The 97,570-nt window shown below is 46.3% G+C and carries 85 protein-coding genes, 1 tRNA gene, 2 pseudogenes and 1 riboswitch; of the genes and pseudogenes, 26 read left to right on the top strand and 62 right to left on the bottom strand.

Going from position 1 to position 97,570, the window contains the following annotated elements:
* Nucleotides 1–24: 24 nt before the first annotated feature.
* The 11 genes from DFR44_RS05855 to DFR44_RS05805 all read right to left on the bottom strand — a co-directional run bounded on the left by DFR44_RS05855 (nt 25) and on the right by DFR44_RS05805 (nt 12,105).
* Complete coding sequence (locus DFR44_RS05855; RefSeq protein ID WP_133620012.1) at nt 25–330, bottom strand: transposase; 306 nt, start codon at nt 328–330, stop codon at nt 25–27.
* Nucleotides 331–464: 134 nt separating this feature from the next.
* Nucleotides 465–1,397 (bottom strand): glycosyltransferase, encoded by a 933-nt coding sequence (locus DFR44_RS05850; RefSeq protein WP_133620009.1) that lies wholly within the window; start codon nt 1,395–1,397, stop codon nt 465–467.
* Nucleotides 1,398–1,577: 180 nt separating this feature from the next.
* On the bottom strand, nt 1,578–2,600 hold the full coding sequence (locus DFR44_RS05845) for an acyltransferase family protein (protein ID WP_133620007.1): 1,023 nt from the start codon (nt 2,598–2,600) through the stop codon (nt 1,578–1,580).
* A 5-nt stretch (nt 2,601–2,605) separates the two neighbouring features.
* On the bottom strand, nt 2,606–5,269 hold the full coding sequence (locus tag DFR44_RS05840) for a glycosyltransferase (protein ID WP_133620005.1): 2,664 nt from the start codon (nt 5,267–5,269) through the stop codon (nt 2,606–2,608).
* A gap of 20 nt (nt 5,270–5,289) precedes the next feature.
* Entirely contained in the window at nt 5,290–5,835 is a 546-nt protein-coding gene (gene rfbC, locus DFR44_RS05835) for a dTDP-4-dehydrorhamnose 3,5-epimerase (RefSeq protein WP_133620003.1), read from the bottom strand.
* 60 nt (nt 5,836–5,895) lie between these two features.
* Complete coding sequence (rfbA, locus tag DFR44_RS05830; RefSeq protein WP_133620000.1) at nt 5,896–6,777, bottom strand: glucose-1-phosphate thymidylyltransferase RfbA; 882 nt, start codon at nt 6,775–6,777, stop codon at nt 5,896–5,898.
* A 154-nt stretch (nt 6,778–6,931) separates the two neighbouring features.
* Complete coding sequence (rfbD, locus tag DFR44_RS05825; protein ID WP_133619998.1) at nt 6,932–7,849, bottom strand: dTDP-4-dehydrorhamnose reductase; 918 nt, start codon at nt 7,847–7,849, stop codon at nt 6,932–6,934.
* Complete coding sequence (gene rfbB / locus DFR44_RS05820; RefSeq protein WP_133619996.1) at nt 7,846–8,907, bottom strand: dTDP-glucose 4,6-dehydratase; 1,062 nt, start codon at nt 8,905–8,907, stop codon at nt 7,846–7,848. Before rfbB ends, rfbD begins: the two co-directional genes overlap by 4 nt.
* Nucleotides 8,908–9,031: 124 nt before the next feature.
* On the bottom strand, nt 9,032–10,447 hold the full coding sequence (locus DFR44_RS05815; protein ID WP_133619994.1) for a mannose-1-phosphate guanylyltransferase/mannose-6-phosphate isomerase: 1,416 nt from the start codon (nt 10,445–10,447) through the stop codon (nt 9,032–9,034).
* A gap of 129 nt (nt 10,448–10,576) precedes the next feature.
* Entirely contained in the window at nt 10,577–11,314 is a 738-nt protein-coding gene (locus DFR44_RS05810; protein WP_133619992.1) for an ABC transporter ATP-binding protein, read from the bottom strand.
* A gap of 20 nt (nt 11,315–11,334) precedes the next feature.
* Nucleotides 11,335–12,105, bottom strand: a complete 771-nt coding sequence (locus DFR44_RS05805) for an ABC transporter permease (protein WP_133619990.1) — start codon at nt 12,103–12,105, stop codon at nt 11,335–11,337.
* Nucleotides 12,106–12,405: 300 nt separating this feature from the next.
* Between DFR44_RS05805 and msbA the strand changes: the two genes are divergently transcribed.
* A complete protein-coding gene (msbA, locus tag DFR44_RS05800; protein ID WP_133619988.1) occupies nt 12,406–14,253 on the top strand; it encodes a lipid A export permease/ATP-binding protein MsbA in 1,848 nt (615 codons plus the stop codon).
* An 85-nt stretch (nt 14,254–14,338) separates the two neighbouring features.
* On the opposite strand, the gene murU is transcribed toward msbA, so the two are convergent.
* Nucleotides 14,339–15,076: an N-acetylmuramate alpha-1-phosphate uridylyltransferase MurU gene (gene murU, locus DFR44_RS05795; RefSeq protein ID WP_246012058.1), complete on the bottom strand. Its 738-nt coding sequence runs from the start codon at nt 15,074–15,076 to the stop codon at nt 14,339–14,341.
* A 71-nt stretch (nt 15,077–15,147) separates the two neighbouring features.
* Nucleotides 15,148–16,197, bottom strand: coding sequence for an aminoglycoside phosphotransferase family protein (locus DFR44_RS05790; RefSeq protein ID WP_133619986.1), 1,050 nt, complete (start codon nt 16,195–16,197; stop codon nt 15,148–15,150).
* Between the two features lie 271 nt (nt 16,198–16,468).
* On the opposite strand from DFR44_RS05790, the gene DFR44_RS05785 reads away from it, so the two are divergent.
* From DFR44_RS05785 to holA, 4 genes are all read left to right on the top strand, one after another.
* Nucleotides 16,469–18,928 carry an LPS-assembly protein LptD gene (locus DFR44_RS05785; protein WP_133619983.1) on the top strand — a complete coding sequence of 820 codons (2,460 nt, stop codon included), beginning with the start codon at nt 16,469–16,471 and terminating at the stop codon, nt 18,926–18,928.
* A gap of 269 nt (nt 18,929–19,197) precedes the next feature.
* Nucleotides 19,198–21,945: a leucine--tRNA ligase gene (gene leuS / locus DFR44_RS05780; protein ID WP_133619981.1), complete on the top strand. Its 2,748-nt coding sequence runs from the start codon at nt 19,198–19,200 to the stop codon at nt 21,943–21,945.
* Nucleotides 21,946–21,969: 24 nt separating this feature from the next.
* A complete protein-coding gene (locus DFR44_RS05775; protein ID WP_133619979.1) occupies nt 21,970–22,476 on the top strand; it encodes an LPS-assembly lipoprotein LptE in 507 nt (168 codons plus the stop codon).
* A 3-nt stretch (nt 22,477–22,479) separates the two neighbouring features.
* Nucleotides 22,480–23,487: a DNA polymerase III subunit delta gene (gene holA, locus DFR44_RS05770; RefSeq protein WP_133619977.1), complete on the top strand. Its 1,008-nt coding sequence runs from the start codon at nt 22,480–22,482 to the stop codon at nt 23,485–23,487.
* A 14-nt stretch (nt 23,488–23,501) separates the two neighbouring features.
* On the opposite strand, the gene DFR44_RS05765 is transcribed toward holA, so the two are convergent.
* The 7 genes from DFR44_RS05765 to lptM all read right to left on the bottom strand — a co-directional run bounded on the left by DFR44_RS05765 (nt 23,502) and on the right by lptM (nt 31,978).
* On the bottom strand, nt 23,502–24,551 hold the full coding sequence (locus tag DFR44_RS05765) for an ABC transporter ATP-binding protein (protein ID WP_133619975.1): 1,050 nt from the start codon (nt 24,549–24,551) through the stop codon (nt 23,502–23,504).
* Nucleotides 24,552–26,198 carry an ABC transporter permease gene (locus tag DFR44_RS05760; RefSeq protein ID WP_211336905.1) on the bottom strand — a complete coding sequence of 549 codons (1,647 nt, stop codon included), beginning with the start codon at nt 26,196–26,198 and terminating at the stop codon, nt 24,552–24,554.
* An 85-nt stretch (nt 26,199–26,283) separates the two neighbouring features.
* Nucleotides 26,284–27,345, bottom strand: coding sequence for an extracellular solute-binding protein (locus tag DFR44_RS05755; protein WP_211336904.1), 1,062 nt, complete (start codon nt 27,343–27,345; stop codon nt 26,284–26,286).
* A 267-nt stretch (nt 27,346–27,612) separates the two neighbouring features.
* Complete coding sequence (locus DFR44_RS05750; protein WP_133619973.1) at nt 27,613–27,897, bottom strand: hypothetical protein; 285 nt, start codon at nt 27,895–27,897, stop codon at nt 27,613–27,615.
* Between the two features lie 57 nt (nt 27,898–27,954).
* Nucleotides 27,955–30,273 (bottom strand): DNA translocase FtsK, encoded by a 2,319-nt coding sequence (locus DFR44_RS05745; protein ID WP_133619971.1) that lies wholly within the window; start codon nt 30,271–30,273, stop codon nt 27,955–27,957.
* 253 nt (nt 30,274–30,526) lie between these two features.
* Nucleotides 30,527–31,798, bottom strand: coding sequence for a diaminopimelate decarboxylase (lysA, locus tag DFR44_RS05740; RefSeq protein ID WP_133619969.1), 1,272 nt, complete (start codon nt 31,796–31,798; stop codon nt 30,527–30,529).
* A gap of 36 nt (nt 31,799–31,834) precedes the next feature.
* A complete protein-coding gene (gene lptM, locus DFR44_RS11780) occupies nt 31,835–31,978 on the bottom strand; it encodes an LPS translocon maturation chaperone LptM (RefSeq protein WP_425459561.1) in 144 nt (47 codons plus the stop codon).
* A 61-nt stretch (nt 31,979–32,039) separates the two neighbouring features.
* Here lptM and cyaY point away from each other — a divergent pair, with 61 nt between their 5' ends.
* Nucleotides 32,040–32,336, top strand: a complete 297-nt coding sequence (gene cyaY / locus DFR44_RS05735) for an iron donor protein CyaY (protein ID WP_133619967.1) — start codon at nt 32,040–32,042, stop codon at nt 32,334–32,336.
* A gap of 86 nt (nt 32,337–32,422) precedes the next feature.
* Here cyaY and DFR44_RS05730 read toward each other — a convergent pair whose 3' ends face one another.
* The 7 genes from DFR44_RS05730 to carA all read right to left on the bottom strand — a co-directional run bounded on the left by DFR44_RS05730 (nt 32,423) and on the right by carA (nt 40,647).
* Nucleotides 32,423–32,686 (bottom strand): PsiF family protein, encoded by a 264-nt coding sequence (locus DFR44_RS05730; protein ID WP_133619965.1) that lies wholly within the window; start codon nt 32,684–32,686, stop codon nt 32,423–32,425.
* A gap of 203 nt (nt 32,687–32,889) precedes the next feature.
* Complete coding sequence (locus tag DFR44_RS05725; protein WP_133619963.1) at nt 32,890–34,107, bottom strand: MFS transporter; 1,218 nt, start codon at nt 34,105–34,107, stop codon at nt 32,890–32,892.
* A 105-nt stretch (nt 34,108–34,212) separates the two neighbouring features.
* Nucleotides 34,213–37,452, bottom strand: a complete 3,240-nt coding sequence (gene carB, locus DFR44_RS05720; protein WP_133619961.1) for a carbamoyl-phosphate synthase large subunit — start codon at nt 37,450–37,452, stop codon at nt 34,213–34,215.
* A gap of 220 nt (nt 37,453–37,672) precedes the next feature.
* The gene (locus DFR44_RS05715; protein ID WP_133619959.1) at nt 37,673–38,344 is read right to left on the bottom strand and encodes a hypothetical protein; all 672 of its coding nucleotides are present in this window, start codon (nt 38,342–38,344) and stop codon (nt 37,673–37,675) included.
* 105 nt (nt 38,345–38,449) lie between these two features.
* Nucleotides 38,450–39,154 carry a leucine efflux protein LeuE gene (gene leuE, locus DFR44_RS05710; protein WP_133619957.1) on the bottom strand — a complete coding sequence of 235 codons (705 nt, stop codon included), beginning with the start codon at nt 39,152–39,154 and terminating at the stop codon, nt 38,450–38,452.
* A gap of 10 nt (nt 39,155–39,164) precedes the next feature.
* Complete coding sequence (locus DFR44_RS05705) at nt 39,165–39,503, bottom strand: antibiotic biosynthesis monooxygenase family protein (RefSeq protein ID WP_133619955.1); 339 nt, start codon at nt 39,501–39,503, stop codon at nt 39,165–39,167.
* Nucleotide 39,504: 1 nt separating this feature from the next.
* A complete protein-coding gene (gene carA / locus DFR44_RS05700) occupies nt 39,505–40,647 on the bottom strand; it encodes a glutamine-hydrolyzing carbamoyl-phosphate synthase small subunit (protein ID WP_133619954.1) in 1,143 nt (380 codons plus the stop codon).
* A gap of 333 nt (nt 40,648–40,980) precedes the next feature.
* Here carA and tal point away from each other — a divergent pair, with 333 nt between their 5' ends.
* The 3 genes from tal (at nt 40,981) to DFR44_RS05685 (ending at nt 46,038) form a co-directional block, all read left to right on the top strand.
* Nucleotides 40,981–41,919, top strand: coding sequence for a transaldolase (gene tal / locus DFR44_RS05695; RefSeq protein ID WP_133619951.1), 939 nt, complete (start codon nt 40,981–40,983; stop codon nt 41,917–41,919).
* Nucleotides 41,920–42,236: 317 nt separating this feature from the next.
* Nucleotides 42,237–42,404, top strand: a riboswitch (cobalamin riboswitch).
* 118 nt (nt 42,405–42,522) lie between these two features.
* Nucleotides 42,523–43,539 carry a ribonucleotide-diphosphate reductase subunit beta gene (locus tag DFR44_RS05690; RefSeq protein WP_133619949.1) on the top strand — a complete coding sequence of 339 codons (1,017 nt, stop codon included), beginning with the start codon at nt 42,523–42,525 and terminating at the stop codon, nt 43,537–43,539.
* A 153-nt stretch (nt 43,540–43,692) separates the two neighbouring features.
* On the top strand, nt 43,693–46,038 hold the full coding sequence (locus DFR44_RS05685) for a ribonucleoside-diphosphate reductase subunit alpha (protein ID WP_133619947.1): 2,346 nt from the start codon (nt 43,693–43,695) through the stop codon (nt 46,036–46,038).
* 83 nt (nt 46,039–46,121) lie between these two features.
* On the opposite strand, the gene DFR44_RS05680 is transcribed toward DFR44_RS05685, so the two are convergent.
* The 3 genes from DFR44_RS05680 to moaC are packed head-to-tail and all read right to left on the bottom strand — an operon-like array spanning nt 46,122 to nt 49,208.
* Nucleotides 46,122–46,775 carry a response regulator gene (locus tag DFR44_RS05680; RefSeq protein WP_133619945.1) on the bottom strand — a complete coding sequence of 218 codons (654 nt, stop codon included), beginning with the start codon at nt 46,773–46,775 and terminating at the stop codon, nt 46,122–46,124.
* On the bottom strand, nt 46,772–48,712 hold the full coding sequence (locus DFR44_RS05675; protein ID WP_162845177.1) for a histidine kinase: 1,941 nt from the start codon (nt 48,710–48,712) through the stop codon (nt 46,772–46,774). The genes DFR44_RS05680 and DFR44_RS05675 overlap by 4 nt, the downstream gene beginning before the upstream one ends.
* Entirely contained in the window at nt 48,681–49,208 is a 528-nt protein-coding gene (moaC, locus tag DFR44_RS05670) for a cyclic pyranopterin monophosphate synthase MoaC (protein ID WP_246012057.1), read from the bottom strand. Before moaC ends, DFR44_RS05675 begins: the two co-directional genes overlap by 32 nt.
* A gap of 247 nt (nt 49,209–49,455) precedes the next feature.
* On the opposite strand from moaC, the gene DFR44_RS05665 reads away from it, so the two are divergent.
* Genes DFR44_RS05665 through mog form a run of 4 tightly spaced genes read left to right on the top strand, consistent with a single transcriptional unit; the run spans nt 49,456 to nt 52,025 of the window.
* On the top strand, nt 49,456–49,704 hold the full coding sequence (locus DFR44_RS05665) for a MoaD/ThiS family protein (protein WP_133619941.1): 249 nt from the start codon (nt 49,456–49,458) through the stop codon (nt 49,702–49,704).
* 1 nt (nt 49,705) lies between these two features.
* Nucleotides 49,706–50,212 (top strand): molybdenum cofactor biosynthesis protein MoaE, encoded by a 507-nt coding sequence (locus DFR44_RS05660; protein ID WP_133619939.1) that lies wholly within the window; start codon nt 49,706–49,708, stop codon nt 50,210–50,212.
* Nucleotides 50,213–50,224: 12 nt separating this feature from the next.
* Nucleotides 50,225–51,436, top strand: a complete 1,212-nt coding sequence (locus DFR44_RS05655; RefSeq protein WP_133619937.1) for a molybdopterin molybdotransferase MoeA — start codon at nt 50,225–50,227, stop codon at nt 51,434–51,436.
* Between the two features lie 4 nt (nt 51,437–51,440).
* Nucleotides 51,441–52,025: a molybdopterin adenylyltransferase gene (gene mog / locus DFR44_RS05650; protein ID WP_133619935.1), complete on the top strand. Its 585-nt coding sequence runs from the start codon at nt 51,441–51,443 to the stop codon at nt 52,023–52,025.
* 3 nt (nt 52,026–52,028) lie between these two features.
* Here mog and mgrA read toward each other — a convergent pair whose 3' ends face one another.
* Nucleotides 52,029–53,018, bottom strand: a complete 990-nt coding sequence (gene mgrA, locus DFR44_RS05645) for an L-glyceraldehyde 3-phosphate reductase (protein ID WP_133619933.1) — start codon at nt 53,016–53,018, stop codon at nt 52,029–52,031.
* A gap of 37 nt (nt 53,019–53,055) precedes the next feature.
* Nucleotides 53,056–54,468, bottom strand: coding sequence for a cysteine--tRNA ligase (gene cysS, locus DFR44_RS05640; RefSeq protein WP_133619931.1), 1,413 nt, complete (start codon nt 54,466–54,468; stop codon nt 53,056–53,058).
* 172 nt (nt 54,469–54,640) lie between these two features.
* Here cysS and DFR44_RS05635 point away from each other — a divergent pair, with 172 nt between their 5' ends.
* Nucleotides 54,641–55,210: a peptidylprolyl isomerase gene (locus tag DFR44_RS05635; RefSeq protein WP_133619929.1), complete on the top strand. Its 570-nt coding sequence runs from the start codon at nt 54,641–54,643 to the stop codon at nt 55,208–55,210.
* Entirely contained in the window at nt 55,207–55,602 is a 396-nt protein-coding gene (gene crcB, locus DFR44_RS05630) for a fluoride efflux transporter CrcB (RefSeq protein ID WP_211336903.1), read from the top strand. Before DFR44_RS05635 ends, crcB begins: the two co-directional genes overlap by 4 nt.
* A 25-nt stretch (nt 55,603–55,627) precedes the next feature.
* Here crcB and DFR44_RS05625 read toward each other — a convergent pair whose 3' ends face one another.
* The 8 genes from DFR44_RS05625 to tyrS all read right to left on the bottom strand — a co-directional run bounded on the left by DFR44_RS05625 (nt 55,628) and on the right by tyrS (nt 62,910).
* Nucleotides 55,628–55,828, bottom strand: coding sequence for a DUF2788 domain-containing protein (locus DFR44_RS05625; protein WP_133619927.1), 201 nt, complete (start codon nt 55,826–55,828; stop codon nt 55,628–55,630).
* Nucleotides 55,829–55,837: 9 nt separating this feature from the next.
* The gene (locus DFR44_RS05620; RefSeq protein WP_133620016.1) at nt 55,838–56,374 is read right to left on the bottom strand and encodes a phosphoribosyltransferase; all 537 of its coding nucleotides are present in this window, start codon (nt 56,372–56,374) and stop codon (nt 55,838–55,840) included.
* Between the two features lie 84 nt (nt 56,375–56,458).
* The gene (locus DFR44_RS05615; RefSeq protein ID WP_133619925.1) at nt 56,459–57,784 is read right to left on the bottom strand and encodes an adenylosuccinate synthase; all 1,326 of its coding nucleotides are present in this window, start codon (nt 57,782–57,784) and stop codon (nt 56,459–56,461) included.
* A 62-nt stretch (nt 57,785–57,846) separates the two neighbouring features.
* Nucleotides 57,847–59,010 carry an ATP phosphoribosyltransferase regulatory subunit gene (locus DFR44_RS05610; RefSeq protein ID WP_133619923.1) on the bottom strand — a complete coding sequence of 388 codons (1,164 nt, stop codon included), beginning with the start codon at nt 59,008–59,010 and terminating at the stop codon, nt 57,847–57,849.
* Nucleotides 59,011–59,154: 144 nt separating this feature from the next.
* Nucleotides 59,155–60,003: an alpha/beta hydrolase gene (locus tag DFR44_RS05605; RefSeq protein ID WP_162845176.1), complete on the bottom strand. Its 849-nt coding sequence runs from the start codon at nt 60,001–60,003 to the stop codon at nt 59,155–59,157.
* A gap of 29 nt (nt 60,004–60,032) precedes the next feature.
* Nucleotides 60,033–60,497, bottom strand: a complete 465-nt coding sequence (gene dtd, locus DFR44_RS05600) for a D-aminoacyl-tRNA deacylase (RefSeq protein WP_133619919.1) — start codon at nt 60,495–60,497, stop codon at nt 60,033–60,035.
* Nucleotides 60,497–61,624 carry a DUF4268 domain-containing protein gene (locus DFR44_RS05595; protein ID WP_133619917.1) on the bottom strand — a complete coding sequence of 376 codons (1,128 nt, stop codon included), beginning with the start codon at nt 61,622–61,624 and terminating at the stop codon, nt 60,497–60,499. Before DFR44_RS05595 ends, dtd begins: the two co-directional genes overlap by 1 nt.
* A gap of 20 nt (nt 61,625–61,644) precedes the next feature.
* Nucleotides 61,645–62,910, bottom strand: a complete 1,266-nt coding sequence (gene tyrS / locus DFR44_RS05590) for a tyrosine--tRNA ligase (protein ID WP_133619915.1) — start codon at nt 62,908–62,910, stop codon at nt 61,645–61,647.
* A 544-nt stretch (nt 62,911–63,454) separates the two neighbouring features.
* Between tyrS and DFR44_RS05585 the strand changes: the two genes are divergently transcribed.
* Entirely contained in the window at nt 63,455–64,975 is a 1,521-nt protein-coding gene (locus tag DFR44_RS05585) for a peptide MFS transporter (protein ID WP_133619913.1), read from the top strand.
* Nucleotides 64,976–65,124: 149 nt separating this feature from the next.
* Nucleotides 65,125–67,830 carry an aminopeptidase N gene (pepN, locus tag DFR44_RS05580; RefSeq protein WP_133619912.1) on the top strand — a complete coding sequence of 902 codons (2,706 nt, stop codon included), beginning with the start codon at nt 65,125–65,127 and terminating at the stop codon, nt 67,828–67,830.
* Nucleotides 67,831–67,900: 70 nt separating this feature from the next.
* Here pepN and DFR44_RS05575 read toward each other — a convergent pair whose 3' ends face one another.
* Both DFR44_RS05575 and DFR44_RS05570 read right to left on the bottom strand, forming a co-directional pair.
* Nucleotides 67,901–68,938: a M29 family metallopeptidase gene (locus DFR44_RS05575; protein WP_133619911.1), complete on the bottom strand. Its 1,038-nt coding sequence runs from the start codon at nt 68,936–68,938 to the stop codon at nt 67,901–67,903.
* A gap of 155 nt (nt 68,939–69,093) precedes the next feature.
* Nucleotides 69,094–70,050 carry an NAD(P)H-dependent flavin oxidoreductase gene (locus tag DFR44_RS05570; RefSeq protein ID WP_133619909.1) on the bottom strand — a complete coding sequence of 319 codons (957 nt, stop codon included), beginning with the start codon at nt 70,048–70,050 and terminating at the stop codon, nt 69,094–69,096.
* A 212-nt stretch (nt 70,051–70,262) separates the two neighbouring features.
* Here DFR44_RS05570 and DFR44_RS05565 point away from each other — a divergent pair, with 212 nt between their 5' ends.
* Nucleotides 70,263–70,799: a lipocalin family protein gene (locus DFR44_RS05565; RefSeq protein ID WP_133619907.1), complete on the top strand. Its 537-nt coding sequence runs from the start codon at nt 70,263–70,265 to the stop codon at nt 70,797–70,799.
* 316 nt (nt 70,800–71,115) lie between these two features.
* On the opposite strand, the gene DFR44_RS05560 is transcribed toward DFR44_RS05565, so the two are convergent.
* The 14 genes and pseudogenes from DFR44_RS05560 to DFR44_RS05495 all read right to left on the bottom strand — a co-directional run bounded on the left by DFR44_RS05560 (nt 71,116) and on the right by DFR44_RS05495 (nt 85,530).
* The gene (locus DFR44_RS05560; protein WP_133619905.1) at nt 71,116–71,787 is read right to left on the bottom strand and encodes a YiaD family glycine zipper/OmpA-like lipoprotein; all 672 of its coding nucleotides are present in this window, start codon (nt 71,785–71,787) and stop codon (nt 71,116–71,118) included.
* Nucleotides 71,788–71,909: 122 nt separating this feature from the next.
* Nucleotides 71,910–73,527 (bottom strand): annotated as a pseudogene (locus DFR44_RS05555) (GMC family oxidoreductase).
* A gap of 181 nt (nt 73,528–73,708) precedes the next feature.
* Nucleotides 73,709–74,848 (bottom strand): GTPase HflX, encoded by a 1,140-nt coding sequence (hflX, locus tag DFR44_RS05550; RefSeq protein ID WP_133619903.1) that lies wholly within the window; start codon nt 74,846–74,848, stop codon nt 73,709–73,711.
* A 200-nt stretch (nt 74,849–75,048) separates the two neighbouring features.
* Complete coding sequence (gene hfq / locus DFR44_RS05545) at nt 75,049–75,282, bottom strand: RNA chaperone Hfq (RefSeq protein WP_114562594.1); 234 nt, start codon at nt 75,280–75,282, stop codon at nt 75,049–75,051.
* Between the two features lie 254 nt (nt 75,283–75,536).
* The gene (gene der, locus DFR44_RS05540) at nt 75,537–76,994 is read right to left on the bottom strand and encodes a ribosome biogenesis GTPase Der (protein ID WP_133619900.1); all 1,458 of its coding nucleotides are present in this window, start codon (nt 76,992–76,994) and stop codon (nt 75,537–75,539) included.
* Between the two features lie 142 nt (nt 76,995–77,136).
* Complete coding sequence (locus tag DFR44_RS05535; protein ID WP_133619897.1) at nt 77,137–77,775, bottom strand: YfgM family protein; 639 nt, start codon at nt 77,773–77,775, stop codon at nt 77,137–77,139.
* Nucleotides 77,776–77,807: 32 nt separating this feature from the next.
* Nucleotides 77,808–79,097, bottom strand: a complete 1,290-nt coding sequence (gene hisS, locus DFR44_RS05530; RefSeq protein WP_133619894.1) for a histidine--tRNA ligase — start codon at nt 79,095–79,097, stop codon at nt 77,808–77,810.
* A 126-nt stretch (nt 79,098–79,223) separates the two neighbouring features.
* Nucleotides 79,224–80,462, bottom strand: a complete 1,239-nt coding sequence (gene ispG / locus DFR44_RS05525) for a flavodoxin-dependent (E)-4-hydroxy-3-methylbut-2-enyl-diphosphate synthase (RefSeq protein ID WP_133619891.1) — start codon at nt 80,460–80,462, stop codon at nt 79,224–79,226.
* 24 nt (nt 80,463–80,486) lie between these two features.
* A complete protein-coding gene (locus DFR44_RS05520; RefSeq protein WP_133619888.1) occupies nt 80,487–81,359 on the bottom strand; it encodes a helix-turn-helix domain-containing protein in 873 nt (290 codons plus the stop codon).
* Nucleotides 81,360–81,502: 143 nt separating this feature from the next.
* Nucleotides 81,503–82,246, bottom strand: a complete 744-nt coding sequence (gene pilW / locus DFR44_RS05515; protein ID WP_133619885.1) for a type IV pilus biogenesis/stability protein PilW — start codon at nt 82,244–82,246, stop codon at nt 81,503–81,505.
* 170 nt (nt 82,247–82,416) lie between these two features.
* Nucleotides 82,417–83,478: pseudogene (gene rlmN, locus DFR44_RS05510) on the bottom strand (dual-specificity RNA methyltransferase RlmN); the annotation flags it as partial.
* Between the two features lie 111 nt (nt 83,479–83,589).
* Nucleotides 83,590–83,994, bottom strand: a complete 405-nt coding sequence (ndk, locus tag DFR44_RS05505) for a nucleoside-diphosphate kinase (RefSeq protein WP_133619878.1) — start codon at nt 83,992–83,994, stop codon at nt 83,590–83,592.
* 191 nt (nt 83,995–84,185) lie between these two features.
* Nucleotides 84,186–84,650, bottom strand: a complete 465-nt coding sequence (locus DFR44_RS05500) for a GNAT family N-acetyltransferase (RefSeq protein ID WP_133619874.1) — start codon at nt 84,648–84,650, stop codon at nt 84,186–84,188.
* 64 nt (nt 84,651–84,714) lie between these two features.
* Entirely contained in the window at nt 84,715–85,530 is an 816-nt protein-coding gene (locus tag DFR44_RS05495; RefSeq protein ID WP_246012059.1) for a glycosyltransferase family 2 protein, read from the bottom strand.
* Nucleotides 85,531–85,718: 188 nt separating this feature from the next.
* Here DFR44_RS05495 and DFR44_RS05490 point away from each other — a divergent pair, with 188 nt between their 5' ends.
* Together DFR44_RS05490 and DFR44_RS05485 are read left to right on the top strand one after the other, a co-directional pair.
* Complete coding sequence (locus DFR44_RS05490; RefSeq protein ID WP_162845174.1) at nt 85,719–86,309, top strand: CBS domain-containing protein; 591 nt, start codon at nt 85,719–85,721, stop codon at nt 86,307–86,309.
* Between the two features lie 111 nt (nt 86,310–86,420).
* Nucleotides 86,421–86,855 carry an META domain-containing protein gene (locus DFR44_RS05485; RefSeq protein ID WP_133619868.1) on the top strand — a complete coding sequence of 145 codons (435 nt, stop codon included), beginning with the start codon at nt 86,421–86,423 and terminating at the stop codon, nt 86,853–86,855.
* 82 nt (nt 86,856–86,937) lie between these two features.
* Here the strand turns inward: DFR44_RS05485 and hemH are convergent, their stop codons facing one another.
* Genes hemH through DFR44_RS05460 form a run of 5 tightly spaced genes read right to left on the bottom strand, consistent with a single transcriptional unit; the run spans nt 86,938 to nt 90,156 of the window.
* Nucleotides 86,938–87,915, bottom strand: coding sequence for a ferrochelatase (gene hemH, locus DFR44_RS05480; protein ID WP_133619866.1), 978 nt, complete (start codon nt 87,913–87,915; stop codon nt 86,938–86,940).
* The gene (locus tag DFR44_RS05475; RefSeq protein ID WP_133619864.1) at nt 87,912–88,916 is read right to left on the bottom strand and encodes an NAD(P)H-dependent glycerol-3-phosphate dehydrogenase; all 1,005 of its coding nucleotides are present in this window, start codon (nt 88,914–88,916) and stop codon (nt 87,912–87,914) included. Before DFR44_RS05475 ends, hemH begins: the two co-directional genes overlap by 4 nt.
* Before the next feature lie 50 nt (nt 88,917–88,966).
* Entirely contained in the window at nt 88,967–89,416 is a 450-nt protein-coding gene (gene secB, locus DFR44_RS05470) for a protein-export chaperone SecB (protein ID WP_133619862.1), read from the bottom strand.
* Nucleotides 89,417–89,467: 51 nt separating this feature from the next.
* Nucleotides 89,468–89,728, bottom strand: coding sequence for a glutaredoxin 3 (grxC, locus tag DFR44_RS05465; RefSeq protein WP_133619860.1), 261 nt, complete (start codon nt 89,726–89,728; stop codon nt 89,468–89,470).
* 17 nt (nt 89,729–89,745) lie between these two features.
* The gene (locus DFR44_RS05460) at nt 89,746–90,156 is read right to left on the bottom strand and encodes a rhodanese-like domain-containing protein (RefSeq protein WP_133619858.1); all 411 of its coding nucleotides are present in this window, start codon (nt 90,154–90,156) and stop codon (nt 89,746–89,748) included.
* A gap of 367 nt (nt 90,157–90,523) precedes the next feature.
* Between DFR44_RS05460 and gpmA the strand changes: the two genes are divergently transcribed.
* The 6 genes from gpmA (at nt 90,524) to DFR44_RS05430 (ending at nt 96,764) form a co-directional block, all read left to right on the top strand.
* A complete protein-coding gene (gene gpmA, locus DFR44_RS05455) occupies nt 90,524–91,270 on the top strand; it encodes a 2,3-diphosphoglycerate-dependent phosphoglycerate mutase (protein WP_133619856.1) in 747 nt (248 codons plus the stop codon).
* A gap of 142 nt (nt 91,271–91,412) precedes the next feature.
* Nucleotides 91,413–92,819 carry a S41 family peptidase gene (locus tag DFR44_RS05450; RefSeq protein WP_133620014.1) on the top strand — a complete coding sequence of 469 codons (1,407 nt, stop codon included), beginning with the start codon at nt 91,413–91,415 and terminating at the stop codon, nt 92,817–92,819.
* A gap of 126 nt (nt 92,820–92,945) precedes the next feature.
* Complete coding sequence (locus DFR44_RS05445; RefSeq protein WP_133619854.1) at nt 92,946–93,572, top strand: class I SAM-dependent methyltransferase; 627 nt, start codon at nt 92,946–92,948, stop codon at nt 93,570–93,572.
* Complete coding sequence (locus tag DFR44_RS05440) at nt 93,569–95,161, top strand: tetratricopeptide repeat protein (protein ID WP_133619852.1); 1,593 nt, start codon at nt 93,569–93,571, stop codon at nt 95,159–95,161. The genes DFR44_RS05445 and DFR44_RS05440 overlap by 4 nt, the downstream gene beginning before the upstream one ends.
* Complete coding sequence (locus DFR44_RS05435; RefSeq protein ID WP_162845173.1) at nt 95,158–96,639, top strand: CDC27 family protein; 1,482 nt, start codon at nt 95,158–95,160, stop codon at nt 96,637–96,639. The genes DFR44_RS05440 and DFR44_RS05435 overlap by 4 nt, the downstream gene beginning before the upstream one ends.
* A 49-nt stretch (nt 96,640–96,688) precedes the next feature.
* Nucleotides 96,689–96,764: transfer RNA gene (locus tag DFR44_RS05430), tRNA-Phe, on the top strand.
* A 261-nt stretch (nt 96,765–97,025) separates the two neighbouring features.
* Here DFR44_RS05430 and DFR44_RS05425 read toward each other — a convergent pair.
* On the bottom strand, nt 97,026–97,570 hold a 545-nt coding region (locus DFR44_RS05425), incomplete at its 5' end, for an IS3 family transposase (RefSeq protein ID WP_133619848.1).

The following is a 97,570-nucleotide window of genomic DNA, read 5'->3' as shown; positions in this document are numbered from 1 at the left end:
CGTCCTGACCAATCATTGCGTACTTTACGGTTTCAGGCTCGCAAAGTACGCGCTTGCCTTTTTTAGGAATTCAATCTCCCGCTTGCGCAAATCAAGCTCTTTATGAGCGGCTTTGAGTTGACGCTCTAATGTTTGATAGTCTTGGCGACTTGGGCTTTGGCCTTTGGTTGAGGCAGCTTTAGGATTCTTCATGGTTTCATAAATCCAGTTCGTTAATGTTCCGTAGTTTATACCCAAATCTCGAGCCACTTCCGCGTAACTCAGCTCTCCTGATAATGCTAAACTCACTGCCTCAGCTTTGAATGAGTCATCGTAACGATTGCGTTGCATTTGACACCTCTCTTTTTACGTTAAAAGGTGTCCGTCAATTCGAGGGCAGATCATTATCTAACAAATCAATCTAACAAATCATTGACTTAACAGGGGGGATTACAAAACCGCCCTGCCCACGAAACCAACATTAATTAAATTTTCCCTAAGAAAGCCGCCAACGCAAACCCCCAATGCTCAAAACGACGTTGACGATATAGTCCAAGCTTTTTAAAAAGAAATAATCGAGATAAACAACGATACCAGCCACGCATATCATGCAATTGGACAAACCCCTCATACGTTAAACGGGAATCCGCAGTCATATCATTAACAAGTGGTTTCAGCGCCTCAATATTGTCCTCGACCCAACTCCTAAAATCGTTACTCAATAATTTTTTTAATCGATACCATTTTTGAATAAAACCATTATTCGCCCCAATCACATTAGCATCATGTTGACGATATAACACATACGGCTCATCATCAAATATAACCGTTCCACCGCACGCAGTCACCACCATATAAGACAACCAATCATGATGCACAGGCATACCTGCTTTTTTTAGTAAAGCCAATGTTGTTTGATTAAATACCATCGTATTACCACCAGCTATAGACTCTAACAGTGCATTGCGGAAACTGGCTGGACGCGGTTTACCTTTGGATAAAAATAAAGGATTCAAGTCCATGTCGCAAACCATAGTTCGCCCCATATAAATCGAAGGCTTGGCAATATCATATACAGTAGCCAGCTTTTCTTTGGCCACACACAACTTATCTTGCTGCCAAACATCATCTTGGTCAGAAAAAGCAAAATATACCGAGTTGCTTATATCAACAGAGCTGATAAGGTGAGCGAAATTAGCATTTGCACCTTGCCTAGGACCTTTAATAATTTTTATTTTTTTCGAGTCAACTCCAAGCTCAACCGAAACATTCCGGAGAAAATCGATAGAGTCTTTAGATTCGCTATCATCGCTGAAAACTAAGTTTACAGCGACATTTTTTTGCTTAAAGATTGAATTAACTTGTTGTGATAAGTATTTTTCTCCATCACAACTCGCAAGCATGACCAAGATAACCATGAGAAAATTTTCCTCTTTTTTATTATTTTATCAATCAGCTCGTAACAAAAAATTTTAAACATGATTTCACATTTAAATCTCTCAGCTTTTACGAATAGACAGGCGTAAGGCACTTACTAACATACTGATTCCTAAGTGTTAAAAAAAGCAAACACGTCTAAATTATTTTCAAGACAACATCTACAAAGGATGATTACTTAGCGGCTTATACTTTAAAGCATTCTTCTCAATAAAATGCCAAGAAACAACAGCAAGAAACGTAGTGATTAAAATATCTATTATTACATGGCTAAAAAAAGGTAGGCCTGGAAAAAAATAAACAGTTGTTTGTTGTACTGGGAAAGCATAAATATAAACTCCGTATGAGTAATCCCCCATATCTTTAATTTTCACTGAAAGCCAAGAGGATTGCAAGGCAAAAGCCAAACTAAGATATGGTATGGCTATCCAAGTCAACACTTGAAATAAAACGCCGTGACTCGTAAACATAAGTAGCGCTAAAATAAAAAATGAGCCCGGCAATGTCAAACTCTTTTCAAGCTTGAATGCAGCAATAATTGCTCCTATTATAAAAAAAATTCCATTCGGCGCAATCTGTTTTAAATCCACACCATAAAAAATAAAAACTCCTGAAGTATCAACTGAAAAAAAATATGCAAAAACAAATATACACAAAGCGAAAACAAGTCCCCATTTTAATTTCTGTCGAAAGACAACTCCTATCAGGATTAAAATCAAATACATAAAAAACTCAACAGGTAAGCTCCATAACGACCCATTTACAGCACTTGGATAATGGTTGCTCGCAAAAACACCAGGTAAATGATAAACGGGATACAATAGTACGTTCTTTAAATAAGTCCAAGTTTCCGCATCCTTATAATAATCAACAACTGACAATGTTCCAACTAAAGGACCAAGTACAACTAATGAAAGAACAACAACGATAAAAAGAGCAGGTAAGATTCTTAACAATCTCCTACAGAGATATCTAAAAACATTAGGGTCTGCAATCCAACTTTTAAAAATTAAGAAGCCACTGATAGAAAAAAAAACATACACAGCTAAAGCGCCTAAAGATACATCTCCAAATGTAACGCACTTACCCGCGTTTAGATAAAGAAAAAACGAATGATAGTAAAGTACTGAATAGGCGGCGACTAATCTTAATAAATTGAAATTATTAATGTTACGAGTAACCATTCCATTTACCTTTTTAATGCGTGATAGCTTTTACAAGCTGTTTTGGCATTTTGAAGAGCAATCTCATATGCAGCATGCAACATTTGTGCTCGCTCGATTTTTTGTTTTGCGTCTGAGGGTACTCTATAAAGTGAAGTCACTTTATCAACATATTTGAACTTATTTTTATATGCATAACGAAGCCATAAGTTCCAGTCTTCTAACATATCTAATTTTTCGTCAAAACCACCCCTAGCATCATAACAAGAGCGGTGGAATAAAATAGATTGTATTGTAATGTAGTTATGGTCTAATAATATCTCATAATCAAACTCTTGAGCCAATACTTTGTGAGTATAAACCCCTTCTTCAATGTAACTCTGATTGCCTTCTACAACTCTAGTCGAAACCTCCGTACTTAAAGAATAGGCAGCCAAAACATCCTCTTCTAAGAGTAAGTTCATCAACACCTCTACATGGTCAGAAAATAAAAGATCGTCGTCATCCAAAAACATTAAGTACTCTCCTTTAGACACAGAAAGTCCATAATTACCCGTGGCGGATCTCCCCACTTTTGGTTGAGAATAATAAGATATTTTAGTAGCCCCCATAGGCATTCCCTCAACAAACTCCTTTAATGTCTCGCCACCATCCTCCACAATAATCAATTCAATATTAGAATAAGTCTGATTCATCACAGACTCAATGGACTGTTTTAAAAACATTCCTCGACCAGCGTAAGTTCTAGTTATAACAGAAACAAGAGGTCCTTTCTGAATTGGTGGCTTAACTTGATAAAATGCACCTTCACGAATCATATCGTAATCAAAACCTCTAAAAGGAAAAAAAACATTCGCTTTTTTTTGCAGTTTGAAAAAATGTCCAAAATTTTTGATGGTCTGCCCGACATTTCTCCATACCAGTTTCCTTGCTCCGCTAAATGGCTCCCGCCTAGCTAAAAGACCTACATACATTGGCAACAGAGCTAACTTGTCTTTCCATGTACCGTAACGCAGTCTTAGATAACCGTTTCCTAAAATACTTCCTGCGTACTGCAGCTTTTTTATCTGTGTTAAATCTTCGTAAGTGTGGTGAACAACAACAGCTCTTGGGCAGTATTTAAGTAAATAACCGTGCAAACGAAAACGATAAGACAACTCAACGTCCTCACAATACATAAAAATTTTCGAGTCATAACCTCCAACCTCAAAATAAGCTGAACGTCGAATCAAAATACACGCATGCGATGACCAGTTTGTTTCAAGCGTAACAGGATCATAATATTTAGGATGCTCATATGGAATCTGCCTCATTTCCCAAGAAGCAACATTTTCAGAATCTTTTAATGCAGCATTAACAATGTTTACAAGAGCTTTTTCCTCAAACTCAATATCAACATTACACACCAAAAAGAAATGCGACTTTCCATGACGAATACAAACATCATGCCCAGCACCAAATCCAACATTACCACTCTGAAACACATTAAAGGATGAAAATTTTAATCCATGTAAACATTTCATTTCTTCAATCATGCCAACTGTTTCATCTGACGAACCATTATCATTAAAAAACAAATTAATTTTTGACAATGGATAAGATTGGGCAAGCAAACTCGTCATAAACGAATCTAACCAACGTCCATTGTTGAAAGTAACTACAGTCATATCAATATGCGGCAAATCATCTACAGGGAGATTATTTAAGATTGAATCATTTTTTGGTAATGAAGAAAAGCGATTGGCTGTCAAAGCATTAAAGGCAGGCATATTTTGACTAGAAAGTACAGATGAGCTAAAAACTCTCTGATAAGTATTTTCTAGTGCAATGCGTACCGAGAGCAATCGCGGACTTATTTTATACAAAGGTCGCAAGATCTTACGAATTGGAACCTTACCTGTTATCAATCTTCTAAACAGACGAAATGGACGAGTAACAAGCCATGACTTACTCCGATAGACGGCTTCTAATTCCTTTCGTAACGATGAAAAATCTTCCGCGAGCAACGCATACTGCCCCTTTATTTTCTCTAAGTCATCGTATAGTTTCCCCGACTCTTTTTCTGCTACTACCAACCGTTGAGACTGTTCAGACTGCTTACAAATCAAATACTTCATTGGTTTATGTAAGTTGGATCTAATCCAGTCACCATTTTTAATCCCATAAAAGTATAAGTCATGTGTTTTATGATTAATTTGAAAAACATACTTCTTGAAAAGTTCATCTACATTTAATACTTTTCGTATATCGTCTTCGGTTAAATTAAGATAGTAGTTGCTCCAATCATCAAAATTTTGTAATAAAGGGGCATCATGAGGTGTTGTTCTTGCAGTGCCATGTTCTGGACGGCCTAATGTAGCACAAGTAAAAGTAAATAGCCCACCTGGCTTTAACATCCTATACATATTTTTTAATGTCTCTGAATAATGCATATCATGCTCAAAACACTCGCTTGAAATAACAACATCTAGGCATTTAGACGGCAAGTCCACCTCATGTCCTTTAGAAACAATGTCAACATTTACACCATCCGCAACATCAACGCCGACATAAAGACAACTCTCAAATAAATGAGAATTATTACCATTTATATCCAAAGACCCAACATCTAAAACTAAGGTATCTACAAAATACTCAGGGAACTCATTCTTGACTAAGTTAAAAAAATCTTTTTGTTCTTGGTGAGCCATAATAATTACCGTAATTAAAATTAAAAAAATATAGCTTTATGAAAAGCAGTACCCTGTAAATCTTTTATAGAAACAATTGGAACGCAACTCAGCCCCCAGTCAATATCAATTGACGGATCATCCCATTTTATCGAGTGTTCATGCGCAGGCGAGTAGAAGTTAGTGGTCTTATACAAAAAATCAGCCGTTTCGCTGAGCACATAAAAACCATGGGCAAACCCTTCTGGAATCCAAAATTGGCGTTTATTTTCGCCACTTAAAATGACCCCTGTCCACTTGCCAAAGGTTGGCGAGTTGCGTCTCATATCAACAGCGACATCAAATACCTCTCCCTGCGTCACACGAACAAGCTTGCCTTGGGCTTTTGGTGCGAGTTGATAGTGCAGTCCTCGTAAAACTCCCTTTGAGGAGCGCGAATGATTGTCTTGAACAAAGTTCACTTCTCGCCCAACAATTTCATTAAATCGCTGTTGATTAAAGCTTTCCATAAAAAAGCCTCTATCATCTGCAAATACTTTGGGTTCAATAATAAGCACATCTGGGATTTCAGTCTGGATGACATTCATAATGTAATTTATCTTCTATTTTATTGGTGAAAGCGCGGCGATTTAAAATCACAGCTAATCTTAACGAGCCTTAGCCACCTTGAGCAAATATTGCCCGTAGTCACTTTTCAGCAGCGGCTGAGCCAACTCGATAAGTTTATCTCGGTTAATATAACCCATACGATAAGCAATTTCTTCTACGCACGCCACCTGTAAGCCTTGACGTTTTTGGATTGATGCAACAAAAGAGCCTGCATCGTGTAACGATTCATGGGTGCCTGTGTCTAGCCAAGCAAAGCCGCGATCCATCGCCTGTACTTTAAGTTGAGCTTTTTGGAGGTAGATGTTGTTTAAATCTGTAATCTCTAACTCACCACGCAAGGATGGTTTTATTGTTTTAGCATATTCAACGACATGCTTGTCATAAAAATATAGCCCTGTCACAGCATAATTTGATTTCGGTTGTTTTGGTTTTTCTTCAATAGAAATGGCCTTTTTACTCTCGTCAAACTCAACAACACCATAACGCTCTGGGTCGCTGACATGATAGGAGAATACGGTAGCACCTGCTGTTTGTGCATTTGCTTCCTGTAGCATCTCATGCAAATCATGTCCATAAAAAATATTGTCCCCAAGCACAAGTGCCGCTGGCTCACCCGCGAGAAACTCTTCACCTAAAATGAATGCTTGAGCGAGTCCATCTGGAGATGGTTGCACTTTATACTGTAGTTTAATTCCCCATTGTGCGCCGTCACCGAGTAAGGATTCGTATCGTCCAATGTCTTGCGGTGTACTGATAACCAAAATCTCGTTAATACCTGCAAGCATAAGCACACTGAGCGGGTAATAAATCATGGGTTTATCATAGACAGGTAAAAGCTGTTTGCTCATGGCGTAGGTGAGGGGGTACAAGCGTGTGCCTGAGCCCCCAGCTAGAATCATACCTTTACGTGCCATAGTCAATTTCCTTTTTAATAATACCAATCTGATGCGTCATCTATATTTTCTAAAGCTCGCTGTTTTAACGACAAGCTTTTTTTGAAACAAAGTTGTCAAACTTAGTACAAACTTTATTTCATCAAAAAATAACCACTCCTGATTTCAAAAACAATAAACTTTATTTGTTGTTGCGAATCATATGAATTGCGTGAAAGACGCCCTCTTGCCAACTTGGCAAATGCAAATCAAACACAGCTTTAATTTTATCGGTGTTGAGGCGAGAGTTCATCGGCCGCTTCGCAGGTGTCGGATAAGCCGATGACGGAATACCTTTAATGTCTTTTGCCTTAACTTTCAATTCGACACCAAGATGCTCGGCTAAACCAACGACATATTGCGCATATTCATGCCAGCTGCTTTCGCCACTGGCGGTCAAATGAAATAGGCCCGTACACTCATCAATAAACTCTTCACCAAAAGCAATGTAATCACGAACTATATGAGCCGTCACGTCCGCGATAAGTGATGCGCTGGTGGGTGAACCAATTTGATCATTCACAATCGACAGTGCATCGCGTTCTGCAGCGAGACGGAGCATGGTTTTGAGAAAGTTGTTGCCGTAAGCACCAAACACCCAGCTTGTACGCAAGATGACATGTCGTTTTGTCGCCTTAATGATGGCCACTTCACCCTGTTGTTTTGTCAGTCCATAGACGGACTGAGGATGAACGTCATCTTCTTCTATATAGGCGTGCGCTTGATTTCCATCAAACACATAGTCGGTCGAATAATGCACGAGTAAAGCGCCATTGGCTTCTACCCATTGAGCCATCAAGTCTGGTGCTACAGCATTAACAGCTCGAGCCGTTTCTTGGTCTGCCTCTGCTTTATCGACAGCGGTGTAAGCCGCTGGATTGACAATAATATCGGGCTTTAAATCATCAAGCAAAGCAACAATACTGGCACCATCTGTCAAATCAAGTTGTGAACGTGATATCGGCAAAAGAGAGCCCAGAGGCGCAAGAGCACGTTGTAGCTCAAAACCAACCTGACCGTTAACGCCCGTTATTAAAATTTTAGGAATATGAGTCATCATGCACCATACTGCTTAGCAGTCCACTCACGATAACTACCGCTGGTAATGTTCTGTACCCATTCTTGATTGTCTAAATACCACTGTACAGTTTTACGAATACCTGTTTCAAAGGTTTCTAAAGGCTTCCAACCCAGTTCACGTTCAATTTTTCGTGCATCAATCGCGTATCGGCGATCATGGCCAGGACGGTCGGTGACGTATGTGATTTGTTCTGCGTAACTACGCCCGTCGGCTCGCGGTTTCAACTCATCAAGCAGAGCGCAGATACCATTAACAACGTCCAAATTCGTTTTTTCATTCCAACCACCAACGTTATAGGTTTCTCCCAAACGGCCTGCTTCTAATACTCGGCGAATCGCTGCGCAATGATCCTTGACAAACAACCAATCACGAATTTGTTGTCCATCTCCATAAATCGGCAGTGGTTTACCCGCCAAGGCATTGAGTATCACCAGCGGAATGAGCTTTTCAGGGAAGTGGTATGGACCATAATTATTAGAGCAATTTGTTGTCAACACAGGCAACCCATAGGTATGGTGCCACGCACGAACAAGATGATCGGAAGCGGCTTTACTGGCCGAATATGGACTATTCGGCTCATAAGGCGTTACTTCAGAAAACGGCTCATCGGTCTCACCTAAAGTGCCGTAGACTTCGTCTGTCGAAACATGCAAAAATCGAAACTCTTGTTTATCGCTACCAGACAAGTCATTCCAATACGCTCGAACGGCTTCAAGTAGGTTAAACGTGCCGACAATATTGGTCTCAATAAAATCAGAAGGACCATGAATTGAACGGTCTACGTGAGATTCCGCGGCAAAGTTAATCACGGCCCTTGGCTTGTATTCTTTGAGCAATTTGGCCAAAAGCGTTTTATCTCCAATATCACCTTGGACAAAAACATGATTATCACGCCCCTTTAAGGTCGCTAAAGTGTCCAAATTACCTGCATATGTCAATTTATCCAAATTGATAAGCAACTCGTCAGATAGAGAGCACCAATCCAACACAAAATTACCACCAATAAAGCCCGCACCACCCGTAACTAAAATTGACATAAATATAACCTTTCTATGCTAAACACTTAAATAACGTTATTTTTAACTCTTAAAAACTATTGTAAAAAACATAGTTCATTGACTTAAGCCATTGAAAAAATCTAATTTTCGCTTAAATATTAAACTAAGTACGGCCATAGACATCTTTAAGTCTAACAATATCATCTTCGCCCAAATACGTGCCGTATTGAACCTCTATTAAAACCAACTCGTCATCGCCAATATTAGTTAACCTGTGCGTTTCACCGAGCGGAATGTGGCGATACTCCCCCGCTTTCGTTGTATATTCAACCTCACCAATTTGGACCACCCCTGTACCTTGCACCACCACCCAATGCTCTGCTCTATGATGGTGGTATTGCAAACTCAAGGACTCACCAGGAGAAACCGTGATACGTTTAACTTTGTAGTTTTTTTCTTCTTTGAGGGTTGCATAAGTGCCCCATGGTCGATTGACTGAAGCGGGCAAATGAGTTGCTTCATGTTTACGCGATTTAAGAACATCAACGACATTTTTAACTTTTTGCGCAACATTTTTATGCGCGACAAGTAAAGCATCGGGAGTGTCAACAATCACTAAGTTATTCAAACCGACAGTGGCGACAATTTTGTCATTGTGAGCCTCAACTTGAACATGCGTGTCATACGTGTCAATAGAGACAACGTCCGCAAGAAAAGTGTTGCCACTATTATCAGGAATATACCCATTTGCAACAGCTGGCCACGAACCCACATCACTCCAACCAAATTTGGCAGGAACCAATGTGACATTATCCGCATGCTCCATGACAGCGTAGTCAATCGAAATATCAGGCTGCAAACTAAAATCATGCACATCAAATTTTGTGACATCATTTTCAGTTTTACTGCTACTCATTGCATTTTGCGCCGCCTCGAGCACTTCTGGCGAGTACGCTTGAAATGCTTTTAAAATAGCTCCCGCGGTAAAACAAAACATGCCACTGTTCCAATAGTAGCGACCTGTCGCAAGATACTCTTGAGCTGTGGTTGCATCGGGCTTTTCTACAAAACGCAAAGCCTTTTGAGAGTCGCGTGTTGCTTTCTCGACTTCAATATAACCAAAACCAGTCTCTGGGCTGGTAGGCACAACGCCGAAAGTAACAAGCTGACCAAGCTGAGCATGACGTTTCGCTTCTAACACGTTAGCGACAAACGATTCCGTATCTGGAATCAAGTGATCCGCTGGTAAAATTAACATAACGGCATCATCGCCATATTGCTTGCGCACAAATAACGCGGCGAGTGCAATGGCAGGTGCCGTGTTTCGACCTTTGGGCTCTAGCAAATAAGTGCTTCTTAGACCATCAGAAAAATCTTTAAGGACGCTTTTTGTCAGATAAAGATACTCTTGATTCGTCACCATCAAAAAATCATCGGTACCACACGCTAAACCTCGCTCTACAGCTTGTTGCAATAGCGTAGCACCGCCTAAAGTCATAAATGGTTTTGGAAATGCTTGACGTGAAGCGGGCCATAAGCGAGTACCAGCACCGCCTGATAAAATGACTGGAAGCAACATGCTTACTCTCTATCAAAGGGCCACTCATTTTCATCACAAGATTTTGATAAAAATGATAGCAATTATAAAAACAGACTTTTGCAGATTAACTCATCGTCTTTAACTCAAATTCAAAACAAATCTTGATGTTTATTGGGCTAAATCAACAATATCATTATGGTCTACACCCACTATTCGACCGTGCTCCATATGGATAATTTTATTACATGTCTTTTTTAATAAGTCAATGCTGTGTGAGGCCAGAACTAAAATAGAAGCGCGCTCAACCATATCATTCAAGCGTTTGGCGGCCTTATTTTGAAACTCAGCATCTCCGACGGACAACCACTCATCCATCAATACAATATCCGCATCAATAGCAGTCGACACCGCAAAGCCAACCCGCATATTCATACCCGAAGAATAGGTTCGCATGGGCATATCAAGATACTCACCTAAATCTGTAAACTCAGCAATTTCGTCAATTTTGGCTTCTATCTCATCCAAAGACAAGCCCATGAGCAAACCACGAATACGTATATTTTCATAGCCAGTCGCCTCACCATCCATGCCTAAATTAATATCAAGCAATGTGGCAATGCGACCTTTCACTTCTATCTTGCCTTCGGTGGGCGCATACACACCACTCAATGCGCGCAACAAAGTGGTTTTACCCGAGCCATTATGCCCCAACAACCCAACGCGGTCACCCTGCTTCAAATTTAAATTAATGCCCTCAAGGGCTCGCACCACAACATGGTCTCGGCTGTCTTTAGCGACTAACCCCCCCGTTGATATGCTGATAATGCTTTTTTTCAGTGAGCGATGGCTGCTGTTGAACACTGGAAAGTGGACACCCAAGTTTTCGGTTGAAATATAAGCGGTCATCTGAATTTCTCTCTCGAGTCTTACAACCAATAAGCAATACGCTTACTGTATCTATTATTAAAAAAGACGGCAACCAGCATGCTAAACACCAATATAGCAAGAGAACACAGCCAAGATTCTAAAGCGGGACTTTGACCAAGCAAGGGGGCTCGAACAATTTCCAAAATATGATATAGAGGATTGTAAGCTGCCAAGTAATGATACCGCTCTGGCAACACTTTGATTTGCCACATGATAGGGGTGAAAAAATAGGCAATTTGAATCATACTTTGCACTATCGGTGTAATATCCCTAAAGCGCGCACACACCGTTGCGATAGGAATTGAAGCGAAAAACAAGATGCTGGACAAGATTGTAAAACCTAGAATCAATTGAAGAAAATTAGGCATCCAATAAAAGCCAAAAAAAGCCCACACACCCAAAAAAACCAGCATGTTATGTGCTAAAAAAATCAAATTTCTCGCCCAAAATCTTAAAACATACAAAGGAAAAGGCAAATATATTTGCTTAATATACCCTTCAAATTGGACGTATCCCACGCAAGCCTCATTCAGTTGGGTAGATAAAAACCCCCAAATAATCAAGCCCGCCGCAAAATAGGGCATAAACTCGCGAATCTCAGTTTTGAAAAGTGTAGACCACAGCACACCCAGTGCTAAAACCATAATTCCCGTCGTAATCGTAATCCATAAAGGGCCAAGCACCGAACGACGATAACGCTGTCTAATATCAAACCAAGCCAAATACCACCACTGTTGCGTGGAGCGGATACTTTTTAAAATTTCTAACATCTGAACACCCTCGCTTAACCAAACAACTTAAAACGTCGCATTAACACCCTCATCATGCTCTGACTCAACTTAATATTCAATATTTAAAAATTGAAAACAAGCATCAAAAAAACTCCTGTAACTGCGTATTATAACATTGCCTGCTCACTCAAAGGTCAAACCTAGCTGCTTTTAAAATCCAAATCCAACTTAAACAACAAACCAGACATTTTGCAATACGCTTTATATCGCCTAAGCATGTTAAAATCAAGAGATAATAGCCGCCACAGAAGCTTGAATTTTACGAATTGGAAGTCCCCCATGCTGCGCAATCTCTTTTCTAATTTATTTAACATCAAAGACACACAAAACTTTCAGCGTTTAATGTCGTATGTCGTTATTTACAAGTGGCGTATATTTTTTGCACTGCTTGCTACCGTTGGCGTGGCGTTTACGGAGAGTTATCTGGCCGCTTTTATTGCCCCTTTAATCAATCAAGGTTTTAGTTCAACCAGCAATACACCGCCTATTTTACAAGGCAGCGGTATTTTTGCTTATATCAAGCAGTTGTACGCCACCCTCACCTATTGGATTTGGGGCACACCTGCTAAAGTATGGTTAGTGCCTACTTTCTTGATTGTACTGATTATATTTCGAGGCATCTGTCGCTACATCAGCAATTATGAGTTATCGTGGGTCGGCGCAGTGGTGCTTAAAGAAGTACGGGGTCTGATGTTTCATAAAATGCTCCACTTGCCTGCAAAATATCAATCGTCACACCCGAGTGCATTTGCGAGCAACCGTTTTTTACTGGATGCTGAGGCCGCGATTGGCAATGCCACCAGTGTGTTCATCACTCTTTCACGCGACTCTTTGACCGTATTAGGGCTGGTCTGTGTGTTGCTATACCTCAATTGGCAATTGTGTTTAATTGTTTTATTGATTTTTCCAATTTTGGGGCTTTTGTCGCGCTATTTTCGAAAACGATTACGGGTTTTGAACCAAGATTCTCAACTGAAATTAAAAAGTCTAGCCCACACCATTCATGAAACGTATGACGGTCACAAAGTGGTGAAGCTGTACGGCGGTGAATCGCATGCTGAAGAACGTTTTGCGGCGGAAAACAATGCCATTTTGCGTTTTACTAAAAAATTGGCTCAAGCCACGTCTGCCAAATCGCCTATTAGTGAATTGATTGCCTCTTTGGCTCTGGCGGTGGTTATCTTTATAGCCCTTTGGCAAAGTCAGCACGGCATCACCACCGTAGGTGAGTTCATGGCTTTTATCGTGGCCATGATGCAATTGATTAGTCCCTTGAAAAATTTGTCCAATCTCAGCACGCCGATGCAACGCATGTTTGTCGCGGCCGATATGGTATTTGAATTTATTGACGAGCCGTCTGAAAGCAATACAGGCACAATCAAATTAAAGCACTCTACGGGGCAACTGCGTTTTGAACACATCGACCTTAGTTATGACAACCAAACACGAAAAGCACTGAATGATTTCAATCTTGAAATTAAAGCGGGCGAAAAAGTGGCTTTAATTGGTCGCTCAGGCAGTGGAAAAACCAGTTTAATCAACATGTTACCGCGTTTCATTGAGCCGTCATCAGGCGTGATTTACCTCGACTCACACAAACTGAATGACATTGATTTGGCCAGCTTGCGTCAACAAATAGCATTGGTGTCGCAAGACGTGTTTTTATTCAACGATACGTTATACAACAACATTGCTTACAGTAAGCCAAATGCCACCCCCAAAGATGTTGAACACGCCTTAAAAGCGGCGAATCTTTGGGATTTTGTTCAAGACAACCCCAACGGTTGGGACATGGAAATAGGCAACAATGGCAACCAACTTTCGGGCGGACAACGACAGCGTTTATCCATTGCACGAGCGATTTTAAAAGATGCGCCGTTATTGATTTTAGACGAAGCAACCAGCGCGCTCGATAACGAGTCTGAACGAGCGGTGCAACAAGCCCTTGAGCACTTGATGCAAGGTCGCACCAGCATCATCATTGCTCATCGTTTATCGACGATTCAAAAAGCAGATCGCATCATCGTCATGAATGAAGGGCAGATTGTTGAACAAGGCACGCATGAACAGCTTTTGGCTCAAAATGGCCTGTACGCACACTTAAGCGCACTGCCGTCTATGACTTAACATCAAAAAAAGCCGCTTAAATTGAGCGGCTTTTTTTATCGAACATAGTGGGACAAAGTAGACACCCAATGCGCCCAATGCAAAGTTAAGAGCGAACCAAAAGATTAGAGGTGTTTTGGCTTAAATTTTGATTTAAAGCCTCCAATTGCACAGCCGTTCCCACATTTTCCCAAACACCATCAAAATACTCGCCGCTCGCCACGCCTTGCGCAACCGCGTCACGATAATACGGACTCATGGGGATTTTATCGCCAACGGGCAATGGCTCAAACAAACGCATGTCGTACAAACCAATGTTGCCAAAAGTTAGCTTTTGCCCAACATCCGCTTCAATTGAGTACAGCTTGCCCGCATCGAGTGCAAAATCGCCCGCTTGATGAAAACTTGGATTATTGACCATGACCAAATGCATGTGAGGTTGTTCCATACGAGCCAGCTCGGCGGCTTTAGCATGCAAGCGCGCGTAATTATAATTCGTGTAAACATCGCCACTGACCGCTAAAAAAATCGGGCTGTCGCTACATGATTTAAGCAATGGCAACGCCTTCGCAATGCCGCCTGCAGTTTCAAGCGCCTCACCTTCAGCAGAGTAATGCAAACGCACGCCAAACTGAGAACCATCGCCTAACGCCACTGGAATTTGCTCGCCCAACCACGCGTGATTAATGACAATATCGTGGATACCGGCTTGAGCAATCGCCTCAATTTGCCACACAATCAACGGTTTACCCGCCACCTCAAGCAAGGGCTTGGGTTTAACATCCGTCAGCGGCCGCATGCGCTCGCCGCGCCCTGCTGCAAAAATCATGGCAACCTGTATCATGACATCCCTTCAAAACATAAAAAATAAAACTCAAAACTCGAAAGATTAAACTTCAAGTCGACTCGCCCTATTTAAAACGTATAACCGACTTGAGTTGTATCAGCAGCATCGTCTGCCACAGCATCCAAAATATGCAGTAACGGTGCAAACTCACGATAACGCGCGGCCACTTGGCGAGTGTACTTGAGCACCAACGGTAAATCTTTCAAATAGCCCGACTTGCCATCGCGATGATACAAGCGCGCAAAGATACCCAATACTTTCAAATGCCGTTGTAACCCCATGAACTCAAAATCACGATAAAAATCGTCAAATGCAGTGGGTACAGCCAACCCTTCTGCTCGGGCTTGTTCCCAATAACGCACCAACCAATCAATTTGCTGCGCCTCATCCCATTCAATATACGCGTCGCGCAATAAAGACACCAAATCATAGGTTATCGGGCCATACACCGCATCTTGAAAATCCAAAATGCCTGGATTATGTCCATTCACGACCATTAAATTACGACTATGATAATCCCGATGCACCCAAACTTGGCTCTGCGCAAGGTTATTGTCGAGCAACACATTGTAGATGCGAGTCAATTGAGCCGTTTGGGCATCTGTTAGGGGGTAATTTTTATGCACACCAAGATACCATTGCGGAAATAGTAACATTTCGTTGAGCAAACGCTCACGGTCGTACATGGGCAACTCATCTGGGGTGCTCGCCTTTTGTAAGCGAACCAAGGCCGACAGGGCATCGCGATACAAACCATCGGCTTGCTTCAAATCATTGTCCAACACCGACAAATAGGTGGCCGCCCCCAAATCACTCAACAACAAAAAACCTTGCGTCAAATCTTGAGCCAAAATGTGCGTCACATTCACGCCGCTGCGCCCGAACAGCTCCGCCACATGAATAAAAGGCTTGCAATCCTCATGCGCAGGTGGCGCGTCCATAATAATCAGCGACGGATGCGTTGAACGACTGCTTTGCACGCGAAAATAACGGCGAAAACTTGCATCCGCCGAGGCCACACTCAACGTGTCGTGTTGAATCTGAAAATCTGCTGGCAACGTTTTCAACCATTGCGCCAAGGCATTGACGCGCTCATCCTGCGGTAATATTGTATTCATGATGCTTGTCTATATAAAAAATGAAAAGATGAAACCCACCTCAAACATACCCAACGACCGAATTTGAGCGCACATACAGCTTACTTCTCCACAATGAACATAATCGGGTACAATTGCAGCTGTTTTCGTAGCGCAAATAGTCGGTCTTGCGTCTGCTCCGTGTTTTTAGAACGCTGCATTTTACCTGAATCTGTGCGCCAAATGCACCGTTCTCATCTTTTGAGTCGTCACCGAATAAACGTTAGATGACACATTTTTGTTGGCTATTGTTATGTTGAAAACCCCCTCCTTGTTATTAATGAAGCCATTGGTACAGCATGTGCGCTTTGTGGTCATGTTGCTCTCGACAGTTTCGATTTACAGCCACGCACAAGTGAGCATCGACACCGCCAAGCAAGACCCAACACCCGCCCCCCTCGAAAATGTGAAGCCCACCGCAGCCCCTACTGCACACAGCACAGCCACTACAACTGAAAGCCGCAAAGAGAAGTTCTTATTACCACACGGCCCTAAAAATGCCCTGCCATACTGCGACGACCTCACGGGTGCAACCATCCAAGCCCAACCTACAGACAGCACCATCGCCGATGCCGACCATCTGCGCGGACAAGTCAATGACAACCTGATTCTCAACGGTAAAGCCTGTGTTGCCCGCAACGACATGCGCGTACAAGGCGATCAAATCAATTACGACTACCCCAGCGAACAAGTCGCCGCAACAGGTCACGCCGTCATGCGCAATGGGGCAGGTGATGAAGTGTCGGGACAAGTGATTCAATACAATCTCGCCACCCAAAAAGCAGAAGTGGACAACAGCACATTTAAAATCAACGCCACAGAAGGACGAGGCAAGGCCGAGTCACTCGCCATGCTCTCCAGTCGTCGCGCCCTCATGCAAGAAGCGTATTACACCACCTGCCGAGCCGAAGACCCAGACTGGTATTTAAAAAGCAAAACATTGCTGGTTGACCAAGACAGCGACCTTGCCACAGGCACAAGCTCTGTTCTGATTTTTAAGAACTTACCGATTTTAGCCACGCCTTATATGCAGTTTCCCATAGGCAATCGCCGTCAATCGGGCTTATTGACACCGACCCTTGGCATCTCAACCAGTACGGGCGTAGATTTAGTCGTTCCTTACTATTTCAATCTTGCCCCTAACTATGATTTAACCCTTTACCCAGGCATCACGACCAAACGAGGCGTTAAGTTAGGAGGCGAATACCGTTACCTCACCCGTCAATACGGGCAAGGCTCGATATACGCCAACTACCTGCCAAATGACAAACTAACCGACAGCCAACGCCACTACTGGCGCATCCAACACAGCATGTCGGGCGACTTGGGTGAGGCCAAATGGCAAGTGGATGTGGATGCACAACGCGCCTCGGACAATGCTTATTTAGACGACATCCGCACGCCAAACACCAACGCATCCAACCGCATTTTGACCAGCGAATATGCAGTGCAACTGAGCCAAGGCAACTGGACGACACGCCTGCGCCAAAAAACCAATCAAACGTTACAAGATGCGACCAACAGCGTCAGCGTGCCCTATGATTTTGAACCACAACTGAGCATCACGGGCGCGGAGCGTCAAGGCAACTGGGTCGCCAATGTTGACATCGAAAGCACGCGCTTCACTCACCCAAACACAAGCTACGCCGAAGGCTGGCGTCATGTGGCCTACCCAAGCATTCGTTACGAATATCGCAATGCAGCAGGTTTTGTGATTCCTAAAGTTGGTCTATATGCCACTCAATACAATCTGTCTCGAGTAGACAGCGCGTACGACAAAGACCCAAGTCGCATATTGCCCATCACCAGCTTGGACACGGGGCTTATCTTTGAACGCGACAACGCCAAATGGCTGGGGCAACCCGTGATTCAAACCCTTGAGCCACGCGCGTACTATTTGTACATTCCTTATAGAGACCAAAGCAAAATATGGAACTTTGACTCAGCTCTCGCCGACTTTGATTTATCGCACATTTATGGTGAAAACATTTTCACAGGTCGAGACCGCATCGGAGAAGCGAATCAAGTTTCACTTGGCTTAACCAGCCGTTGGTTGGCGCAAGCCACAGGCGAGCAGCTCTTCCAAATCACTGCCGCGCAGCGCCACTACTTCCAAGAACAACGCGTGACACTGCCAGGCGGCACAACCAACAGCAATCGTAAATCAGATCTGTTGCTCTCAGCCTCAGGGCAAGTTGAAAAGCACTTTTGGCTCGACACGTTTGCACAATATAACTTTGACAACAGTAAATTACTAAAATTTGACTTTAATTTGCGCTGGCAGCCCGCGCTCAAAAAGGTCATCAACATTGGCTTCAACAAAAACAGCATCTCGAGCAGCAACCTCACTCGCTCAGTATATGCCTCAGCCCAATGGCCGCTCAGTCAAATATCCAAATCCTTATACGGCGTGTCTCGCATTAAATATGACCTCGAAAGCAACCGCATTTCTGAAGGCATCATCGGTATTGAATACGTCAAAGACTGCTGGGTTTTCCGCCTTTTGGGAGAACGCACGATTTCGAGCAGTACAAACACCGCGAGCAACTCGATTTTCTTTCAATTGGAACTCAAAGGCTTAGGCGCACTGGGCAACAGCGACCCACGCTCAACGTTTGAAAACAATGTCGCAGGTTACCAAGCGGTCAAATTCGAAGACAGCGTCGACGAAACGCCCGCCAGCAGCCCCATCAGCGACATGAACAAACGCTAAACAAACGCCATACGCCACTCACGCGCCAGCCAAAAGCTAAGCGTCCACCGCCCGAATAGCGATATAATGGCGGCTTAAACCCAATAAAAAATGCCTCATTTTTTGAATGAGGCATGATGTTTTTAGTGATTTTTTAAGTGATTTTGTTTGCGATATTTTCATCACCCAATCACCAATAAAGAATCCACAAACATTTGGCAAGAACACCTTGCATCAACCACACGTTTTATATTCGTTCAACCCTATCAGCAATTCATATTGAAGCCATTATGACCACGCCCTCAACACCTTACAACCCATCCGCCCTTGAAACTGCCGTTCGCGCCACTTGGCAAGCAGGCGACGTGTACACCGTCACCGAAAACAAAGATAAACCCAAGTTTTATGCCTGCTCAATGTTGCCCTATCCTTCGGGCAAATTACACATGGGGCACGTGCGCAACTACACCATCAACGACGTGATGACGCGCCAACTGCGCATGAAAGGCTACAACGTGTTGATGCCGATGGGCTGGGATGCCTTTGGCATGCCCGCAGAAAATGCCGCAATGACCCACAATGTACCGCCCGCCGCATGGACTTACGACAACATCGCGTACATGAAAAAACAGATGCAAGCCATGGGTTTAGCGATTGATTGGTCACGCGAGTTTGCCACCTGCCAACCTGAATACTACCGTTGGAACCAATGGTTTTTCTTAAAAATGCTTGAAAAAGGCATCGCATACCGCAAAACTCAAATCGTCAACTGGGACCCAATTGACCAAACCGTCTTAGCCAACGAGCAAGTCATTGACGGTCGCGGCTGGCGTTCGGGTGCGTTGGTTGAGAAACGCGAGATTCCAGGTTACTACCTCAATATTGCCAATGAAAAATACGCCGAAGAGTTGCTCAAGGACTTGGATGATTTGGGCTGGCCAGAGCGCGTCAAATTGATGCAAAAAAACTGGATAGGCAAAAGCGTCGGCGTGCGTTTCGCTTTCACCCACGACATCAAAAATCAAGTGGGCGAACTGATTCAAGATGGCAAAATGTACGTGTTCACCACCCGCGCCGATACGATTATGGGCGTGACATTCTGCGCAGTGGCTGCCGAGCATCCACTGGCAACGCATGCGGCACAGAACAATCCAGAATTACAAGCCTTCATTGACAAATGCAAACTCGGTTCTGTGATGGAAGCCGACATGGCAACAATGGAAAAAGAAGGCATGAACACAGGCTTGCAGGTCAAACATCCTTTGACGGGCGAGATGATTGATGTGTGGGTCGGTAATTATGTGCTGATGAGTTATGGCGATGGCGCAGTGATGGGCGTGCCTGCGCATGATGAGCGGGATTTTGCGTTTGCTAAAAAATACAAATTAGACATTAAGCCCGTCATCGTGCCGCTCAAACATGCCAATCAATGTGAAAATGGGGGCTATGAAAACACAACAAATATTTCACCCAAGTGGGATTACGAAGATGAAAACACAACAGGCATCGCCCAAGATGGCTGGAAATACGATGATACGCAATGGCTTCCAGAACATGCTGAATATGGCTATTGCATAAATTCAAATATTAAAGACATCAATAGCTTAAATGATTGTAATTTTTACAGGGCTATAAAAATAGTAGCTAACCATTTAGCAACCTTAAAACTCGGCGAACTCAAAACCACCTACCGCTTGCGCGACTGGGGCATCAGCCGTCAACGTTACTGGGGCACACCCATTCCGTTGATTCATTGCGAATCATGCGGGGTCGTGCCTGTGCCCGAAAAAGACTTGCCTGTGGTCTTGCCCGAAGACTGTATCCCCGATGGTTCGGGCAATCCGCTGAATAAACGCGAAGACTTTTTAAACGTCGCTTGCCCAAGCTGCGGCAAGCCTGCGCGTCGCGAAACAGATACCATGGACACGTTCATTGATTCGTCTTGGTATTACATGCGTTACACCAGCCCGAATGCAGACTCGATGGTCGATGAGCGCAATGATTATTGGATGCCGATGGATCAGTACATCGGCGGGATTGAGCATGCGATTTTGCATTTACTGTACGCCCGCTTTTGGACCAAGGTCATGCGCGACATGGGCTTGGTTAAATTCAACGAGCCATTCAAAAATCTACTCACGCAAGGCATGGTGTTGAACGAAACGTATTATCGCGAAAAAGATAACGGCCAAAAAATTTGGTTTAACCCTGCGGATGTCGAAGTCGAACACGATGACAAAGGTCGCCCAATTGCCGCCAAGCTCAAAGCCGATGGCCAAGCCGTCCACATTGGTGGCACGGAAAAAATGGCGAAATCAAAAAACAATGGCATTGACCCACAAGCCTTGATTGAACAATACGGCGCGGATACCGCCCGCCTGTTCACCATGTTTGCTTCACCACCTGAACAAACGTTGGAATGGTCGGATTCGGGTGTTGAGGGTTCTCACCGTTTCTTGAAACGGGTATGGAATTTTTGCCAGTCCCAAAAAGACAGCATCGCAGCCTTGAATACCGCTGAATTAACGCCGAGCGCGGCAGCAAAAGAATTGCGCTTCACGGTGCATACCTTGCTCAAACAAATCAACTTTGATTACGAGCGTTTGCAATACAACACGGTCGCTTCTGGTTGCATGAAGCTGCTGAATGAGTTGGAAACGGCGTGCAAAAATGACACCGCGTCATTGGGCAAAGCCTTGCCCGAAGCGGTTTCGATTTTAATCCGTGCGTTGTACCCCATCGTGCCGCACATGACGTATCAGTTATGGCAAGACTTGGGGTATGCAAACGACCTCGGCGATTTGCTTGATGTCGCATGGCCTGAGTGTGATGCCAGCGCACTTGAGCGTAACGATGTGACGTACATGGTTCAAGTGAATGGCAAATTGCGCGACCAGTTGACGGCCGCTAAAACCGCTGACAAAGATGTGTTACAAAGCATGGCGTTGGCGTTGCCCAATGTACAAAAATTCACCGAGGGGCTGACTGTGAAAAAATTCATTGTCGTGCCCAATAAACTCATTAATATCGTTGTCTAATCTAAAACCTAGATAGGGTGCGCCATGTTTTCAGCTAAAAAATTTGTCATTGCCTCCTTCGCCACCATGCTTATGACTGCATGTGGTTTTCACCTGCGCGGCGCAACAAGCATGACGGCGGTCACATACAGCACCTTATCTATCGTTGCCGACCAAAAAAGCAACTTAACCACTCAGTTGCAAGACATCATGCGCGGCCAAGTGATTTTGGTTAAACCGCCTGCGCCCGCACAAGTCATTGCAGAAATTGGCGAAATCAGTCACAGCAAAGCGGTATCGAACACCAATTCGGCGGGGCGCGCGGTCGAGTACCGCTTAACGACATCCGCCACCTTGCAAGCCTATACGGCTCAAAAAAATCAACTGATTCCGCCCTCGCGCATTTCAGTCTCACGCACCTTATCCGCAGGCGATGGTTACGACACCAGTTTGGACTTAGAAACCGCGCGCTTATACAATGACCTCGACATTGAACTGGCGACGCAAATGCAATATCGCTTACGTTCAATCAAGCTCTCAGCAAGCAAATAAAGTATGGCTCACTCTTTTCGCTCACCGCTCAAATCGTTGTACCTCATCAGCTCTGATGAAGTGCTGTTGACCCAAGAAACCGTTGATGCTTTGCGTGCGACTGCTCGCGCTGAAGGCTACACCGAACGAGAAGTATTGAATGTCGAAGGGCGTTTTGACTGGGGGCAACTCACCGAGTCCATGCAAAGCCTGTCGCTGTTTGGCGAGCGGAAAATTGTTGAGTTGCGCATTCCCTCGGGCAAGCCCGGCAAAGACGGCAGTGATGCATTGAAGTATTTAACCGCTCAACTCTCTGACGACACGCTCATTATCATCACCTTACCCAAACTCGATAAAACCAGCAAAAACAGTGTTTGGTTCAAGGCACTGTCCTCGGCAGGCGAACTGATTGAGATTCAAAACGTTGCGCTGGCGCACTTGCCCCGTTGGATTTCTGAACGCCTAAAAGTCAACGGACAAACCGCCAGTCCCTCCGCATTGCAATTGATGAGCCAACAATTTGAAGGCAACCTCATCGCCGCTCACCAAGAAATTCAAAAACTCGCTTTACTATTCCCTGCGGGGCAGTTGAGCGATGAACAGGTGCAACAAAGTGTTTTCAACGTCGCGCGTTACGATGTATTTGGACTATCAGAAGGTCTGCTGGCGGGCGATACTGCCCGCGTCTGTCGAATGATTGAAGGGCTAAAAGCCGAAGGCGAATCGATTGTTCTGGTGCTATGGGCGTTAACTGAAGATGTGCGCACTTTAACCGCACTCAAACATGATGTACAACAAGGCGAGTCGCTCGGAAGCGCGATGCGCAATCGCCGTGTTTGGGGCGCACGAGAAAAACTCATGCCGCAAGCCATTCAAGCATTGAGTCTAGCATTTTTAAAAAATGCCCTGCAACGCACGCATGAGTTAGACCGACTCGCCAAGGGTCTGACTAAGGGCGATGTTTGGGATGCCACCTTGCAACTGGCGAGCCAAATTGCCTTGCGCATCCAGCAAAAAAACGCGCCCAAATAAACGAATGACATGAGCTACTGATTTTTGTCTCTTGGAAAAAAATTCCAATGCTCTAAGTCAAGATACAGCCCAATTGTTTCACCTATTTCATGACAATGATGGCTGGGCACTTGCGCCAATACTTCTTGTCCTGAAGGCATTTTCAACGTGTACATAAAGTCCGTACCTCGGAACACCTTAGATGTGACGACTGCTGTTGAAGTGACCTTATCATCGTGTATTAAATCATCGGGACGAATCAGCACATCCAGCACATCACCCTCTTGCATCATATGCAAGGCGGGCACTGCAAACTCGCCCCACTCCAGACAAATACGTTGCTTGCCCGTCACCACGCCACGCACAAACACACCTTGCCCAATAAAATCAGCGACATAACGGGTGCTCGGTTTGTGGTACAAAACATAAGGCGAATCCCATTGTTCGATTCGCCCTTGATGCATCACCCCCACCATATCCGCGACAGCAAATGCTTCATTTTGGTCATGCGTCACCATGATGGCAGTCACACCTTCTGACTTGAGAATGTCACGCACTTCACGGGCCAAGCGTTCACGTAACTCAACATCCAAACTTGAAAAAGGCTCATCAAGCAGCAACAATTTAGGGCGTGGTGCCAACGAACGTGCCAAGGCTACGCGCTGTTGTTGTCCACCAGACAACTCATGCGGAAACAATTTGTCATAGCCTTCCAGGTGAATCAAGGTGAGCAATTGTTGCACTCGCGCTTCACGAGTCTTTTTTGCCCACTTGAACAAACCGAAGCCTATATTATCCGCCACAGTTAAATGTGGAAACAGCGCATGGTCCTGAAACACCATACCAATTTGACGCTCGTGTGCGGGCATATGCACGTGTGCAGCACTTAACACCTGCCCGCTCATGCTAATTTGCCCCGACTGAATACGTTCAAAACCTGCAATTGTCCTTAACACCGTGGACTTTCCGCTTCCAGAGCCACCGAGCAAACATGCAATTTCACCTGCATTCAACTCAAAACTCAAATCCGTCAACACGTTCTTATGACCGTAACTGTGTTTAATGTGACTGACTTTTAAATCCATTTAAATATTTCCTTTTTGATGTCCTTGCCAAGCCAAATACAACACAGGGCACAAGCCCGACACAATCAAAGCCAAAGAAGGCAACGCCGCTTCTCTCCACAAGCCTTCGGTCGTTAGAGAAAAAATTCGCACCGACAATGTTTCCCAGCCGAATGGGCGCGTCATCAGCGTCATCGGCATTTCTTTCATCACATCGACAAAAACCATCAACATCGCCGTCAACACACCACCGCGCGTTAAAGGTAAATAAACACGCCACATCATCGACCAAGCATTCAACCCCAAGGAGCGTGCCGCTCGCTCTTGACTCACCGTGACCCGCTGCATCGCACCATCCACGGAGGAAAACCCCACTGCCAAAAAACGAACAACATACGCCCACATCATGACCCACAAAGAGCCTTTTAAAATTGCGCCACTGGCCACATTCAACCCCAATGAGCCAATGAGCCAATTGTCCAACCACGCCACGGGCACAAACACACCAACCGCCAATACAGTCCCCGGCACAGCGTAGCCCAAAGTCGACGCCATGACCAACGCCGATACCCACGGTGAGCGTGTACGCCGTTTAAACACACTCATGCACAAAGCCACTGTCGTAACGCTCAAAGCCGCTATCGCCGACAAGCCCAATGAGCCTCGTACAAACGCCATAAAATCAGTGTTTAAATCCACACGCCAAGTCGGCCACGCCCAAATCAATAACTGTCCAACGGGCAACACAAAGGCTAAACCCAACACGATGACACACCATGAGATTACGCCGCACGCAGCCCAACCGCGTAAAAGTGTACGTTGATTTTTGCTCGCCGAGCCGACCGCAATGTACGATCTTTGACCACGAACAATGCGCTCAATCGACACAACCGTCACCACGCCTAAGAGCAAAAATCCCGCCAACTGCATTGCCGTCGATAGCGAGAATAGCGCGAACCACGCTTTATACACCCCAGTGGTCAAGGTATCGTAATTGAATATTGAAACCGCACCAAAATCTGCCAATGTTTCCATCGCCACCAGCATCACGCCACCAACCAACCACGGTCGCGCCATCGGCAAAGCCACTCGCCAAAAAGCAATTCGTGGCGAGTAACCAAAGGACTGCCCCACCTCAAGCGCACGTCGCCCCATCGATTGAAAGGCAATCCGCGCCAACAAATACACATAAGGATAAAAGGCCAAACTCATCACCAACGCCACCCCAGCCGCACTGCGTAAAGGGAAAAACGCCTGTACATTTGCACCTAAAATTGCGCGCAAAAATGATTGAACAGGTCCTGTGTAATCAAACAAACCAAGTTGTGTAAAGGCCATGACATACGCAGGCATTGCCAACGGCAGCATCAATGCCCATTCAAAAAAACGCCGCCCTTTAAAGTCATGCATGGTCACCCACCACGCCAACGATGTGCCTATCAATAACGCAAACAACGACACCAACAACAGCAAAATGACGGTGTTCCAAATCAGCAGCGACAATTGATTGTGTTTGATATGTTGCCAAACCGTATCATCTGCTTGCCCCATCGACGACAAAATAACAAACAATGGCAGTAAAGTCACACTACTGAGCAGCAACAAGCCCGAAGCATTGGCATCAAAAGAACCACCTAAACAATTTAATAATGACTTCAATCGATTCAATTAAAGCTTTCTATTTTTAAATAAAAAATAAGCCCGCAACCTCATCATGAACGAGATTACGGGCCTTACGTTATTCATTCATTTATTATTTATAGCCCATTTTATCCATCAACATCACGGCTTGTGCTTGAACCGCGCCCGCTTGGCTGACATTGATTGGGTTTTGTTTGAACTCCCCCCACTGATTCACAATGGTACTGGGCTTGACCTTGATATTCACAGGGTATTCTAAATTGCTATCGGCAAACATGCCTTGGGCTTTTTCAGAATACAACCACTCCATAAATTTCACAGCCTGCTCTTTGTGTTTCGCATATTTCACTACGCCCGCACCTGATACGTTCACATGCGTGCCTTTCGCTTTTTGATTCGCCCAAAAGAGAGTCACATTCAGGTTAGGATTTTTATCAAGCATACGACCGTAGTAATAGGTATTGGCAATCCCAACATCACATTGACCCGCATCAATTGCCTCTAACAATTTAGTATCGTCAGGGAATACAGGAGCAGCTAAATTATCAACCCAGCCTTTTACTGTTTTTTCGGTAGCGGCCTGACCATCTTCGGCAATGAGCATGGCCACTAAGGATTGGTTATACACTTTTTTCGACGTGCGCAAGCACAGTTTACCCGCCCATTTGCTTGAAGCCAAGTCTTGATAAGTAGACAGTTGTTCAGGCTTGACCTTATCTTTATTAAAGAAAATTGTACGAGCACGCACCGATAAACCAAACCACTCATTGTTCGGGTCCCGTAAATGTGATGGGATATTAGCAGTCAACACTGAGGAGTCTATTGCTTGTAATAAGCCTTTTTGAGTCGCTTGCCACAAGTTACCTGCATCCACCGTCATCAAAACATCGGCGGGTGTATTCGCACCTTCAGCCGCTAAACGCTCCATCAACGGACCCTCTTTATCCGATACAAAGACCACTTTCACGCCTGTTTCTTTTTCATAAGCATCGGTAATGGGCTTAATCAATTGCTCTGAGCGCGAAGTGTAAAGCACTAACTGAGCATCAGTAGGTACAGCTGTTGATGCACTTGTATTTTCCAAAGGTTTTACATCCACTTTCGATTCAGTTTTTTCACCACATCCCACTAAAACCACGGTACTTAAAGCCAACGCCAACATAGATGCTTTCATCTTCGCTTCACTCCTCTTCATATTCAAACATATTCAAAAAATTAAATCAAAACCACGACCAAGACCAAATTAATAATTCAGCCCAATAAAGTTATACTAACACAAATGATAATAATTATCATAATCAAAAATTTATTTTATTTTTAAAAATGCAGAAGTTGACTTAGAAGTGACAGTTTTTTTAATAATCGAAGTAAATTCAGAGATAACCATATAAAAATCCGAGCAAACAGCTCGGATTTTTAACTGATATCTTCATTCACTGCATTACTTGGGCATGCTGCACGTATCTTGTACGGTAGGTTTAGCATCGCAAGGCTTCACTTGTTTATCGGAACCGTGATTGGCTTGATGCTTTTTATTATTTTTCTTAGTATGTTTGTTCATGTCTGTTTTTTTCTGCATGGTGGTTTTCTCCATGTCAGAATGATGCGCGTGCCCCGTGTGCTCTGATGCTGTCATTTTATCTGTATTTTGTGCATGGGCAACCCCGAGCAAAGCCATCGTCATTGCACTGGTTACACAAACGGATTGAATCCAATTTAAAGCCATATCATCCTCCTAAGTTAATTAAACAACATTCTTTAAACATCAAATCAAGCGCGCACATTACTCATGCGACGGTGCAAGCACCTCACGATTGCCGTTGCTTTGCATGCTGCTCACAACGCCACTTTTTTCCATTTGGTCAAGCAAACGCGCCGAGCGATTGTAACCGATACGCAATTCACGTTGTACATAAGAAATGGAAGCACGACGACTCTTAATCACCAAAGCGACCGCCTGATCATAGAGCGCATCGACTTCTTCAGCGTTGCTATCCGAATCGCCAAACTCGGCATCGCCTTCAGAGCCACCCGATAAAATCTCATCGAGATAATCAGGCTCACCCTGCAACTTCAAACTCTCGACAACACGATGCACTTCATCATCAGAAGCAAACGCGCCATGCACACGAATGGGCATGCCTAAGCCCGAGGGCAAGTACAGCATGTCACCTTGCCCCAGCAGGGCTTCTGCGCCTTGTTGGTCAAGAATGGTGCGTGAGTCAATTTTGCTGGATACTTGAAAGGCCATACGGGTTGGCACGTTGGCTTTAATTAAGCCCGTAATCACGTCTACGCTGGGGCGTTGGGTCGCTAAAATTAAATGAATGCCTGCCGCTCGAGCTTTTTGGGCAATACGCGCAATGAGTTCCTCGATTTTTTTACCGACCACCATCATTAAGTCCGCTAATTCATCAATAACGATGACAATATTGGGCAGGCGACCGAGCGGTTCAGGTGCATCTGGCGTGAGGCTAAATGGGTTGGGCACATGTTCTTCTTTTGCTTTAGCCTCATCAATTTTTTTATTGTAGCCCGCCAAGTTGCGCACACCGAGTTTACTCATCAACTTGTAGCGTTTTTCCATCTCACCCACGGCCCAATTCAAAGCATGGCCTGCTTGACGCATGTCGGTGACAACGGGACACAACAGGTGTGGGATGCCTTCGTACACGCTCATTTCAAGCATTTTGGGGTCAATCAAAATTAAACGCACATCGGCGGGTTCGGCTTTATACAAAAATGACAAAATCATGGTGTTGATACCAACCGACTTCCCTGAGCCCGTCGTCCCTGCAACGAGCAAATGGGGCATTTTAGCCACGTCCGCCACCACGGGTTTACCACCAATGTCTTTGCCTAAAGCCACTGTTAAGGGCGAATGCGAATCATGGAACAGTTGTGAACCGATGATTTCTGACAGGCGAACGATTTGCCGTTTAGGATTGGGCAATTCCAAGGCCATGCAATTTTTACCTGGAATCGTTTCAACCACACGAATCGACGTCATGGCGAATGAACGTGCTAAATCTTTGGCCAAATTAACGATTTGACTGCCCTTCACGCCTGTTGCAGGTTCTATCTCATAACGTGTCACGACAGGGCCTGGATACGCTGCGACCACAGTCACTTCAACATTAAAATCACGCAGTTTTTTCTCAATCAAGCGCGATGTAAATTCCAGCGTGTCGGTTGATACGGTTTCTTGGTGCGGGTCTGCGGGGTCGAGTAAAGACAATTCGGGCAAGGCGGTGTTGTTCATCTCACTAAACAACGACACTTGCTTTTCTTTGTGCACACGTTCAGATTGGACGACTGGGGGCGCAGGCGGGGCAATAATCACGGGGGGCGCGGTCTCAATGCGTTGTTTCTCCTGCTCCAATACGCGCTCACGCGCAGCAGCGACCACTTCGCCGACCTTTTCATCTTCTTTGGCCGTCACGTAAGTTTTGATGCTCAAAAATAAATGTTCAATGACTGTGCCGACTTTTTCACACACACTCAGCCACGAGAAATTAAAAAACCAACTCAAGCCCGCACAAAAAAACACCAGTAGCAATAAAGTGGTAAAAATCTGACCAACGACCATGCTTAGGCCACCTGAAATCATATTGCCCAACACACCGCCTGCTTTGTACGGCAAAGCAATTGACCAGCCTTCCATATGGCGGGCTTCCAAGCCCATACTGGCAAATAGCAAAACCGCAAAACCCAAACGGAATAAAAATTTATCACGAGAGATGTCGGCATTCTCCAAGATGGCTTGACGCTCTTCGCTTGAAAATAAACTTAGATGTAAAAACCGACGGTACCCCACCCAAATAATCAAGCCACATAAAACCACCCACCAGTAAGCGGATAGCCCAAACACGTATAAAGTCATATCCGCCACCCAAGCACCAAGCGCCCCCACCCAATTATAAATACGGGGTTGTTGACTGCTCACATGGTTAAACCCAGGGTCGCGCGCATCATACGACACAAGCATGAGCAACAATGCCACCCCTAAAACGGCGAACAACACCCACTTCATCTCACGCAACAACTGGCTGGCTCGCTCGGACAACGAAGGGGTCTTGAATATCTCTGGTTTTGTGGACATGAAACAAAATCCTAAGTAAATACGGGAAAAGTAAACGCCTACTTTTCCCGTGCTTTAATGTTTTCATCAACACAGGCTGACAAAAATAAAAAATAAAATCAATGTATTAGCAAACATCTCATTGTACGTGTTGAAAAACACCGAAATGATTATGACTAAAAAAAGTAGTGTTATTTTAACGCGAGAGCGGCTTCTCATGTAGAGAAGCCGCTCAAAAAAGTCATTTTATGTACATTGCTGACCTGAACGCATTTTATTCGGGGATGCGCTCATCTGCCCACAACGATGCCAATGTGTCACGCTCACGAATCACATGCACTGTGCTGCCATCGACCAATAACTCCGCAGGGCGTTGGCGTGAATTGTAATTAGACGCCATCGTCATGCAATACGCACCCGCACTCAAAACCGCCAACACATCTCCAGCCTGCACTGCCAACTCGCGGTCTTTAGCCAGCCAATCGGTTGACTCACACACAGGGCCAACAACATCATAATGTTGCGCAGCCACCGCACTGGCATCATGCTCATCAATATTCACCACTTGCATCCATGCCTCATATAAGGCTGGGCGAATCAAATCATTCATCCCCGCATCAACAATGGCAAAGTTTTTGTGTTGTGTCGGCTTAAGATACTCCACCTCGGTCAACATCAAACCCGCATTCGCAACCAAAGAGCGACCTGGCTCAAACATCAAGGCATGATTAAAACCCGCTTCGCGCAGGCCATTCAAAGCCTGCTCCACTAAAGATGCAGCTGTGGGCGGCACTTCATCGCGATAACGCACCCCCAAACCACCGCCCAAATCAATGTGTTCAAGTGTAATGCCATGTTCAGCCAATTGCTTGACGAGCCCGAATAAGCGATTCTGCGCATCCAAATACGGGGTCAACGAGGTCAATTGTGAACCGATATGATAATCAATGCCGATGATGTTCAAACCAGACAAACTCGCCGCGTATTGATAAGCCGCCAGCGCTTCTGTGTGGTCGATGCCAAATTTATTTTCTTTTAAACCCGTTGAGATATACGGATGGGTTTTTGCATCGACATCAGGATTGATGCGCAACGAGATGGGCGCACGTTTGCCCAAGCGGGTTGCCACGGCATGCAGGCGGTCAAGTTCCGCAAGCGACTCAACGTTAAAGCAATGAATCCCTTCGTTCAAGGCAAATTCAATTTCTTTAACACTTTTAGCCACCCCAGAAAATACCACCCGATGCGCAGGCGCACCTGCCGCCAATACCCGAGCAATTTCACCCTGCGACACCGTGTCAAAAAACGCGCCTTGTCGTGCAAAAAAATTCAAAATCGCTATATTTGAATTGGCTTTAACCGCATAACAAATATGAATGGGGCGATCTGCAGGCACTTGCCATGCTTGCCAAGCCTCTGACAAGGCGGCTTTGGAATACACATACAAAGGCGTTCCATAATCAGCCGCCAGTTTTTTCAAACCCACATTTTCAAGGACTAAAGTTTGGTTTTCACGGCGTAAAGTGGTAATAGGATAAGGCGTCATTATGCTGTCTTAAAGTTAATTTTAAAAATGGAAAAACTATTTGACCGAAATTGAAGTTGGAGCGGTCACCGATGGCAACGGCGTCGCATCAGGCATATACAGCGGCCCTCTGTATCCACACGCCACACACAACAACGTCGCCACAGCACACAAGAGCCATCGTTGAATCACGGTTCTCATATATAATCCTTTATTCATCAAGCGCACTCGCACAATTTGCTCATTTGCCAAAGGGTCTATTATGACGGAAACTGAATTTTTACAACAGGTAAAAATCTTATTCGACGATATCAGCGAAAAAGTTGAACAAAACCACACTGACTTGGACATCCTCGCCCACGGTGCGGTGCTTGAAATTGAAAATGACGACGGTCAAAAAGTCATTGTCAACCAACAAGCAGCGATGAACGAAGTTTGGCTTGCCTCGCGTGAAGGCGGGTATCACTTCAAGTTTGCAAACGGAGAATGGCTCAACACCCGTGACAACGCGAATTTTTGGTCGTATCTCGAACGCGCACTGCAACTACTCGACAACTGAAACATCCAAACACGTCATACGGATGAGGGTACAAAAAAGCACAGTGAGCACACTGTGCTTTTTTACTCACCCAATCGTTGAAGGGTTTACTTACTCAAACAAGTTTTCATAAAGGCTTGGCGGTCAGCGCCTTTTTTGTCTTTGGCTTGTACGTTGCACGTTTTCATTTTTTCGCGTTGAGCCAATTGAGCCGCGCTGGGTTCTTTTTTAGCAGTAGCGGTTGCTTTAGCGGCGGCTTGCGGTGCTTTAGTCGTCGTCATTGTTGTCGTTGACATCGGCGTTTGTGCAAAAACAGCCGCAGAAGTTAAGCCCAAAACAGTTGCAATCGCAATGCCTGTTAATTTTTTCATGATTGTATGTCCTTTAGCGTCGATAAATATACTTTGTCTTGTTGTAACAAGAGCTTCTCTTGTATGAGTTCATCATAAAAAAGCCCAGACGTAAGTATATTTAATTATTGTTGTTAATTGTTTATAAATTAAAACAAAAATAACCCATCAAACACTTCGTCAACAATCATGTATCACACATTCACTCTTAAATTTCTTACAACTTATGCAATCTCTGCACGCACTTGCATTGCGTATAAGGTTGCAACACGACTTAAAATTACATACAACACAACACTCATCACGCTGCACGCGACAAAACCCGCCACACCCCAGCTAAAATACGCCCACTTAAACACCTCAACGCCCAAAGCGTAACCGAGCATGTGCATCATGCCAAGCAAGGCCGAGGTCACGCCGTAAGGACGGTCTGAGGCGGTCATGGCGAAACGGTACAACACCGACATCGAAATGCCTTCGCCAAAAGCAAACAAACAAATCCCTGCGGTCAGCATGCCAATCGTCTGCCAACCGAAACCCGCTACGACCAATGCAATCGAGCCAAGTACAAAAAACACATAGCTGTAGATCACGGACGCGCCCAAACGCCACACTTTTGTCCGATGAGCCAAAACAAAATTGCTGAGAATTAAAAACGCAAAAATTGGCATTTGCAACAATCCATACGCAAAACTGCTCAGTTGATAATCCGAGACAATGATGGTGGGTGCTAAGGCAATCCAACTGACCAGCGGAATGCTCATGAATGGAATGGATAAAGAGGTCAACATAAAATGTCGATGCGCCAATAAATGTCCAAAATCATGGGCAATTTTTTTGATGGGCATCTTGTGTTTACTTGGCTTCACTGTCTCGGGCATGTAGCGAAGCAGCCCAACAAACGACACGCTCGCCAATGATGCAATGATGACAAACGCCCAACGCCAAGGCCAGTGATTAACAAAAACACTGCCTACAATCGGGCCTACCAACGGCGCCATCATCGCCACATTGGCCATCAACGCGCTGATTTGCACGGCGGTTTTTTCTTCAAAAGCCTCTTGAATCACGGCATGACCAACCGCCCCAATAAACGATAAGGCAACACCTTGCAACACGCGCAAAAACAGAAAATGATAAATGTCATTCGCCCACCACATGGCCAAGCAAGCCGTGATGAAAAAAGCAACGCCCGACAACAAAACGCGTCGCCGTCCGACACGATCGGACAAAGGGCCAAACAACCACTGAAAAATCACACCACCAAATAAAAAAGCACTCATCGCCGAGGCGTTCCATGTCGCATCGACACCGAACTCGCGCGTGATGACAAGCATGGCTGGTTGAATCAAGTCATTGGTGATGTAAACGCAAAATTCGAAGATGACCAATGCCAGCGGAAACAGCATGGTTTTGCGATTAAGTTGTGTGATGAGCGTCATATATATTTTTCATAAATTTAGGCGGGATATACCCGCCCAAATTTAATTTACTGTTCAAAAACTAAGTTAAAAGCCAGATGCTACTTTTTTCGTATGGTTTATGGTTTATAAACTCGCGTGCAAGCCCTGCAAGTCATACACCTTGATTTCGTGCAAATGCTTCATGCCCTCAACCGCGGCTTCAGCGCCCGCCACCGTGGTTTGGTACGTGATGCGTTGCGCCAAAGCCGTGGTGCGAATCGAGCGAGAGTCCGCAATCGCATCTTTGGTTTCGTCTACCGTTGTAAACACCAAAGCAATTTCACCATTTTTCATGGCATCGACAATGTGCGGGCGACCTTCTTTCACTTTATTGATGCGTTGGACGGGCAAGCCCGCCGCTTGCAAATCTTCGGCCGTACCGCCTGTGGCGCAAATTGAGTAACCGAGCTGCACCAGTTCAGCGGCGATTTTACGCATCGCGGGTTTATCACGGTTTTTTACGCTGATGAACACTTGACCGCTGGCAGGTAAGCGCGTGGAGGCGGCCAATTGGCTCTTGTACAAAGCCTCGCCGAAGGTTGTGCCCACCCCCATGACCTCACCTGTTGAACGCATTTCAGGACTGAGCACGGGGTCGACACCTGGGAATTTATTGAACGGGAACACGGCTTCTTTGACGCTGAAATACGGCGGCACGATTTCTGTCGTACAGCCCAATTGCGCTAAAGTTTGACCCGCCATCACGCGTGCGGCGATTTTCGCCAACGGCTGTCCAATCGCTTTCGAGACAAACGGCACGGTGCGCGAGGCACGCGGATTGACTTCGAGCACATAAATCACGTCTTCGCCACCGTTGTTTTGAATCGCAAATTGCACATTCATCAAACCGACCACTTTTAAGGCACGCGCCATTTCAGCCGTTTGGCGTTTGATTTCATCAATGGTGGCGGCGGATAAATAATACGGTGGCAATGAGCACGCCGAGTCGCCCGAATGCACGCCCGCTTGTTCGATGTGCTCCATCACCGCGCCAATCAACACTTGCCCTGTCGCATCGCAAATGCAGTCAACATCGGCCTCAATCGCATCATCTAAGAAGCGGTCAAGCAACACAGGCGAGTCATTCGAGACTTTAACCGCTTCGCGCATGTAACGCTCTAAGTCAGAACGTTCATGCACGATTTCCATCGCCCGTCCGCCCAAGACATACGAGGGGCGCACCACCAGCGGATAACCAATTTCATCCGCCAAGCGCAAGGCTTCGTCTTCGGTACGCGCCGTGCGATTTGGCGGTTGACGCAAGTTCAAATCATGCAGAAGTTTTTGGAAGCGTTCGCGGTCTTCCGCCAAGTCAATCGAATCAGGGGACGTGCCAATAATCGGCACGCCTGCTGCCTCTAAGCCAAGCGCGAGTTTCAACGGTGTTTGTCCACCGTACTGCACAATCACGCCAATGGGCTTCTCCACTTCAACAATTTCCAGCACATCTTCTAAAGTCACAGGCTCAAAATACAAACGGTCGGACGTGTCATAATCAGTCGAAACGGTTTCAGGGTTGCAGTTGACCATGATGGTTTCATAACCGTCATCGCGCAAAGCCAAGGCCGCGTGCACGCAGCAATAGTCAAACTCAATCCCTTGACCGATGCGGTTTGGCCCGCCGCCCAAAACCATGATTTTTTTGTTGCCAGTTGGATTGGCTTCGCATTCAGCGTCGTAGCTCGAATACATGTACGCGGTGTCGGTGGCAAATTCCGCCGCGCACGTGTCCACGCGTTTATACACAGGACGCACGCCAAGCGCATGTCGTACCGCACGCACGGCTTCATCCGTGACGTTCAACAATTGCGCCAAGCGGCGGTCAGAAAAACCTTTTTGCTTCAAAGCACGCATGTCAACTGCATCAATGCTCGCCAAGGTTTGGCTCGCCACATGCGCTTCTAACTTAACAATTTCTTCAATTTGCACCAAGAACCAACGGTCGATTTTGCTGTAATTGAACACCTCATCCACCGACATGCCAACACGGAACGCATCGGCAACGTACAAAATGCGCTTGTCTTTCGGCTCGCGAATTTCTTCGATGATGTCGGCGCGGTCATCGGTCACAGGGTTCAAGCCATCAATGCCCGTTTCTAAACCACGCAAGGCTTTTTGGAACGATTCTTGGAATGTGCGACCAATCGCCATCACCTCACCGACCGACTTCATTTGTGTGGTCAAGTGCGGGTCGGCTTCACGGAATTTTTCAAAAGCAAAACGCGGAATTTTCGTCACAACATAATCAATAGACGGCTCAAACGAAGCAGGCGTTTGACCGCCTGTAATGTCGTTTTTCAACTCATCCAAGGTGTAACCCACCGCCAATTTAGCAGCGATTTTAGCAATTGGAAACCCCGTGGCTTTTGACGCCAACGCAGATGAACGCGACACGCGCGGATTCATCTCGATGACAATCATGCGGCCTGTATCAGGATTGACCGAAAACTGCACGTTCGAGCCGCCCGTATCCACACCAATTTCGCGCAAGACCGCAAGCGACGCATTACGCATGATTTGGTATTCTTTATCCGTCAAAGTTTGCGCAGGCGCAACCGTAATCGAATCACCCGTGTGCACGCCCATCGGGTCCAAGTTTTCGATTGAACAGACGATGATGCAATTGTCTTTTTTGTCGCGCACGACCTCCATCTCGTACTCTTTCCAACCGAGCAAAGACTCCTCAATCAACAATTCATTGGTCGGCGACAAGTCCAAACCGCGTTTGCAAATTTCTTCAAACTCCTCGCGGTTATACGCAATCCCACCGCCCGTACCGCCCATGGTGAACGATGGGCGAATGATGACGGGATAACCCGAATTGTTGTTGGTTTGGGCAATCATCGCATGCACGTTTTGCGCCTCTTCCCATGAATGCGCAATGCCCGACAACGCCGAACCGAGACCGATTTTAGTCATTGCATCTTTAAACTTCATGCGATCTTCCGCCTTATCAATCGCTTCAGGCGACGCGCCAATAAGCTGCACATTGTGCTTCGCCAAAATACCGTGGCGGTGCAAATCCAACGCGCAGTTCAATGCAGTTTGTCCACCCATGGTCGGCAAAATCGCATCGGGCTTTTCCTTCTCGATAATTTTTTCCACCACTTCCCACGTAATCGGCTCGATATAGGTCGCATCCGCCATCTCTGGGTCAGTCATGATGGTCGCTGGGTTCGAGTTCACCAAAATCACGCGGTAACCCTCTTCACGCAAGGCCTTGCACGCTTGCGCCCCCGAATAGTCAAACTCACAGGCTTGCCCAATAATAATCGGCCCCGCGCCGATGATGAGGATGGATTTTAGGTCATTACGTTTTGGCATTTCTTTACTCCAACTTTTTAATTTCAATTCAATCAATAATTCTGACTCGTCATTGCGGGCTTGACCCGCAATCTCCCCGCTAAGGAGATGCCGTGTCAAGCACGGCATGACGTGACTTACCTTTTAAGGACAACCAACAACTTTTGCGTAAGTACCCAGTTAAACTTTCTTACTTGTTTCTCATAAATACGATTACGCTTAAGTTAAGCATGCCCATAGACTAAAACCCAGCTACTTTAGATGCAACATCGTCCAATAAGGGAACCCCCACTTCTTTTGCTGTTGCGATGTATACACTCCCCTTACGTTCAATCAAAACGATAAAGTCATTTCTAACAATCCCATCTTTAGCAAAAGCTATAAAGTGCGAGCGCGACAATCCAAATCCTCCAGCAGACATGCAAAAGCTTCCTGCGAACATAAATGCAACAAACACAGCCATAAAGCTACCTGTTGGACTCTTTAATAACGTAAGAACAAAAAAAACTGTGCAAAATAAAAACATCCAAGGGTACGCTAAACCTAATATTTGGCTATTAAATATTTCCCCCTCAAAGATTACCAAAAGTAAATAAATCAAACTCACAAGTAATATAAGTTTTGAAATAAACACATAATTTCGAAATTCAAATTTTGGTAACAAAGCTACTGTTTCTTCAGGGCTTTTATAAAGTGCCTCAGAAAAAAACATGCGTAATGCAGAAAAAACATATAAAACCAAAATGGGAAAGAAAGATAGTGTTGCGTGTATCAGACCTGAGTACAAAAAATGTTTCCAACTCAACACTTTTAGAGCATTTAATCCGAGCACATAAAAAGCAGAAAGTTCAAATGCTAAACCAAATATAAAAAAAGAAACAACAATAGGTCCAAGCCAAAATATGTTTTTCAATCCTTATTACCTCATTCGATTATGGAGAGCCACAAAATACAAACCACACCAGTTCCCTTAATAACACTCTTAATCCGCAATAGCTTTAGAACTACAATTGCGCTCTCACAACGTCGCCATCGCCAATTTCACCCCAAACCCTAAAAACATCAATCCCACCGTCGCAGTCCCCGCAATCATCCACATGGGGCGAGCGCTAAAGGCGGCCGCCAAACGCGCACCCGCAAAAATCAAGGCACTCAAATACAAAAAGCTCAGTAACTGCAAAATCAATCCCAACACCAAAAATGCAACGTAAGGATGCTCAGCGGTGGGCGAGACAAACTGCAAGAAAAAAGACAACATAAACAAAATTGCCTTCGGGTTAATCAAGCTGATGAATAAAGAGCGTTTGAACGGGCTTAATCCTTTAGGTGTTTTTAAACTGCGCCCTTCCGATGCGTCAAGTTCACTTGCTGCGTTCGACATTTCGGCGACGGTTAATTGGTTGCGATTCGACCAAATCAACCATGCCCCGCGCAGCATTTGTAAGCCCAAATAGCTTAAATACAATGCGCCCGTTATTTTGAGCACAATAAAAATCGAGGGTGCTTCGCGCAACAAAGTGGCTGCGCCCACAACCGCCAGCACCATAATGACCGCATCACCGACAAAGACCCCTGTGGCTGCAGCATAGCCGCTTCGAACGCCTTGCTTCGCAGCGGTAGTGAGCACGTACATGGAGTTTGGTCCTGGCAACAAAATAATGGCAATCGCACCAATCAGATAGGTGGTGATGTCTGTGATGCCGAGTTGGGTGAAAAAATCCATAGGTCTCCAATTAAACGTTTGTGGTCGAATGCGTAAAGCCATACGCGCGCTCAACCTTGGCGACACGCGTGATGTATTGCTCGTACCAGCGTTCGCGTCCTGTTTCTTGAGCAATCACGTGCTCGGCATGGTTTTTCCAAGCCGCGATGTCCTGCTCGGACTGCCAATAGGACACCGTGATGCCAAAACCAGCGGCATCACGTACACTTTCCGCACCTAAAAAGCCGTTTTGCTGTTGCGCCAGTTCCACCATTCTGTCAGCCATGGCATCATAGCCTTGAGCATCAGCTGCGAGCTGATTGCTGAATATGACGGCGTAGTAAGGTGGGGGCGGTGTGTGAGCAAACATTTTATTTTTTGCTGCCCATCAAATCAATGAATCGGTCAAATAAATACGCAATGTCATGCGGCCCTGGTGAGGCTTCTGGGTGACCTTGGAAGCTAAAGGCTGGTTTATCGGTGAAAGCCAAGCCTTGCAAGCTGCCATCAAACAACGACACATGCGTGGCGCGAACGTTCGTGGGTAAAGTTGCCTCGTCTGCGGCGAAGCCGTGGTTTTGTGAGGTGATGACCACACGACCGCTGTCTAAGTCTTTCACTGGGTGATTCGCACCATGATGACCAAATTTCATTTTCAAGGTTTTTGCACCAGCGGCCAAGGCCATGATTTGATGCCCTAAACAGATACCGAAAGTCGGGACGTTTTTGTCCAAAAACTCGCGGGTTGCGGCAATGGCGTAATCGCAAGGCTCAGGGTCGCCAGGGCCATTTGACAAAAACACACCATCTGGATTCATGGCCAATACGTCGGCCGCGCTGGTTTGTGCAGGGACAACGGTGATGTCGCAACCGCGCTCGGCCAACATGCGCAAAATATTGTATTTGACGCCAAAATCATACGCGACGACTTTAAATTTGGGTGCGGTTTGTGTGCCATAACCTTGCCCCAATCGCCATTCGGTTTCTGTCCACGAATAGGCGGAGGTCGTCGAAACGACTTTTGCCAAGTCTTGCCCACTCATCCCAGCGAACTCGCTCGCCAGTCGAGTGGCCAAAGCGACGTCGTCTCCAACTAAAATACAACCGCCTTGCGCACCTTTTTCACGCAATACGCGCGTGAGCGCGCGGGTATCGACCCCAGCAATGGCAACGATGTTGTTGGCTTTGAGATAATCAGGCAGGCTTTGCGTCGCGCGAAAATTTGACACCACGGGCGACAGCTCTTTGATGATTAAACCTGCGGCGTAGACTTTATCGGCCTCGATGTCTTCGGAATTAACGCCGACATTGCCAATGTGCGGATAGGTCAGCGTCACCATTTGCCCCGTATACGATGGGTCGGTTAAAATTTCTTGGTAACCTGTCATCGCAGTATTAAACACCACTTCGGCGACAGTATGTCCTTGCGCACCGATGCTGTAACCGTGAAACACTGAACCATCGGCCAACACCAGCACCGCTTTGGGAAATTGATTAGAAAAAATCGGTAACATACTCAAACTCCTTGACCTTTTGGACATACAAACATGATTCGAACTTTTTGATACAAACACACACAACAAACACTGGGCAAAAAAAAACCGCCCCCACATCAATAAAAAAATTTACTGTGCTGGGCGGTTTTCACCTGTTTTTAGTGTCTTTAGTAGCCTGTACATCATCGTATTCGTCGTCTTTATAAAATATATTGCTAAACCGCGTTATTTTAGCAGAAAAAACCCTTATCTCAAAGACTAAGACGTAAATTCACTTAAAATTTAAGATACAATTTCAAAAATTCAAGGTGAGCTTGGCTCGCCACTCACTTTATTTGATTGGAGAAACGCATGAGTACATTAGAGCAACTTAAAGCACTGACCACTGTCGTGGCGGATACAGGCGATTTTCAGGCGATTGCCCAGTTTTTACCTCAAGACGCGACCACCAATCCTTCTTTAATTTTAAAAGCGGTACAAAAACCCGAATATCAGCCTTTGTTTGAGTCTACGGTTAAAACCCATGCGGCTGAATCTGTCGCGGACATTATGGACCATGTTCTGGTGGCTTTTGGTTGCGAAATTTTAAAAACCATTCCTGGTCGTGTGTCATCTGAAGTCGATGCGCGCTTATCATTCGACACCGAAGGTTCGATTGCGCGTGGTCGTCGCATCATCGCTTTATACGAAGCACAAGGGTACAGCCGCGAGCGCATTTTGATTAAAGTCGCGGCCACATGGGAAGGCATTCAAGCGGCTAAAGTGCTTGAACAAGAAGGCATCCACACCAATTTGACGTTAATGTTTAACCTCGCGCAAGCGGTGGCTTGTGCTGATGTGGGCGTGACCTTAATTTCACCTTTTGTCGGTCGCATTTACGATTGGTTCAAAAAGCAAACAGGCATTGAATACGACATGAGCAACGACCCTGGTGTCGCCTCTGTGACGACCATTTATAACTACTACAAAAAATTCGGCATCAAAACCCAAGTAATGGGCGCGAGTTTCCGTAATGTCGGTCAGATTCTCGGCTTGGCGGGTTGTGACTTATTGACGATTAGCCCCGATTTATTGGCAACCATGCAAGCGAGCCATGATGCTGTCAAACCCGCATTAAGCGCGGCTGCGGCACAGAACATGGATATTCAACGACTTGAATTGACACAATCGAGCTTCCGCTTGATGCTCAATAATGATGCGATGGCGTGTGAAAAACTCGCCGAGGGCATTCGTGCATTCTGTGTTGACACCGAAAAGCTGGTGAAATTGATTGAACAAGCACGCGGTTAAACGAACGAGCGACGCATCACTCTAAATTTTGATGAATGGTTTGAGTGAATGTCGTATTTTTATCGAAAAAATGCCAACGCCATGTTGGCATTTTTTTCGTTCAAACAAGTCAATATTTTAATGATTTGACATTTTTTAGATAAAAATTCATGTATGAATCATGTGCTTACCGATTTTTTTACATCCTATTTAGCAGATTTAACTCCTAAATAACGACCAACTGATGACGAACTGAAATCAAAAATAGAATGGATTTGGCACTTTCTACCTGTGCTTTTTTTGTTATCATGACACCCAACACACTGACATCATTTTCTTTTTTTACAACACCATTTGAATTTAATGACATTTAAAATCAAATGGTTAAACAAAAAACTCAGGGAACCATGTGAAATTCATGGACTGTGGCGCAACTGTAAAGTCGGTTTTCAGCACTGTATGCTGTCCGACCCAAGTCAGATACCTGTCAAATGATTATGTGTGCAAGCCTTCGTACCAAAGGCGTGCACATGCCCCCATTCCGCTACGGTGATTTTGAGCGGATATCTTGCATTACTTGCGCATCTTTGGTGAATTTCGGAACACCTTTAACAGGGGTTTACCATGACTAATTACACCATTGAACAGCCATCTTTTTTCAGCGACACTTTTGACCCTTCGGTTGAGCCTATTTTGGCGCACAACCCGCATCGCTTCGTGCTTTTGCCCATACAACATCCTGATTTATGGCAACAATATAAGCAACACAAAGCGAGCTTTTGGACGGCGCAAGAGATTGATTTAGAAAGCGATTTAGCAGACTGGTGGTCTTTGTCTTCGGGTGAGCGGCACTTTATCAGCCATGTATTGGCTTTTTTCGCCGCATCTGATGGCATCGTCAATGAGAATTTGGCGGTTAACTTCATGCAGGAAGTACAAGTGCCCGAAGCGCGTTGTTTTTATGGGTTTCAAGTGGCAATGGAAAATATTCACTCAGAAACATACGCCTTGCTCATCGACACATATATCCAAAAGCAAGACGAAAAAGACTTTTTGTTCAACGCCATTGAAACCATTCCTGCGGTTAAAGAAAAAGCCAATTGGGCTTTGCGCTGGATTGAACAAGGGAATTTTGCTGAACGATTGGTTGCATTTGCAGCGGTTGAGGGCATTTTCTTTAGCGGCAGTTTTTGCGCCTTATTTTGGTTGAAAAAACGCGGCTTGATGCCAGGCTTAACATTCAGCAACGAATTGATTAGCCGCGATGAGGCTTTGCACTGCCAATTTGCTTGCTCCTTGTATCACATGCTCAAGCAACGTTTATCAACCGAAACCATCCACGCGATTATTTCAGATGCCGTCAAAATTGAAAAAAACTTCGTCTGCGAGGCGTTGCCTGTCAGTCTGATTGGCATGAACGCTGAGTTGATGAGCCAATACATTGAGTTTGTGGCCGACCACTGGCTCGCCGCGTTGGGCTACGCCAAGCTGTTCAACACCAAGAATCCGTTTGATTTCATGGAGATGATTTCTCTCGAAGGTAAAACAAACTTCTTTGAAAAACGGGTGGGCGATTATCAAAAAGCGGGGGTTTTGGGCAATAAGAACGACCAAATTTTCTCATTGGAAGAAGATTTTTAAGTCTTTTTAAGTTTTTTGAGTCTTTTTAAAGCTTACAAACGACAAACCCACTGTTTTCATCGCCTCTCGTCCACTCGCTAAATCGAGGTGGTGCGCCCTTGTTGCCGTCACCACCTGAGATTCATAACCGCACATTCATATTTAGGAGCCCCCATGTTCGTTACCAAACGCAGCGGTCAACAAGAGACCGTTCAACTCAATAAAATCACCGCCCGTATCAGCAAACTGTCTGACAACCTGCACCCCATGGTTGAACCGATTGAAGTGGCTAAAAAAGTCATCATGGGCTTGTACGATGGCGTGTCCACCACGGAGCTGGATAATCTGGCGGCTGAAACGGCGGCCAGTATGGCCACGCAACATCCTGATTTCGCACTATTGGCGGCACGGTTAGCGATTAGTCGTTTGCATAAAAACACGTCGGCATCATTTTCAGAAACCATGCAAAAGCTGCATGACAACACGGATGCCCATACAAAAAAACATTCGCCAATTATCACGGATGAGCTGCTCGCAACGGTCAAACAGCACGCCGCATTGCTTGACTCCACTGTAGTATACGAGCGCGACTTTAACTCTGATTATTTTGGTTTTAAAACCTTAGAACACAGTTATTTACTGCGCATCAACGGCGACATCATTGAACGCCCACAACACATGTATATGCGCGTCGCGCTTGGTATTCATGGCGACGACATCAATGCCGCCATCGAAACTTATCACCTGATGTCTGAAGGCTGGTTTACTCACGCCACGCCAACCTTGTTTAATTCGGGCACGCCGCATCCACAAATGAGTTCGTGTTTTTTGCTGACCATGCAAGATGATTCGGTTGAAGGCATTTATAACACCTTAAAACAAACCGCACTCATTTCAAAAAATGCGGGTGGCATTGGTTTATCCATTCACAAAGTCCGCGCCAAGGGCAGTACGATTGCTGGCACGCACGGCACAAGCAACGGCATTGTACCCATGCTCAAAGTGTTTAATGACACCGCGCGCTACATCGACCAAGGCGGTGGCAAGCGCAAAGGCGCGTTTGCGGTTTATCTCGAACCTTGGCACGCCGATGTATTTGACTTTTTGCAATTGAAAAAAAATCATGGTGCAGAAGAATTGCGCGCGCGCGACTTGTTTTACGCCATGTGGATTAATGATTTATTCATGCAACGGGTACAAGCGGACGGCGAATGGAGCTTGTTTTGCCCGCACGAATGCCCAGGATTGGACGAATGCTGGGGCGAGGCTTTTGCAGCGTTGTACACGCGATATGAGTCTGAAGGTAAGGCACGCCGCGTGATTCGTGCGCAAGAATTGTGGTTCGCGATTTTAGAATCTCAAATTGAGACAGGCACGCCATACCTGTTGTACAAAGACCATGCCAACCGCAAGAGCAACCAACAGCATTTGGGCACAATCAAAAGCAGCAATCTATGCACTGAAATCATCCAATACACGTCACCCGACGAAATTGCCGTGTGCAACTTGGCCTCAATTGCCCTCCCAAAGTTCGTTGAGGACAATCAATTCAACCATCAAAAATTGTATGATGTGACGTATCACGCCACCAAAAACCTGAATAAAATCATTGACCGCAATTTGTACCCCGTGCCTGAAGCGCGCCATTCAAACATGCGCCACCGCCCCATTGGCCTCGGTGTACAAGGACTGGCCGACACCTTCATTAAGCTGCGTTTGCCGTTCGATTCTGATGTGGCGCAAACCCTCAACCAGCGTATTTTTGAAACCATGTATTACGCCGCCATGAGCGCATCCATTGACTTGGCCAAAGAACACGACCCTTATGACAGCTACGCGGGTTCGCCATTATCCAAGGGGATTTTGCAATGCGACATGTGGGGACATACGCCGTCGAATACGTGGGATTGGGCTCAATTGCGTCAAAACTTGGCCCAATACGGCGCGCGCAACTCACTGTTACTCGCACCGATGCCGACGGCTTCAACCTCACAAATTCTGGGTAACAACGAATGTTTTGAGCCATACACCAGCAATATTTACACTCGCCGCGTGTTGAGCGGTGAATTTATCATCGTCAACAAACACCTGCTGATTGACCTCGTCAAGCTGGGCTTATGGGATGACGAGATGCGCAACGAGCTCATCCGTGCCAATGGCTCTGTACAAGGCATTGACCGCATTCCAGAATCACTCAAAGCCCTGTACAAAACCGTGTGGGAAATTAAACAAAAAACCCTCATCGACATGGCGGCGGCTCGAGGCGCGTTCATCTGTCAATCGCAGTCTATGAACCTATTCATGGCGCAACCGACCATCGCAAAATTGTCCTCGATGCATTTTTACACATGGCAAAAGGGTCTTAAAACAGGCATCTACTACCTGCGCGCCAAAGCCGCCAGCCAAGCCGTGCAGTTCACTGTCGGTGCTGTCTCAGACAAAAAACCAGCCAAGGAAGAAGAGATTGTTGAAGGCGCTGTCTGTACAATGGAAGAAGGCTGTATCAGCTGTGGTTCTTGATTTTGTAATTAACGTCGTTTAAAAAGAAGTCGGCTCGCTCAAGCCGACTTTTTTCTTAGATTCAAGCGTTCATCGACAAGCGTTTATTTATCCAAACCATGCTCAACCGCGTAAACAGCGGCTTGTACACGACTGCTTAATTCGAGTTTTCGTAGGATGTTTTGCACATGCACTTTTACGGTACTTTCGGCCACATCTAAAGCGCGAGCGATGTGTTTATTGCTCACGCCTCGTGCCAGCCAAATCAATGTTTCTCGTTCACGTGGCGTGAGACTGTCTACTTTTGCCGTTGTTGTGGGTGTGTCTGTAGAGCGTAAGCGTGCGACCAGTTTGGTGGTCATTTCAGGGGAAAGTACGGAGTCACCATCTACGGTTCTGCGTATGGAGTCTAATAAAAAGTCGATATTGATATTTTTTAGCAAGTAACCTCGCGCGCCCGTGCGCATACACTCGGTCAAATCAGTGCCATCTTCTGAGACGGTGAGCATCAGCACCGCCATGTCGGGTTGGGCGGATAAAATTTGTGCGAGAGCGTCTTTACCGTGCATGACGGGCATGTCTAAGTCCAGCAAGATAACGTCTGGTTTAAGCTGAGCCGCTAATTTAACGCCTTCTAGTCCATCTGCAGCTTCACCGACGATTTCAAAATCATCTTGACGCTGTAGTAAACTTCGTAGACCACTGCGGAATAAGGCATGGTCATCAATCAGTAGTAGTTTAATTGTTGCATCACTCATGATAAGACTCTTTCTATTTTGGGCAAAATCAGTTTCACCCGTGTGCCTTGCCCAATTTTGGATTCAAGCGTGACTTGCGCGTGAATCAAATGAGCCCGTTCTTGCATAATGGCGGTGCCAACATGCTGTGTGCGCTTGGTTTTAATTTTTTCTGCGTCAAATCCCTGCCCGTCATCAACGATGGTCATGAGAAAGTCATCTTGATTGTCTATCGTCACATGCACATGTTGCGCTTGCGCATGCTTTCGCACATTTGACAGGGCTTCTTGCAAAATAAAGACGACTTGCAATTGCTGCTGTGGTGAAAGCGGTGAGCCGTCGCCTATGAGGGTGAGATGTGCTTGAACGCTGACTTGTTGTTCAAACCGATTGAGTAGTGTTTGCACGGCTTCTGTGAAGTCTTGCTTCGACAGTCGGGTACGGAAGTTCAGTAGCAACTCGCGTACATCGTCGTAAGATTCTTGCACGCCATTTTTGATAAAACTTAAATTTTCTTTGGCCTCTAACCATGCTTCTTTTTGCATGGCGGCTTCAAGCATTTGAACTTGTAGATTTAAAAATGATAATGATTGTGCAATGGAGTCGTGTAGACCTTGGGCAATTAAGTTGCGCTCTTCAGATACGGCGAACTGTCGGTCTCGCGCAATTAATCGTTGGTTTTCAATCGCCACGCCCACTTGGTCGCACAGCGCGTGAATTAAACGTTTCTGGTTGTTGTCAACCGTGCTCGCGCTGTTAAAATACAAAGCAAGCACGCCCAGTTTTTGGGTGCGAAAGTGAATCGGAAACACCAGTAAATCGACAAAACCCAAACATGAGCATTCAAACTTGAGCGGGATTAAATCAATGTGTTGTGCTTCAGGTTGTGTGTTTAAAATCGATTGTTTTGCCACTTCACCACAATAGCAAGCATCCAACGATGTGCACGTTGTACTGTTAATCATGCTGGGGGGTAAGCCCTCGTGTGCGACATAGTCTAGTTTGCGCCGTGTGGCATCTAATAACCTTATACTGCCTGCGCTTGCGCCCGTGAGCTTCAACATGCGTTCAATGAAACCTCGATTCATTTCGTCGGCCGTTTGGGACTGATGCAAAAAGGCGGTCATTTCGTACAAGTCGCTTGTTTCTTGATTTTTTTGCGCCAATGCTTGGGTTTTTTGGCTGACTTTTCGTTCTAGGTTGTTGTACAAGTCTTGTAAACGCCCTGCCATTTGGTTAAAGCCTTTGGATACGACACCAAACTCATCTTGAGTATGAATGACGACCCTTGAGTTTAAATCACCATCACTTAAACGCTGAATCCCACCACGCAAAGTGTCGAGTGGATGAATGACCAAACGAAATAACAGATAAATGCCTGTCACCGCCGTGACAACGGTCATTGCCAATAGTAGTTTTTGAAACAGGCGCAAAAGTTGAATGCTGACGGTATTGTCATTTTCAATCATTTTCACCAGCGTATTTAAGTCGTTGGCAAATGCGTCTAATGGTTGGCGATTGTTCAAATTGACCGTTTGCCCCTCAACCCGTAGCTGCGCATACCAAGGTAAAATGACTTGCTGCCACTGTTGCTTAAGGTAAGTGACTTGCTGGCTGACCGTGTGATTGTTGGGTAAGAGCTGCTTACCTTGCCCAAAAGTAGATAGGCCATCGAGTACCGCCTCAAACTCACGTTGCTCGTTCTGAAGCTCAAAAGAATCGGGGGCTTGATTGTATAAAAGTGCAATTTGAAAGGTGCGTTTGCGTAAGCTGCCTGCGTTGTTAATCGCCATGCCGCCGTTTTCAAGCTCCCAAGACAATAGCAAAGTATAGCCCGTAAAAACGATGGCGCAAATCAGCCAAACAACAACCGATATCAATAGCCGAGTTGACAAACTTTTTGAACGGGCAACCGATTGAAAAGTCTCAGGATGCGCTGTCTCGAACCCATTTTCCACTTCGACCTCCACTTTTTGCTTGCAACTGAATGTCTTGGATGCGCATGCCTTTATCGACTGCTTTAAGCATGTCATAAATAGTCAACAATCCAACAGACACTCCCGTCAAAGCTTCCATTTCAACGCCCGTCCGTCCGACGGTTTCTGCCGTCACCTCGATGCGCACACTTAAGTTGATTTCATCCAACTCAAATTCAACCGCGACACGCGTCAACGCCAACGGATGACACAATGGGATAAGCTGTGCAGTTTGCTTCGTGCCGCCTATCGCTGCAATACGGGCAATGCCCAAGACATCTCCTTTTTTATTGACGTTGGGTTGCAAATGCTCAAATGCCCGCGCCGACATATAGATAGCACCTGTCGCCACCGCGATGCGGTGAGTGCTGTGCTTGTCTCCAACATCAACCATATGCGCCTGCCCCATTGAGTCAAAATGGGTTAAAGTATCAGTGTCGACCATGCGTGGGTCTGGGTGTTTGATGTGTTCAGTCATGAGTTTTAATCCAGTCTGCCATGTGTTTGATTGGTTTGATGTGCTTGCTGAGAGGTTCGTGCAACTTCGTACAATTCATGGCATAAAATGTGCCGTTGTACATTAACATGCGAAGAGAAATGCGTCCATTATCACTTTGGGGGATGGGAAAACAGTGATACTGCTATAAAATCAATCAAGTCACATTATAACTGCCCTCATGCACCGCACTCACTTAACGATCCCTCTCAACTATAAAACAGATACCATGATACACATTCGATACTTTGGACAACTGGCTGACCAACTTAACGTCGCGACAGAAGATGTGCCTTGGTCTGGCGGTACGACAGATGATTTATTGCAACTGCTGCGCCAGCGCGGTGAGCCTTGGGCTTCTGTTTTACAAACGAGTAAAATTTTTAAAATCGCAGTCAATCGTCAACTCACGCACACGACAACCGACATCGTCGATGGTGCGGACATTGGCATTTTACCTCCCGTAACAGGTGGCTGATATGGTTCCAGCTTTTTGGCGTGACATCCGCATTCAAACCGAAGCTTTCGATTTAGGCGAAGAGGAGCGCGAACTTCGTCAATATGCCCACGATGCGGGTGCTTTGGTGGCTTTTCAAGGCATGGTGCGTGAATTTGACTACGAAGAGGATGCCAAGCGCGTGGACTATTTGTTTTTAGAGCACTATCCAGAGGTGACCGAAAACGAAATGGCTCGAATCATTGATGAAGCCAGCAACCGTTGGACATTGAGTGGCGTGCGCGTGATTCACCGCGTGGGCGAATTACGCGCCACAGATGTCATCGTGTTGGTGTTGATCTGTTCGCGTCACCGCAAGGACGCGTTCGCGGCCGCAGAATTCATCATGGATTATTTAAAAACGCAAGCCCCCTTTTGGAAGCGTGAACATTTAGCGAACGGTGAACAACACTGGGTTGAAGCCAAAGCCAACGACACACAAGCCTTACAAAAGTGGCAAAATAGCATTTCAACCACACACCGAGATTGACACTTTTCAACCATGCTTGATTACCAAACCGCCTTAACTCAACTGCTCTCCACCTTAGAATTGCGTCGCCCATCCATTCAAAGCACGCCTTTGCATCAAGCACAAGGTCGAGTGTTGGCGCATGACATCAAGGCTCAATACGACAGCCCCGTCTTTGATAACAGCGCAATGGATGGCTATGCCTTACACCTTGGCCACTCGCACTCGAACAATACTTTTGAGCTGACAGGGCGCATTGCTGCGGGCGATGACGCATCCGCCCATGAACTGTTGTGTGGACAAGCTATTCGTATTTTTACAGGCGCACCTTTACCTGCAGGCGCAAACGCCGTCGTGCCCCAAGAATCTGCTCAAGTTGAGCACAACCAGCTCAAATGCGAGCCTCAACTTGGTCAACATATCCGCCGTCGCGGCGAGGATATTCAAGCGGGTGATTTATTATTAGCCGCAGGGCAAATCCTCAATCCTGCGGCCATTGGCTTGGCGGCCAGCCAAGGCTACGCTGAATTGCCCGTGTACGCGCCCCTTAGCGTCACTGTGTTTTCCAGCGGTAATGAGTTACAAGAACCACACAACAACGCATTGGCGGCAGGGGCTATTTTTGATGCCAATCGTTATCAATTATTGGCATGGCTGCATCAATTGGGCTGCCACGTGGTCGATGGCGAAATTTTACCTGACCAACGCGATGAGACCGAGAAACGACTACACGATGCGGCCAACAATACGGATGTGATTTTAACCAGCGGCGGGGTCTCGGTCGGTGAAGAAGACCATTTAAAAGCCAGCCTTGAGGCGATTGGTGTGTTGCAACAATGGAAGCTGTTGATTAAACCAGGGAAGCCTTTCGCATGGGGCAGCATCCAAACAAGTACGCGCATGAGCACCGTCATGATGTTGCCTGGTAACCCTGTCGCCACTTTTGTCACATTTAAAATGCTGGTTGAACCTGCTTTGCGCGTATTAAGTGGCACTTCAACGCACAAGGCTCAACCCGCGCATTTAAAAGCACAAGCGAGTTTCAGCTTACACAAAACCGAGATGCGCAGGGAGTTTTTGCGTGGGGTCATGCGCTGCGATGAGCACGGTGTGCTGCATGTCGAAAAATTAAGCAACCAAGGGTCACACATGCTGTCGGCGTGTGCCGTCGCCAATGCTTTGATTGAGATTCCACCCAACACCACAGTGAATGCAGGTGATGTTTTAACGATTTATCCTTTGTGAACATATGAATAATATCAATACGTTACAACCCATCAAAATTGGCTTGATTTCCACCTCAGACCGCGCCAGTTCTGGCGTATATGTAGACGAAGGCTTACCCGCTTTACGGGATTGGCTCACCCGCGCATTAAAAAACCCGATTGAGTGGGTTGAACAATTGATTCCAGATGTGCAAGCGCTCATCGAACAAACATTGATTGAAATGTGCGACCAGCATCAATGCACATTGGTTTTAACCACGGGTGGAACAGGGCCAGCGCCGCGAGATGTCACGCCCGATGCGACCTTAGCCGTGGCGCATCGCGTCATGCCTGGTTTTGGCGAGCAAATGCGTCAAATCAGCTTGTATTATGTGCCGACTGCTATCCTATCGCGCCAAGTCGGTGTGATTCGCGGCACATCATTGATTTTAAATTTGCCTGGTCGACCCAAGGCCATTGCGGAAACACTGGGGGGCGTGAAAAACGATACTGGTGAGATAAAGGTACATGGGATTTTTGCCGCTGTACCTTATTGCATCGAGTTGATGGGCGGGCCTTACTTGGACACGCATGAGCACGTTGTCAAAGCATTTAGACCCAAAAAATAAACGTTAAGCCAAAATTTGCTCAATCACAGCCAACTCATCCACGCTGAAATTCAATTGATTCAAACTCGCTAACGATTCTTTTAATTGCTGGGCGCTGCTTGCACCGACCAGCACTGAGGTCACGCGCTCATCTTTGAGTAACCATGCCAAAGCCATTTGAGCCAAACTTTGACCACGCTGCTGCGCGACTTCGTGGAGTTGCTTGATTTTTGTCAAAAGCTCGGGGGTGATGTGTTCAGTTTTTAAAAAACCATGCGCTTTGGAGGCACGCGAGCCTTCAGGCACGCCATTTAAATATTTATTCGTCAACAAACCTTGAGCCAAAGGCGAAAACGGAATACAACCCACACCTTTTTCAGCCAATACATCCAGTAAGCCATCTTCCACCCAGCGGTCAACCATCGAGTAACGTGGTTGATGAATCAGACAGGGCGTGCCCAGTTGATTCAATATGTCCATCGCTTGCGCCGCCAATTCTGCGGGATAATTGGATAAACCAACATACAAGGCTTTACCTTGACGCACCATTAAATCGAGTGTGGCCATGGTCTCATACAAGGGCGTATCAGGGTCTGGGCGATGATGATAAAAAATATCAACATAATCCAAACCCATGCGTTTCAGGCTTTGATTCAGGCTGGCCACCAAATATTTTTTACTTCCCCAATCACCATAAGGCCCCTCCCACATGGTGTAACCCGCTTTTGAAGAAATAATCAACTCATCGCGATACGGCGCAAAATCGCGCTTCATCAAAGCGCCAAAATTTTCCTCCGCCGAACCCGCTGGCGGCCCGTAATTGTTTGCCAAATCAAAATGCGTCACGCCATAATCAAAGGCGGTTCGCAATGTGTCGCGATAGTGTTCAAAGGTGTCGACGCCGCCAAAGTTATGCCACAAGCCCAAGGACACCATAGGCAATTTCAAACCACTGTTACCACAGCGGCGGTATTGCATCTGTTGATAACGACTGGCACTGGCTTGATAACTCATCGGTCTCCTCCTTTTTTTTATTGGCTTAATGTCGTGACTACGCGCGACGCCACTCCGTCACACCACCTGCTTTGTCTTCAATGACAACTCCCATAGCGGTTAATTCGGCACGAATGGCATCAGCGGCTGCGAAATTTTTCTCAGCTTTGGCTGCTTGACGCTGTTCAATCAGTTGCTCAATCTTCGCAATCTCATCATCATTAGAACCTGCTTGTAAAAAGGCTTTTGGTTCGCGTTGCAACAACCCCAATACGCCCGCAAGGGCTTTGAGTTGACGCGCCATTTGCTCGTTTTTATCGGTATTCACAATCGTAGCTAAATCAAATAATTCGGCAATCGCTAATGGGGTATTAAAATCATCGTCCATCGCCGTTTTGAACGCAACGGCATGCGCTTCATCCCAATCAACCTGAACATCACCCAAATCAAAATCTTTCAACGCCATATACAAACGAGTCAATGCCGCTTGCGCATCGTTCAAATGCTCGTCGGAATAATTTAAAGGGCTGCGATAATGGGGACGAATGACAAAGAAGCGCACCACTTCGGCATCGTACTGTTTCAAAATATCACGGATGGTGAAAAAATTACCGAGCGATTTGCTCATTTTTTCATTGTCAACGCGCACAAAACCATTGTGCATCCAGTAATTCACAAATTGTTTGCGTTCGTCGTGAGTGTGCCCACAGCTCACCGCACCATTCATCGCCCCCTCTGATTGAGCGATTTCGTTTTCATGATGGGGAAATTGCAAATCCATGCCGCCGCCATGAATGTCGAAGGTATCGCCAAGCAAAGCGCCACTCATTGCCGAGCATTCAATGTGCCAACCTGGGCGACCCGAACCCCATTTGGAGTCCCATTTTGTATCCGCAGGTTCGGTGTCTTTGGCTCGCTTCCACAACACAAAGTCCAACGGGTCTTGTTTATCGCTGACCACGGCGACACGTTCGCCCGCCTGTAGTTCATCTAAACTTTTACCTGACAACTTGCCATAACCATCAAACTTGCGTACAGAAAAATTAACATCGCCATCTGTTGCTTGATAGGCCAAGCCGTTTTGTTCTAATTTTTCGATGATATTCAACATCTGCGGCACGTATTCAGTTGCGCGCGGTTCATGGTTTGGACGTTCAATGCCTAACGCATCACAATCTTCATACATGGCCGCAATGAAACGTTCGGTTAAAGCACGAATCGTTTCATTATTCTCTTGAGCACGCTTAATGATTTTGTCGTCTATATCAGTGATGTTACGCACATAAGTCACTTTATAATTCGATGTCTTGAGCCAACGCTGTACCACATCAAAGACCAACAACATACGCGCATGCCCTAAATGACAGTAGTCATAAACGGTAATGCCACACACGTACATGCGCACTTCTTGTGGCGTAATCGGTTTAAAAACTTGCTTTGCGCGGTATAGGGTATTGTAAATGCGTAACATAATTCACCAAAAATAAACAAAAATTCACTCCTGCGCACAACCGAACATAAAGGCGGGTAAAATATCCGCCATGCAAGACCGTGCACTCGACTCAAGCAGCTTTGCAGTATAACATTGCCGAGTACCTGCCGTCTCGCCTCCCACACAACATCCCCCTTTTCAAAGAGGCTCTATGTCATTTAAAACCATCTTTCGTCACTCGGCTTTGGCCGCACTCCTCATCGCATCAGTGCAAGCCCACGCTCAAACCGCCCTCATCTCGACATCAGAAGGCGACATCACGGTAGAACTAAACGCCAAAGCCGCACCCATCACAGTGAAAAACTTCGTGACCACCGCTCAAGAAGGCTACTACACAGGCACAATTTTTCACCGCGTCATTGACAACTTTATGATTCAAGGTGGTGGCTTCACGGCAGATATGCAAGAGAAAACCAAACGGCCTTCTATTATCAATGAAGCAGACAATGGTTTGAAAAATGACCGATACACCATCGCCATGGCACGCACGATGGAACCTCACTCAGCCTCATCACAGTTTTTCATCAACACAAAAGACAATGATTTTCTTAATCACTCAGCGAAATCAATGCAAGGCTGGGGATACGCAGTGTTTGGCAAGGTCACAAAAGGTTTTGATGTGGTGAACAAAATCAGTAAGTCATATACCAAAACGGTCGGACCTTACGCCGATGTCCCCATCAAACCAATCGTGATTAAATCAGTCACCATCACCCCATGATGAATAACTGGTCATCTATTCTCTTAGTTGCCTTTGGAGGGGCTATAGGCTCGGTGTCGCGTTACAAACTCTCTGGTTTCATCACGCAACATTACATCCAGAATGCCTTCCCCGTAGGAACCTTTATCGTCAACCTTTTAGGTTGTATGATGATTGGTATCTTGGCGGGGTTGGGCGAGCGTTATCAATGGCTGACCAGCGATTTACGCCTGCTGCTCATCACAGGCGTTTTGGGGGGCTTCACCACCTTCTCCGCTTTTAGTTTAGAAACGTTCATGCTGCTTCGACGCGGCGAGTGGCTGCTGGCTACAGGTTACGTAGGCTTGAGCGTGGTGTTGGGTATGTTATTGCTTTGGATGGGTTTTATTTGCGCTAATCAATTGTTTCGATAGCTCAAAGAAGCGACCGCAAGGGTTGTCACTTTTCAAGCAACAAAGACAAAATCCCTTTAACCAAAAATCCCACCACGCCCATCACCAAGCCAACCAGCAGAATGATGGTGCCGAAGCGACCTGCTTTGCTGTCTTTTGCCAATTTAAATACAATAAACACCATCAGCGCGCATAAACCGCCAACACCGATGAAAAAGCCGTATTCTGAAAATTGCGCTTCGGTCATGAGCTTCTCTTATTTTTGTGCATCTTTTTTCAACCAAGCCGCGAGCATGTGCGGTTGTAAAGCATCATAGGCTTCAAATGGTTGGTGAATCCACGGGCTGTTATCGAGCAAATCGACGCAGTAGTCTGGCTCTTGTTTCGCCCATCCTTTGCGCCACAATACAGCGGAGCGCACTTCTTTAACCGCTGGGTAAAAGTCTTGCAAATGCGCTTTAACTTCAGCCAAGGTCACGCCCGTGTCAATCAAATCATCGACCAATAAAATACGCCCTGCCAGTTCGCCTTGGGTCATGGTGATGTTTTTAGCGATGTCCAATGCGCCTTGCTTCGTGCCAATCGCTTCGCGATAGGAACTGGTGGATAAAACCGCGAGGGGTTTATCGAAAATACGGCACAATACATTGCCCGCGACCAAGCCGCCGCGTGCTAAACACAGCACAACATCAAAATCCCATTTGGACTCATACACTTGTAGGGCCAAACGCTCAATCATGCGATGGTAGCCTTGCCAATCGACATACAAATCTGTTTCTGTGGTTTCTTGCATGATGTCACCTGTGTGATATAAAAAGAGAGCTATTGTACTAAAAAACCCCAGTGCATTGCTGGGGTTTTGTTTCATGAAAGTGATTTAACGATTCTCGCCAGACATCATAATCGTGTGCACACGGTCGGGGCCAGTGGATACGATGTCAATCGGGATGCCACAGACTTCTTCGATGCGGCGTAAGTACGCTTGTGCGTTTTTGGGGAGTCCGTCCCAAGTGGTGACGCCAAATGTCGACTCACTCCAGCCTGCGAATGTTTCATAAATCGGCTCACAACGCGCGACTTCATCTGCACCGCGTGGCAATAAGTCACGCTTTTCACCATCAACCATGTAACCGACACACAATTTAACTTCAGGCAGTCCATCAAGCACATCCAGCTTCATCATCGCCAAGCCTGATACGCCATTGATTTGAATCGAGCGGCGCAAGGCAGCGGCATCAAACCAGCCGCAACGACGTGCACGCCCCGTGACTGAGCCGTACTCTTTACCAACATCCGCCATGTGTTTGCCGTTGGCATCGTTCATGCCCTCAGCGTTGTACAATTCTGTTGGGAAAGGGCCTGAGCCTACGCGCGTGCAGTACGCTTTGGTGATACCCAAAATATACGACAGTTTATTCGGGCCAACACCTGCGCCCGCCGCCGCTGCACCTGCAACGCAATTACTGCTGGTCACAAAAGGGTATGTGCCGTGGTCAACATCAAGTAACGTGCCTTGTGCGCCTTCAAACAGTAAACGACCGCCTTTGGCTTGTACATCGAACAGCTTGGCTGACACATCGGTCACCATTGGCTTTAAGCGTTCGGCGTAAGACATGGCTTCATCGTAGGTTTTTTGATAGTCCACGGCTTGCGCACCCAAAAACTGGGTCAATACGAAGTTGTGGTATTCCAAGGTTTCTTTCAACTTTGCCGCAAAAATTGCGGGGCTGAATAAATCTTGCACGCGTAAGGCGCGGCGAGCCACTTTATCCTCGTAAGCAGGGCCAATACCGCGACCCGTTGTGCCAATTTTTGCGTCACCGCGTTTGGCTTCGCGGGCTTGGTCGAGTGCGATGTGGTAAGGGAGAATCAATGTGCACGCATCAGAAATAAATAAGCGGCTGGATACGTCTACGCCTGCCTGTTCGAGTTCACCAATTTCTTTGAATAAAGCCTCGGGTGACAATACAACCCCGTTACCAATAAAGCATGGCAGCCCAGGGTGCATGATGCCCGATGGAATCAAGCGCAAGATGGTTTTTTGACCGTTGATGATTAAAGTGTGACCTGCATTGTGTCCGCCTTGAAAACGCACGACACCTTGGATGCTTTCACTTAACCAGTCGATGATTTTACCCTTGCCTTCATCGCCCCATTGTGTACCAATCACGACGACATTGCCTTGTTGATGCGTTGCTAACATATTGAAAACCCTACAATAATAAAAAATCCATAACGAGTCACACACGTCTTTCGACGTTGCTTCTACTTTGCTTTAATGGGCTGAACCACCCACTGCCCTGCGTCCAAAACCAACTCTCGGTCGCATACAAACTCATCTTCTTCATGCTGATGTTGTTCTGTCAATTGAATCACCACCTCACCCGCTGCACGCAATGATTCAACCGCCTTGCGCAAGTCTGGGGTCATTATCCACGGCGCGGCAATCGCTGTACTGGGCGCGGCACAAGGCAACAATTCCGTCACTTCACGCAAATCCAACGAGAAGCCCGTTGCAGGACGCGCACGCCCAAAACGCTCGCCAATATGGTCATAACGACCACCACGCGCGATGGCATTGGGCATGCCTGTACAATACGCCGTGAACATCACGCCCGTGTGATAGTCATATCCTGTTAAATCCGCGAGGTCAAATTGCAATGCACCGCTGTCATCCAATGTGGCCAAAGTTTGTAACTCATCCAGTGCTTTACTGATTTCTGCGTACGGGGGCAAACTGGTGCGCGCCCGTTCGAGCACTTCGACGCCGCCGTACAAGTCCACCAAAGCCAATAAGGCCGAGCCGACTTCTTCATCGCACGCACGGGTTAACGTATGCAAAGCGGCCGTATCTTTCGCTTGTAAAGCACTGTAAACAGCGTCTTTGTCATATTGCAGTTGTGGAGCGCGAGCCAGCAGCGCACGTACGATTTGAGCATGTGACACGTCCAAACGCACGCCTGGTAATTGGCAAAAACGCAAGGACGCCAGCAATAACGATTGAATTTCGGCATCCGCCTCTAAGCCTGAATGCCCATACACTTCCGCACCGATATGCATCGGTTCGCGCGAGGTCAACAAGCCTGCCGCACGCGCATGAAAAACGCTGCCAAAATAACACAGTCGCGCTACACCTGAACGGTTCAACAAATGTGCATCAATTCGTGCCACCTGCGGTGTCATATCAGCACGAATCGCCAAGGTTTTACCCGTCACCGCATCCGCCCATTTGACCGTTCGCAAATCCAAGTCGTCATCGGTATCGTCCAACAGCGCATCGGTGTACTCCACCAACGGCGGCATGACCAACTCATAACCGTGACGACGATATAAATCAAGCAAACCTCGACGCAAAGCCTCTAATGTGCGCGCTTGGCGCGGCAACACATCGGCCAACTGATCGGGTAAAACCCAAGCGTTTTTATTCATTCAAATCTCTTTATCAACAACGGTTTTTGAGGCGTAAGGGATTCAACCCGCCAAACGTCGCCCAATAAAAAACACGCCCTTGAAAAGGCGTGTTGTGCGAGCCAAAAGTAAAAACCACTTTTGCTCCTGCTTTTCCCCATCATTTTACGGGAATTTTGTTACAAATTCACGTTTTTTTAGCCAAGTCGCTAAATCGCTCAAAATCTGGCTGCGCATCGGCTCGCTTTCGCTAAACAACTCATGATAACCCGCATCATAACGCTTGATTTGAACGTGAGGCTGCGTCAACAGGGCGGCTAAATCATCCGAGCCTGACGCATCAACAATATAATCATCCCCCGCATACATCAGCAAAGTGGGCATGGTAAACACCGACACTTTGGCACGCACCTCATCTCCACCGATGCGCATAAAGTTGGCTAGGCGCGGACTGAGTTTTTTGTGCACCAATGAATCCCTGCGATACGCCACTCCTACTGTTGCATCATGCGACAATTTATCAGTATCTACGGCTGGTACGCTTAACGGGGCATTTGGAAACAACGCCATGCCAACCTTTAACAATATTTTTTGAAGCCAGTTGATGTGCAAACGCATGGCAGGTGAGGAGAAAACCAAAGCCGCGGGTTTTAAGCCTTTTTGCGTCACCGCTAAAGCTGCCGTCAAGCCACCCATACTGTGCGCCACGATGGTTGGCTTTTGCACGGTCATCTCTTCAACATAACGAAACACATCCATCAAGTCGTTTACCAGCGCCTCATGGCTTGGAATCACGCCACGAGTGCCTTCCGATACACCATGACCGCGTGCGTCGTATGCCCAAACATCAAACCCCAACTGTTGCAAAAAAGCGACCACATGCGAATACCGCCCAACATGCTCCGAAAAACCATGTACAAGCAATAACGAGGGGCGAGACTTAACGTCATTTGTTTCTTCACAATGATAGTGATACAGCGTGATTTTTAAACCATCGCGCATGGTTAAACTCATCTTTTGCCTGTCCATAGCCCCTTGCCTCTCTAAGTATCTGGTGCAACGTGCAACCAAAATGTCACGGGCCCATCATTGACCAACGACACTTGCATATCAGCGGCGAATACGCCTGTTTGTACATCCTCATGCACTTGCCGCGCTTGCTGAACCCAGTACTCGTACAAAGTTTTCGCCACTTCTGGTGCAGCTGCGGGTGTAAAGCTGGCGCGTGTACCACTCTTGGTGTCAGCCGCCAATGTAAACTGCGAGACCACCAGCAAACCGCCTTGAGCCCCTGCGCCATCAATGTTTTGCACACTGCGATTCATTTTACCCGCTTCATCACTGAACACACGATAGGCGAGAACCTTTTTGAGTAGTTTATCGCCTGTCTGCGCGGTGTCGTTTTTTTCAGCACACAAAAAAACCAGTAAACCCGCATCAATCGCTCCAACGACTTGGCGGTCCACTTCAACAGAGGCGCGTTTGACGCGTTGGATGAGGGCAATCACTATTCACGCTCTCTTAGCAACTGACTGACGCTAGGTAGCAATGGTTTAATTGCTATTTCCAATCGCTGAACATGAGAAATCAACCAGTTTATTATTTCACCCCAATTGTCTGGGTTATGTCCATCTACATCAAAAGCATATTGAACCCTAGAAGAAATTCTGTCGTCCATACGTTTCCAAACCAATGGTGCGCCAAAACGTTGCTCAATTTCACTCTTGTGCTCAAATAAAGAATCGAAAACCTGTTTATTTTCCTCAGTGTTTCGCCTAACCATATTCCACTCGACGCGAACTTGTTTGTGTCCAAAAATCAAAGTATAAACACATCCGCTTATACCAGAACCAGCAGAAAGCCAATGATCATGGCTTGGACTGATATTGTTATATAAAGCGCAGTTACTTTTCTTAAACGACTCCAATATTTTTTCCCAAAAAGCGTAACGAACATTGTGCCGCTTTTTAAGTGTGACCTCGACATTTTTCTCTTCTGCTTCTTTCTTAGATAACCCAATCATCAACTCTTTAGTTTCAGGCGTAGGAACAATCTGTTCAATATTCAGTAAAATATTTTCATTTAAAGCATACGGTGTCACTTTAAAACAGGCAACGTCAATCCCTTTTTCAAGCAACCATAACGCAGTACTTGTGACCTCCCTGCGAAACTTAGCCGCGACTAAAATGATGCGCTGGTTGTTTCCTACATTAATTTTAAGTTCATCAATATCTGGCACATCCAAAAACTCACACAAAGACTGTTGAGCATCAACATCAGTATGATGACGGTTTAAATATTTTTGATAAACATCGATGATGTCTTGCTTTGAGGATGAAGAAAAGTAAGAGGCATACTTTAATGCCTGCCAAACAACATCCCTACCACTATCGTCCAGCTTATTTTCAATAATGACTAAATTACCGTCTTTATCAACCGCTAAAAGATCCAATCGCTCACGTGTTTCATCAAAACCATCAAATTCTTTTTGAATAATCAACAGCTCTTCGCCCAAAGCACTAGGCTGATGAGCCAACCACTCCTGTAAATGATTTCTCTCTGTAAAGCCCAACTCATTAAAACTTTTCATCGTCAATGGTTCGATACGATTGCTTTTACCGTTAATTTGATACAAAGTTTTCCTCCCTATTGTCTTTATGACTCAGAAACCGTTACCTTAGCAAAGCGTCGCTTGCCCACTTGCACCACATACTCGCCCGCGGGCAAGCGCACGGTTTTGTCTTTGACCGCTTCACCGTCGATTTTGCAACCGCCTTGTTCTATCGCGCGAATGCCTTCCGATGAGCTGGCGACCAGTCCAGCGGCTTTGAGCAATGCACCGAGCGGCAAGCCATCGGTTGGTACGCTCACGGTGACCGATTCAATGTCGTCGGGAATGCCGCCTTTAGCGCGGTGATTAAAGGCTTCGAGGGCTTTTTCAGCGTCGTCTTGCGAGTGAAAGCGGGCAACGATTTCTTGCGCGAGCAGCACTTTAATATCGCGCGGATTACGTCCATCCGCGACTTCTTTTTTGAACTGGGCTATCTCTTCCAATGAAACAAACGAGAGCAGGTCATACCATGTCCACATCATCTCGTCGGAAATGCTCATGACTTTACCAAGCATGTCGTTCGGGGCTTCGGTGATGCCGATGTAATTGTTTTTCGACTTCGACATTTTGTCCACGCCATCCAAACCAACCAATAAAGGCATGGTTAAAATACATTGTGGCTCTTGGTCATATTCTTTTTGCAAGGCGCGTCCAACCAACAAGTTGAACTTTTGGTCTGTACCGCCGAGTTCAAGGTCGGATTTGAGCGCAACGGAGTCGTATCCTTGCATCAACGGGTACAAGAACTCATGCACCGAAATCGGTACGCCGCCGTTGTAGCGCTTGGTAAAGTCGTCACGCTCAAGCATTTGCGCTACGGTGTAACGCGAAGCGAGCTGAATCATGCCTCGCGCGCCCAAGGGGTCACACCATTCGCTGTTGTAACGAATTTCGGTTTTTTGCGGGTCGAGAATCAGTGCGGCTTGGTTGTAATAGGTTTCGGCATTGACCTTAATTTGCTCTGGAGTAAGCGGCGGGCGCGTGGCATTGCGTCCAGACGGGTCGCCAATCATGGATGTAAAGTCACCAATCAAGAAAATCACGGTGTGCCCTAAATCTTGTAATTGACGCAATTTGTTTAATACAACCGTGTGCCCCAAGTGAATGTCTGGTGCTGTCGGGTCTAAACCCAGCTTAATTCGCAGCGGTACACCTGTCGCCTCGCTTTTCGCTAATTTTTGCATCCAATCGCTTTCTACCAACAGTTCGTCACACCCGCGCTTGGTCACGGCAAGCGCGTGCCGAACGCTATCGGTGATGGGGTAGGTTTTTGTTTTTTCATTTAAGGTTGGGGTATGTGTTGTATTCATGAATCTTTTATCTTCATTTATCAATTTGTTAGACCGTTTCCGATACCTATGAATGGGCATGAGAAAACGCGTTGAACGTACAAGCGAGAAGTCTCGGCGACTGTTCACATTTGTTATAGCGCATCATTGTACCCAGTCCAACGATGATTTCACAAGTTTAAGGCGTGCCTAAGCACTGTTATTCGCTCTTGATGTGCTATGACGTTTTACACCTAGCCCATGAATTGAGAGCCATCAAAGCGAGCCAATGTGACTAAATTTATTTTTTTGTATTTATTGTATGTTTTTCTTTAGCAATAGGGTGTCTCATTCTTATTGCAAACACAGAAAAATTATTGCGCTATTTATTTCTAGGAGTAGAATAAGCCCCTGTCAAAAACACATAAAAACCTATTTTTTTTGGCGTCCTTTATATCACTTTTATATTTAAGCGTAGACAACAAGTAAGAAATAAAGGCAAGAAACAAAAAATTAAATATTTATTTTTTTAAGAAACAAAAATCGTCTTTCCATTACTTTTTCAAAGCTCACAAAAGGAGACATCATGAGTACAACTTCACGATACCCAGCAGGACTCGGGTCATTGTTTTTTGCAGAAATGTGGGAACGTTTCAGCTATTACGGCATGCGTGCGATTTTAGTCCTCTTCCTAGTAGACCAAGTCACGCACGGCGGCATGGGACTAGAAAAAGGTGAGGCCGCTGCAATTTATGGCTTATACACAGCTGGCGTTTATATTTTGGCTCTGCCAGGCGGCTGGGTTGCTGACCGTTTTTGGGGTGCAAAAAAATCCATCATTGTGGGTGGTGCCATCATCATGTTGGGGCACATTTTGCTCGCGGTTTCATCTGATGTCCGCAGCATCTTCTTCTTCGGTTTGTTTTGTATCGCGGTGGGTACAGGGCTTTTAAAACCAAACATTTCAAGCATTGTCGGTAGCTTGTATGACAAAAATGACATCGGCGGTCGCGATGCAGGTTTTTCACTCTTTTACATGGGCATCAATTTGGGCGCGATACTGGGCGGCTTTGTTGTTGGCTACTTGGGTGAGTCCATCAACTGGCACTTGGGCTTTGGTACAGCAGCCGTTGCCATGTTCTTAGGTTTAGTTAACTTCATTTACGCCAACAACCGTTCTCTGGCTGGTAAAGGTGAGAAGCCTACTCGTAACCCCACAGCGGCGTTACTGGCTCAACCGCCAACCAACAAAGGCTTGACAGTGGCAATTACATTGACTTTTGCGGGTTTGGTTGGCGTGTTAGCAGCAACCAAACAAATTGACTTATTCAGCGCAGTTGGCTTGGCAAAGGCTATGGGGGTATTGATTGTCGGCGTGGCAATTGCCTTTTTCTTGAACATTTTCTTAGCAGGCGGTTTAACTGCCGATGAAAAAAAACGCATGGTGGTGTTGGCGGTGTTGTTCTTTGGAGCGGCTCTGTTTTGGTCAGGTTTTGAACAAGCAGGTTCTTCATTGAGCATTTTTGCCAGCGACATGACCCAACGTCAATTTGGTGACGCGGTGATTCCTGCCTCATGGTTCCAAAACCTCAATCCGTTTTTTATCTTGGTCTTAACACCTTTTGTTGCAAAATTTTGGATTACCTTACAAAACAAAGGTGTCAATATTTCAGTCTTTACCAAATTCGGTATTGCCCTCATCATGTTGGGTTTGGGTTACTTGATTCTCGTTCCTGCGGCAAAAATTGGTCTGACAGGTGTAAAAGTATCGGTCTTGTTTTTAACCGCTACGTTCTTTATTCACACAATTGCTGAACTTTTACTGAGCCCTGTGGGTTTGAGTACATTTTCGCGCCTTGCACCAGAACGCTTCACCAGCCAATTGATGGGTTTTTGGTTTGTGGCCGCCTCGCTTGGTAACTTGATGGCAGGTCTTTTGGCTGCAGGGATGGATACTGAAAGTCCAACAGGTTTACCTGATGCATTTACTCAGATGTGTATGACCAGTGTCGCTTTTGGTGTGGCATTATTGTTATTGGCAAAACCCATCACCAAATGGGCATTGAATGGTAAAGAAATGTTGGAAGAAAGCTCTACTTCTCATTAATCCATAACACTCAGGAGCATTTTTTCTCTTGAGTGCGTTTATCAAATGGTGAGTGACTGATAAAGTCATTCACCATTTTGTTTTTCAGCCCGTTGAGCTTGCTTTACAATACACGTAATCGCTTTTATTTCTTTTTTCAGAACACCTTGATGATGACCCAACCCATGACAAAAACACACTTGCTCAGTGAATATGCGCCCTATCCTTTTGAAATAACAAGTACGGAATTATTGTTTGACCTTGCCGCCGAACTCACCACCGTCACCTCATGGCTGACGTTTGAGCGAACATCTGCTGAACCATGCCCGATGGTTTTGGACGGCGAGCACATGACACTGCTCAGTGTGAGTTTAGATGATGTGGTTTTGCGCCAAGATGTGGATTATCAAGTGGATGATTCAAAACTGATGCTCCTCCATCCGCCCACTACAGGGGTTTTGTCGATTGTGACCACATGCTCACCTGCAAGCAACACCAGCTTGTCTGGACTGTTTGCAACGGGTGTTCACTTAATGACGCAATGCGAAGCCGAAGGCTTTCGTCGCATGACTTATTTCCCTGACCGCCCCGATGTGTTGTCGGTTTACAGCGTGACGTTAATGGCGAACAAGACGCAGTTCCCCGTTTTGCTGGCGAATGGTAATTTGATTGAACAACGCGATTTGGAGCACGGCGGTCATTTGGCGACTTGGCACGACCCGTTCCCCAAACCCTCGTATTTGTTTGCGCTCGTGGCGGGGCTATTGGCTTGCCTTGAGGAAACCATTGAACAAGATGGCGCCCGTAAGTTGTTGCAGGTTTACGTTGAAACGCAGGACTTGCCAAAAGCACAGTTCGCGATGGACAGTTTAAAAGCCTCAATTGTTTGGGACAAAAAACGCTTCAATCTGCCGCTCGATTTAGAGCGTTTTATGATTGTCGCCACCGCTGATTTTAATATGGGCGCGATGGAGAATAAGGGCTTAAATATTTTTAACAGTAAATTCGTCCTCGCCCATCAAGACACCGCGACCGATTTTGATTTTGAAAACGTTGAAGCCGTGGTCGGTCATGAGTATTTCCATAATTGGACGGGCAACCGCGTGACCTGCCGTGACTGGTTTCAGTTGAGTTTAAAAGAAGGTTTGACGGTGTATCGTGACCAAGAGTTTTCCAGCGACCAACTCGCCGCAGGCTTAAATGACGTCGCTGCCGCCAGCGCACGCGCGGTTAAACGCATTGATGATGTGAGCAATTTGCGTACGGCTCAATTCGCTGAAGATGCGGGGCCGATGGCGCATCCTATTCGCCCCGTGGCTTATGAGGAAATCAATAACTTCTACACCATGACGGTATACGAAAAAGGCGCGGAAGTGGTGCGGATGTATGAGACCCTGCTTGGCCGTTATGGTTTCCGCAAAGGCATGGATTTATATGTCCAACGTCATGATGGACAAGCCGTGACCTGCGATGATTTTCGCGCAGCGATGGCGGATGCAAACCATGTGGATTTGAGCCAGTTTGCCCGCTGGTATGAACAGGCGGGTACGCCAACCGTGACAGCCAGCGGCTCGTATGATGCGGACGCAGCTCGTTATACCTTGACCCTCACACAACACAATCCAGCCGTTGGCATCGAATTACAACAAGAAGCCTTGCTCAAACAACCTTTGCATATTCCATTTAATATCGGTTTATTGGCATCAAGCAGCACCCACACCGTTAAGGCAGGCGAGGATTTGCCTTTAACATTGAATGACACAAGCGCACGCACACTAACTCTATCACTGACTGAAGCGAAGCAATCCTTTGTGTTTGAAAATATTCCGTGCGCACCGATTCCTTCTTTGAATCGACAATTCAGTGCGCCTGTGTTGGTTCAATTCGATTACAGCGACGATGATTTAAACTTTTTATTGCAGCATGACAGCGACGCTTTCAACCGCTGGGATGCCGCGCAACAACTGTTCACGCGCTGCATCTTGAACAACATCAACACACCAGCCGCACCGGTATTCAATGACACTCAACTGAGCACTCTCGAACACCTGTTGAACAATCACGACTTAAGCCCTGCCTACCGAGCACAATTATTCACCCTACCGAGTATCCCTTATTTGGCACAACTCATCGCTCGTACGGGGCGGATTGACCCGCAAACCCTGTTCGCCGCTCATCAACGTGCGGATGACGCGCTTGCATTAAGCTTCCAATCCACATGGCGCACACTTTATGCACAACTGAACAATGGCCAAAATTACGTATACAACGGCATCGCAGCTGGCGAGCGCGCCCTAAAGAACCTCGCGTTGCGCAAGCTGGCTCGTGTTGACAGTCAAGCCATATCACTTGTGCAAGCGCAATACGACCAATGCGACAACATGACCGACCGCATCGCCGCACTCAGCACCATGGTTCAATATCATTCTGCATCTGCGAGTGCCATGCTTGCTGATTTTTATCAACGCTACGCAGATGAAGCCCTCGTCATTGATAAATGGTTTGCTGTTCAGGCCGCCAATGGCCACGCTTCGCATGAACAACAGATGCAGACATTGAGCGAATTGTTGGCTCATCCTGCGTTTATGAAAGCCAACCCAAATCGCTTGCGCGCGCTCATTTTTACATTTTGTAATGCAAACCCTCACCATTTTCATCAGGTCGATGGCACGGGCTACAACTTCTGGGCCGAGCATGTTCTCGCCATTGATGCAAAAAATCCACAGGTGGCCTCTCGACTCGCACGCAGTTTAGAGCACTGGCGCGATTACGCTGGACCTTACTGTAGTCAGATGCAAGCCGCTTTGCAAAAAGTGGCGAATCACGCAGCGTTGTCGCAGGATGTGAAAGAAATTGTTGGTAAAGCCTTGGCATGATGGCTTCATAACAACTTTAAAAAACAAAAAAAGAGCGTGTCGGTTGAACACGCTCTTTTTTAGATGTTTGTCAAACCACCCATTCACCTTGTTTAAAGATATTGACGTCATCCATATAGACCGCCGTAGCGGCAATCATCACATCAACATGAAATCGAGTGTCCTTACGTTTAAACTGCGGCTTGGTGTAACTGCCATGTTTTGCGCCCAACGATAAATGAACACCACACATGCGTTCAAAAGTACCAATATCACTCACTTTTCGTGTTGGGCTAAAGGCGCGATTCATGCCCAAACCCAACTCACGCACCCACACTTCACCTTCAACCTCACGGATTTTTGCCAACACATCGTCAAAATGGGGCGTACTATTTTCCACAGACACCACCCGACCTGCTTCGATAATTAAAGTGATGGGGGTTTCGGTCCAATTGCAATGAAACGTGGTGTCGCCAAACACAAATACCTGCGCACGACCATGCACCGCCTCCAAGTCTCGTGCCTCAGTGAAGACCTCACCAATTGGAAACTGGCCACCCACATTATTCAATTGACGATAGTCACCGACATTCATTTTTGCCAACTCTAAAGCACTGTCAAAATACAGCACATCCTGCTCACCGCTACACAAACGCGCTGATGCAGCCGCATCAATTTTTGCTTTAATCGCCGCCCCCGTACCGCGATAATACTCGGGGTCATACGCCAAAGCGTCGATATACAATAACGCCTGCTCATCGACCATCCTCGCCAAATGCACATGCTCAATCACCTTTAAACCTTGATTAAACAATTGAACACGCAGGCGATAAGCATCTAAACGAAAATGAGTGGATTGAACCAACACCACCAACGCCCCAGCAGGCAAGGCAGCAAAAGCCGACATGACCTCATCATTGCTGAACTGCGCCACATTCATGACCTCAGCCATGGGCAAGGCTTGAGCGTACGCTTCCTTCAACACCTCCGCCAAAGGACATTCGGCATCGTGCACAATCAACGCAGGTTCATCATTTGTGTGTTCAATGGCGCGGTACACAATGTCATGAACATTGTGCTTGGCCAATACGCGTTGCGATTCGGGAATGGGGCAATAATAAGCAGTCATGGGGCAATTTAATATTTAAAACCGTATTTTAACCCCCGATAACGCTGGCAGGCATAAAAAAATCCGCTTCAAAGAAAGAGAAGAAGCGGATGGTTTTTAATAAGCTGATTCACTCAACACAAGCAATACGCATTCATGCTTTTTTCTGCTGATGATTAAAGTGTCAAACGCGCACGCGCGGCTTTATACTCCGCCTCCAAATGATTCACCAATTCTGCAGTGCTAGGCGCATCATCAATAACACCCACGCCCTGCCCCACGCCCCAAATATCTTTCCATGCCTTCGCCGCAGAGTTACCCCCCGAACCAAAATTCATCTTCGACTTATCAGCCGTTGGCAAATTGTCGGGATCAAGCCCCGCAGCCACAATACTTTGGCGCAAATAATTGCCATGCACACCTGTAAACAGATTGGTATAAATCACATCCGTGGACACCGCGTCAATAATACCCTGCTTATAAGCCGCATCCGCATTGGCCTCAGTCGTACAAATAAAACGCGTGCCCATATAGGCCAAATCCGCCCCCATCGCTTGCGCACCCAAAACCGCGTCACCCGTTGCAATCGCGCCCGCCAACACAACCAAACCATCATAAAATTGACGTATCTCACCCACCAGAGCAAACGGGTTAATCGTACCCGCATGCCCACCCGCACCTGTCGCCACCAAAATCAAACCATCCACACCTGCCGCCAACGCTTTTTTCGCATGATGCACATTGGTCACATCATGCAACACAATACCGCCGTAAGCATGCGCACCATCGACCAACTCCTTCGGAGGAACCTGCAAGCTGGTGATAAAAATGGGCACTTGATGCTCAAGACAAATTTTGATATCTTCAGCCAAACGATTATTTGAGCCATGCACAATTTGATTCACAGCAAACGGTGCAGGATGGCCGCCCGCGGCCTTATCAGCTGCCAGCTCCGCTTTCAAAGTTCTTAACCACGAGTCCAAAGCACCATCGCCACGTGCATTGAGCGCAGGAAAAGAACCCACCACACCCGCTTTGCATTGCTCAGCGACTAGACTGGGGTTGGATACAATAAACATGGGTGAACAAATAATCGGCAAACGTAAATGCTGCAATAAGGCGGGTAAACTCATAAAGGTCTCCATGATATTGGGTTTATAGGACGGTCAGCCCATCACATTCAATTTAAAATAGTTGCACCCACAACATAAAATGAACGAGCGTTCGAAAATTAAACCACAATTACAAGCAATGTGCAAGGCAGGAAAAAACAAGAGATTCAGCACACAGCCTGTCCAATTGCCGTAGAAGGGTATAATGAACAAAACCCTATAGGAAAATCATCATGAACCCATTCAAAAAGCTCACTATATTCATTGCCAGCGCACTAGCACTCGGCTGTAGCAGCAATAGCATTCCCAAAGGCGTCACGCCTGTAACCAACTTTGATGCCGCTCGCTACACAGGTACTTGGTATGAAATTGCTCGTTTAGACCACAGCTTTGAGCGTGGTGTATCAAGAGTCACAGCAGAATACACCCTCAACCCTGACAACACTCTCACCGTCACCAACAAAGGCTACTCTGATAGCAAACAAAAATGGCGGCAAGCGACAGGTAAAGCGCGCTTTGTCAGTGACACTTCAACGGGGCATCTTAAAGTGTCATTGTTCGGGCCATTTTATAGCGACTACATTGTCTTTGAGTTGGACGAAAAAAATTATCAATACGCCCTCGTCAGCGGTCAAGGGCCAGACCACACATACCTTTGGTTGCTGGCGCGAACCCCCACCATCAGCGAGCCACTCAAACAGCAGCTTATTGATAAAGCCAAAGCCGCTGGGTTTGACACTCAGAAGCTGATTATGCCTCAACAATTTTAGGTTTCTACAGAACACCGACCCTAGTCATTATGTTTAAGAGATGGCAAGGGTTGATACAAACGTATTTGAATAAAATTTAATGGGCGTATTGTCCAGATTGCGAATAAGTGCAATGTCAGCGCTGAGATTATCAACATCCTGATCATGCGCCTGCGACATTAAGCTAATCATGCTCAACAGGGCTAAAACAATTAAATGTCTTATTAACCTCACTTTATTCTCCAATACCATATAAATGCAGCTTGTAAGCTTCGTAACATCACAAAAAAAGGGCTTAAAGCCCTTTTTTATCAAGTCTAAATTCAACTAACTACAGTTATTTCGCTTCTTCGCCAATGTAAATCTCTACACGACGGTTTTGCGCAAGCCCGGCTTCTGTTGAATTGCTTGCAACAGGTTGGGTTGAGCCCATACCGCTGATGTTGAATCGACTGCTGGCAACTCCGCGACCAACCAAATAATCACGCGTGCTCGCTGCACGGTTGACTGAGAGCGGTTGATTGATGGCATCACTGCCTGAGCTGTCGGTATGGCCGACGATGTACACTGTGGTCACTGCATTGGTTTTCATCGTTTGAGCAAATTTATCAAGCACAGAACGGAAATTTGATTTAATCGTGTAACTATTAACGTCAAACGATACATCCGCTGGAATGTCTAATTTAATGCGGTTATCCGCTGTTTTGCTCACATCCACACCAGTGCCTGCCGTGGCTTTATCAAGAGCCGCTTTTTGCGCTTGCATGCGTTGCGACCACACGTAGCCACCTCCCGCACCAATCGCCGCACCAATCAATGCGCCCGTTATGGTACTGCGTGTTTCACTGCCGCCCGATGTTGCGTTACCTATAATGGCACCCGCAACGGCACCCAGTCCTGCGCCAATGGCAGTGCCCGAGCCTGTTGATTGCATGCCTTGGTTGATACTGGCACAGCCTGAAAAAGCCAAAGTGCTCATAAGTGCTAAAGCAGTGAGTTGACGTTGCATGATATTCCCTTTTTTAAAAATAAAACAAAACATAATAAATATTACAAGCAGGTGTTTTAAAAAGGCCTTGATGCTTGAACTGGTTGACAGGGTCTGTTGAATATTCTGTTTTTCAATGCACACTATATACGATGTGCACTCTTTTTTATCATGTCAGCCGCTTTTTCTGCAATCATGATTGTTGGTGCATTGGTGTTACCCGTGATAATAGTGGGCATGATAGAGGCATCGACCACACGCAGATGTTCAACACCTCTGACGCGCAATTGTGAATCAACGACGGCCATGGCATCGTGGTCAGCACCCATTTTACAAGTACCCACTGGATGATATTCTGTATCACCATGCGCGCGGATATAAGCTTCAATACACGCAACTTCTTCTTCTAGCATTGGATAGAGCATCTCATCTCGATAACTGTCCATTGCTTCATCATTCATGATGCGTAACGTTTTTTGAACGGCCTTAATCATGGTTGCCACATCCTCAGATGCTTCTAAAAATTGGGGATCAATCAACGGGGCACCATACAAATCCAGCGGATTTAATGCCACTTGACCACGACTTTTAGGGTGCATGAGTGTCACGTGCACGCTGAACCCCGTACCTAAATGCCACTTACGCAAATGGTCATCCAATATGCCAATGACAAATGCCAATTGAATATCGGGCGTTCGTACTGCTTTTGAGCTATAAATAAACGCGCCAGACTCTGCAAAGTTTGTCGTCAACAAGCCTCGGCGGTGATAAGACCAATCATATAAGCCGCGGACAATTTCAAACGTCGTGGCTGGATTAACACCAAAAAGACCGTGCGTCTGACGCGCGCGCCAAATCAGTCCAATCGAAAAATGATCTTGCAGGTTTTGTCCTACGCCAGGTAAATCCTGCTTAACCTCTATGCCTAAATTACGCAAAACTGTTGCATCACCAATCCCAGAATTCATGAGCACTTGTGGAGAGTTTATCGCGCCGCCAGATAAAACAACTTCAATGTTCGCATGGATAATCTTCTCAACCCCAGCTTGTTGATAGACCACACCAACCGCACGTTTGCCCTCAAACAACACACGCAGTACTTGAGCGTGTGTGATGACCGTCAGATTCGGGCGGGATAAATGTGGGATGAGGTAAGCTTGAGCGGCACTGCAGCGCATGCCATCTTTTTGGGTAACGGACGATGGGTACGCACCAAACTGTGATGCCCCGTTCGGATCCATATTGATGGGAATATTGTGAGCGACACAGGCATTCAAGAACAACTGGTTGACTGGACTGGGCGAATCCAGCCATTTGACATTCAACGGTCCATTTTGTCCATGGAACTCACTGTCGGGATGATTCTCGCTATGCTCTGCCTTTTTAAAATAAGGTAGAACCTCATCATACGACCAACCCTCATTCCCAGCCGCTGCCCACTGGTTGTAATCCTCTCGATTTCCACGGATATAAACCATCGCATTGATTGAGCTAGACCCTCCGAGCACTTTGCCTCGGGGAACCATACCACGGCGGTCATTGAGAGCTTTTTGTGCAACCGTTTCATAATGCCAACTGAAACCACGATGCAACACAATCGCGGCCACCCCTGCTGGGCACTTAATAAAAAATGAATCGTCAGCCCCCCCCCGCTTCTAATAAACACACCTTAATATTTGGGTTTTCTGACAAACGCCCAGCCAATACGCAACCTGAAGAACCTGCGCCGACGATGATGTAATCAAAAGCTAGAGTTAACATAACGCCTCCCTTTGAAGGAATGTTTCATAAAAAAACAAACGCATCTTTTTATAAAAACCCCAATCAAACAATATTAGGGTTTACATTTTGGGAGTATAAATTATGTAAAAAATTAAGTAAAGAAATAGTCAAAAGTAAATATTTACGCCAAAGAAATGCAATAAAAACAACAGGTTAAAAATCAATCTTTGCGAAACCTTGGGTCTTCAAGCCACTCGTCCTGCTGTTTTTTATTTTTTTGCCATTGTGGCGTATGTGTCTCAACTAACTCAACCAGTGCTGCACGCAAATCGCTCATGCCAGCCCCTGTTTTCGCACTGATAAATACTCTGGCTATACGGCCATGCTCATCACGCTCTATGCCTGCCTCGTGTGCGGTTAAATCAATTTTGTTCCAAATCAACACTTGGGGGATGTGGTCTGCTTCAATCTCCGTAAGCACTTTATTTACTTCATCAATTTGATCCATACGCACATCGCTGGCTGCATCAACCACATGCAAGAGCACATCCGCATGTACAGTTTCTTCAAGCGTTGCACGAAAGGCCGCAACAAGTTGATGCGGCAACTCACGGATAAAACCGACCGTATCGGAAATGACAATCTGCCCAGCACCTTCAACATACACTTTTCGGGTCGTGGTATCGAGCGTAGCAAACAACTGATCCGCCGCGTAACTGGTTGCACTGGTCAAATGGTTAAAAAGCGAAGATTTGCCCGCATTGGTATAACCAACTAAAGCAATGTTCAAACGCGAACCTTTACTACGTGCTCGACGTTGCGTTTCTGATTGACGCTGGAACTTCTCAAGTTGAGCTTGTAAACTGCGACGGCGGTCACCAATCAAGCGTTGGTCAATTTCAAGCTGACTTTCACCCATGCCACCTCGCACACCAATACCACCGCGCTGACGCTCTAAATGCGTCCACAAACCCGCCAGCCGTGATGAGAAATATTCCAGCTTGGCCATTTCAACCTGCAATTTACCTTCATGGCTTTTAGCACGTTGGGCAAAAATATCTAAAATCAGCCCTGTGCGGTCCATGACTGAAACACCGAGTAGCTCTTCGAGATTGCGTTGCTGGGCTGCGCTGAGACTGTGGTTGAACACAACCATGTCTGCATGGTGCATTTGAGCTTCGAGTTTGACTTCTTCGGCTTTACCTGAGCCAATAAAGTATTTTGCATCGGGTGCTTTACGGCTACCCGTAATCGCTGAACACACCTCGCCACCCGCACTGGATACGAGCAAATGAAGCTCTTCCATTGAGGCTTCGAAATCACCCTTACCAAAATATAATCCGACAATAATTGTTCGCACTTTAAAACCTTTATAGGATGTATTTTTATTATTATGGAAATACAGTAAAACCAAAAACAGCTCAAAAAATCAAGTACTTGACTCATCAGATAAGTCAAATACGGTTATTTTCTACTTCAAAAATTTTAAGTCATCTAGTAACACGCCCGCCCGCTATGAAAGCGGGCGGGCGTGTTACAAAATCCAAAGAAACTGAACGCTTACTCAGCCGCTTGAATTTCTTGAATATTCACTGGACGCGAAGGCACAATTGTCGAAATGGCATGTTTATAAACCATTTGCGTTACTGTATTGCGTAATAAAACCACATACTGATCAAACGACTCGATGTTGCCTTGCAATTTAATACCGTTTACCAAATAAATAGAGACAGGCACATGTTCTTTACGCAAAGCATTCAAAAAAGGATCTTGCAACAGTTGTCCTTTATTCATTTTTTTCTCCAATAAGGGTCAAATTTATAGTTCAAAGTGATACACCATGCACACGGTATTTTTATTGTTGCTAAGTGACGAGAAGTGATTTATCAACCCTTCCTATCACTGCCGTAAACACTAATTATCGCTAACGCAATGAAGCGCCATTATACAACATCCTGATTATATGGTTTCTTAACCGAGCATGAAAATCTTTTACTCATTTTTAAGTATTTATACTTAAACAACCAATATCTAGAATCATAACAGTTTTATCGACGCCTTGCATAAGGATTTTTGCTATTTTTAAATTCGATTCTCAACGGTGTGCCCTCCAGTTTGAAGGCATCTCGGAAACGCCCTTCCAAGTAGCGTTTGTATGAATCGGGTACGTCTTCAAGTGAGTTACCATGAATGACCACAACGGGTGGATTTTGCCCGCCTTGATGGGCATAGCGCAATTTAGGGCGTGCGCTTCCACTGCCTTTTCGCGGCGGGGCTTGATGCTCCAAAGCGGTATGCAAAGCCCGCGTCAAACGGGGGGTCGATAAGTTAGCAAAAGCGGCGGCATGCGCCACGTGAACCGATTGTAATAACGCGTCAATGCCGCGTCCATTCAAGGCGCTGGTGTAGTGAAATTTGGCAAAATCCAAAAATATCAATTTACGTAAAATGTCAACTTTAATGCGGTCTCGACTATAGTCATCAACGGCATCCCACTTATTGACGGCAACAACTAAAGCGCGACCAGACTCTAAAACAAAACCCGCAATATGGGCATCTTGTTCAGACACATCTTGGCTGGCATCAAGCATCAATACCACAACGTTTGCATCCGCAATCGCTTGCAGCGTTTTTACAACAGAAAATTTTTCAATCGCTTCAAAAACCTTACCGCGTTTACGCAAGCCCGCGGTATCAATCAAAACGTATTGTTTACCCGCACGTTCAAATTCAATTTCAATCGCATCTCGTGTGGTACCTGGCATGTCAAAAGCAATCACGCGCTCTTCGCCAATTAAGGTGTTGATTAAAGTTGATTTGCCGACATTTGGGCGGCCAACAATGGCGATTTTAATCGGCCGTGCGGCACGTTCAGCATCTTGAACTGGATTAAAAGGCTCATCTTTATTGTCGCGATTTTTCAGAATCGCCTCAATATCAGCGTCATTTAGAACAGGGGCATCATCTTTTACACCTGAAACATCAAGCCAGTCAGGCACATCAGACTCGGGCGGTAAAACCATGTCCAGCGCATAATCAAGCATCTCTCGCACGCCATCGCCATGGGCACTGGAAATCACCACAGGCTCGCCCAAACCGAGCATGTAAAACTCTGCAGTTACATTGGCATGACGCATGCCTTCAGCTTTATTCACCGCCAAAATGACACTGCGCCCCGTTTTACGCAAATCATCAGCAATGATTTGGTCATGCGCATTCAAGCCTGCTCGGCCATCCACGATGAAAATCACCACATCGGCCTCAATGACGGCTTGGCGGGTTTGTTTGGCCATTTCATGATAAATGCCATCTTTAGCCACAGGTTCAAAACCACCTGTATCAATCACTAAAAAAGGACGCTCGCCCATGCGACCGTTGCCGTAATGTCGGTCACGGGTCAAGCCTGGGAAATCCGCTACAATCGCATCTCGTGAGCGAGTGAGTCGGTTAAATAAAGTCGACTTGCCCACATTCGGGCGTCCGACCAGTGCAATCACTGGTTTCATAATACTTCTTTCAAAAACTACTTTTTGACATCAAACCATATTCTTTTGCCTTGACAATTGTGTCTGTCTTCATGCAAAGAATAGGTGCGACCGATGCGCTCTTATTTCAATTCGTCCAACGCTCGTTTTGCTTAGTCCACGCTCATGACTTTGGCAAAAGATCCAACTTGGCTTGCAACGCATCCACCAAATCTTTGCTGGTTGCCCCCTGCTGCTTAGCCAATTGCAACGCCGCTTCTAAAGCCTCGCGTGCCTTTGTCATATCTTTCATTTGCAAATACACATCGGCCTTTTTATTGGCAAATGCCAATGCAAACATCTCACTCGGTACGGTATCTAACACTTTCAACGCGTCTTCATTTTTACCTGTTTGAGCCAAAACATCCGCCAACAACAAGCGAGCCGCCCCTTGGTTTTCCAATGAACCGTTGGCAACTAACCATTGCAAAGGTGCTTGCGCCTTATCCCACTGTTCTGCTGCGATTGCCACTTGAGCCGCTTGCAAACTCGCCGCGGCCGCATATTGGGTTTTGCCATACGACTGCTGAATAGTGCTCAACGCCCCGTCTAGGCTGGCGTCTTTTTTCTGCACGGCTTGGTTAAATACCTCGTAGACTTCTGCGGCTTTTTCAGATTGCTTAATCTGATAATACTCGTAGCCTCTCCAACCAATAAACGTCAGGGCGGAAACGGTCACTACGGTGCTGACTAAAAAGCCCCAACGCTCCCAAAAAGCTTTTAATTTATCTATCTGCTCTTGCTCTTCTAAATCGAATGCCATAATTGTTCCAATTCAATATCAATTAATAAAGATTATGCACCTGCAATTTTTTGCATCAAATAACTTGCAGCCTCGTTTGTAGCGACCGTCACTTGCTCGCCATTATCACGCAGAGGCTTAATACTGAGCGTACCCGCCGCCAACTCGTCATCACCAATAATCACGGCGTACATCGCATTGGCCATATCCGCTTTTTTCATTTGAGACTTAAAGCTGCCCGAGCCTTCAACGCCGCCACAATGCAGCACCACCGACAACCCCATTTGGCGCAATTGGCTTGCGGTACTAAATGCAGCCCTCGCCGCGGCTTCGCCCTGATGCACAACATAAACATCACACGATGTATCGACGTTTAATTTTAAATCATCCTGCGTGAGCAAAAGCAAACGCTCTAAGCCCAAGCCAAAACCAACCGCAGGAGTTGGCTTGCCGCCAAACAATTCAATCATGCCGTCGTAGCGGCCACCGCCACAAATGGTTCCTTGAGAACCCAAGCCAGTTGAAATCCATTCAAATACGGTGTGATTGTAGTAATCCAACCCCCTCACCAAGCGCGGGTTGACTGTAAATGCAATACCCACATCACTCAATAAACGCTGTACTTTGTCAAAATGCGCACGCGAGGCCTCGCCCAAAAACGCATCCAAACGCGGAGCCGCATTGACCAAATCCTGCATGGCAGGGTTTTTCGTATCCAAAATGCGCAATGGATTGGTATGCAAGCGGCGCTTGCCATCGTCATCCAAAAGCGATTCATTTTGCTCAAAATACGCAATCAAAGCCAAACGATGCGCCGCGCGCTCCTCAGCCATACCCAGTGTATTGAGCTCCAAACGCACATCAGTCAAACCCAGCTCATCCCACAAATCGCGCAACATGACAATGAGCTCGGCATCCATATCTGCCCCCGCAAAACCCAAAGCCTCTACGCTTAACTGATGAAACTGGCGATAGCGCCCCTTTTGTGGTCGCTCATGGCGAAACACAGGACCCATGCTATACACGCGCTGCGGGCCATTGTACGTCAGACTGTGTTCAACCGTCGCACGCACCACACCCGCAGTGAACTCTGGACGCATGGTCAACTCATCGCCGTTTAAACGGTCTACAAAAGAAAACATCTCTTTTTCAACCACATCGGTGGCCTCACCGATGCCACGACGAAACAACGCGGTCTGCTCCAACACAGGCGCACGCATATTGCGATAACCATAACTGCGCAACCAACCACGCAACACATCTTCAAGGTATTCCCATAATGCAGCCTCTTCAGGCAGGATGTCATTCATGCCTTTGACTGCTTGGAATTTTTGTTTGCTCATCTTAAAAATCATTCAATTTTAATAAAAAACTACAAGATGACCGTTTCAGAGTAGAAGCGACTTAGGTGTATACCTGATACAAAAAATTGGCGCAACACTCTGCGCTCATGAATTGTATCAACACACTCAAGCACCATACGTCCGCTTTACGTAGTCATCCACAATCGCTTGAAACTCGACCGCGATATTGTCGCCTTTCAGCGTCACCGTGCGCACACCATCGACAAACACGGGTGCAGCGGGGGTCTCGCCTGTGCCAGGTAAGGAAATACCAATATTGGCATGTTTCGATTCGCCTGGGCCGTTGACCACACACCCCATGACCGCAACGGTCATGCTTTCAACACCAGTGTATTGCGTTTTCCAAACAGGCATTTGTTCACGCAGGTAGGCTTGAATATCCGACGCCAATTCTTGAAACACGGTGCTGGTGGTGCGGCCGCAACCAGGACAGGCCACCACCATTGGCGTGAATTGACGAAAACCCATGGTTTGTAAAATCTCTTGTGCCACCACGACTTCAGTGCTGCGGCTACCGTTCGGTTCAGGCGTGAGTGAAACGCGGATGGTGTCACCGATGCCTTGTTGGAGCAATACGCCAAGCGCGGCGGACGAGGCAACGATGCCCTTGCTGCCCATGCCTGCTTCAGTCAACCCGAGGTGAAGCGCATAATGGCAGCGTTGCGCCAGTTGTTGATAAACTGCAATCAAATCTTGTACGTTCGATACTTTGCAAGAAATCACAATTTGGTCTTCGCGCAAGCCGATGTCGCGTGCCGCTTGAGCGGATTCAAGCGCAGAGGTGATGAGCGCTTCGGTCATGACCTGTTGTGCCGTCCACGGCTTTGTGCGTTGGGCATTTTCATCCATAATCCGCGCCAATACCGATTGATCCAAACTGCCCCAATTCACGCCGATGCGCACGGGCTTGTCGTATTTCACCGCCACTTCAATCATTTGTGCGAACTGTGCATCTTTGCGCGAACCCGCGCCAACGTTGCCTGGATTGATGCGGTATTTCGATAAGGCTTGCGCGCAATCAGGATATTGCGTGAGTAACTTATGTCCATTGTAGTGAAAGTCGCCGACAAGCGGAACATGCACCCCCATGTCGTCCAGTTTTTGGCGAATATAAGGGACAGCGGCAGCGGCCTCGGGCGAGTTGACCGTGATGCGCACGAGTTCTGAGCCCGCCTGAGCCAGCTCTTTGATTTGAATGGCCGTGCCCAAGGCATCGACCGTATCCGTATTGGTCATTGACTGCACGACAATCGGGTGTCCACCACCGATGCGTACCGCTGTGTCGGCATGACGCACGACAACAGCATGGGTGTGGTGACGCAATGTTGGATGTTGGATGTTCATATCAAAACTTAATTGTTTGTTTATTTAATTGAGTTCGTCAATTTTTGCGACGTCTTTGCCCTTGTTGGCAATCGCCGCTTTTAAATCATAGGGCTGCCCTTTCCAAGTGGCTTCAACTTGTGAGGCATTGCCAATTTTCACTTTCAAAGGCAACTCACCCGTGACCGTTTGTTCTGTGCCCGCCTCTTGCGTGCCGCTTAACAAGACCGTCCCTTTGGCGTCTTTAATTTCGACCCAGCTTGCCACTTTGAATTTCAACATGAGTGCATCATTTGGTAAGCTTGGTGCACTTGCGGCTTCGTTCTCAACAGGGGCAGTTGCTGGCGCAGCGGTAGGCTCAACAACAGGAGCAGGCGCAACCGTTTGTGACTGCGTAATGACTTGCACTTGGTTGGGCTCAGACACTTTCTGCACGCCTTCTTGTTTTTTCATGAGGCGTGTTCCCAAAACCCAGTACGCCAATAAACTGGCCACAACCAAAGACAGTAACACCAACCAAATTTTACCAATCCAAGGTTTATTCAAAGGCGTGCCTTGTGAGGCCACTTTTTCACTGACACGGCTCTCGCGCTCGGGCAATACAGCCGCTTGATTCTGATACTGCGCGGGTAAATAGCTGACGGCTTCGTCTGGGTCAACACCAACAATTTTTGCATAATGGCGGACAACAGCACGCAGTAAATTTGCTGAACCAAAAAGAGATAAATCATCCGCCTCAAGGGCTTCAATCTGACGCAAAGCTCGGTTACTACGCGATGCAACGTCTTGTGCATTCAGGCCTTTGGCTTGGCGCGCATTCACTAACCACTGACCTAAAGTTAAAGCGACTTCAGGACTGGCTTTTTGCCCATCCTCTTGGACAACGGAGTCTAAATTTAATTTGTCTTGCTCAGTCATATCAGAACTCTCTATTTTATTTGTACAACCACATGATTAATGACCTGCATGTCTTAAAGGCGTTTCAGCTTAAGCCATGCAGACGTTTTAACGATAATTTTACAACCAGTTATCAAAACAACGCCCGATGTTTTCACTTATTTTTAAAACTGATTGAAGTCTCCAGCGCGTGCCCAAGCAGCTTCATCACTGGTTGGCGCATCTAATAACAAAGCGGCAATCAGCCGACTTTCTTCGCTCAACTGTTTTTGAGCTTGCGCCAAACGTACATTCAACCAAAGCAGTTTCGATTTATCTTGCAATATTTCTGCGGCACGAGCATCTTCACGAGCCGCATCAAAACGCTTTTCGCTAACCGCCATATGTGCTCGATAAAGGTAGGCAACCGCATTTTTTGGATTGACATCTAAAGCTGCATTCAAGTAAGAATGCGCCAAATCAAATCGCCCCATCCGTGCCGCACAAACACCCGCATTGACCAATGCTTTATCCATGCTAACATACAGCGGGTCCCGCAACACTTTAGCAAATTGCACCATGGCTTCATCCGCACGACCACTGCCACACAAAAACCAAGCGTAATTATTACGCACATCGGTCGTATTCGATGCACCTGCCAAAGCTTGGTTAAAATGCACGTCCGCTTTGTCATTTTGACGCAACTGAGCGTACATCAAGGCGAGCAGGTTATGTGCTGGCGCATAACTGGGTGCAGCACTCAACGCCAATTCGGCCTCACGAACCGCAATGCCCACTTGCCCAACGTCAAAATAATTCACCGCCAATTCAGTGTGCACCTGTGCATACGCCAGTGTTTTATCCATCCGAGACGTATTCACGCACGCACTGAACATACATGCCACAAACAACATCAACGCAGATCTCATTCCGATGTTCCAGCCTTGGCGTTTTCTTGCGCGTTGACCTGCTCAATTTGGGCCTGCATTTGAGCAAACGAAATCACACCACGTTTCGCATCAGCCGCATCGGCGTTGGCGTCATCTGTTTCTGCGGAAACCTTCGCTCTTGGCGTAAAGACCAACACTTGCTCGGCCATGCGCTCGGCGTGACGCGTACGATCCCTAACCTGCCCCGCGAGCTGTCCACAAGCGGCATCAATATCATCGCCACGGGTTTTGCGCACAGTGGTGACAATTCCTGCATCCATTAACACTTGAGAAAAAGCCATAATCTGTTGGCGTGAAGACGCATGCAATCCAGACGCAGGAAACGGATTAAACGGTATTAAATTAAATTTGCACGGCACATCTTGTACCAGCGCAACCAATTCTTTAGCATGCTTAACAGAATCATTCACCCCCGCCAGCATGACATATTCAAACGTCACAAAATCTCGTGGCGCATGGGGCAAATAACGCTGGCATGCTGCCATCAGCTCACGCAACGGGTATTTTTTGTTTAAGGGAACCAGCTCATCGCGCAAAGCATCATTCGGCGCGTGTAAAGACACCGCCAAAGCAACGGGACAATCTTGGCTCAAGCGATCCATCATGGGCACAACACCCGATGTCGAGACAGTCACACGCCGACGCGACAAACCATAAGCATTGTCATCCAGCATCAACTTTAAGGCGGGAACCAACTGATTGTAATTGAGTAAAGGCTCGCCCATGCCCATCATCACCACATTGGTAATCAAACGTTGTCCTTTAGGATCTGCGCCCAAAGCATGGTTCGCCCACCACAACTGGCTGATGATTTCACCTGTCGTCAAATTACGGTTAAACCCTTGGTGCCCCGTCGAGCAAAAACGGCAATTGACCGCACAGCCCGCCTGCGACGAAATGCACAGCGTGCCGCGTGTGGCTTCTGGAATATAAACCGACTCGACTGCATTGCCTTGCTCGACGTCAGTCAACCACTTGCGTGTTCCGTCATAAGATGTGTGATCACTGATGATGGTCGGTAGCGGCAACTGCGCCTCTTGCTCCAATCGGGTACGCAATGATTTGGCCAAATCAGTCATTTGGTCAAATCGTTGCGCACCAAAATGATGAATCCACCGTGTGACCTGACGGGCGCGAAAAGGCTTTTCGCCCATCTGAGCGAAAAGTTCGGTCATGCCTGCAAGGTCAAAATTTAACAGGTTGGTTTTCATCTTTAGGTGCTTTTATATTTTCTTGCATGGCTTTATCGGATGCTCACAGCATATCGACTCGAACAACGGATAAAGCCTTCGAAAAATTAACTTTTTCGAGCAAGCGTGTGATTAACCAAAAAAGTATTTGATTTCAATCGCAGCATTTTCCAAGCTGTCAGAGCCGTGAACGGCATTTGCATCAATTGATTCTGCAAAATCAGCACGGATAGTACCTGGAGCAGCTTCTTTAGGATTGGTCGCACCCATCAATTCGCGATTTTTCAATACCGCATTCTCGCCTTCCAAGGCTTGAATCATGACTGGACCTGAAATCATGAACGCAACCAAATCTTTGAAGAAAGGACGTTCTTTATGTACAGCGTAAAAACCCTCTGCTTCCGCTTGAGTTAATTGCTTGTATTGAGCGGCAACAATTTTCAAGCCTGCATTTTCAAAACGTGTGTAAATTTGACCAATCACGTTTTTTGCAACTGCGTCTGGTTTGATGATAGATAAAGTACGTTCGATAGCCATTGCTATGCTCCTGTTTAAAAAAGAAGGATGTTTAAAAAAGACAATAAAATCAAGTTGTTTATGTTTCTTGTCAACGTAAAATTATAACACAAAGGGATAGCTCATAAATAAAAAACGCCGTAGACACGGCGCACTTTAAGCATTTCATGCTGAGTTATTTTAAATTTCAGAAACTTATTTATCGAACAAGGTCACAAAACGTAATAATAAGTATAAAAATCGTTATCGCGCCGCCAGCCTTGAGCCTCATAAAATTTTTGCGCGACAACATTGGTTTTAGCGGTTTCCAGCATGAGATACCCCAGTTTTTCATCCGCGGCCCAGTTTTGCACAAAATCAAGCAAGGTTTTGCCCACGCCCAGCCCCCTTGCGGATGGTTTAACAAATAAGTCGTTCAATAACCAAACTTGAGTGGCTTCAAGGCTCATTGCCAAAGAGCTAAACATCGGATAGAGCTGCGCAAAACCACAGGCCTCGCCTTGTTCATCAAACGCTAGAGCCACACGAGATTGGTTGTTTTGCAATCGGACTGTCAAAATCCGAGCGGACAATGCCAAGTCAGATGGCTTTTGATAAAACTGACGATAGCCATCAAATAACGGCACTACGCACTCAACATCCGACAACTTTGCCCATTTGACGCTTACTGCATTCATCACACTCTCCCATTTGTTTAAAAATTTCCCACACATCAAAAAACAGACTGTCGCAAAAACAGCCTCATGCTTTCGCCTCCTCCACCAGCAGGGGAACAACCTTGCCCATAGAACCAGCCAACACACCGCTCATCCGCTTTAAATTCTGCACGATGCGTTCTGTGACCGCATTTGCCTCGTCTAGGTGGTTTTGCAAAAGGCCTTCTGGCATGTGTTGAAACAGATGAGCATTGAGCAACCGTTGGCAATGAGACCCTGATTTATACCGATACAGCACCCCGACATCTTCAAATAACGTACCCACCATGACGGTATCGTGTAAAGCCAAGCCCAATGCTGCGTCTTCGCCGCCAAACCTCCGAAACAATGCGTCTTGCGGAAAACCACCCGCAGCTAAAAAAACGGTTTTCAGTATGACCATATTGCCCGCACCTGTCATTTCGACACTGCGCCATGCTCGCTTAAAACCCTCATGCGCGGCGTACTTTTCAGGCACGCCCCAAGGATGAAGAGGCAGTCGAACCATCGCCAATTGTGGAATGCAATGAAACGCCATGACCGCAGCATCGAGTGCGTGTGGGCGATACACATCATCGGCATCCAAAAAAGCGACAATAGACTCATTGACATGCATAACCCCCCAATTTCTCGCAACGGCAGCACCGCTTTTTACAGGCGTTTGCAACACTTTTATACGGCTAGGGTAACGGCTCGCCAAGTTGTGCAGCAATCCAAAGCTATCATCTGTGGAGGCATCATCAACAATATAAATACAACTGACGGCCGACTGTTGCAAAGCACTTGCAACCGCTTCAACAACAGTTTCAGCCGCGTTATGACAAGGCATAACAACGGCCACCTGTTTAGAAATATCAATCACTCCGTTCAAAATCCAACTCCTTTGATAGTGATGCAACAGCTTAGCGCAAATAACAAACAAGACACTGTAATGTATTACAAAACTCAACATTTTAAAATCAGATTGGTATTAGAATATTTCACATGCAGCCCTAGACTGCATGAATGCACTTTAACCTACTGCTGTCATTCACTCAAAAAGAGGTTTTTATGTCCATCGACCACTACCCAGCCCTTACCGAAGTCAACTTAAAGGGCGTTGCTGTTTACGCTCAACCGCCACACCGCGCCTCTCAAAACGTCACCTTGACATCTCATGCCCTTGAGGTCATGACGGATTTTCACTACCACCCCGCAGTCACGATTCAATCGGACATCCCCATTGACGATGCCAATGCCAAAATGATTGCTTTTGGTGTGCGTTCATTGCTCGTCACCAATAACAAACAGCAGATTATCGGCATCATCACGTCGACAGACATCTTGGGCGAAAAACCGATGAAAGTCTTGCAAGAGCGCGGCGGGCGACATGCAGACATTTGTGTGTTTGATGTCATGACCTGCAGTGATAAACTATTTTTTGTGCATTTTGATGATTTAAAAAATGCGAAAGTCGGACATCTATTGCAAACGCTGAAACAATCAGGACGCCAACACACCTTGGTGCTTGAGGAAGACAGTGAAGGCAATGAAATCATTCGCGGCATCGTGTCAGCAGCACAAATCGCTCGCCAACTCGGAATCGCTCACCACGCTGAAGTGGCTCGGACGTTCATGGAAGTAGAGAAAGCTTTGCGCTAAGACCAACGAGACAAGCACACACAAACATTCACCGTGCCAAACACGTGCGCCACAGTTTGGTACAATGCACGCGCTTAACGCACAAAACAACACACAACTAAGGACACTTCAATGGCATCATTTCGCACTTTAAGTACGGCTTTCGCTTTAAGTTTAAGCTTAGTCGCCTGCTCAACCTATACTTCCAACACACCGAATATGACAAGCCCTATGAAACACACATTAGAAGAAGGTGAATGGCATGTTGAAGACTTGGCACGCAAAGGCATCGTTGACAGCTCGGTTATCAGCATGACTTTTGATAAAAACGGTCGTGTCAGCGGTTCTGCCTCGTGCAACCGCTTCAATGGACAATACACTGCCCAAGGTTCTTCATTGAATATCAGTAAAACCGCCAGCACACGCATGATGTGCTCGCCCGCACTGATGAATCAAGAATCATTGTTTTTGGCATTATTAGAAAAAACCCAAAGCTATAGCTTCACTGCGGATGGCGCTTTACTTTTGAAAACAACAGATGGCGAAGTGATTACAGCACGTCATTGATGAACATGAATCGGGGCATTCAAAAGCACAAAAGAACGGCACATTGTTAATGTGCCGTTCTTTTGTGCATGCAATATTTTATCTATGCCAACGCAATCGACTGCAGCATTTGGATATGCGCAGGGGTCGTATTCAAACACGGAATGTAATGATACGCCAAACCACCTTGATGCAAAAACACCTCGCGCAATTCAATATTGACCTCCTCCAACGTCTCCAAACAATCCGCCGCAAAACCAGGACAGATGACATCCAGCCGTCGAGTACCCGCTTGAGCCAAGCCTTCTAAAGTCGCTTGCGTATAAGGTTGCAACCATTTTTGCGCCCCAAAGCGTGATTGATACGACAGCTTAACTTCATGCGTACTCAAACCAAGCGCTTGCACAAGCAACTCGTAAGTGCGTTGGCACTGTTTTTGATAGGGGTCACCGCGCAAAACATTACGTTCAGGCAAACCATGAAAACTAAGCAACAACTTGTCACCCGCGATAAAATCAGGTCGACCGTTGTTTTGCCAACTCTCTAAAATACTGATTTTTAGGGCGTGAATATAGCTCGGATGTTCATGATATGTATGGACAACATCATAACTAAAACTGTGACCATCCTTCAAAATCGCGGCCTTAAGCGCATCCTCAACTGTCGCTGTCGTGGTCATGGAGTACTGCGGGTACATGGGTATCACGCGCACGTGTTGCACACCATCGGCGTTGATGCGTTGCAAGACATCTCGAACCGATGGGTTTTGATAGCGCATGGCCCAATAAACGCGCACATTCTGTTCGGACAACAGAGCGGACAAGTGTCGGGCTTGCGCGGCCGTAATTGCTTTTAAAGGCGCCCCCTCTTCTTGCCAAACCGCTTTATATTTCTCTACCAGCTTGGGCGGACGTGTTCGCAAAATGATGCCATGTAAAATCGGCCACCAAACCAATTTGGGCAGGTCAACCACTCGTCGATCGCCCAAAAATTCAGCCAAATAGCGAGCTATCGCAGGTGCGCTTGGCTCGTCGGGCGAACCCAAATTAACCAGCAATATGGCTTGATGATGTGTGGTCATAACCGAATACTTTCACTGGCGGCTTCGCGCATTAACAATTGTTGCACGGCTTCTTTGGGAGGCAAACCATCAAGCACGGCGCATACCGCTTGAGTAATCGGCAAATCAACCTGATGTTGTCGAGCCAATGCCAGCATCGCGTGGGCGCACAACGCACCCTCGGCCACATGTCCCAAGCCCGCAGTGATGTCCTGTAAAGACGCTCCCGCAGCCAGTGCCAATCCTACTTTTCGATTACGCGACAAGTGCCCTGTTGCAGTCAGAATCAAATCCCCAACGCCAGTTAGCCCACTTAAAGTCGCAGTTTGAGCACCTAAAGCCTGCCCCAAGCGCATCATTTCAGCAATTCCTCGCGTAATCAAGGCCGCTCTGGCATTCATGCCCAACTCTAATCCATCACAAATCCCAGCCGCAATGGCAAGTACGTTTTTCAATGCCCCGCCGATTTCCACGCCAATCACATCCGTACTGTGATAAATCCGCAAATGAGCATGGTGCAGTTGCTGCACAAAATCCATGTTCAAACGTGGATGCAAAGAAGCTAAAACCAAAGCGCACGGTTGATTTTGAGCAACTTCAGCCGCAAAAGAAGGGCCTGACAAAGCGCCTACAGGCGCATCCACCCCTAAAACCTCAGCAACAATTTGGTGCGGCAAAGCCAATGTCTCACGCTCAACCCCCTTACACAGCCACAACACAGAGGCTTGCGTGTTCGCTTTAGCAATTTTTTGACACACCCCACGCAAAGCCGCTAAAGGGGTCGCAATAATAAGCACATCGTCCGCGTGAGAATGTTCAGCCATGACCTGCTCAAAACGATGGCAGAACTTCAAATCAGGATGCAGTCGCGTGCCCGTCAAGTACGTTGTGTTATAAAACGTTTGCGCCATAGAAGACATGAGCAACTCATCACGCCCCCAAAGAGTAACGCGATGCCGATTGGCAAGCGAGGAGGCAAGGGCAGAGCCCCATGCGCCAGCACCCAAAACCGCTATATTCATTTTGATTTTTCTAAAATGCAGAAATCGAGCTACGCTCGATTATCCTTAATTTATTGAACCGTTGTTGCAGGAGCCGCTGTACCGATTTTGTCTTGATAGAACTGTTCAAAGTTCACTTCAGTCAAGTGCAATGGCGGCAAGGTCGCACGCGTGAGCAAATCGGCCACGTTTGCACGCAAGTACGGGTACAACATAGATGGGCACACAATATGCAATACAGGTTCTAATTGCTCATCAGGTAAATTGGCAATTTCAAAAATGCCTGCTTGCTTAGCTTCAATTAAGAAAAACACCTTGTCATTCAAACGAGCCGTTAAAGTCACGCTGACTTCAACTTCGTAAGCAGATGTATCCAATTGCGTATGTTCAGTAGAGACCTCAACTGCAACTTGAGGGGCTTCGCCTTCCAAAAAAACTGCGGGCGCATTCGGCATTTCTAAAGACGCATCCTTCAAATACACACGGCGCAGGTCAAAAGTAGGTTGAGCTTGGTCAGTCATGTTGTAATCCTAGTTAGTAAAATAATACAGTTAAAAAAACAAACGATGAGATTACTCAGCGTTCAATAAAGGCATTAAACCGCCTGCGCGATCTAATGCAGATAAATCATCAAAACCACCCACATGGGTGTCACCAATAAAAATTTGGGGAACCGTCCGCCGTTGAGTGACACTCATCATGTATTCACGCTGGCTGGGTTCTTGGTCAATTCGTATTTTATGAATGTGTTCAACGCCACGCTGTTTGAGCAACTGCTCCGCTCGAATACAATAAGGGCAACAACCCGTAGTGTACATGGTGACTTTTTGCATGGTATGACTCCGAGGGTTTAATTTTTAACTAAAGGCAACTGGGCCTCTTTCCATGCATTCAAACCACCGTCTAGTACATGCACATCCGTAAACTCCATTTTGCTGAATACTTTAACCGCTCCAGCTGCGGCAACACCTCGGTCACACACCAATAACACAGGCTTGTCTTTTTTCAATTTTGCCAATGGCAACTGCTCCACCAAATTACTCATGGGCAATGATTTGGCATTTTGAATATGTCCCGCAGCAAAGGCTTCTGCGCTACGGACATCAATGACTTGAGCACGTTTATTAATTAATGTCGTCGCTTCTGTCACATTTAAACGCGACGCTCGGCCACCCGCGATGCTTGGCCACACCAAAAGACCGCCTGAAATGGCTGCAAACGCTACTAAAGCTAAATTCATCGGCTGTAAAAAGAAATCCACAATGTATCCTTATGTCGGAATTAAAATCGTTGAAAAATTAAGAAAGCATTATAGAATATAAACCACTTCTCGTCCAAGTCATGCCAACAAATGCCCTATGAAAACACGAAAAACTCTCGACCGCTGTTTTTCATTATCAACATTGTCGTTTATATTTAATAAAATACAATAAAAATCAAACAACTAGACGAGTCTCTGTTTAAGATGGGGAACCACGCCAAGCGATTTTGAGTATATAACACAAAAAAAGAGGTAAAATTCAAAGCTATCTTTGCCAGAGCTGCAAAACAAAGATTCAAAACCTAACCACAGAAAACAAAACGCTGAACAAGCGCAAAAATTTTCTGTATTTTTTAGAGGGATTGCTATGTATAAAGTCGTTTTATTTCGTCACGGTGAAAGCCAATGGAATTTAGAAAACCGTTTTACTGGCTGGACTGATGTCGACTTAACCGAAAATGGCCGTGCTGAAGCCGTACGTGCGGGGAAGCTATTAAAAGAAGCGGGATTTAAATTTGACATTGCGTTTACATCGCTGCTCACCCGAGCCATTCGCACGCTGTGGACAGTACTGGACGAAATGGGTCAAATGTACATCCCCGTTCATCCAGATTGGCATTTAAACGAACGACATTACGGCGCATTACAAGGTTTAAACAAAGCAGAAACAGCAGCTCAATACGGTGATGAACAGGTTTTGATTTGGCGACGCGCCTATGCCGTTGCGCCCAATCCCTTAGACAAAGAAGACCCACGCTGGCCTGGGAATGATGAGCGTTACGCTCACATTCCAAAAGACTTATTGCCAACGACAGAATGTTTAAAAGACACCGTCGAGCGCGTGATTCCATACTGGGAAGAAACCATCGTACCTTTCATTAAGGCGGGTCAAAACGTGGTCATTGCTGCACACGGCAACAGCCTGCGCGCGCTCGTCAAACACTTGGATCACATCAGCAATGATGACATTGTGAATTTAAACATCCCGACCGCTCAGCCGCTGGTGTACGAACTGGACGAACGTATGAAACCAATTCGCAGCTACTATTTAGGCGACGCCGAAGCGATTGCCGCGGCAACTGCAGCAGTGGCCAACCAAGGTAAAGCCAAATAAGCTATCCGTGGGGCTTGAGAACATATTTGTGACAATATCACTCGCACCACGGACGTGACTCACACATGAACGTTTCTTCATTATTTTTTGACGAAACCCATTAAAAACAACGGAATTAGCGGTGAATGCTCAATTAAAGGAAATGGTTGAATCTATGAAAAAAGCAGGTTTAGTATTAAGTGGAGCGGCCGCAGGTGTCATGCTAAGTTTAGGCATCACCGCATACGCAGACAGAAATGGAGAGGCCAAAAGTGCCATTCCACTCGAAGATTTACAAAAATTTTCTCAAGTCTTGGGACTGATAAAAAACAATTATGTTGACGATGTCACAGACAAAAAAATTATCGAAAACGCCATTTCAGGCATGGTGCGCGAGCTCGACCCGCACTCCGCCTACTTCAGTGAAAAAGATTTTGAAGACTTAAAAGAAGGCATTTCAGGCAAATTCACTGGCTTAGGCATTGAGGTTCAAGGTGGCAAAGGTGTGGTGCAAGTGATTTCACCGATTGAAGACAGCCCCGCCTTTAAAGCGGGCATTCAATCAGGCGACACCATCGTCAAAATCAACGACAAAGCAGTCAGCTCAATGCGCGGCTTAACAGAAGCCATTTCACTCATGCGCGGCAAGGCGGGCGAAACCGTCCGCCTAACCGTCGTGCGCAAAGGTGAATCCAAACCCTTAATTTTTAACATTGTTCGCGCCGAAATCAAGAGCCAAAGTGTCAAAGGCAAAATCATCGAGCCAGGTTACGGCTGGATTCGCGTCACTCAATTCCAAGAACCGACTTTACGCGACTTTGTGGCTAAAGCAAAAGAACTATACGCACAAGGCAAACTAAAAGGTTTAGTTTTAGATTTACGCAACGACCCAGGTGGCTCGTTAGATACGGCAGTGGGCGTTTCAGCGGCTTTCTTGCCTAAAGATGTCACTGTTGTATCTTCAAAAGGCTTGCACACAGAACCTGAAGTGCGTAAAGCCACCCCAATGGATTATGCTCGCGGCGGTCCTGATGTACTGCAAAGTTTACCGAATGATTTAAAAGACGTACCTTTGGTCGTATTGGTGAACGGCGGTTCAGCTTCAGCCTCTGAAATTGTTGCAGGCGCATTACAAGACCACAAACGAGCAACCGTCATGGGCAGCCAAACTTTTGGCAAAGGCTCTGTTCAGCAGGTGATTCCGCTTGACCGCGAAGGCAAAACAGGTGTGAAATTAACCATCGCGCGTTACTACACGCCTAGTGGTAAATCTATTCAAGCACGAGGCGTTATTCCCGATGTCTTAGTAGATGACAACGCCAACGGAAAAAATGGCCGCTACTCACGCGAGTCAGACTTGCCAGGTCACTTATCAAACGACAGTGGTGTACAAGAAGACAAACCGCGTGATGTATGGGATGAATGGGCAAAAGAAGAAGATGAGGACAAAAAAGATCCAAAAGCCAAAGATGACGCACCACGTTTTGGCGAGGCTGGCGACTTCCCATTACAACAAGCATTGAACCATCTCAAAGGCATACCTGTGCAGACGGCAAAGAAAAAACAATAAAAAGTTATAAAAAAAAGTACGGCCTCACACAAAAACAAATAAAATGTAACAGGGCAGTAAAACCCCAAAATTAAAAGGGGTTTTACTCGTTACCCTCATAACTACAAAATATTTCAAGGAGCGCCTATGTCTTTACCAAAAAACATAAAAAACGCCTTAAAAAAAGGCTCAATCAAACTAAACTTGGGTTCAGGTTATACTCACTTTGACGGTTTTTTCAATGTCGATAAGTTCGCAGAAGCAAAACCCGATTGGCAAATGGACTTAGAAACAACACCGTGGGATTTACCTGACAACAGCGTTGACGAAGTCAATATGCACCATGTGCTTGAACATGTCGGGCAAACAGTCGACACCTACATGGCCATTTGGCAGGAGTTGTACCGTGTGTGTGTCGATGGCGCAAAATTATCGGTCATCTTACCCCATCCTCGTCACGACACCTTCATAGGTGACCCGACACATATTCGTCCGATTACCCCCATCAGCCTCTCGATGCTTGACCGCCAACAATGCGAAGCTTGGATTGAAAACAACTACGCTAACACCACATTGGCCTTGTATTACAACGTTGATTTTGTTATAGAAAATACGGTATTTGATTTTGAACCCATTTGGTTAGCTCGTTACGAAAATGGTGAAATCACGCAAGAGCAACTCTTCGAAGCCGAACGTCAATTCAACAATGTGGTACTGCAATATCGCTTTATCATGCGCGTGCGTAAACCCAGCAATACTGGGTTGAAACCATGAGTTTTGTGCATCACACTAACAAATCAATTCCTGAGTTATTGAGTGCCGCCCTTGATGCTATAAGTCAAAACCAGTTCTCGAATGCTTTAGAAAATGCATTAGCGGCACTCAAGCTAGACCCGTTGCACGCAGAGGCACACCATTTGGCTGCGCATGCCTATAGCCAGCTCGGAAACGCCCTTCTTGCAGATGCCATGCTTGAACGCGCCCTCGCCCTCGCCCCCAATCACCCGCAATATCATTACAACGCCGCCGTTAATGCGGGCATAAGGGGCGATATACCCCGCGCGATGGCACACTATGCACAAGCCCTACGCATTGAACCTGACTTGGTCGATGCGCTTTGGAACTATGGTGAGCTACTTCGGCTGGACGAGCATTTTGATTTGGCTCTGGATTGTTTTGAACGTTTAGTTGCATTAAAACGAACCGACTACAAAAGCCTATACGACCGCATGGCAATATGCTATTCACAACTGGACCGACATAAGGAAGCCGAGGCCGCGTTCCAAAAAGCACTGCAGTTAAAGCATACATCGGCATTGGCTCATTGGGAATACGCGTTGTACAAACTGTCGCTTGAAGATTTTCAGACGGGTTTCAAATACTATGACGACCGTTTCTTGTGCAATGGCCAAAACAACGTACACTGCCATGACTTTCCCTATCCTTTATGGCAAGGCGCTTTTGAGCCGAACCAAACCTTATTGATTCACGGCGAACAAGGTTTAGGCGATGAAATGATGTTTGCTTCAATATTTAATGAGCTACTGGACGAAGCTGAAAAAGCCAACACCAAAGTCATTATTGCTTGCAAACCGCCTCTGGTTCGACTGTTTTCGCACAACTTCCCTCGCGCAGAAGTACGTGCACATAAAGTCGGCATGCACATAGCCAACCTCAGCGACCTGTCAATTGACGCACAACTGCCGATGGGCAATTTGATGCGGTTATACCGCCAAAATCATGACGATTTTGATACCCATCGTCACCCGTATTTTAAAGCGGCAACCAATGCAACCGCGCACTACAGCACACTCATTCCAATACTCGGACGTGAGGCACGCGATGGCAAAAGACGTTTTCGTGTCGGACTGATGTGGGGCTCTAATCCAGCCAACATTTCAGCCAAGTTTTCACGCTGGACACACCAACGCAGCATTCCACTTAACATGTTTGAATCATTTATCGACTTGATTGAAGATGTTGAATTTATCAGTCTGCAAAACTCAGAACGTGGGGCAGAAGCCGCACTTGCACCTACGCTCGACATCGTCGACTTCAGCCTAGACCAAAGGGATTTTTACGATACAGCAGGACTAATCAACAACCTTGACTTAGTCATCACTGTCTGCACATCCGTCTCTCACCTAGCGGGCGGCATGGGCGTTGAAACATGGGTGCCGCTGATGAAACGCGCAGATTGGCGACATGGCCGCGAGCGAGAACACAGCTTATGGTACGAAGGCACACGTTATTTCCGACAAAGCAAAGTCCACGACTGGCAAGATGTGGTCAGTCGTATGCACGCCGCATTACATGAGCGTGTCCGCACATGGAAAGAAGAACAAACCCCGATACAATCATGAATCCAACACACCTCCAATCACTTTTAGATACCGCACAACAGCTGGACGCTCAAGGACAAAAAGCCTCCGCACGAGCCTTATGGCACGCAGCCCTTCGCCTCAATAACGAACTCCCGCTCGTTCATGCGCAACTGGCCTACTCCTATGGTGAAAGCCTAAACAACGACATCGCACTCACTCATGCGCAAATGTGGTACCACCTAGACCCCACTAACCCGAGCGCACGCTGGCTTTACGGTCTATTTTTATTTCGCATGGCACAACACCAACATGCAATAGACATACTCGTGCCTCTTGCTGAAACACAACCGAACTGGCCCAACCTCCACCTCGTCATAGCCAAATGCTATCTTGACTTACGACAAATGGAAAAAGGCGCACCTTATTTTGAACGCGCCGTCCAAAACACCGAAAATGACCCAATTGAAAATGCAAAAGTCCGTTGGGAATACGCCATGCAGCTGCTCACACAAGGACATTTCAAAGAAGGTTGGCACAATCACGAAGCTCGCCTCATCAGTATCGGCTGGGCCAATTTACATTTATGCCCCCTGCCCGCCCCACTGTGGAAAGGCGAACCACTCAAAAACAAAACCATCGTTGTACACGGCGAACAAGGTCTAGGAGATGAAATCATGTACGCCTCCATGCTGCCTGACCTCATCGCACAAGGCGCCCACATCATACTCGCCTGCTACATAGCCAACCAAAAATTGATGCAAGACAGTTTTCCTGAAATTCAAATAGTCAACCACCCACGAGGAGTCAAAAACATCCAAGACTGGCAAAACGGCATCATGCCCGACTGGTGGAACGCGCTCATCAAAAAAGGCACGCACATCGACTATCAAATCCCCATGGGCAGTTTAGCCAATATTCTGCGACCAGACGAATCCAAATTCCCGCGCACCCCCTATCTAAAAATCAACCAAACGCACGCCAAAAAAATGCAGCGTCAATTGACACAACGCGCAAAAGAACAACACATAGACCTCAGCCACAAACACCTCATAGCCCTCGCTTGGTGCGGCAACCTCGACAACCCGCACGGTCGAGCAAAAAGCCTAACCCTAGAACAACTGGCAGGACTCGGACGCATCGCTCAAACACACAACGCCGTTTTTGTCAGCCTACAAAACCAACAATACGGCAAACAAGCAATAGACGCCCATGCACAAGGCATAATGCCCATCGTTGACATGAGCCCTTATACCGACAGCTTTGTCGACACCCTCGCCCTCGCCAGCCTGTGCGAGCAGATTATCACCATCGACACCTCCTACGTCCACCTATGCAGCGCAGCAGGCCTACCCGCCACCATGCTACTGCGCCGCAACTGCGACTGGCGTTGGGGTTGGACACGTCATGATTCTGTTTGGTACAAGGAACTTGAACTCATACGCCAAGAGATTGACGGTGATTGGACACCCGTCATAAAAAAAACAGAAGAAAAGTTACTCAACTGGTTGACGAGTTAAACAGGATTCTGTATACTTGCGGTTCTTGATTTGCAATGCAAAACAAGTTGGCCAGGTAGCTCAGTCGGTAGAGCAGAGGATTGAAAATCCTTGTGTCGGCGGTTCGATTCCGCCCCAGGCCACCAGAACACAAGCGGCTTACAGCGATGTAAGTCGTTTTTTTATGTTCGGATGATTTGTAATTTTGATTTTTTGTACCCTATTTGTACCTTTGAAATTAAAAAGACCGCTTTAAAAAGCAGTCCTTTGTTGATACGCTCATGTATTAAACAATCTTAGTTTGCTATGCCGTATCACCCACAATTGCAAAATCCTGAATCAAGAGTGTTTCTGCACGTCTTAGTGCCCGCAGGCGTTGTTGATCTGCCCTCATTTCAACGGACATTTTAAGCAGCTATTTTAGATGCTGCGGATTCAAATTTTACAGGGCTTTGGTATCCCAATTTTGAATGTTTGCGTTTGAAGTTGTAATAGGCTTCAATAAACCAGAAGATTTCGCGTCTGGCGTGCTTCATTGACTCAAAGGCAATGCGATAGACATGTTCGACCTTGAGCGTGTGGAAGAAGCTCTCACAGGCGGCATTGTCGTAGCAGTTGCCTTTGCTGCTCATACTGCATTTCAAGTCATAAGCTTTAATCAATCGCTGATAGGCTTGCGAACAGTATTGGCTGCCACGGTCGGTGTGCACAATCACCCCAGATGGGTAGCCCCGTTTGAACAACGCCGCCTTGAGTGCATCACAGACCAGTCGTGCATTGATGCGCTCACCAAAAGCCCAACCAATCACCCTGCGTGAGTACAAGTCAACCACCACTGCCAAATACAGCCATTGCTTCTTCACCCGAATGTACGTGATGTCAGCCACCCATTTGGTATTCGGTGCATCGGCGTCAAAGCATTGGTTGAGCAAGTTAGGCGCTGTGGGTAGGT

The organism is Hydromonas duriensis, assembly GCF_004363775.1.
GTDB lineage: Bacteria > Pseudomonadota > Gammaproteobacteria > Burkholderiales > Burkholderiaceae > Hydromonas > Hydromonas duriensis.
Note: the sequence above shows the minus strand (reverse complement) of the source record. Positions and strands in the feature narration are given on the sequence as shown.

What these genes read in the sequence shown, in the direction of transcription:
- ispG (WP_133619891.1), bottom strand. Translation starts at nt 80,462, where the DNA reads ATGAACATCCAACATCCAACATTGCGTCACCACACCCATGCTGTTGTC.
- gpmA (WP_133619856.1), top strand. Translation starts at nt 90,524, where the DNA reads ATGTATAAAGTCGTTTTATTTCGTCACGGTGAAAGCCAATGGAATTTA.
- DFR44_RS05610 (WP_133619923.1), bottom strand. Translation starts at nt 59,010, where the DNA reads ATGAATAAAAACGCTTGGGTTTTACCCGATCAGTTGGCCGATGTGTTG.
- DFR44_RS05680 (WP_133619945.1), bottom strand. Translation starts at nt 46,775, where the DNA reads ATGAGTGATGCAACAATTAAACTACTACTGATTGATGACCATGCCTTA.
- DFR44_RS05585 (WP_133619913.1), top strand. Translation starts at nt 63,455, where the DNA reads ATGAGTACAACTTCACGATACCCAGCAGGACTCGGGTCATTGTTTTTT.
- DFR44_RS05775 (WP_133619979.1), top strand. Translation starts at nt 21,970, where the DNA reads ATGTTTTCAGCTAAAAAATTTGTCATTGCCTCCTTCGCCACCATGCTT.
- rfbD (WP_133619998.1), bottom strand. Translation starts at nt 7,849, where the DNA reads ATGATGACTCATATTCCTAAAATTTTAATAACGGGCGTTAACGGTCAG.
- ndk (WP_133619878.1), bottom strand. Translation starts at nt 83,994, where the DNA reads ATGGCTATCGAACGTACTTTATCTATCATCAAACCAGACGCAGTTGCA.
- DFR44_RS05605 (WP_162845176.1), bottom strand. Translation starts at nt 60,003, where the DNA reads ATGAGTTTAACCATGCGCGATGGTTTAAAAATCACGCTGTATCACTAT.
- DFR44_RS05850 (WP_133620009.1), bottom strand. Translation starts at nt 1,397, where the DNA reads ATGGTTATCTTGGTCATGCTTGCGAGTTGTGATGGAGAAAAATACTTA.
- DFR44_RS05655 (WP_133619937.1), top strand. Translation starts at nt 50,225, where the DNA reads ATGCTTGATTACCAAACCGCCTTAACTCAACTGCTCTCCACCTTAGAA.
- carB (WP_133619961.1), bottom strand. Translation starts at nt 37,452, where the DNA reads ATGCCAAAACGTAATGACCTAAAATCCATCCTCATCATCGGCGCGGGG.
- grxC (WP_133619860.1), bottom strand. Translation starts at nt 89,728, where the DNA reads ATGCAAAAAGTCACCATGTACACTACGGGTTGTTGCCCTTATTGTATT.
- DFR44_RS05815 (WP_133619994.1), bottom strand. Translation starts at nt 10,447, where the DNA reads ATGTTGCTTCCAGTCATTTTATCAGGCGGTGCTGGTACTCGCTTATGG.
- hfq (WP_114562594.1), bottom strand. Translation starts at nt 75,282, where the DNA reads ATGAATAAAGGACAACTGTTGCAAGATCCTTTTTTGAATGCTTTGCGT.
- mgrA (WP_133619933.1), bottom strand. Translation starts at nt 53,018, where the DNA reads ATGAGTTATCAAGCCAGTGCCAGTCGTTATCAACAGATGCAATACCGC.
- DFR44_RS05785 (WP_133619983.1), top strand. Translation starts at nt 16,469, where the DNA reads ATGTTGAAAACCCCCTCCTTGTTATTAATGAAGCCATTGGTACAGCAT.
- rfbC (WP_133620003.1), bottom strand. Translation starts at nt 5,835, where the DNA reads ATGAATGTCATCCAGACTGAAATCCCAGATGTGCTTATTATTGAACCC.
- pepN (WP_133619912.1), top strand. Translation starts at nt 65,125, where the DNA reads ATGATGACCCAACCCATGACAAAAACACACTTGCTCAGTGAATATGCG.
- hisS (WP_133619894.1), bottom strand. Translation starts at nt 79,097, where the DNA reads ATGAGCAAACAAAAATTCCAAGCAGTCAAAGGCATGAATGACATCCTG.
- DFR44_RS05450 (WP_133620014.1), top strand. Translation starts at nt 91,413, where the DNA reads ATGGTTGAATCTATGAAAAAAGCAGGTTTAGTATTAAGTGGAGCGGCC.
- DFR44_RS05615 (WP_133619925.1), bottom strand. Translation starts at nt 57,784, where the DNA reads ATGTTAGCAACGCATCAACAAGGCAATGTCGTCGTGATTGGTACACAA.
- DFR44_RS05840 (WP_133620005.1), bottom strand. Translation starts at nt 5,269, where the DNA reads ATGGCTCACCAAGAACAAAAAGATTTTTTTAACTTAGTCAAGAATGAG.
- DFR44_RS05805 (WP_133619990.1), bottom strand. Translation starts at nt 12,105, where the DNA reads ATGTTAGAAATTTTAAAAAGTATCCGCTCCACGCAACAGTGGTGGTAT.
- DFR44_RS05790 (WP_133619986.1), bottom strand. Translation starts at nt 16,197, where the DNA reads ATGAATACAATATTACCGCAGGATGAGCGCGTCAATGCCTTGGCGCAA.
- DFR44_RS05570 (WP_133619909.1), bottom strand. Translation starts at nt 70,050, where the DNA reads ATGAGTTTACCCGCCTTATTGCAGCATTTACGTTTGCCGATTATTTGT.
- mog (WP_133619935.1), top strand. Translation starts at nt 51,441, where the DNA reads ATGAATAATATCAATACGTTACAACCCATCAAAATTGGCTTGATTTCC.
- DFR44_RS05765 (WP_133619975.1), bottom strand. Translation starts at nt 24,551, where the DNA reads ATGGATTTAAAAGTCAGTCACATTAAACACAGTTACGGTCATAAGAAC.
- DFR44_RS05730 (WP_133619965.1), bottom strand. Translation starts at nt 32,686, where the DNA reads ATGAAAAAATTAACAGGCATTGCGATTGCAACTGTTTTGGGCTTAACT.
- holA (WP_133619977.1), top strand. Translation starts at nt 22,480, where the DNA reads ATGGCTCACTCTTTTCGCTCACCGCTCAAATCGTTGTACCTCATCAGC.
- lysA (WP_133619969.1), bottom strand. Translation starts at nt 31,798, where the DNA reads ATGACGCCTTATCCTATTACCACTTTACGCCGTGAAAACCAAACTTTA.
- DFR44_RS05575 (WP_133619911.1), bottom strand. Translation starts at nt 68,938, where the DNA reads ATGACTGCTTATTATTGCCCCATTCCCGAATCGCAACGCGTATTGGCC.
- DFR44_RS05485 (WP_133619868.1), top strand. Translation starts at nt 86,421, where the DNA reads ATGGCATCATTTCGCACTTTAAGTACGGCTTTCGCTTTAAGTTTAAGC.
- DFR44_RS05665 (WP_133619941.1), top strand. Translation starts at nt 49,456, where the DNA reads ATGATACACATTCGATACTTTGGACAACTGGCTGACCAACTTAACGTC.
- DFR44_RS05435 (WP_162845173.1), top strand. Translation starts at nt 95,158, where the DNA reads ATGAATCCAACACACCTCCAATCACTTTTAGATACCGCACAACAGCTG.
- cyaY (WP_133619967.1), top strand. Translation starts at nt 32,040, where the DNA reads ATGACGGAAACTGAATTTTTACAACAGGTAAAAATCTTATTCGACGAT.
- DFR44_RS05690 (WP_133619949.1), top strand. Translation starts at nt 42,523, where the DNA reads ATGACTAATTACACCATTGAACAGCCATCTTTTTTCAGCGACACTTTT.
- DFR44_RS05565 (WP_133619907.1), top strand. Translation starts at nt 70,263, where the DNA reads ATGAACCCATTCAAAAAGCTCACTATATTCATTGCCAGCGCACTAGCA.
- DFR44_RS05660 (WP_133619939.1), top strand. Translation starts at nt 49,706, where the DNA reads ATGGTTCCAGCTTTTTGGCGTGACATCCGCATTCAAACCGAAGCTTTC.
- DFR44_RS05750 (WP_133619973.1), bottom strand. Translation starts at nt 27,897, where the DNA reads ATGGCTTTAAATTGGATTCAATCCGTTTGTGTAACCAGTGCAATGACG.
- DFR44_RS05745 (WP_133619971.1), bottom strand. Translation starts at nt 30,273, where the DNA reads ATGTCCACAAAACCAGAGATATTCAAGACCCCTTCGTTGTCCGAGCGA.
- secB (WP_133619862.1), bottom strand. Translation starts at nt 89,416, where the DNA reads ATGACTGACCAAGCTCAACCTACTTTTGACCTGCGCCGTGTGTATTTG.
- DFR44_RS05620 (WP_133620016.1), bottom strand. Translation starts at nt 56,374, where the DNA reads ATGCAAGAAACCACAGAAACAGATTTGTATGTCGATTGGCAAGGCTAC.
- DFR44_RS05635 (WP_133619929.1), top strand. Translation starts at nt 54,641, where the DNA reads ATGTCATTTAAAACCATCTTTCGTCACTCGGCTTTGGCCGCACTCCTC.
- hemH (WP_133619866.1), bottom strand. Translation starts at nt 87,915, where the DNA reads ATGACCACACATCATCAAGCCATATTGCTGGTTAATTTGGGTTCGCCC.
- DFR44_RS05445 (WP_133619854.1), top strand. Translation starts at nt 92,946, where the DNA reads ATGTCTTTACCAAAAAACATAAAAAACGCCTTAAAAAAAGGCTCAATC.
- DFR44_RS05475 (WP_133619864.1), bottom strand. Translation starts at nt 88,916, where the DNA reads ATGAATATAGCGGTTTTGGGTGCTGGCGCATGGGGCTCTGCCCTTGCC.
- DFR44_RS05440 (WP_133619852.1), top strand. Translation starts at nt 93,569, where the DNA reads ATGAGTTTTGTGCATCACACTAACAAATCAATTCCTGAGTTATTGAGT.
- moaC (WP_246012057.1), bottom strand. Translation starts at nt 49,208, where the DNA reads ATGACTGAACACATCAAACACCCAGACCCACGCATGGTCGACACTGAT.
- DFR44_RS05560 (WP_133619905.1), bottom strand. Translation starts at nt 71,787, where the DNA reads ATGCAACGTCAACTCACTGCTTTAGCACTTATGAGCACTTTGGCTTTT.
- crcB (WP_211336903.1), top strand. Translation starts at nt 55,207, where the DNA reads ATGATGAATAACTGGTCATCTATTCTCTTAGTTGCCTTTGGAGGGGCT.
- leuS (WP_133619981.1), top strand. Translation starts at nt 19,198, where the DNA reads ATGACCACGCCCTCAACACCTTACAACCCATCCGCCCTTGAAACTGCC.
- DFR44_RS05810 (WP_133619992.1), bottom strand. Translation starts at nt 11,314, where the DNA reads ATGACCGCTTATATTTCAACCGAAAACTTGGGTGTCCACTTTCCAGTG.
- tyrS (WP_133619915.1), bottom strand. Translation starts at nt 62,910, where the DNA reads ATGAATACAACACATACCCCAACCTTAAATGAAAAAACAAAAACCTAC.
- DFR44_RS05520 (WP_133619888.1), bottom strand. Translation starts at nt 81,359, where the DNA reads ATGACTGAGCAAGACAAATTAAATTTAGACTCCGTTGTCCAAGAGGAT.
- DFR44_RS05500 (WP_133619874.1), bottom strand. Translation starts at nt 84,650, where the DNA reads ATGAATGCAGTAAGCGTCAAATGGGCAAAGTTGTCGGATGTTGAGTGC.
- DFR44_RS05845 (WP_133620007.1), bottom strand. Translation starts at nt 2,600, where the DNA reads ATGGTTACTCGTAACATTAATAATTTCAATTTATTAAGATTAGTCGCC.
- DFR44_RS05855 (WP_133620012.1), bottom strand. Translation starts at nt 330, where the DNA reads ATGCAACGCAATCGTTACGATGACTCATTCAAAGCTGAGGCAGTGAGT.
- tal (WP_133619951.1), top strand. Translation starts at nt 40,981, where the DNA reads ATGAGTACATTAGAGCAACTTAAAGCACTGACCACTGTCGTGGCGGAT.
- DFR44_RS05535 (WP_133619897.1), bottom strand. Translation starts at nt 77,775, where the DNA reads ATGGCATTCGATTTAGAAGAGCAAGAGCAGATAGATAAATTAAAAGCT.
- DFR44_RS05705 (WP_133619955.1), bottom strand. Translation starts at nt 39,503, where the DNA reads ATGTTTGCTCACACACCGCCCCCACCTTACTACGCCGTCATATTCAGC.
- DFR44_RS05755 (WP_211336904.1), bottom strand. Translation starts at nt 27,345, where the DNA reads ATGAAAGCATCTATGTTGGCGTTGGCTTTAAGTACCGTGGTTTTAGTG.
- DFR44_RS05490 (WP_162845174.1), top strand. Translation starts at nt 85,719, where the DNA reads ATGTCCATCGACCACTACCCAGCCCTTACCGAAGTCAACTTAAAGGGC.
- DFR44_RS05625 (WP_133619927.1), bottom strand. Translation starts at nt 55,828, where the DNA reads ATGACCGAAGCGCAATTTTCAGAATACGGCTTTTTCATCGGTGTTGGC.
- rfbB (WP_133619996.1), bottom strand. Translation starts at nt 8,907, where the DNA reads ATGTCAATTTTAGTTACGGGTGGTGCGGGCTTTATTGGTGGTAATTTT.
- leuE (WP_133619957.1), bottom strand. Translation starts at nt 39,154, where the DNA reads ATGGATTTTTTCACCCAACTCGGCATCACAGACATCACCACCTATCTG.
- DFR44_RS05725 (WP_133619963.1), bottom strand. Translation starts at nt 34,107, where the DNA reads ATGACGCTCATCACACAACTTAATCGCAAAACCATGCTGTTTCCGCTG.
- pilW (WP_133619885.1), bottom strand. Translation starts at nt 82,246, where the DNA reads ATGAGATCTGCGTTGATGTTGTTTGTGGCATGTATGTTCAGTGCGTGC.
- cysS (WP_133619931.1), bottom strand. Translation starts at nt 54,468, where the DNA reads ATGTTACGCATTTACAATACCCTATACCGCGCAAAGCAAGTTTTTAAA.
- DFR44_RS05685 (WP_133619947.1), top strand. Translation starts at nt 43,693, where the DNA reads ATGTTCGTTACCAAACGCAGCGGTCAACAAGAGACCGTTCAACTCAAT.
- carA (WP_133619954.1), bottom strand. Translation starts at nt 40,647, where the DNA reads ATGTTACCGATTTTTTCTAATCAATTTCCCAAAGCGGTGCTGGTGTTG.
- murU (WP_246012058.1), bottom strand. Translation starts at nt 15,076, where the DNA reads ATGATACAGGTTGCCATGATTTTTGCAGCAGGGCGCGGCGAGCGCATG.
- msbA (WP_133619988.1), top strand. Translation starts at nt 12,406, where the DNA reads ATGCTGCGCAATCTCTTTTCTAATTTATTTAACATCAAAGACACACAA.
- lptM (WP_425459561.1), bottom strand. Translation starts at nt 31,978, where the DNA reads ATGAGAACCGTGATTCAACGATGGCTCTTGTGTGCTGTGGCGACGTTG.
- der (WP_133619900.1), bottom strand. Translation starts at nt 76,994, where the DNA reads ATGAAACCAGTGATTGCACTGGTCGGACGCCCGAATGTGGGCAAGTCG.